The organism is Agrobacterium sp. CG160-95, from assembly GCF_053521725.1.
Genome location: NZ_JBNWDU010000004.1, coordinates 339,766 through 455,108, shown reverse-complemented (window position 1 = coordinate 455,108; position 115,343 = coordinate 339,766). Strand labels below are relative to the sequence as shown.

General features: G+C 58.7%; 101 protein-coding genes and 1 tRNA gene (2 of these 102 only partly in view). 53 read left to right on the top strand and 49 right to left on the bottom strand.

Annotated elements, in window-relative coordinates; genetic code table 11:
* From ACQZ63_RS16515 to ACQZ63_RS16505, 3 genes are all read left to right on the top strand, one after another.
* On the top strand, positions 1-262 hold the 3' end of the coding sequence (locus ACQZ63_RS16515) for a class I SAM-dependent methyltransferase (protein ID WP_162686693.1). It extends 455 nt beyond the left edge of the window; 262 of the gene's 717 nt are visible here — the last part of the coding sequence; its start codon lies beyond the left edge, outside the window; it ends in the stop codon at positions 260-262.
* A 245-nt stretch (positions 263-507) separates the two neighbouring features.
* Entirely contained in the window at positions 508-1,287 is a 780-nt protein-coding gene (locus tag ACQZ63_RS16510) for a glycoside hydrolase family 25 protein (protein WP_013636525.1), read from the top strand.
* A 122-nt stretch (positions 1,288-1,409) separates the two neighbouring features.
* Positions 1,410-2,636, top strand: a complete 1,227-nt coding sequence (locus ACQZ63_RS16505) for a lytic murein transglycosylase (protein WP_003513276.1) — start codon at positions 1,410-1,412, stop codon at positions 2,634-2,636.
* Between the two features lie 465 nt (positions 2,637-3,101).
* Here the strand turns inward: ACQZ63_RS16505 and metF are convergent, their stop codons facing one another.
* The 3 genes from metF to ettA all read right to left on the bottom strand — a co-directional run bounded on the left by metF (position 3,102) and on the right by ettA (position 6,835).
* Positions 3,102-4,007, bottom strand: a complete 906-nt coding sequence (gene metF / locus ACQZ63_RS16500; protein ID WP_013636527.1) for a methylenetetrahydrofolate reductase [NAD(P)H] — start codon at positions 4,005-4,007, stop codon at positions 3,102-3,104.
* Between the two features lies 1 nt (position 4,008).
* Positions 4,009-5,022 carry an ArsR/SmtB family transcription factor gene (locus tag ACQZ63_RS16495; RefSeq protein WP_019565268.1) on the bottom strand — a complete coding sequence of 338 codons (1,014 nt, stop codon included), beginning with the start codon at positions 5,020-5,022 and terminating at the stop codon, positions 4,009-4,011.
* Between the two features lie 163 nt (positions 5,023-5,185).
* Positions 5,186-6,835: an energy-dependent translational throttle protein EttA gene (gene ettA / locus ACQZ63_RS16490; RefSeq protein WP_003513287.1), complete on the bottom strand. Its 1,650-nt coding sequence runs from the start codon at positions 6,833-6,835 to the stop codon at positions 5,186-5,188.
* A gap of 127 nt (positions 6,836-6,962) precedes the next feature.
* On the opposite strand from ettA, the gene ACQZ63_RS16485 reads away from it, so the two are divergent.
* The 4 genes from ACQZ63_RS16485 (at position 6,963) to ACQZ63_RS16470 (ending at position 11,721) form a co-directional block, all read left to right on the top strand.
* The gene (locus ACQZ63_RS16485) at positions 6,963-7,934 is read left to right on the top strand and encodes an alpha/beta fold hydrolase (protein WP_448799333.1); all 972 of its coding nucleotides are present in this window, start codon (positions 6,963-6,965) and stop codon (positions 7,932-7,934) included.
* Between the two features lie 100 nt (positions 7,935-8,034).
* Positions 8,035-9,237: a succinate--glutarate CoA-transferase gene (gene caiB, locus ACQZ63_RS16480; RefSeq protein WP_038491653.1), complete on the top strand. Its 1,203-nt coding sequence runs from the start codon at positions 8,035-8,037 to the stop codon at positions 9,235-9,237.
* On the top strand, positions 9,234-10,901 hold the full coding sequence (locus ACQZ63_RS16475) for a thiamine pyrophosphate-binding protein (protein ID WP_065702341.1): 1,668 nt from the start codon (positions 9,234-9,236) through the stop codon (positions 10,899-10,901). The genes caiB and ACQZ63_RS16475 overlap by 4 nt, the downstream gene beginning before the upstream one ends.
* Before the next feature lie 67 nt (positions 10,902-10,968).
* Positions 10,969-11,721: a HugZ family pyridoxamine 5'-phosphate oxidase gene (locus ACQZ63_RS16470; RefSeq protein ID WP_111796081.1), complete on the top strand. Its 753-nt coding sequence runs from the start codon at positions 10,969-10,971 to the stop codon at positions 11,719-11,721.
* A gap of 222 nt (positions 11,722-11,943) precedes the next feature.
* Here the strand turns inward: ACQZ63_RS16470 and ACQZ63_RS16465 are convergent, their stop codons facing one another.
* From ACQZ63_RS16465 to ACQZ63_RS16455, 3 genes are all read right to left on the bottom strand, one after another.
* Complete coding sequence (locus ACQZ63_RS16465) at positions 11,944-12,285, bottom strand: RidA family protein (protein WP_003513295.1); 342 nt, start codon at positions 12,283-12,285, stop codon at positions 11,944-11,946.
* A 49-nt stretch (positions 12,286-12,334) separates the two neighbouring features.
* Positions 12,335-12,673 (bottom strand): protein tyrosine phosphatase family protein, encoded by a 339-nt coding sequence (locus tag ACQZ63_RS16460; RefSeq protein WP_003513297.1) that lies wholly within the window; start codon positions 12,671-12,673, stop codon positions 12,335-12,337.
* Positions 12,674-12,815: 142 nt separating this feature from the next.
* On the bottom strand, positions 12,816-13,649 hold the full coding sequence (locus ACQZ63_RS16455; RefSeq protein ID WP_113556392.1) for an aldose 1-epimerase family protein: 834 nt from the start codon (positions 13,647-13,649) through the stop codon (positions 12,816-12,818).
* Positions 13,650-13,805: 156 nt separating this feature from the next.
* On the opposite strand from ACQZ63_RS16455, the gene ACQZ63_RS16450 reads away from it, so the two are divergent.
* Positions 13,806-15,197 (top strand): L,D-transpeptidase family protein, encoded by a 1,392-nt coding sequence (locus tag ACQZ63_RS16450; protein ID WP_003513302.1) that lies wholly within the window; start codon positions 13,806-13,808, stop codon positions 15,195-15,197.
* A gap of 70 nt (positions 15,198-15,267) precedes the next feature.
* Here ACQZ63_RS16450 and ACQZ63_RS16445 read toward each other — a convergent pair whose 3' ends face one another.
* From ACQZ63_RS16445 to ACQZ63_RS16405, 9 genes are all read right to left on the bottom strand, one after another.
* The gene (locus ACQZ63_RS16445) at positions 15,268-16,473 is read right to left on the bottom strand and encodes an MFS transporter (protein WP_019565262.1); all 1,206 of its coding nucleotides are present in this window, start codon (positions 16,471-16,473) and stop codon (positions 15,268-15,270) included.
* 46 nt (positions 16,474-16,519) lie between these two features.
* Complete coding sequence (locus ACQZ63_RS16440) at positions 16,520-17,167, bottom strand: TetR/AcrR family transcriptional regulator (RefSeq protein WP_448799323.1); 648 nt, start codon at positions 17,165-17,167, stop codon at positions 16,520-16,522.
* Between the two features lie 59 nt (positions 17,168-17,226).
* Complete coding sequence (locus tag ACQZ63_RS16435) at positions 17,227-17,943, bottom strand: ParA family protein (RefSeq protein ID WP_080798104.1); 717 nt, start codon at positions 17,941-17,943, stop codon at positions 17,227-17,229.
* Positions 17,944-18,104: 161 nt separating this feature from the next.
* Positions 18,105-18,488, bottom strand: coding sequence for a hypothetical protein (locus ACQZ63_RS16430; protein WP_113556394.1), 384 nt, complete (start codon positions 18,486-18,488; stop codon positions 18,105-18,107).
* 9 nt (positions 18,489-18,497) lie between these two features.
* Positions 18,498-19,643, bottom strand: a complete 1,146-nt coding sequence (locus ACQZ63_RS16425; RefSeq protein ID WP_113556395.1) for an iron-containing alcohol dehydrogenase — start codon at positions 19,641-19,643, stop codon at positions 18,498-18,500.
* The gene (locus ACQZ63_RS16420; RefSeq protein WP_013636539.1) at positions 19,640-21,028 is read right to left on the bottom strand and encodes an aldehyde dehydrogenase family protein; all 1,389 of its coding nucleotides are present in this window, start codon (positions 21,026-21,028) and stop codon (positions 19,640-19,642) included. Before ACQZ63_RS16420 ends, ACQZ63_RS16425 begins: the two co-directional genes overlap by 4 nt.
* A gap of 18 nt (positions 21,029-21,046) precedes the next feature.
* Positions 21,047-22,411: a glutamine synthetase family protein gene (locus ACQZ63_RS16415; RefSeq protein ID WP_013636540.1), complete on the bottom strand. Its 1,365-nt coding sequence runs from the start codon at positions 22,409-22,411 to the stop codon at positions 21,047-21,049.
* Between the two features lie 64 nt (positions 22,412-22,475).
* Positions 22,476-23,990, bottom strand: a complete 1,515-nt coding sequence (locus ACQZ63_RS16410) for an amino acid permease (protein WP_003513319.1) — start codon at positions 23,988-23,990, stop codon at positions 22,476-22,478.
* 212 nt (positions 23,991-24,202) lie between these two features.
* Positions 24,203-24,976: an N-formylglutamate amidohydrolase gene (locus tag ACQZ63_RS16405; protein ID WP_003513321.1), complete on the bottom strand. Its 774-nt coding sequence runs from the start codon at positions 24,974-24,976 to the stop codon at positions 24,203-24,205.
* A gap of 177 nt (positions 24,977-25,153) precedes the next feature.
* Between ACQZ63_RS16405 and ACQZ63_RS16400 the strand changes: the two genes are divergently transcribed.
* The 6 genes from ACQZ63_RS16400 to ACQZ63_RS16375 all read left to right on the top strand — a co-directional run bounded on the left by ACQZ63_RS16400 (position 25,154) and on the right by ACQZ63_RS16375 (position 31,484).
* A complete protein-coding gene (locus tag ACQZ63_RS16400; protein WP_113556396.1) occupies positions 25,154-26,032 on the top strand; it encodes a MurR/RpiR family transcriptional regulator in 879 nt (292 codons plus the stop codon).
* Between the two features lie 288 nt (positions 26,033-26,320).
* Positions 26,321-27,427 carry an ABC transporter substrate-binding protein gene (locus ACQZ63_RS16395; RefSeq protein ID WP_003513325.1) on the top strand — a complete coding sequence of 369 codons (1,107 nt, stop codon included), beginning with the start codon at positions 26,321-26,323 and terminating at the stop codon, positions 27,425-27,427.
* 202 nt (positions 27,428-27,629) lie between these two features.
* Complete coding sequence (locus ACQZ63_RS16390; RefSeq protein ID WP_038491680.1) at positions 27,630-28,514, top strand: ABC transporter permease; 885 nt, start codon at positions 27,630-27,632, stop codon at positions 28,512-28,514.
* On the top strand, positions 28,511-29,293 hold the full coding sequence (locus ACQZ63_RS16385; protein ID WP_003513330.1) for an ABC transporter permease: 783 nt from the start codon (positions 28,511-28,513) through the stop codon (positions 29,291-29,293). Before ACQZ63_RS16390 ends, ACQZ63_RS16385 begins: the two co-directional genes overlap by 4 nt.
* A gap of 13 nt (positions 29,294-29,306) precedes the next feature.
* Entirely contained in the window at positions 29,307-30,365 is a 1,059-nt protein-coding gene (locus ACQZ63_RS16380) for an ABC transporter ATP-binding protein (protein WP_003513332.1), read from the top strand.
* 75 nt (positions 30,366-30,440) lie between these two features.
* The gene (locus tag ACQZ63_RS16375; RefSeq protein WP_003513334.1) at positions 30,441-31,484 is read left to right on the top strand and encodes a zinc-dependent alcohol dehydrogenase family protein; all 1,044 of its coding nucleotides are present in this window, start codon (positions 30,441-30,443) and stop codon (positions 31,482-31,484) included.
* A gap of 47 nt (positions 31,485-31,531) precedes the next feature.
* On the opposite strand, the gene ACQZ63_RS16370 is transcribed toward ACQZ63_RS16375, so the two are convergent.
* Positions 31,532-32,176 (bottom strand): hypothetical protein, encoded by a 645-nt coding sequence (locus ACQZ63_RS16370; RefSeq protein WP_113556397.1) that lies wholly within the window; start codon positions 32,174-32,176, stop codon positions 31,532-31,534.
* A gap of 200 nt (positions 32,177-32,376) precedes the next feature.
* Between ACQZ63_RS16370 and ACQZ63_RS16365 the strand changes: the two genes are divergently transcribed.
* Positions 32,377-33,153: an AAA family ATPase gene (locus ACQZ63_RS16365; protein ID WP_113556398.1), complete on the top strand. Its 777-nt coding sequence runs from the start codon at positions 32,377-32,379 to the stop codon at positions 33,151-33,153.
* 79 nt (positions 33,154-33,232) lie between these two features.
* Positions 33,233-34,564, top strand: a complete 1,332-nt coding sequence (locus ACQZ63_RS16360) for an MFS transporter (protein WP_113556399.1) — start codon at positions 33,233-33,235, stop codon at positions 34,562-34,564.
* A 69-nt stretch (positions 34,565-34,633) separates the two neighbouring features.
* Here the strand turns inward: ACQZ63_RS16360 and metH are convergent, their stop codons facing one another.
* Positions 34,634-38,407 carry a methionine synthase gene (gene metH / locus ACQZ63_RS16355; RefSeq protein ID WP_019565253.1) on the bottom strand — a complete coding sequence of 1,258 codons (3,774 nt, stop codon included), beginning with the start codon at positions 38,405-38,407 and terminating at the stop codon, positions 34,634-34,636.
* Between the two features lie 179 nt (positions 38,408-38,586).
* Here metH and ACQZ63_RS16350 point away from each other — a divergent pair, with 179 nt between their 5' ends.
* Positions 38,587-39,846 carry an AGE family epimerase/isomerase gene (locus ACQZ63_RS16350; protein WP_162763673.1) on the top strand — a complete coding sequence of 420 codons (1,260 nt, stop codon included), beginning with the start codon at positions 38,587-38,589 and terminating at the stop codon, positions 39,844-39,846.
* A 100-nt stretch (positions 39,847-39,946) separates the two neighbouring features.
* Here ACQZ63_RS16350 and ACQZ63_RS16345 read toward each other — a convergent pair whose 3' ends face one another.
* A complete protein-coding gene (locus ACQZ63_RS16345) occupies positions 39,947-40,507 on the bottom strand; it encodes a dual specificity protein phosphatase family protein (RefSeq protein WP_003513343.1) in 561 nt (186 codons plus the stop codon).
* 202 nt (positions 40,508-40,709) lie between these two features.
* Positions 40,710-41,162 (bottom strand): hypothetical protein, encoded by a 453-nt coding sequence (locus ACQZ63_RS16340; protein WP_003513344.1) that lies wholly within the window; start codon positions 41,160-41,162, stop codon positions 40,710-40,712.
* Positions 41,163-41,548: 386 nt separating this feature from the next.
* On the opposite strand from ACQZ63_RS16340, the gene ACQZ63_RS16335 reads away from it, so the two are divergent.
* Together ACQZ63_RS16335 and ACQZ63_RS16330 are read left to right on the top strand one after the other, a co-directional pair.
* A complete protein-coding gene (locus ACQZ63_RS16335) occupies positions 41,549-42,181 on the top strand; it encodes an outer membrane protein (protein WP_003513345.1) in 633 nt (210 codons plus the stop codon).
* A gap of 212 nt (positions 42,182-42,393) precedes the next feature.
* On the top strand, positions 42,394-42,756 hold the full coding sequence (locus ACQZ63_RS16330; RefSeq protein WP_003513347.1) for a hypothetical protein: 363 nt from the start codon (positions 42,394-42,396) through the stop codon (positions 42,754-42,756).
* 156 nt (positions 42,757-42,912) lie between these two features.
* Here the strand turns inward: ACQZ63_RS16330 and ACQZ63_RS16325 are convergent.
* A tRNA-Ile gene (locus tag ACQZ63_RS16325) sits at positions 42,913-42,988 on the bottom strand.
* A gap of 178 nt (positions 42,989-43,166) precedes the next feature.
* On the opposite strand from ACQZ63_RS16325, the gene ACQZ63_RS16320 reads away from it, so the two are divergent.
* Positions 43,167-43,910 carry an SIMPL domain-containing protein gene (locus ACQZ63_RS16320; protein ID WP_003513348.1) on the top strand — a complete coding sequence of 248 codons (744 nt, stop codon included), beginning with the start codon at positions 43,167-43,169 and terminating at the stop codon, positions 43,908-43,910.
* Positions 43,911-44,081: 171 nt separating this feature from the next.
* Here the strand turns inward: ACQZ63_RS16320 and ACQZ63_RS16315 are convergent, their stop codons facing one another.
* Both ACQZ63_RS16315 and ACQZ63_RS16310 read right to left on the bottom strand, forming a co-directional pair.
* On the bottom strand, positions 44,082-44,459 hold the full coding sequence (locus ACQZ63_RS16315; RefSeq protein ID WP_003513350.1) for a hypothetical protein: 378 nt from the start codon (positions 44,457-44,459) through the stop codon (positions 44,082-44,084).
* A gap of 159 nt (positions 44,460-44,618) precedes the next feature.
* Positions 44,619-45,044, bottom strand: a complete 426-nt coding sequence (locus ACQZ63_RS16310; protein ID WP_026330776.1) for a secondary thiamine-phosphate synthase enzyme YjbQ — start codon at positions 45,042-45,044, stop codon at positions 44,619-44,621.
* A gap of 252 nt (positions 45,045-45,296) precedes the next feature.
* Here ACQZ63_RS16310 and ACQZ63_RS16305 point away from each other — a divergent pair, with 252 nt between their 5' ends.
* Positions 45,297-47,849: an HWE histidine kinase domain-containing protein gene (locus tag ACQZ63_RS16305; protein ID WP_113556400.1), complete on the top strand. Its 2,553-nt coding sequence runs from the start codon at positions 45,297-45,299 to the stop codon at positions 47,847-47,849.
* Between the two features lie 177 nt (positions 47,850-48,026).
* Here the strand turns inward: ACQZ63_RS16305 and ACQZ63_RS16300 are convergent, their stop codons facing one another.
* The 4 genes from ACQZ63_RS16300 to ACQZ63_RS16285 form a co-directional block, all read right to left on the bottom strand.
* Positions 48,027-48,947, bottom strand: a complete 921-nt coding sequence (locus ACQZ63_RS16300) for a DUF930 domain-containing protein (RefSeq protein ID WP_038491710.1) — start codon at positions 48,945-48,947, stop codon at positions 48,027-48,029.
* 195 nt (positions 48,948-49,142) lie between these two features.
* A complete protein-coding gene (gene rpoD, locus ACQZ63_RS16295; RefSeq protein ID WP_003513359.1) occupies positions 49,143-51,197 on the bottom strand; it encodes an RNA polymerase sigma factor RpoD in 2,055 nt (684 codons plus the stop codon).
* Positions 51,198-51,591: 394 nt separating this feature from the next.
* On the bottom strand, positions 51,592-53,577 hold the full coding sequence (dnaG, locus tag ACQZ63_RS16290) for a DNA primase (RefSeq protein ID WP_448799322.1): 1,986 nt from the start codon (positions 53,575-53,577) through the stop codon (positions 51,592-51,594).
* A gap of 380 nt (positions 53,578-53,957) precedes the next feature.
* Positions 53,958-54,407 carry a GatB/YqeY domain-containing protein gene (locus tag ACQZ63_RS16285; RefSeq protein ID WP_026330775.1) on the bottom strand — a complete coding sequence of 150 codons (450 nt, stop codon included), beginning with the start codon at positions 54,405-54,407 and terminating at the stop codon, positions 53,958-53,960.
* A gap of 339 nt (positions 54,408-54,746) precedes the next feature.
* Between ACQZ63_RS16285 and carA the strand changes: the two genes are divergently transcribed.
* Positions 54,747-55,952: a glutamine-hydrolyzing carbamoyl-phosphate synthase small subunit gene (gene carA, locus ACQZ63_RS16280; protein ID WP_448799321.1), complete on the top strand. Its 1,206-nt coding sequence runs from the start codon at positions 54,747-54,749 to the stop codon at positions 55,950-55,952.
* 39 nt (positions 55,953-55,991) lie between these two features.
* On the opposite strand, the gene ACQZ63_RS16275 is transcribed toward carA, so the two are convergent.
* On the bottom strand, positions 55,992-57,389 hold the full coding sequence (locus ACQZ63_RS16275) for an MATE family efflux transporter (RefSeq protein ID WP_065702326.1): 1,398 nt from the start codon (positions 57,387-57,389) through the stop codon (positions 55,992-55,994).
* Between the two features lie 329 nt (positions 57,390-57,718).
* On the opposite strand from ACQZ63_RS16275, the gene mcpU reads away from it, so the two are divergent.
* Both mcpU and ACQZ63_RS16265 read left to right on the top strand, forming a co-directional pair.
* A complete protein-coding gene (gene mcpU / locus ACQZ63_RS16270; protein ID WP_111783578.1) occupies positions 57,719-59,809 on the top strand; it encodes a methyl-accepting chemotaxis protein McpU in 2,091 nt (696 codons plus the stop codon).
* A gap of 200 nt (positions 59,810-60,009) precedes the next feature.
* Entirely contained in the window at positions 60,010-60,489 is a 480-nt protein-coding gene (locus tag ACQZ63_RS16265) for a DUF2938 domain-containing protein (RefSeq protein ID WP_013636558.1), read from the top strand.
* A gap of 40 nt (positions 60,490-60,529) precedes the next feature.
* On the opposite strand, the gene ypfJ is transcribed toward ACQZ63_RS16265, so the two are convergent.
* Positions 60,530-61,459 (bottom strand): KPN_02809 family neutral zinc metallopeptidase, encoded by a 930-nt coding sequence (ypfJ, locus tag ACQZ63_RS16260; protein WP_003513383.1) that lies wholly within the window; start codon positions 61,457-61,459, stop codon positions 60,530-60,532.
* A gap of 95 nt (positions 61,460-61,554) precedes the next feature.
* Positions 61,555-62,043 carry a DUF2306 domain-containing protein gene (locus tag ACQZ63_RS16255; RefSeq protein ID WP_003513390.1) on the bottom strand — a complete coding sequence of 163 codons (489 nt, stop codon included), beginning with the start codon at positions 62,041-62,043 and terminating at the stop codon, positions 61,555-61,557.
* 48 nt (positions 62,044-62,091) lie between these two features.
* Here ACQZ63_RS16255 and ACQZ63_RS16250 point away from each other — a divergent pair, with 48 nt between their 5' ends.
* The gene (locus ACQZ63_RS16250; RefSeq protein WP_162686691.1) at positions 62,092-62,958 is read left to right on the top strand and encodes a LytTR family DNA-binding domain-containing protein; all 867 of its coding nucleotides are present in this window, start codon (positions 62,092-62,094) and stop codon (positions 62,956-62,958) included.
* Between the two features lie 156 nt (positions 62,959-63,114).
* The gene (gene carB, locus ACQZ63_RS16245) at positions 63,115-66,603 is read left to right on the top strand and encodes a carbamoyl-phosphate synthase large subunit (protein WP_003513392.1); all 3,489 of its coding nucleotides are present in this window, start codon (positions 63,115-63,117) and stop codon (positions 66,601-66,603) included.
* 82 nt (positions 66,604-66,685) lie between these two features.
* On the opposite strand, the gene ACQZ63_RS16240 is transcribed toward carB, so the two are convergent.
* The 3 genes from ACQZ63_RS16240 to ACQZ63_RS16230 all read right to left on the bottom strand — a co-directional run bounded on the left by ACQZ63_RS16240 (position 66,686) and on the right by ACQZ63_RS16230 (position 70,655).
* Entirely contained in the window at positions 66,686-67,825 is a 1,140-nt protein-coding gene (locus ACQZ63_RS16240) for a GGDEF domain-containing protein (RefSeq protein ID WP_113556436.1), read from the bottom strand.
* A 152-nt stretch (positions 67,826-67,977) separates the two neighbouring features.
* Entirely contained in the window at positions 67,978-69,423 is a 1,446-nt protein-coding gene (locus ACQZ63_RS16235; RefSeq protein WP_113556402.1) for a UdgX family uracil-DNA binding protein, read from the bottom strand.
* Positions 69,423-70,655: a putative DNA modification/repair radical SAM protein gene (locus ACQZ63_RS16230; RefSeq protein ID WP_065702322.1), complete on the bottom strand. Its 1,233-nt coding sequence runs from the start codon at positions 70,653-70,655 to the stop codon at positions 69,423-69,425. Before ACQZ63_RS16230 ends, ACQZ63_RS16235 begins: the two co-directional genes overlap by 1 nt.
* A 221-nt stretch (positions 70,656-70,876) precedes the next feature.
* Here ACQZ63_RS16230 and greA point away from each other — a divergent pair, with 221 nt between their 5' ends.
* Both greA and ACQZ63_RS16220 read left to right on the top strand, forming a co-directional pair.
* Complete coding sequence (gene greA / locus ACQZ63_RS16225) at positions 70,877-71,353, top strand: transcription elongation factor GreA (protein ID WP_003513396.1); 477 nt, start codon at positions 70,877-70,879, stop codon at positions 71,351-71,353.
* A gap of 91 nt (positions 71,354-71,444) precedes the next feature.
* Positions 71,445-72,500, top strand: coding sequence for a glycosyltransferase family 4 protein (locus ACQZ63_RS16220; protein WP_113556403.1), 1,056 nt, complete (start codon positions 71,445-71,447; stop codon positions 72,498-72,500).
* Between the two features lie 31 nt (positions 72,501-72,531).
* Here the strand turns inward: ACQZ63_RS16220 and ACQZ63_RS16215 are convergent, their stop codons facing one another.
* Positions 72,532-72,999, bottom strand: coding sequence for an Lrp/AsnC family transcriptional regulator (locus tag ACQZ63_RS16215; protein ID WP_003513401.1), 468 nt, complete (start codon positions 72,997-72,999; stop codon positions 72,532-72,534).
* Positions 73,000-73,253: 254 nt separating this feature from the next.
* On the opposite strand from ACQZ63_RS16215, the gene trxB reads away from it, so the two are divergent.
* The 4 genes from trxB (at position 73,254) to ACQZ63_RS16195 (ending at position 77,278) form a co-directional block, all read left to right on the top strand.
* Positions 73,254-74,228 carry a thioredoxin-disulfide reductase gene (gene trxB, locus ACQZ63_RS16210; RefSeq protein ID WP_448799320.1) on the top strand — a complete coding sequence of 325 codons (975 nt, stop codon included), beginning with the start codon at positions 73,254-73,256 and terminating at the stop codon, positions 74,226-74,228.
* A gap of 24 nt (positions 74,229-74,252) precedes the next feature.
* A complete protein-coding gene (locus ACQZ63_RS16205; protein ID WP_003513405.1) occupies positions 74,253-75,149 on the top strand; it encodes a LysR family transcriptional regulator VtlR in 897 nt (298 codons plus the stop codon).
* A gap of 598 nt (positions 75,150-75,747) precedes the next feature.
* Positions 75,748-76,038, top strand: coding sequence for an ArsR/SmtB family transcription factor (locus ACQZ63_RS16200; protein WP_003513408.1), 291 nt, complete (start codon positions 75,748-75,750; stop codon positions 76,036-76,038).
* A gap of 127 nt (positions 76,039-76,165) precedes the next feature.
* Positions 76,166-77,278 (top strand): alkene reductase, encoded by a 1,113-nt coding sequence (locus tag ACQZ63_RS16195; RefSeq protein WP_448799319.1) that lies wholly within the window; start codon positions 76,166-76,168, stop codon positions 77,276-77,278.
* A 56-nt stretch (positions 77,279-77,334) separates the two neighbouring features.
* Here ACQZ63_RS16195 and ACQZ63_RS16190 read toward each other — a convergent pair whose 3' ends face one another.
* Positions 77,335-77,724, bottom strand: a complete 390-nt coding sequence (locus ACQZ63_RS16190; RefSeq protein ID WP_025594112.1) for a DUF6220 domain-containing protein — start codon at positions 77,722-77,724, stop codon at positions 77,335-77,337.
* Positions 77,724-78,761 (bottom strand): NAD-dependent epimerase/dehydratase family protein, encoded by a 1,038-nt coding sequence (locus ACQZ63_RS16185; RefSeq protein ID WP_113556437.1) that lies wholly within the window; start codon positions 78,759-78,761, stop codon positions 77,724-77,726. The genes ACQZ63_RS16190 and ACQZ63_RS16185 overlap by 1 nt, the downstream gene beginning before the upstream one ends.
* A 61-nt stretch (positions 78,762-78,822) precedes the next feature.
* On the opposite strand from ACQZ63_RS16185, the gene ACQZ63_RS16180 reads away from it, so the two are divergent.
* A complete protein-coding gene (locus tag ACQZ63_RS16180; RefSeq protein WP_019565231.1) occupies positions 78,823-79,794 on the top strand; it encodes a LysR family transcriptional regulator in 972 nt (323 codons plus the stop codon).
* Between the two features lie 109 nt (positions 79,795-79,903).
* Here ACQZ63_RS16180 and ACQZ63_RS16175 read toward each other — a convergent pair whose 3' ends face one another.
* Positions 79,904-80,170, bottom strand: coding sequence for a DUF2188 domain-containing protein (locus tag ACQZ63_RS16175; protein WP_003513427.1), 267 nt, complete (start codon positions 80,168-80,170; stop codon positions 79,904-79,906).
* A 197-nt stretch (positions 80,171-80,367) separates the two neighbouring features.
* Between ACQZ63_RS16175 and ACQZ63_RS16170 the strand changes: the two genes are divergently transcribed.
* A complete protein-coding gene (locus tag ACQZ63_RS16170; RefSeq protein WP_112496406.1) occupies positions 80,368-81,474 on the top strand; it encodes a calcium:cation antiporter in 1,107 nt (368 codons plus the stop codon).
* Positions 81,475-81,533: 59 nt separating this feature from the next.
* Here the strand turns inward: ACQZ63_RS16170 and ACQZ63_RS16165 are convergent, their stop codons facing one another.
* Positions 81,534-82,736: a pyridoxal phosphate-dependent aminotransferase gene (locus ACQZ63_RS16165; RefSeq protein ID WP_003513431.1), complete on the bottom strand. Its 1,203-nt coding sequence runs from the start codon at positions 82,734-82,736 to the stop codon at positions 81,534-81,536.
* A gap of 209 nt (positions 82,737-82,945) precedes the next feature.
* Between ACQZ63_RS16165 and ACQZ63_RS16160 the strand changes: the two genes are divergently transcribed.
* The 4 genes from ACQZ63_RS16160 to ACQZ63_RS16145 all read left to right on the top strand — a co-directional run bounded on the left by ACQZ63_RS16160 (position 82,946) and on the right by ACQZ63_RS16145 (position 86,035).
* Positions 82,946-83,875: an EAL domain-containing protein gene (locus ACQZ63_RS16160; protein WP_113556405.1), complete on the top strand. Its 930-nt coding sequence runs from the start codon at positions 82,946-82,948 to the stop codon at positions 83,873-83,875.
* A 145-nt stretch (positions 83,876-84,020) separates the two neighbouring features.
* On the top strand, positions 84,021-84,332 hold the full coding sequence (locus ACQZ63_RS16155; protein WP_081307400.1) for a hypothetical protein: 312 nt from the start codon (positions 84,021-84,023) through the stop codon (positions 84,330-84,332).
* Between the two features lie 141 nt (positions 84,333-84,473).
* The gene (locus ACQZ63_RS16150) at positions 84,474-85,376 is read left to right on the top strand and encodes a DMT family transporter (protein ID WP_113556406.1); all 903 of its coding nucleotides are present in this window, start codon (positions 84,474-84,476) and stop codon (positions 85,374-85,376) included.
* Positions 85,377-85,819: 443 nt separating this feature from the next.
* Positions 85,820-86,035 (top strand): cold-shock protein, encoded by a 216-nt coding sequence (locus tag ACQZ63_RS16145; RefSeq protein WP_003494703.1) that lies wholly within the window; start codon positions 85,820-85,822, stop codon positions 86,033-86,035.
* 92 nt (positions 86,036-86,127) lie between these two features.
* Here ACQZ63_RS16145 and ACQZ63_RS16140 read toward each other — a convergent pair whose 3' ends face one another.
* Positions 86,128-86,772, bottom strand: a complete 645-nt coding sequence (locus tag ACQZ63_RS16140; RefSeq protein WP_025594124.1) for an MBL fold metallo-hydrolase — start codon at positions 86,770-86,772, stop codon at positions 86,128-86,130.
* Between the two features lie 234 nt (positions 86,773-87,006).
* Here ACQZ63_RS16140 and ACQZ63_RS16135 point away from each other — a divergent pair, with 234 nt between their 5' ends.
* From ACQZ63_RS16135 to ACQZ63_RS16120, 4 genes are all read left to right on the top strand, one after another.
* Positions 87,007-87,606 (top strand): DUF1236 domain-containing protein, encoded by a 600-nt coding sequence (locus ACQZ63_RS16135; protein WP_003513439.1) that lies wholly within the window; start codon positions 87,007-87,009, stop codon positions 87,604-87,606.
* A 202-nt stretch (positions 87,607-87,808) separates the two neighbouring features.
* The gene (locus ACQZ63_RS16130; protein ID WP_003513440.1) at positions 87,809-88,336 is read left to right on the top strand and encodes a MarR family winged helix-turn-helix transcriptional regulator; all 528 of its coding nucleotides are present in this window, start codon (positions 87,809-87,811) and stop codon (positions 88,334-88,336) included.
* A gap of 2 nt (positions 88,337-88,338) precedes the next feature.
* Positions 88,339-89,052, top strand: coding sequence for a response regulator (locus ACQZ63_RS16125; protein WP_003513441.1), 714 nt, complete (start codon positions 88,339-88,341; stop codon positions 89,050-89,052).
* Positions 89,053-89,082: 30 nt separating this feature from the next.
* Positions 89,083-90,462 carry an ATP-binding protein gene (locus ACQZ63_RS16120; protein ID WP_003513442.1) on the top strand — a complete coding sequence of 460 codons (1,380 nt, stop codon included), beginning with the start codon at positions 89,083-89,085 and terminating at the stop codon, positions 90,460-90,462.
* Positions 90,463-90,583: 121 nt separating this feature from the next.
* Here the strand turns inward: ACQZ63_RS16120 and ACQZ63_RS16115 are convergent, their stop codons facing one another.
* The 4 genes from ACQZ63_RS16115 to ACQZ63_RS16100 form a co-directional block, all read right to left on the bottom strand.
* Positions 90,584-90,925, bottom strand: a complete 342-nt coding sequence (locus tag ACQZ63_RS16115) for a tRNA-binding protein (protein ID WP_003513443.1) — start codon at positions 90,923-90,925, stop codon at positions 90,584-90,586.
* Positions 90,926-90,952: 27 nt separating this feature from the next.
* Positions 90,953-91,771: a pyrroline-5-carboxylate reductase gene (gene proC, locus ACQZ63_RS16110; RefSeq protein WP_013636581.1), complete on the bottom strand. Its 819-nt coding sequence runs from the start codon at positions 91,769-91,771 to the stop codon at positions 90,953-90,955.
* Positions 91,772-91,773: 2 nt separating this feature from the next.
* Positions 91,774-92,274 (bottom strand): type III secretion system chaperone family protein, encoded by a 501-nt coding sequence (locus tag ACQZ63_RS16105; protein ID WP_006311131.1) that lies wholly within the window; start codon positions 92,272-92,274, stop codon positions 91,774-91,776.
* 432 nt (positions 92,275-92,706) lie between these two features.
* Complete coding sequence (locus ACQZ63_RS16100) at positions 92,707-92,970, bottom strand: accessory factor UbiK family protein (protein WP_013636582.1); 264 nt, start codon at positions 92,968-92,970, stop codon at positions 92,707-92,709.
* A gap of 308 nt (positions 92,971-93,278) precedes the next feature.
* Here ACQZ63_RS16100 and lgt point away from each other — a divergent pair, with 308 nt between their 5' ends.
* The 6 genes from lgt (at position 93,279) to ACQZ63_RS16070 (ending at position 99,334) form a co-directional block, all read left to right on the top strand.
* Entirely contained in the window at positions 93,279-94,091 is an 813-nt protein-coding gene (gene lgt / locus ACQZ63_RS16095; RefSeq protein ID WP_029658791.1) for a prolipoprotein diacylglyceryl transferase, read from the top strand.
* Between the two features lie 15 nt (positions 94,092-94,106).
* Positions 94,107-95,207, top strand: coding sequence for a class I SAM-dependent methyltransferase (locus ACQZ63_RS16090; protein ID WP_097100646.1), 1,101 nt, complete (start codon positions 94,107-94,109; stop codon positions 95,205-95,207).
* A 160-nt stretch (positions 95,208-95,367) separates the two neighbouring features.
* A complete protein-coding gene (gene pgeF, locus ACQZ63_RS16085) occupies positions 95,368-96,162 on the top strand; it encodes a peptidoglycan editing factor PgeF (protein ID WP_019565220.1) in 795 nt (264 codons plus the stop codon).
* Positions 96,163-97,314: a M24 family metallopeptidase gene (locus ACQZ63_RS16080; RefSeq protein WP_025594132.1), complete on the top strand. Its 1,152-nt coding sequence runs from the start codon at positions 96,163-96,165 to the stop codon at positions 97,312-97,314. It abuts the gene before it with no gap.
* Between the two features lie 90 nt (positions 97,315-97,404).
* Positions 97,405-98,181, top strand: coding sequence for a hypothetical protein (locus tag ACQZ63_RS16075; RefSeq protein ID WP_111790675.1), 777 nt, complete (start codon positions 97,405-97,407; stop codon positions 98,179-98,181).
* Positions 98,182-98,401: 220 nt separating this feature from the next.
* Positions 98,402-99,334, top strand: a complete 933-nt coding sequence (locus ACQZ63_RS16070) for a ribose-phosphate pyrophosphokinase (RefSeq protein ID WP_003513466.1) — start codon at positions 98,402-98,404, stop codon at positions 99,332-99,334.
* Positions 99,335-99,564: 230 nt separating this feature from the next.
* Here the strand turns inward: ACQZ63_RS16070 and ACQZ63_RS16065 are convergent, their stop codons facing one another.
* Genes ACQZ63_RS16065 through ACQZ63_RS16050 form a run of 4 tightly spaced genes read right to left on the bottom strand, consistent with a single transcriptional unit; the run spans position 99,565 to position 103,033 of the window.
* A complete protein-coding gene (locus tag ACQZ63_RS16065; protein WP_113556407.1) occupies positions 99,565-100,413 on the bottom strand; it encodes a phosphatase PAP2 family protein in 849 nt (282 codons plus the stop codon).
* Complete coding sequence (locus ACQZ63_RS16060; RefSeq protein ID WP_162763674.1) at positions 100,403-101,911, bottom strand: ArnT family glycosyltransferase; 1,509 nt, start codon at positions 101,909-101,911, stop codon at positions 100,403-100,405. Before ACQZ63_RS16060 ends, ACQZ63_RS16065 begins: the two co-directional genes overlap by 11 nt.
* Positions 101,886-102,173 (bottom strand): lipid-A-disaccharide synthase N-terminal domain-containing protein, encoded by a 288-nt coding sequence (locus tag ACQZ63_RS16055; protein WP_019565216.1) that lies wholly within the window; start codon positions 102,171-102,173, stop codon positions 101,886-101,888. Before ACQZ63_RS16055 ends, ACQZ63_RS16060 begins: the two co-directional genes overlap by 26 nt.
* A 20-nt stretch (positions 102,174-102,193) precedes the next feature.
* Positions 102,194-103,033: a glycosyltransferase family 2 protein gene (locus ACQZ63_RS16050; RefSeq protein ID WP_111796061.1), complete on the bottom strand. Its 840-nt coding sequence runs from the start codon at positions 103,031-103,033 to the stop codon at positions 102,194-102,196.
* Positions 103,034-103,223: 190 nt separating this feature from the next.
* Between ACQZ63_RS16050 and ACQZ63_RS16045 the strand changes: the two genes are divergently transcribed.
* Positions 103,224-105,491, top strand: coding sequence for a methyl-accepting chemotaxis protein (locus tag ACQZ63_RS16045; protein ID WP_111796060.1), 2,268 nt, complete (start codon positions 103,224-103,226; stop codon positions 105,489-105,491).
* Between the two features lie 144 nt (positions 105,492-105,635).
* Here the strand turns inward: ACQZ63_RS16045 and adh are convergent, their stop codons facing one another.
* From adh to ACQZ63_RS16030, 3 genes are all read right to left on the bottom strand, one after another.
* Entirely contained in the window at positions 105,636-107,153 is a 1,518-nt protein-coding gene (gene adh / locus ACQZ63_RS16040) for an aldehyde dehydrogenase (protein ID WP_003513477.1), read from the bottom strand.
* Positions 107,154-107,326: 173 nt separating this feature from the next.
* The gene (locus tag ACQZ63_RS16035; protein ID WP_013636592.1) at positions 107,327-108,286 is read right to left on the bottom strand and encodes a helix-turn-helix domain-containing protein; all 960 of its coding nucleotides are present in this window, start codon (positions 108,284-108,286) and stop codon (positions 107,327-107,329) included.
* 107 nt (positions 108,287-108,393) lie between these two features.
* Positions 108,394-110,478, bottom strand: a complete 2,085-nt coding sequence (locus ACQZ63_RS16030) for a putative bifunctional diguanylate cyclase/phosphodiesterase (protein WP_025594144.1) — start codon at positions 110,476-110,478, stop codon at positions 108,394-108,396.
* A gap of 300 nt (positions 110,479-110,778) precedes the next feature.
* On the opposite strand from ACQZ63_RS16030, the gene ACQZ63_RS16025 reads away from it, so the two are divergent.
* The 4 genes from ACQZ63_RS16025 to pth form a co-directional block, all read left to right on the top strand.
* A complete protein-coding gene (locus tag ACQZ63_RS16025) occupies positions 110,779-111,390 on the top strand; it encodes a 50S ribosomal protein L25/general stress protein Ctc (RefSeq protein WP_013636594.1) in 612 nt (203 codons plus the stop codon).
* Positions 111,391-111,696: 306 nt separating this feature from the next.
* Complete coding sequence (locus tag ACQZ63_RS16020) at positions 111,697-114,081, top strand: bifunctional diguanylate cyclase/phosphodiesterase (RefSeq protein WP_013636595.1); 2,385 nt, start codon at positions 111,697-111,699, stop codon at positions 114,079-114,081.
* A gap of 16 nt (positions 114,082-114,097) precedes the next feature.
* A complete protein-coding gene (locus ACQZ63_RS16015; RefSeq protein WP_013636596.1) occupies positions 114,098-114,811 on the top strand; it encodes a substrate-binding periplasmic protein in 714 nt (237 codons plus the stop codon).
* A gap of 101 nt (positions 114,812-114,912) precedes the next feature.
* Positions 114,913-115,343 carry the 5' portion of an aminoacyl-tRNA hydrolase gene (gene pth / locus ACQZ63_RS16010; protein WP_080798024.1) on the top strand. Its footprint extends 286 nt past the window's final position, so 431 of the gene's 717 nt are visible here — the first part of the coding sequence; its start codon is at positions 114,913-114,915; its stop codon lies beyond the right edge, outside the window.

The window sequence follows — 115,343 nt, the reverse complement described above, 5'->3', positions numbered from 1 at the left end:
CGGCGGCTCGCTGCACATCGTCGATTTCGGCCAGCAGGAACAATTGCCCAAGTGGTTCCGCGCACTTTTGCAGGCATGGCTCACCCGCTTCCACGTCACGCCCCGCGCCAATCTCCGTTACGTTCTGGCCAACATGGCAGGCCGTTTTGACGGTAATCTCGAATTCGAGGAGATTGCCCGGGGTTACGCCTGGCGGGCCATCATCACGCTTCCGGTCGCCGAAGTGCAGCCAAAAGTCAGCCGTATTCTCGCAGACGCCTGATCATCAAGGGTTAAGGCGCCTCGCCTCTGCAAATGCGGGCAAGACGCTGCCAGCCAGCGGTCCTACAAGTATACGCCACTGGGACTGAAAGACCGCAAATCTCTTGGAATCCAGCGACTTGCCAGCCGAAAAAAGGCCACTGCCCCTTGCCATAACGGCTTGTTTACCATGTTATGGGTAAATCGGGAGACGCGGCGCGCCATTTTGCGGCTGCGGATGGGCAACAATAATTCATCAGGGTTCCAATGCGGCTGCGTCTATCGGCACTTTTGTCGGCTATGTTGTTGATCGGCGGCTGTACGTCCACGAGCTATGACTTGCTTGAAACGGCTTCTGTTTCCAAGCCGAAATTCTCCGATACCGACCCACAGGATTTTGGCACGAACAACCCGCATCGCCACGAGGTGCATGGCATCGACGTGTCCAAATGGAATGGCGACGTCGACTGGCGGACCGTTCGCAAATCCGGCGTTTCCTTCGTCTTCATCAAGGCCACCGAAGGCTCAGACCGCATCGATCCGAAATTTGGGGACCACTGGCGCAGCGCGGCGGCGGCAGATATCCTGCACGCGCCATACCATTTCTACTACTTCTGCTCGACAGCGGACGCTCAGGCCGACTGGTTCATCAGCAACGTGCCAAAGGAAGCCGTCACCCTACCGCCGGTTCTCGATGTGGAATGGAACCCCTCCTCCCCCACCTGCAAGACGCGCCCGGCTCCTGGCATCGTCCGTGCCGAGATGCAGCGTTTCCTCGACCGCCTCGAGGCCCATTACGGCAAGCGCCCGATCATCTACACCTCGGTCGACTTCCACCGCGACAACCTCGTTGGCCAGTTCAAGAATTACCATTTCTGGGTGCGCTCCGTCGCCGCGCATCCCGCCAAGATTTACGAAGACCGGCAGTGGGCCTTCTGGCAATATACGGCCACCGGCGTCGTGCCCGGCGTCAACGGCCCGACCGACATCAATGTCTTCGCCGGAAGTGAGAAAAACTGGCGGAAATGGATCGCTTCGGCCAAATAATACGGCCAAGAAGCAACACATTCGAAAAATCGGCGTTCTTCTGCACCGGCAGATCGCTGGACCCGTTTTTTTGTCGCAAACATGTGGGTAAAGCGGGCTAACAACCTATCGAGGAAATTCCCATGCCCACTTTTCGGTCGCGCAGCATCATTTTTGCCGCCGCTCTGTCGCTTCTCTCCACCGGCTCCGCCCTTGCCACACCGCCTGTGGCCTCGCCTGACGATCCAAAGCAGGTTGCCTGCGGCGGTGATCTCGGCGCATTTCTTGAGGGCGTGAAGGCTGAGGCCGCTGCCAAGGGTGTTCCGGCGGCTGCCATCGAAAAGGCGCTGGCCGGCGCGCAGATAGACCCCAAAGTGCTTTCGCGTGACCGCGCACAGGGCGTCTTCCGCCAGACCTTCCTCGAATTTTCCCAGCGCACCGTCAGCCAGGCCCGTCTCGATATCGGCCGCAAGAAGCTGCAGGAGCTGTCATCGACCTTTGCCCGTGCCGAGAACGAATTCGGCATACCGGCTGGCGTCATTGCCGCCTTCTGGGCCATGGAGACCGATTTCGGTGCCGTCCAGGGCGATTTCAACACCCGTAACGCGCTGGTGACCCTCTCGCATGATTGCCGCCGCCCGGAACTCTTCCGTCCGCAATTGCTGGCCCTCATCGAAATGGTCCAGCATGGCGATCTCGACCCCACGTCCAACACGGGTGCGTGGGCCGGTGAAATCGGCCAGGTACAGATGCTGCCCAAGGACATCATCGCTTTCGGCATCGATGGTGATGGCGATGGCCATGTCAACGTCAAGAGCAGCGCACCGGATGCGATCCTCACGGCGGCGAAATTCATCCAGCACCTCGGCTTCAAGAAGGGCGAACCTTGGATGCAGGAAGTTTCCGTACCGGAAAACCTGCCCTGGGAGAAATCCGGCCTCGGCGGTTCGCTTACCGCCGGTGACTGGTTTACCCTCGGCGTGACCCCGCGCGACGGTAACAAAAATTTCGCCTCCCTGCCCGCAGCCCTCATCATGCCGCAGGGCCGCAAGGGACCGACCTTCCTCACCTATCCCAACTTCAACATCTATCTGGAATGGAACCAGTCGTTCATCTACACGACCTCGGCTGCCTATTTCGCCAACCGTCTGATGGGCGCCCCTGTCTATAACAAGGGCAATCCCGATCCGGGCTTCGATGACGCGACGATGAAAGAGTTGCAGACCAAGCTTGAAGCGCGCGGCCACGATGTTGGCAAGGTGGACGGAATTCTCGGTTCCGGCACCCGCGTCGCCATCCAGAAGGAACAGCAGCGTCTCGGAATCCCTGCGGATGGATGGCCGACCCAGGCACTTCTCCAGGCGCTTTAACCTGTGTTAATCGCACCTTCGGGCCTTTAATCTATCGGCCGGAATCAAGGCTTAAACTGTTAATCTCGACCGGATGACTGGGGATAACACCCCGGTCATTTACTTTTTTTAAAGATATGAAGCACTGCGTGATGAGAAAATAATCTTTTATTTTCAATTAATTACAGAAGTTACTTTTTTAAGCGGCGACAAAGCATGCTGCACCGCATCACAGAAACCGCTTTTCAAGTGCCACAAAACGGTCATATTATCGAACCTGTCAACAACAGGAGGCACCCATGGGACTTACAAAATCTCTCAATGCCTTGGCAGTCGGTTTGGCGTTTTTGTTCGTAGCGATGATGCTTTTCATCTGACGAGACGTGAAGACCAAACGCAGAAAAGAACCGTAGATGACACGAGTTTGAAAAGCGCAGGTCCTGTCGGGCCTGCGCTTTTTTCCTGTCGTAAATGGGATATCTGAAATCAGGCGGCGCTGCGGCGCAAACGCTCAAGACCGAGGTTCTCAAGCACCGCATCGACCAGCGGCGCACGGTTCATGGTGTAGAGATGGAACTCGTTGACACCGCGCCGTTGAAGATCGGCGATCTGCTCGGCAGCAACTTCCGCCGCAACGCGGGCGCGTCCCTCGAGATCGTCATCATAACCTGCAAAACGCTCATCCAGAAAACTGGGCACACTGGTACCGCAGCGGCCGGCGAAACGCTTGAGCTGGGTCAGGTTCTGGATCGGCATGATACCCGGAACCACCGGAATGGTGATGCCCGCAGCCGTAACCCGCTCCATGTAGCGCTCGAACACGTCATTATCGAAGAAGAACTGCGTCAGCGCCCGCGTTGCGCCGTTGTCCGCCTTGCGCTTCAGCATATCGATATCGACCGCATCGCTGGCGCTCTCCGGGTGCTTTTCGGGATAGGCAGAAACGGAAACCTCGAAATCGCTGATATCGCGTAGCCCCTTCACCAGGGCGGCGGCATTCTCGTAACCTTGCGGATGCGGCCTGTAATCCGTGCCGATACCGGTCGACGGATCGCCGCGCAGCGCCACGAAATGGCGAACGCCAGCATTGCGAAACTCTTCAACGACCTGATGCACGTCGTCACGGCTGGCATCAACGCAGGTCAGGTGCGCGGCGGTCGGCAGATGACTGTCACCGATCATCCGGCGCACCGCATCCAGCGTCGGCGCCTTGGTGGAACCGCCCGCGCCATAGGTGACGGAGACGAAATCCGGATCCCATTTCTTCAGCTCGGCAACCGTTTCCCAGAGCTGGTTCTCCATCTCGGGGTTCTTGGGCGGGAAAAACTCGAAAGATAACCGGATATCCCCCCGGATTTCGCCATTGTGGCGCGCGGTTTCCGACCTCAACATATCATGCCCTCCCGGCAGCAAGTAAAACGGCCTCTTGCACCACATCGTCTGCCATCAGCAGCCGCTGGTCGCGGGCAACCCATATCGTGACGTCCAAGGATTCATCGGACGCCCGTTCAGAATGAAGATCGACGGCACGGTCGAGCACGAGCCCGGCCTTTTTCAGCCATTCATCCATAAGCGGATGCGAAAAGCCGAGCCGCACATGCGCATGCTCATCACGAAGATGCTCGAAGGAATGCGGTGCAAGATCGATGACGATCAGCCGGCCACCGGGACGCAACATGCGGGCGGCTTCGGAAAGCGCGATCTCCGGCTGATCGAGAAAATGCAGGACCTGATGGATGACGATCAGATCGAAATCCTGGCCTTCCAGCGGCAGGTTGAGAATATCGCCATGGCGAACGGATGCATTGACCACGCCCGCCTTGTCCAGATTTGAGCGCGCCACCGACAACATGTCGCGGCTGGCATCGACACCGATTGCCCGGCGATAGATACCGCTCAGAAGCTGGAGGATGCGGCCCGTCCCGGTACCGAGATCGAGCAGCGAGTCGATCGGGGTGGTTCCGACCAGCTTCAGCAATGCGCCTTCCACGGCCTCGTCGCTCACATGCAGGCGGCGCAACTCGTCCCAGGCGGAGGCATTGCGGCTGAAATAATCCTGCGCCCGCTCCGCCCTTACCCGCTTGACGGTGGCAAGGCGTTCGCTGTCACGCTGGAGAACGGCGTCAGAGGGCGATGCGGCGCCCAGCAGCTGCCTGATAACAACGGCGGGCTCGCCATCCTGCCGCAGGCGGAAATAGGCCCAGGCGCCCTCCTGATACCGCTCGATCAACCCTTCTTCAGTCAAAAGCTTGAGATGACGGGAAATACGGGGCTGCGACTGGCCGAGAATTTCGGTGAGATCGGTGACGGTCAGATCGCCGGCCGCCAGAAGCGCCAGCAAGCGAAAGCGCGTCGGCTCGCCGGCCGCCTTCAAGAGATCCACCAATTTATCCAAACCGAACGCCACGTTTGCCGCACCTTGCAATCTAATCAACATATAAAGATATCTTTATGTCGGCGTCACGCGAGATGCAAGCGCAATTTGCCACGCTCTCCCCTTAAGCCCCATTTATTGCATCAAAAAAGGCCCGCTTTTGGGCGGGCCTTTCTGAAGTGATCCGAGAACAGGATTAGCGCGTCAGGCGCTTGTAGCTGACGCGGCCGGGCTTGATGCTTTCCGGGCCGAGACGACGGACCTTGTCCTTTTCATAGTCTTCGAAGTTGCCTTCGAACCATTCCACGTGGCTGTCACCCTCGAAGGCGAGGATGTGAGTGGCCAGACGGTCGAGGAACATGCGATCGTGGCTGATGATAACGGCGCAACCGGCGAAGGCTTCCAGCGCTTCTTCGAGCGCTGCCAGCGTTTCCGTATCAAGGTCGTTGGTCGGTTCATCGAGCAGCAGCACGTTGCCGCCTGCCTTCAGCATCTTGGCAAGGTGAACGCGGTTACGCTGACCACCGGAGAGGTTGCCGACCTTCTGCTGCTGATCGCCGCCCTTGAAGTTGAAGGCGCCGCAATAAGCGCGGGAGTTCGTTTCAAACTTGCCGAGCTTGATGATGTCGTTGCCGCCGGAGATTTCCTCCCAGACGGTTTTGTCACCCGCCAGCGTATCGCGGCTCTGGTCGACGTAACCAAGGTGCACGGTCTCACCAATGGTCACCGAACCGCTATCGGGCTTTTCCTGACCGGTGATCATGCGAAACAGCGTGGTTTTACCCGCACCGTTCGGGCCGATGACGCCGACGATGCCGCCCGGAGGCAGCTTGAAGGTGAGGTTTTCGATCAGAACCCGGTCACCATAGGACTTTGTGAGGTTTTCCGCCTCGATAACGACGCGGCCCAGACGCTCGGCGACCGGAATGACGATCTGCGCGTCGCCGGGACGGCGATTTTCAGCGGCTTCCACCAGTTCGTCATAAGCGCGGATACGCGCCTTGGACTTCGTCTGGCGAGCCTTGGGGCTGGAAGCGATCCACTCCTGTTCGCGGCTGATGGCCTTCTGGCGCGAGGCGTCTTCGCGGGATTCCTGCTGCATGCGCTTGGCTTTTGCCTGCAGATAGGCGGAATAGTTGCCTTCGTAGGGAATACCACGGCCACGGTCGAGTTCGAGAATCCAGCCGGTGACGTTGTCGAGGAAGTAGCGATCGTGGGTGATCATCATCACGGCGCCGGGATAGTCGCGCAGGTGCTTTTCGAGCCAGGCGATGGTTTCGGCGTCAAGATGGTTGGTCGGTTCGTCGAGCAGCAGCAGGTCAGGCTGCGAAAGCAGCAGCTTGCAGAGCGCCACGCGGCGACGCTCACCACCCGAAAGGCCGGTTACTGCCGAGTCGCCAGGCGGGCAACGCAGCGCATCCATGGCCATTTCGACCTGATTTTCCAGATCCCACAGGTTCTGGCTGTCAATGATGTCCTGCAGCTTTGCGCCCTCATCCGCCGTTTCGTCGGAATAGTTCATCATCAGCTCGTTGTAGCGGTCGACGATTGCCGTCTTGCTCGCCACACCTTCCATGACGTTTTCCATCACGGTCTTGTTTTCGTCGAGCTTCGGCTCCTGCTCGAGATAACCGAGCGTCGCACCCTCAGCGAGCCAGGCCTCACCGGTATATTCCTTGTCGAGACCGGCCATGATCTTCAAAACGGTCGACTTACCGGCACCGTTCGGACCGAGGATACCGATCTTGGCATCTGGATAGAAGGAGAGATGGACGTTCTCAAGAACCTTCTTCGCGCCATAGGACTTGTTCAGCCCGGCCATGTGATAGATGAATTGACGTGCCATTGTAGCGAATGCTCCACATCGGATTTTAAAGAGTACGTATCGGGAAATTTGCCGCTATGTAGGGTAAATAGGACCTTGGGGCAACCTCTGGCACGATTATGACCCCATGATTATGACAAGGGATACCATGGCAGGCACGGGCGAAAGCATGAATGAGACGACGGATGACTTGACGTTCAGCCGGATTGAGAGGCTCGACGCTCCATCAGGCGCATCCATCGCCTTTCGCCACCAGCCTTCTGCCCTTTCTCCGGCGCGCGGCGTGCTGATGATTTGCCACGGCCTGGTGGAGCACGCCGGCCGTTACCGCCGTTTTGCCGATGTCATGGCTAAGCAGGGTTTCGAGGTCTATGCCCACGATCATCGTGGCCATGGCCGCACGAAGGCTGCCGATGCGCCTCTCGGTCGCTTCGCCTGGAAGGACGGAGCCAGCAAGGTCGTTGCCGATGTCATGGCGATGCGCATGATGGTCGGCGAAAGACATCCCGGCCTGCCGGTCATCCTGTTCGGCCATTCCATGGGCGGCCTTGTGGCGCTCAACACCGCCGTCAGCCATCCGGATGCCTTTGATGGTCTGTCCATCTGGAATTCCAACCTCAATCCCGGTGTCATGGGCCGTCTTGCACAGATCGTGCTGCGCCTTGAAAAGATGCTGAAAGGCTCTGATGTGCCGAGCGCCATCCTGCCCAAAGCAACCTTCCGTGCCTGGAATGCCAGAATGCCGGAAAAACGAACTCATGCGGACTGGCTGAGCCATGACAGGTTAGCGGTGGACGCTTATGTGGAGGATCCGCTTTGCCAGTTCGAGGCCAGCGTCTCCCTATGGCAGGATGTCTTTGAATTGTCCTATCGTGCGCCGAGGCTCATCGAACGCCTGCCGAAGACGCTGCCGATTTTGCTTGTCAGCGGCGATCAGGATGCCGCGACCAATGACGGCAAGGAGATCGTCTGGCTTGCCGAACGCTTCCGCGAAGCGGGTTTCGGCCATGTCGAACACACGATCTATCGGGGCATGCGCCACGAAACCCTGAACGAGATCGGCTGGCAAGCCGTAGCTGCGGATTTCGCCGCTTGGTGCGGCCGCGTCGTTGGCAACTGACGAGCCTTTGCCGAAACGGAATAAGTCCATGAGATAAAATCACATGCGGCAATGCGGGGAGACGTCTATAAACCGGCAAGCAGAAAACACCGGGGGACAAATGACCGAAACGCCGAACAGGAAACCGCCACTATCCGGCATTCGCGTCATCGAACTGGCGCGTGTTCTGGCCGGTCCCTGGGCGGGGCAGATGCTGGCCGATATGGGTGCGGATGTCATCAAGGTCGAGAACCCTGAAGGTGGAGACGATACCCGCGCATGGGGTCCGCCCTTTGTCGAAAGCGCCGATGGTGAAAACCTCTCCGCCGCCTATTACCATGCCACCAATCGCGGCAAACGCTCCATCGTCGCCGATCTCAAGACGGCGGAAGGCTGTGCGCTGGTGCGGCGGCTCGTGCGAACCGCCGATGTTGTCATCGAGAATTTCAAACGCGGCGGGCTTGCCAAATATGGCCTCGACTATGAGAGTCTCAGGGTTCTCAATCCGAAGCTGATCTACTGCTCCATCACCGGCTTCGGCCAGACCGGGCCCTATGCCGATTTCGCCGGATACGACTATATCGTGCAGGGCATGTCCGGCTTCATGTCGATCACCGGCGAACCCGACGGTCAGCCTATGAAGGCGGGCGTTGCCGTTGCCGATATCTTCACCGGCATCTATTCCGTGTCAGCCATTCAGGCCGCGCTCATCCACGCCATGCGATCAGGCGAAGGCCAACATATCGACATGGCGCTTCTGGACGTGCAGTCGGCCGTGCTCGCCAACCAGAATATGAATTACCTGATTTCCGGCAATGCCCCCGTCAGGCTCGGCAACGCCCATCCGAATATTTCCCCCTATGAGGTGGTGCCGACGGCTGATGGTTTCCTGATCCTCGCGGTCGGCAATGACGGCCAGTTCCGCCGCCTCTGCAATATTCTCGGCATTGGCGCGATTGCCGATGACGAGCGTTACGCGACAAACAAGGCCCGCGTGGCGCACAAGGTCGAGGTCCGGCAGATCATTTCCACCGAAACGCTGAAATGGCAGAAGCGCGATCTTCTGACCGCTTGCGAGCAGAACGCCGTACCGGCCGGGCCAATCAACTCCATCGAGGAAATGTTCGCCGATCCACAGGTTCAGGCACGCGGCTTGCGTGTTGATCTCGAGGCGCAGGATGGCACCGTCATCCCCGGTGTGCGGACACCGATTATCATGTCACAGACGCCGCTGCGTTACGAACGCCCGAGCCCGAAGCTTGGCGAGCATCAGGCGCAAGTGCTGGCCGAACTGGAAAACATCGAAAGGACCACGACGCCATGAAAGCAACCGGAATGAAAAGAACAGGCGGACAACTGATCGTCGAAGCGCTGAAAGCCAATGGCGTCTCCCGCGTTTCCTGCGTTCCCGGTGAAAGCTATCTGGCGGTGCTGGACGCGCTTTATGAAAGCGGCATTGAAACCGTGGTCTGCCGCCAGGAAGGCGGCGCTGCCATGATGGCCGACACCTGGGGCAGGTTGACCGGCGAACCCGGCATCTGCATGGTAACGCGCGGTCCCGGCGCCACCAACGCCTCTGCCGGCCTGCATATCGCAAGGCAGGATTCCATTCCGATGATCCTGTTCATCGGCCAGGTACAGCGCGAAGCCCGCGAGCGTGAGGCGTTTCAGGAAGTGGAATATCGCCGCGCCTTTACCGAATTCGCCAAATGGGTGGGCGAGATCGACGATGCGCGCCGCATTCCGGAATTCGTCACCCGCGCCTTTGCCGTCGCCACCTCCGGCCGCCCCGGCCCCGTGGTGCTGACATTACCCGAAGACATGCTGGTTGAAGAGGTTGAAGCCCCCGAGGCAAAGCCCTATACCCCGGTCGAAGCGCATCCCGGCCCGTCGCAGATCGCCGCTTTCTCAAAAATGCTGGGCGAGGCCAAGCGACCAATCTTGATCATCGGCGGCACACGCTGGTCCGAAGAAAGCGTCGCAAGCTTCACGGCTTTTTCCGAAAAGAACAAACTGCCCGTCGGCTGTTCCTTCCGTCGCCAGATGCTGTTCGATCACTTGAGCCCGTCTTACGCGGGCGATGTCGGCATCGGCATCAACCCGGCCTTGGCGAAGGAAATCAAGGAAGCCGACCTCGTGGTGCTGCTCGGCGGTCGCCTCTCGGAAATGCCTTCCTCCGGCTACACGCTGATCGACATTCCCTACCCGTCGCAGAAACTTGTCCACATCTACCCGGAAGCCGAAGAGCTTGGCCGCGTCTATCGCCCCGATCTCGCAATCTGCGCCTCCCCGGATGGTTTCGTCGCCGCCCTTTCTTCCGTAACGCTCCCCGATAACGCCGCCTGGGCGGACCGCACGGCCACCATGCATTCGGCTTACCTCACCTGGTCGACACCGCCGCAGACCGGTCCGGGCGCGGTGCAGATGGGTCCGATCATGGACTGGATCGAGGCCAACGTGCCGGATGATGCCATCTTCACCAATGGCGCGGGCAACTATGCCACCTGGGTACACCGCTTCCACCGCTTCCGCCGCTTCAACACTCAATCGGCGCCGACCTCCGGCTCGATGGGTTACGGCCTGCCCGCGGCTGTGGCCGCCAAGCACCTGTTTCCCGAGCGCGAGGTGATCTGCTTTGCCGGTGATGGCTGCTTCATGATGCATGGGCAGGAATTCATCACCGCCGTGCGGTATGGACTGCCGATCATCACCGTGCTGGTCAATAACGGCACCTATGGCACGATCCGCATGCATCAGGAGCGGGAATATCCCGGCCGCGTCAGCGGCACCGATCTCGTCAACCCGGATTTCGCGGCCTTCGCCAAGGCCTATGGTGGCCACGGCGAAACGGTCGAAAAGACGCAAGACTTCGCCGCCGCCTTCGAACGCGCCCGGGCAAGCGGCAAGCCCGCCATCATCGAGGTGAAGCTGGATGCCGAAGCGATCACGCCAACCCGCACGCTGACCCAGATCAGAAGCCGGACCTGATATTGCGCATGGACATGGCTCCGGCATGGTGTAAATCCTGACTAGAACATACAGGTTAGGAAACGACATGCCGGATGCAGCCCCTCCCGTCATCACCCCACGTGGCGCAAAGATCGAACCTTCGGCCGGTGCGCCATTCGAGGCAGTGCGCGTGGCACGCGATGTCCTGCACACATCCCGCACAGCGGCGCTCGCGACCCTCGATCCGGTCAGCGGTTATCCCTATACGACCGCCACCAATATCGGCATAGAGCCGGATGGTACACCGTTCTTCTTCGCGGCTGGCCTGACGCTGCATGCCCGAAACATGGAGGCCGACCCGCGCATCTCGTTGACACTTGCCCCCTTCGGCAAGGGTGACGCGCTGACGCTGCCGCGGCTGACACTGGTAGGCAAGGCGGAACTGATCGATCCGGAAGAAGTGCCGCTTGCCAGACAGCGCTACATCGACCGCTATCCCAAGGCAAAACTCTACCTCTCTCTTCCCGATACAAGGCTCTACCGGCTGCGGACAGAGGGCGTGCAGATCAATGGTGGCCCTGCCCGCAACGCCAGCAACATCACACCTGGCGATCTGCACAGTGACCTTTCCGGCGCGGAACAGCTGATGGCTGCGGCAGCGGACGAGGCCGCGCGCCTCAACGCCATCAAGGGCGAGGCATCACGGCTGGCCGCTCTTGCGGGTGCGAAAACCGCACGCTGGAAAATCACTTCCATAGACCCTGATGGTATCGACCTCGCCTCAACCAACGACCTGGCACGGCTGTGGTTTGCAGAACGGGTGAAGACGTTGAAGCAGCTTGAGAAGGCGCTTGCTTAGCTTCTGAAATGAAGGGCGCAAGCGATTCACAAACCTGGGACAATCGCCTCTCCTCCATCATGCTCGGGCCTGTCCCGAGCATCTGCTACCTATCAATTAGCGATACGTGATTGGCTCCTCGGGACAAGCCCGAGGATGACAAAACGAGCGTTTCGAATTTTCCCAACAAAAAAGGCCGGGCTGCATTCCGCAACCCGGCCTTCCTCAAAATCAAACCGTTACTCAGAGAGCAGCGGTAACGATGAACTCGACCTTGTAGTCCGGAGTAGCAAGCGCCGCTTCGCTGGTGGCGCGGGCCGGCGGGTTTGCCGGGTCGATCCAGCCTTCCCAGACGGCGTTCATTTCGCCGAAGGTGGACATGTCGGAGAGGTAGATGATGGTCTGCAGGATCTTCGACTTGTCGGAACCGGCAGCGGCCAGCAGACGATCGACTTCAGCCAGCGCCGACTTGCTCTGATCGGTCACGGACACGCCCTCACCGACCTGGCCGGCCAGATAAACGGTGTTGCCGTGGATGACGGCGCCGCTCATGCGCTTGCCCGGTTCGATACGCTTGATGGTCATGGAAAACTCCTGTTGATTGGCTTTAGAAAATCGAATTATCCGCGGAAAATCAGCCGCGCAGGTGGTGGGTCTTTTCGTAGATCGCAGTCGAGCGCGCGCCGGAACGGCAATAGCCGAGCATCGGGCGCTGCAATTCGTCAAGCGCATCCACCATGCCGGTAACCGCATCCGCATCGACGCCGTAGCGGCCAACCGGTACATGCACGATGGTCAGGCCAAGCTGTTCGGCACGCTCGGCAATATCGGCGAAAAGCGGCTGGCCTTCTTCTTCGCCGTCAGGGCGGTGGCAGACGATCGACTTGAAGCCGAGTGCCTTGACCTCGTCGAGATCGGCAACGCTGATCTGTCCCGTGACCGAATATTCGTCGTCTATGCGCCTGATATCCATAATAATGCCTCCGCTTAAACCGGCGCCTTGGCGCCGCTGGCACGCTGTCGCCACTGTCTGAAATCCGCATCCGATGTAAGGGCTCAAAACCCTTGCGTCAATGATGCGGCGCCTTCATTCGGTACACCATTCAGTCGCCTATTCAGAGGATGGAAAAGCGAAGACCATAGGAGCGGCTTTCGCCCGGCTGCAGCATATTGAACTCGCCGGCGGCCTCAAGCTCGCCGCGCCCCACCCAGCGGTGCGAAACCGGTTCGATGCCAAGCACATTGGCCGGATCCTTCTGGTTCCGCCACATCTGCAGATAGGGCAACGTCTCCGTGCAGAAACGTACTTTCAGCGTCTTGCCGCCAATTGCGGCAATCGGACCGAGAGCTAGTTCCGCCCATTCGTCCTGACCGGCGGGTACACAGAACACCGTGCCCGGCTCCTCGCCAAAGCGCCAGCCATGACCACCGCCATCAAGCATGGCACCTTCCAGCCGAACGGCCTCGTCAAACAACCGCGCGCCAAGATTCATGTGGTACATCAGAAAGACCGGGATCGGCCGCGAACTCGTATTGACGATCCGGTCATCGAGGCTGACTTCGCCGCTTTCGCCATCGATGCGCCATGTCCGCTCGAGAAGGGCCGTGCCGCCATCGGCAAGGTTCACGGGAACCTCGGCACGCGCCAATGCATTGGACTCATGAACGTCGAAGGCAACTATCTTGGCGGGATGCGCGGAGAAGGACCCATGCAAAGGATATCGACGCCCCTCGCCCTCACCGCCGATCGGTTCGGGATGGCGGATATGATCGGGACCGCAGGTGAACAGAAAGCCTTCCAGCGAATGGTCGATGCGCGGATCGCCATCATCTGGAATGGAACGGCCGGGCGCGATGTCGATACCATCGACAACACAGGCGCCAATATCGAAAACGGAGGTTTCATCGAGGAAAATGCGTGGCGATTTGCCGGCCTGAAACGAACGCAAGACAACCTCCCTGTGGCAGTAAAAGCGCAATAATCACGGAAACGCTACTAACCGTAACGTAAATTAAGATTGCTTTAACCGTGAATTCACCTTTTTCACAATAGGGTCAAGATTACGGTGTGTTTATCGGTGAACGAAGTAAGGGATAGCAGAATCGTGAAACAGTTTGTTAACGCAGCTCTGGGTCTGGCGATTGCCTTGGCGGCGGTTTGCGCGCCTCTACAGGCTGGCGCGCAGCAGCGTTATGGCTATCAGGAACAGCCGGTTCTGGTGACGCCGGATGGCCGTGTTCTCGACTTCGTGCCCCAACGTGGCGACATCGTCATCAGTCGCGACAATATGGGCCGCACGGTATTTTATGACCGGTACGGCAATCTGCTGGCCACTGAAATGCCGTCAGGCTATCAGCAGCGGCAACAGGTACAGCAACGCGACACCACCTACTATCCCCCGGCCCCCGGCGGTGAATATCGTGAGCCGCAGCGCGATTACGGTTATCAGGATAATGGAAGCGTGCGCGATTACCGCGAATATCGCGGCAATGGTTCCGGCGATGATGTCTATACCGGCTCGGTTCCGGGCCCGGGCGCTGTCGAAAGCGCGCCGCTCAACCAGCCGATGCCCGAAGAAAGCACCACGGCTGCCGTTCCGCAGCCGCAGCACCTGATCGAGCGCCACACGCCCGTCACCACACCGGTCAACAGGTCTCGCCAGGAGATCGTGGCACTTCAGACCTTCCTCGACCGCGAAGGCATCTCGCCCGGCGTGATCGATGGCAAGATGGGCGACAACGTCAACAAGGCGATTGCCGCCTGGCAGGACATGACCGGCGAAAAGCTCGACCCGAACAATTCCGAGGACATTCTCGAGCGTCTGCGCGCCTCCGGCGGCATGCCGATCGTCGATTATACGATCACCGCAGCCGATGCAGCCGGCCCCTATGTCGCCTCCATTCCGGATGACTATGCGGAGAAGTCGCAGTTGCCCGCCCTCTCCTTCACCTCCACGTCGGAGGCGTTGGCCGAGCGCTTCCACATGGACGAGACCTATCTGAAAGAACTGAACCCCGGCATCGATTTCTCCGTGCCCGGCACCATCATCAAGGTCGTCAATCCCGGGGAACCCAAAAAGGGACAGGTGGCCCGCATCGTCGCGCATAAGGGCATCAAGCAGGTCTTCGCTTACGGAGAGGATGGCGCTCTGATCGCCGCTTATCCCGCCACCATCGGTTCTACCGACACGCCTTCGCCAAGCGGCACACACACCGTCGAGCGCGTCGCGCTTAATCCGGGTTACACCTACAATCCGAAGATCAACTTCAGGCAGGGCCAGAACGACAAGATCCTGCAAATTCCGCCCGGTCCAAACGGCCCTGTTGGCACAGTCTGGATTGCCCTGTCCAAACCGACCTACGGTATCCACGGCACGCCGGAACCCTCGAAGATCGGCAAGACCAACAGCCACGGCTGTATCCGCCTCACCAACTGGGATGCGACGGAGCTGGCAAAAATGGTCCGACCCGGCGTCGTGGTTGAGTTCGCGGAATAGGATTGACCGCGAAGACGAATTGCAAAAGCCCGGCGGATGTCATTCCGCCGGGCTTTTTCGTTGCTGAATGTTATCCGCGCTTTTCAGTCAGGAAGTAAAGCAGCGCTGCCGCTGGTAGAGCAAAGCCGACCCAGGACGCAGCACCCCATTCCCCGACGGAATAGGCCCAGCCGCCGACGGCAGAGCCAATCGCACCGCCCATGAAAAATGTCGCCATGTAGACGCCGTTCAGACGGCTGCGGAATTCGGCGCCGAGCGTGAAGATGGCGCGCTGACCCAGCACCAGATTGGTGGTGACGCCGAAATCGAGAACGATGGCGGCGACCACGAGAATGCCGAGTGCCAGATGCGATCCTTCCGGCGCAAGATGCGTGACGGCGAATGACAGCGCCGCTGCCACCATCGCGGCAAAAGTAGCGGCATAGGTCCAGCCCCGGTCAGCCATGCGCCCCGCAATCGGCGCGGCGACGGTGCCTGCTGCACCGGCAAGGGCAAACAGCGCAATCTGGCCCTGGCTGAGATTGAAATGCGGCCCGCTCAGATAAAGCGGCGTCGTCGTCCAGAACAGGCTGAAGGCAGCAAACAGGAAGGCGTGATAGATCGCCCGCCGCCGCAGGATAGGCGTATGGGCGGCAAGCCTGCCCATGGAGGCCATCAACGCCCCATAACCCAGCCTTGCCTCAGGCACACGAACGGGCAAAAGGCGATAGAGCACAACGGCGAGAATTGCCATGACGCCAGCCGACGTCAGGAACACACCGCGCCAGGAGACGACTTCCGACAGGAGGCTGGAGACCGGGCGCGCCAGCATGATACCCGCCATCAATCCGCTCATGACATTGCCGACTACCCGCCCTCGAACAGCGTGCGGCGCCATGTGCGCCGCATAGGGAACGATAACCTGCACCGCGACCGAACTGATACCGACCAGAAAGGCCGCAATCAGAAAAGGTGCCGCATGCGGGGCAAAAGCCGCCGCGAGGAGCGCAAGCACCGCCATCGAAACGGTGCTGACGACCAGCCTGCGATTCTCGACCAGATCGCCTAGCGGCACCACGAACAGCAGGCCGACGCCGTAGCCGATCTGCGTCAGGGTCACGATCAGACCGGTTGCGCCGGCAGACAGGCCAAGCTCCGCCCCGATGATGCCGGCAAGGGGCTGGCCATAATAAAGATTAGCCGCAATCAGTCCGCAGGCGGTAGCCAGCAGAAAAGTCAGGGCCGGGGAAATGGATGTTTCGTAAACATCCTCCCCTTCAACTACACGCGTCGTCATCATTTTCTCCAATATGGAAACGAATGTTTCCTAAATAGACACAAAATTATTCGGCAAGTTTCAGGGCGATATCCACCACGGCCGTCATCTCTTCCAGACTGCGCCCGGTCTTTCCCACCACCCGCATCCCGTACATCATGCACAACATCGCTCTGGCGAGATCATCGGGATCAGTCTTCGACTGCACGGAACCATCCCTCTGCCCCTCAGCCACCAGCCGGGCAACGATCCGCTCCCTCGCCTTCACCGCCCGCTCGACCACGACAGCGATATCGTCGTCCAGTGCGGCGAGATCGGCGGCAGCGCCAACCACGAGGCATCCATCCGAACCGGTGGCACCGTGCGACCGTTCCGCATAAAACATCAGGCCGGCTCGCAAACGCTCGTAACCGGTATCATAACCGGCAACGGCGACTTCAAACCGCTCCGTCTGCAAGGTCCTGTAGCGCTCCATCGTCGCGATGAAGATGGATTTCTTGTCCTTGAAAGCCTTGTAGAGACTGCCCTGCGCCAGTTCCATCGCATCGGTAAGATCACCGACAGAGGTGGCGTGATACCCGCGCCTTGAAAAAACACGGATTGCTCCATCAAGCGCGCGGTCAATATCGAACTCGCGTGGCCTGCCGCGATGGCGTTGTTCCGGGGAATTGGTGTGGCTGGTATCGGTCATGATCGCAATATAGGAAATGATCATTTCCAAATCAAGCAAAAAGAATGCCCGCACCTCCAGCAGTCCGGGCATTGGCAGTGTTTTCAAGCCGCCTTGCGGGTGAAAAAGCGCGCGGGTTGGGTGCCCAACCGTGACAGGCGTTTCGGCAAAAGGCCTAGCACCTCGCTCGCGAAGGCTTTCGCATTCTCCACAGCCTTGTCGATATTGCTGACCTTGTCCTTGTCGAGACAGAGAAGCGTGCCGCCATAATCGAAAATATCGCGATAGGCTGCTCTTTCGACAATCGGCGTATTCAGAACCGAAACGTTCTTCTCGGCCAGCAGCATTTTGACGAGCAGCAGCGAGCGGGTCGCCACCATGGCATTGACCCGCGTCAGCACGATGGAATGGGCGATCGCCTTGCCCATCTTGCGGTTCAGGAACTCGATATGGTCAAGAACCTCGGCAGCCCCACGCGCATCCATGGCGCAGCCCTGCACCGGTATCAGCACATGGTCGGAAATACCAAGCGCCATGGTCAGAAGCGGGTTTTTCGCTCCCGGCAGATCGATGATGAAACAGTCGGTATTGGCATTGTTTTCGCGGATATGCCCCTCGAGGGACGCCATCGTGACATGCGAAATTACCGAGAGATTTTCGATCTCGCCTGATAATTCGTGCCAGCGGGAAATCCACAATTGCGGATCGGCATCCAGAACCGTCACGCGGTGGCCGCTGCGGGCAAGTTCGGTTGCCAGAAGCAATACGGCAGTTGTTTTTCCCGCGCCGCCCTTGGTGTTGGCAAAAGTAATGACAGGCATGATATCCCCTGATGATCAGAGCCGTTTCATGCTCATTCATGCACCGAACCAATCATGGTGCTTTCCATAACCTTAACGAACATGGTTAAGAAAAGACTAAGATCGTTTGTGTGGACAACAAAAAGCCCGCGATAAATCGCGGGCTTTTGCCATCTGATTGATCACGCCAGCTTTCTGCAGGAACCCACATCGTCCGCACGCAGGCGGCCGGCTTTTAGATCCTCGTACTTCGGCAAGTTCAGGGAACTGCCCAACCTTTTCTCAACGGTTGCACGATCAAGCGTAATCATGCGTGCGGCGCTGGTGAAGGACACCATGCCGTTCTTTCCAGAATACGCCATAGTCGCACGCATTTCACAGAAATAGCGGTCTGAACCCCTGGACAAATTCCATCCCCGGATCCCCGCCTTATTGCTCGACAGAGCTCCGACTTTGTAACCTTGACCGGAAAGTTCCCTGAAAGAAGCGGCCTGCGCCGCAAGGGTCAGGCTTAGAAACGCCACTGCGAGCAATGGCGAAAAAACTGAAAATCGCATGGCTGCCATAACGACCCTTTAAAAGCAGTCCTCAAACAATTTCCTGGTATTCTCCAGCGTCATCGGCACCGGATTGCCGCCGCAGCTCGGATCCTTGATCGCTTCTGCCGCCAGTTCGTCAATGCGGTCAGGCTTAATGCCCATGGCGGTCAGGTTATCAGGCACGCCGAGTTCCTTGCGAAGCTCCAGCACATAATCATAGAAACCATCGAAACCGCCCGAAATGCCGAGATATGCGGCAGCGCGGGCAATCTTGTGTTCGATGGCCGGGCGGTTGAAACGCAGGACGGAAGGCATGACCACGGCATTGGTCATGCCGTGATGGGTGTTATAGACAGCGCCGATCGGATGCGAGAGCGAGTGAATGGCGCCGAGACCCTTCTGGAAGGCAACCGCCCCCATCGCAGCCGCCGCCATCATATTGGTGCGCGCTTCGATATCCGTGCCGTCCTTATAGGCGCGTGGCAGGAATTCCTTGACCAGACGCAGGCCTTCAAGCGCAACGCCTGCGCTCATCGGATGGAAGAACGGCGACGAATAGGCTTCGAGGCAATGGGCAAAGGCGTCCATGCCCGTGCCTGCCGTAATGACCTTCGGCATGCCGACCGTCAGTTCCGGATCGCAGATGACGACGCCGGGCAAAAGCTTCGGATGGAAGATGATCTTCTTCACATGGGTCTGCGAATTGGTGATGACGCTGGCGCGGCCAACTTCCGAACCGGTGCCCGCCGTCGTCGGAACCGCGACGATGGGCGCAATCTTCGAGGCGTCCGCCCGCGTCCACCAGTCACCGATATCCTCGAAATCCCAGACCGGGCGCGTCTGCCCGGCCATGAATGCGATGGTCTTGCCAAGATCGAGGCCGGAACCACCGCCGAAGGCGACGACGCCGTCATGGCCGCCATCGCGATAGGCTTTTACGCCGGCTTCCATGTTGATTTCGTTGGGGTTCGGATCGACGTCGGCGAAGATCGCCCGGCCGAGCCCAGCCTCTTCCAGTACATCGAGCGCATGCGCGGTAATCGCCATATTGGCAAGGCCGCGATCCGTGACGAGAAGCGGCTTCTTGATGCCGAGCGTCTTGCAGGCTTCCGCCAGTTCCTTGATCCGGCCACGGCCAAGCTTGACGGCGGTGGGATAGCTCCAGTTGGCGACGATATTCATTTCGTGACTTTCTTCAGATGGTAGGATTTCGGTCGGGTCAGGTTCTGGAAACCGAGAACGGAAAGCGAGCCGCCACGGCCCGTTTCCTTCACACCTGTCCAGCAGAGCGCGGGATCGAGATAATCCGCACGGTTCATGAACACGGTGCCGGTTTCGATCTCACGGCCGATACGCCCGGCACGCGCCGCATCCTGCGTCCAGAGCGAGGCGGTGAGGCCATATTTGCTGTCATTCATCAGGGCGATGGCCTCGTCGTCGTTCTTCACCTTCATGATGCCAAGAGCGGGGCCGAAGGTTTCTTCGGTCATGAACTCCATGGAATGATCGACATTGACGAGCACTTGCGGAGCGACGTAAGCGCTCTCGCCGTCATCGGCAGGGAAAAGCTTGGGATCGACCAAAGCCTTGGCGCCCTTTGAGACGGCATCAGCGATCTGTGCGCGCACCACCTTGGCGAAACGCTTGTTGGCCATCGGCCCCAGTGTCGTTTCCTGTTCCAGCGGATTGCCGAGCTTGTAGTTGGACACCCACGCCACGGACTTCTCGACGAATGCGTCATAGAGGTTTTCGTTGACGTAGATACGCTCGATGCCGCAGCAGCATTGCCCGGAATTATAGGTCGCGCCATCCATCAGCGTATCGACGGCAGCGTCGAGATCAGCATCCTCCATCACATAGCCGGGGTCCTTGCCGCCGAGTTCAAGCCCGAGACCGGTGAAGGTGCCGGCAGCAGCACGCTCAATGGCTCGGCCGCCTTCCACCGAACCGGTGAAGTTGACGAAATTGAACAGGCCTTCGGAAATCAGCGCCGAGGTCGTGCCGTGATCGAGGAAGACATTGATGAAGACATCGTCAGGCACGCCCGCCTCGACGAAAGCCCGCACCATCCGCTCGCCGACGAGAAGCGTTTGCGCCGCATGTTTGATGACGACTGTGTTGCCGGCCATCAGAGCCGGGGCAACGGTATTGATCGCCGTCATGTAGGGATAGTTCCACGGCGCTATGACGAAGACCACGCCATGTGCTTCGCGCTCGATGCGGCGTTCGAAATTGCCGCTTTCCTCGATGACGAGCGGCGCCAACGCATCCGCCGCAATGGAGGCGACATAATTGGAGCGCTCGTTGAAGCCCTTGAACTCGCCGCCATAACGAACCGGGCGGCCCATCATATGCGCCAGTTCCGGCACCACCTCGGCCACCATTTCATTAAGGCGCGCCACACCCTTGAGAACCAGCTGAACGCGGTCCTCAAGCGGACGTCGCGCCCAGTCCTTCTGCGCCTTGCGCGCTTTCGAAACGGCGGCGCGCGCCGCTTCCAGCGACATCGCCTCCCGCTCGGCATAAACCGAGCCGTCGATGGGCGAGATATTCTGGATCATGGTCATGATGTTTTCCCGTAATGATTAGGCTCTCTCGAAACCGCGCGCCACTTCCCAGTCGGTCACGCGGCGGTCGTATTCTTCCTGCTCCCACCTTGCGGCGTGCACGTAGTGATCGACCACGTCGTCGCCAAAGGCCTCACGCAGCATTTTCGATCCGTCCAGGAAGGCGGTCGCGTCGCGCAATGTCTTGGGTATCTCGCGCACGTCCTTCCCGCCATAGGCGTCACCGACAAAAGCGGGCTCAAGTTCGAGTTTATTTTCAATGCCGTCAATGCCCGCCGCAAGAAGAGCGGCCATGGCGAGATAGGGATTGAGATCCGACCCGCCGACACGACACTCGATACGGATGCCCTTGGTTTCCGCGCCGCAAAGGCGGTATCCTGCCGTGCGGTTGTCGAGGCTCCATATCGCCTTGGTCGGCGCGAAGGTGCCAGCCATGAACCGCTTGTAGGAATTGATGTAGGGCGCCAGGAAATAGGTGATGTCGCTGGCATGCGCCAGAAGCCCGGCAACATAATGCCGCATCACATCCGACATGCCGTGTTCGCCGTCCTTGTCGAGGAAAGCCGGCTTGCCATCCAGGCTCCACAGCGACTGGTGGATATGCGAGGAACTGCCAGCGGCATTGTAGTTCCACTTGGCAAGGAACGTCACCGCCTTACCCTTCGACCAGGCGATCTCCTTGGTGGCGTTCTTGATGATGGCGTGCCGGTCGGCCATGGTCAGCGCCTCGGCATAACGCACATTGATTTCCGCCTGACCGGGAGACGCCTCGCCCTTGGAATTCTCGACCGGAATTCCCGCACCCTGCAGGCCCTTGCGCAGCGCCCGCATGACGTCCTCTTCCTTGGTCGTCTGGAAGATATGATAGTCTTCGTTGTAGCCGCTGGCGAGGTTCAGGTCCCTGTAGCCGCTGGCGCGTGCCGCATCGAAGGTCTGGTCGAACAGGAAAAATTCGAGCTCGGTGGCCATATAGGCCTTCAGCCCCATCGCCTCCAGCCGCGCCACCTGCTTTTTCAGCAGCGCGCGCGGCGAATGCGGCACTTCTTCATGGGTGTGATGATCGAGCACATCGCACAGAACCAACGCCGTGCCTTCCAGCCACGGCACCTTCCGCAGCGTCGAAAGGTCGGGCTTCAGCGTATAGTCGCCATAGCCCTTTTCCCAGCTTGAGGATTTGTAACCGGGAACGGTTTCCATCTCCATGTCGGTGGCAAGCACATAGTTGCAGCTATGGGTTTCCTCAAAGGCGCTTTCAACGAAAAACTCCGCCTGGAACCGTTTGCCCATCAGACGCCCCTGCATGTCGACAAGGCAGGCCAGAACCGTGTCGATGCGCCCTTCGGCCACATCCATCTTCAGCGCGTCGAATGTATAGCTCGTCATTTTGTCCATCCCTTTTCATGTGGCGAGCAGGCGGCCGGTATGCGGCCGCCCGTCAGTTCGAGCATCAGGCCTTTGCAGCCGCCGCTGCCATGGCAGCCTGCTTGTGCTCCAGCGCGAACTCCTCTTCCGGCGACAGGATGAGGCGATGGCGTCCGACAAAGGCGAAGTAGGCAATGGCAACCGCAAACCATACGGCTACCCACAGCACACCCTTGGTGAAGTTCGGATCCTGGATCTGATAGAGCAGCGTCACGATGGCGATGATGATTGTCAACACCGCGCCCGGAATGCCGAAGGGCGAGCGGAACGGCCGCTCGATATGCGGCAGATTTTTCCTGAGCAGGATGAAGGAAATCGCCTGCAGGATGTAGGAGAACATCGCACCGAACACGGCCATGTTCAAAAGCACGCTGCCGATGATGCTGCCGCCCTGTTCCGCACCCAGCGAGAACCAGATGACGAGCATGACCGCAAGGCCGACGAGCGCGCCGGCAATATTGGCAACGTATGGCGTCCGATATTTCGAATGAGTGATCGACAGCACGGTCGGGAAGTAACCCGCACGCGACAGCGAATAGATCTGGCGGCCCTGCGCATAGAGGATCGTATGGAAGCTGGCGATCAGGCCTGTCAGCGCCACGAGACCGAGCAGCACCACGCCGCCATCGCCGTAGATCGCCTTGAAGCCATCCAGCAGCGGTTCAAGCGACGAGCTGAGATGAAAGGCGCCGACGCCCGGTAGTGATGGGTTCAGCAGCACGATCATGAAGGCCGAAACCATCAGCGTGATGACGCCGAGAATGATACCCTTGGGCATATCGCGTTTCGGATCAACGGATTCTTCAGCCGCCAGCGGCAGCTGCTCGATGGCGAGGAACAGCCAGACCGCAAAAGGCAGCGTGGCAAGAACGCCCGAAAAACCGAATGGGAAAAAGGAACCGTTGCCTTCCGGCAGCTCCACAGCCTTGCCATCGGGTCCGACACCGATATTAAGCGCGTAACGCGAAAAATCCATGTTGGGAATGGCGCTGACCCAGAAGAACACCAGAACGCCGAGTGAAATCAGCGTGATGACAAGGGTAACCTTGAAGGAAAGCTCAAGTCCGAAGACGTTGAGAGCAAGGAAGATGGCGTAGAAGGCTATCCACACGAAAGGTGAATAGGCCGGATCGAGGCCGAGAATGGAGTTCACATAGGCGGTGATGAAGGTAACGACGACCGCCGGCGTCAGCACATATTCGACATTCTCGCAAAGTCCCGTGACGAAACCGCCCCACGGGCCCATGGCCGTGCGGGCGAAGGAATAGGCGGCACCCGTATGCGGCAGCGCCGGGCTCATTTCCGCAATCGAGAATGTCAGCCCGAGATACATGATGGCGATAATGATGCCCGCCACCAGCATGCCGCCCCAGCCGCCGGTGGAAAAGCCGAAATTCCATCCGGAAAAATGCCCTGATATGACCGCGCCGACGCCAAGCGACCACAGCGACCACACGCCAGCGTATCGGGATAGTCCGCGTTTTTCGAAATAGGATGCATCAGCCTTCTTGTAGCTGACGCCTGATGATGAACCGTCCATGCCCTTCTCTCCTTAATAGAAAAAAAAGCCAGCCAGCCGTTATTGGCCGATTGTGCCCCCAGTTTCCGGCATCGCCCGGGAGGTTTCCCGCACTGCGCCGCACGCATCTGCTGTTCCCTTGCCGCTTCATGCCGTTCCGGCTTTTGTCGATTGCGGCAGTCTCATTGACGGTCGGCTGCGGTGTTTTCACCATAAGCCGCCCCATTGCTCCCTCACTCATCGATTGATGAGAGCGCCTTCCCCATAAGCTCGTGGAGAAAATCGGCAATTGCCGATTGGTCTCCTTCATTGGCGATCAGATCGTTGCGTATCTCGATCATGACGTTCAAAAGTCCGTCCGGCAGCGCATGCAGCCGCAATGTATGCGTTACACCGTCTTCCGGACCGTAGGGATCGTTGCGCTTTACCGTGAGCGCAGAACCCTCGGCACCCACCAGCATCGCATCGGCCAGCCGGCTGTCAGTATCGTGCAGGATGCCGATCTGCACTTCACGGAACTGACCGTGATAGACCGGCGTGAAACTGTGAATGGTCACCACTACCACCTTGCGGCCGCGGTCCTGCCGCTCGGCAATAATCTCACTGACACGGTCGTGAAACGGCACGTAAAGCGCCGAGGTTCGGGCAAATCGTTCCGCATCGCTCAGATCGAGATTGCCGGGAATATTGTAAATCTCGCTTTTGACCGGCATGGCAGAAGGCGATTCCGGCGGCCGGTTGCAATCATAGACCAGGCGCGAAAACCGCTGATGGACGAGCGTGGCATCGAGCTTCTGCGAAAGCAGCCTTGCAACCGCCAAGGCACCCGGATCCCAAGCCGCATGGCTCGAAAGCACGTCCGGCGAAAGACCAAGCGTACCGAGTTTTTCCGGTATGGTGGCTGAAGCATGTTCGCAGACGAGAACGACGTCGCCCTTCGCTGCGGCGTTCTCGACGCCGACAGCCTGTCCTTCCGCTTCCGTGAAAAACCGTGAACGCACCGTCATGCACGCATCCCGCCCCGAAACCTGCCATTCCGCCGATGACGAAAAGAATTCTTCACATTATCGCGAGTGTCAAATGGAATTTTGAAATTTTCTCTTCATTTTCCCCATTGACTCGATAGCTGGCACAGATGCTTATATTCGCCAATACACCGGCAAAAAGACCGGAAGGGGAAAGATTTGCGCAGTACGACGGCCACCGTGTCGGATGTCATCCATGCCCACTATGACGCGCTGACCCGTTCGGAAAAACGGCTGGCGGAGAGCCTACTCGGCAACTACCCCGTCTCGGGTCTCGGCAGCATCACCACCATTGCCGAAAATGCCGGTGTTTCGACGCCGACGGTGGCGCGCATGGTGCAGAAGCTCGGATATAAAGGTTACCCGGAGTTTCAGGCCCATCTGCACCAGGAACTGGAAGCGACGATCTCCGGCCCGGTTGCCAAACATGACCGCTGGGCAACCAATGCGCCGGGTCTGCATATTCTCAACCGTTTCGCCGACGCCATAACGGGCAATCTGCGCGACACTTTGAGCGATCTCGACACCGCGGTCTTCGACAATGCCGCAAAGCTGCTCTCGGACCGCAAACGCAGCATCTATTTCGTCGGCGGGCGCATCACCGGCGCGATTGCCGAATATTTTTTCACGCATATGCAGGTGATCCGGCCAAAGACGACGCTGATGTCGTCCAACTCCAACGCCTGGCCTCAATATATGTTGAATATGAGCGCCGGCGATGTGCTGGTGATCTTCGACATCCGCCGTTATGAGCACGACATGACGACGCTTGCCGAGGTGGCGAAGGCAAACGGCGTACAGATCATTCTTTTCACGGATCAGTGGACATCGCCGGTGGCGCGCCACGCGCTGCACACCTTCCGTGTGAAGATCGAAGCCCCCTCGGCATGGGATTCATCGGTCGTTACATTGTTTGTCGTCGAAGCGCTGATCGAAGCGGTGCAGAGCAGCACCTGGGATGAAACCAAGGAGCGCATGAACGCGCTGGAAGGCCTGTTCGAGCAGACGCGTCTGTTCCGCAGGCCGGACCGGACATGAACATTAGTAGCCGGCACAGTGCTTGACGCGGAAACCGCCGGCTGATTGGATACCTGAAATCGCTACCAGCGCGATAAAGCGGGATAAAAACAAGCTGGGGAACATATCTGTCCAACACGAATGATGATGGGATTACCCCGCGATTGCAGGCACAAAGCCGGGTGATGGCGGAAAATGGGCGTAAAGTGACGGAATCCGGATAAATAAATTGCAATCCAGCCGTCACATTAGCTTCATCCAGAATCCGTATCAGCGTCCGTAATACGAGAACACGAAGAGGAGAAAAAAGTGATCTCTCATTGCCGTCGACTGCTTGCTGCCACCACCGCTCTGGTAATGGCCTCCACCGCGATCGCTGCCGCTGCGCCAAGCGCCGAACTGATCGCTGCCGCCAAGAAGGAAGGCATGCTGACCACCGTCGCGCTGCCGCACGACTGGTGTGGTTACGGCGACGTCATCGCCGCTTTCAAGGCGAAATATCCGGAAATCACCGTCAACGAACTCAACCCCGACGCCGGCTCTGCCGATGAAGTCGAAGCGGTAAAGGCGAACAAGGACAACAAGGGCCCGCAGGCTCCTGACGTTGTCGACGTCGGTCTCGCTTTCGGCCCGCAGATGAAGGCCGAAGGCCTGCTGCAGCCTTACAAGGTCTCCACCTGGGACGAAATCCCTGACAACGTCAAGGATCCGGAAGGTTACTGGTACGGCGACTATTACGGCGTGATGTCCTTCTTCGTGAACAAGGACCTCGTCAAGAACGTGCCGAAGGATTGGGCCGACCTGCAGAAGCCGGAATATTCCGGTCAGGTAGCGCTTGCCGGCGATCCGCGCGCTTCCAACCAGGCTATCCTCGGCGTTCTCGCCGCCGGTCTTGCCAGCGGCGCGAAGTCCGGCAAGGAAGCCGGTGAGGCTGGCCTGAAATATTTCGCCGAGCTCAACAAGGCTGGCAACTTCCTGCCAGTCATCGGCAAGGCCGGCACGCTGGCACAGGGTGCTACCCCGATCATCGTCGCCTGGGACTATAACGCGCTCTCCTGGAAGAAGACGCTGAACGACAACCCGCCCACGGAAGTCGTGGTTCCGGAAAAAGGCGTTCTGGCTGGCGTTTACGTTCAGGGCATTTCCGCTTACGCCCCGCATCCGAACGCTGCCAAGCTCTGGATGGAACACCTCTACTCCGACGACGGTCAGCTCGGTTGGCTGAAGGGTTATTGCCACCCGATCCGCTTCAACGCGATGGTCAAGGCCGGCAAGGTTCCGCAGGAACTGATCGACAGCCTGCCGCCGGCAGCAGCCTATGAAAAGGCAATCTTCCCGACGCTCGAAGACGTCGACGCCAACAAGGCCGCCGTTACCGGCGGCTGGGACAGCGTCGTCGGCGCGAACGTGAAGTAACCTTTGAAAAATACACCCCGGCTTTTCAAAAAGCCGGGGTGCTTCTTTGAAAGCATTTCAGGTAAAACTCCCTAGGTTTTACCCCCGGAAATTGCACAAAACAAAGATCGAAAGTGCGTCTGACGATTCCGTTTTTACCGGACGTGCGATAATAAAGAACTTTATAGACAGACCGTTTGAAAACGGCGTTTGGGGACCAGGCATGCCATCAACCAACTCCGGCGGACCATCCGATGCGGGCAGAAAGTTGCCGCTTCATTGGTTAGGCGTCGTACCTTTTGCTGTTTTTGTTCTGCTGTTTCTGATTTTTCCGACGATGAAAATCGTGGTCGGTGCGTTCCAGCGTCCCGATGGCAGCCTGACGCTGGAAAACGTCGCCGGGCTTTTCACCTCGTCCATCCTCGCGGCCTACTGGATTTCGATCAAGATCAGCCTCGCCTCGGCGGCTCTTGGCTGCCTGATTGGTTTTGCCGTCGCCGCCGCCGTGGTTCTGGGCGGTCTGCCGCAGCGCATTCGCGGGCCACTCCTGACATTTTCGGGCGTCGCATCGCAATTTGCCGGCGTGCCGCTCGCCTTCGCCTTCATCGCCACACTCGGCCCGGTCGGCCTACTCACCGTGTTTTTGAAGACGCAGATCGGCATTGATCTGAGACTCCTCGGCTTCAACATCCTGTCCTTCTGGGGCCTGACCGTCACATATCTGTTCTTCCAGATTCCGCTGATGATCCTCATCATCACGCCGGCGCTTGACGGATTGAAGCGCGAGTGGCGCGAAGCTGCGGAAATCCTTGGCGCGACCGGCGTGCAATATTGGCGCATGGTGGCCTTCCCCATCCTGCTGCCATCGCTGCTTGGCACCATGTCGCTGCTGTTTGCCAATGCCTTCGGTGCGGTGGCCACCGCGATCGCGCTTACCGGCTCGTCGCTCAACATCGTGCCCATTCTGCTTTTCGCGCAGATCCGCGGCGACGTTCTCGGCAATCCGCATCTGGGTTACGCTCTCGCCTTCGGCATGATCGTCGTCACCGGCATTGCCAATGCGCTTTACATCTGGCTGCGCGCCCGTAGCGAAAGGTGGCTCAAATGAAGAAGTTCTTCGCCTGGGGCGCGCTGATCTTCGGCCTGCTCTATTTCGCCCTACCGCTGATCGGCATGACCAACTTCTCGCTGAAAATGCGCCGCGGTGAATATTCCTTCGACGCCTATGGCAAGGTGCTCACCGACCCGCGTTTTCAGGAAACCTTCAGCTATTCTGTGGTGATGGCTCTCTTCACCATCGTTTTCGGTGTGCTGCTGGTGGTGCCCACGGCCTATTGGGTCCGCCTCAAACTGCCGGGCTTGCGCCCCTATATCGAATTCATCACGCTCCTGCCGCTGGTCATCCCGGCCATCGTCATCGTGTTCGGTTATATCAGGCTTTACAACACCTCCAGCTGGCTTCCGCTGACTGGCACGACCTTCGGCACCAACCTGCTTTTGATGTTCGGTTATGCCACGCTCGCCTTGCCCTACATGTACCGCGCCGTCGATACTGGTCTTAGGACCATCGACGTCTCGACGCTGACGGAAGCGGCGCAGAGCCTTGGCGCGGGGTGGACGACCATTCTGTCGCGCATCATCCTGCCCAATGTTCTGGTCGCTGTGCTATCAGGTGCGTTTTTGACCTTCGCCATCGTCATCGGTGAATTCACCATGGCCGCCCTTTTGAACCGCCCGGCCTTTGGCCCCTATATGCAGCTGCTTGGCGCCAACCGCGCCTATGAACCGGCTGCACTTGCCGTGATCTCCTTCGGCATCACCTGGGGTTGCCTTGGGTTGATCCAACTCGTTTCACGCTACCAGAAGGGCGCGCCTCCCAAGGCCTGAGGACAAGATTTTCATGAGCTTTTTGACACTTAGCAATATCAAGAAATCCTTCGGCTCCGTACAGGTCGTCCATGATTTCAACATGGCCATCGAAAAGGGCGAGTTCGTCTCCTTTCTAGGCCCGTCGGGCTGCGGCAAGACCACTGTGCTGCGCATGATCGCCGGTTTCGAAATCCCGACCGGCGGATCGATCGTCATCAACGGCAAGGACCAGACGACGCTCAGGCCCAACCAGCGCAATATCGGCATGGTGTTTCAGGCCTATGCGCTGTTCCCCAACATGAATGTCTACGAAAATGTCGCCTTCGGGCTCAAAGTCGCCGGCAAGCCGAAAGCCGAGATCGATGCACGCGTGAAGGAAATGCTTCAGCTCATCCATCTGGAGCATCTGGCGGATCGTTACCCCTACCAGATGTCAGGCGGCCAGCAGCAGCGCGTGGCGCTTGCCCGCGCATTGGCCCCGAAGCCGGAAGTGCTTCTGCTGGACGAGCCGCTTTCCGCGCTCGATGCCAAGATCCGCGTATCGCTGCGCGAAGAAATCCGCCAGATCCAGCGAAAGCTCGGCATCACCACGATTTTCGTGACCCACGATCAGGAAGAGGCCCTGTCGATCTCCGACCGTATCGTTGTCATGAATTCCGGCCGCGCCGACCAGATCGGTTCGCCCTTCGATATCTACAACAAGCCCGCGACCCGGTTTGTCGCCTCCTTCGTCGGCACGCTGAACCTGATCGACGCAACCGTCGTCGATTCCTCTACCAGCACAATCCGTGTCGGAGAGCAGAACGTGACGCTCCACAAGCCGGTCGATGTTGCAAACGGTGAAAAAATCACCCTCGCCTTGCGCCCGGAAGCAGGAGCTCTCGGGGCTGACGCAAAGGGAGACGTCGCTATTTCCGGTATCGTCACCTCAAGCCAGTTCCTGGGTTCGGTCATCCGAACCCGTCTTGATCTCGGCGGTTCGACCTTGTCTTTCGACATGTTCAACGATCCCGGCACCGCACCACCCGCCCTGGGCGAACAAGTAACGCTTAAATTCGCGGCTGGTGATCTTATGGTGATCAAAGATTAAATGGCTTTTCTCCAGCGTCGGAAGCAGATAGAGCAGGTATAATTCAAATCTGCTTACCGACGATATGAGGCCAGGATGCGCGCGCTTTTTTACGAACTGTTCGGCGAGACCCCGATTGTGGCATCCCTGCCTGATCCGGAACCGACCGATGGCGGCGTGGTCATCGAGGTGAAGGCGACGGGCCTCTGCCGCAGCGACTGGCATGGCTGGATGGGCCACGATACGGATATTCGCCTGCCGCATGTCCCTGGCCACGAATTCGCCGGCGTTATCGCTGCGGTCGGAAAGAACGTTACCAGGTTCAAGACAGGCGACCGTGTCACCGTTCCCTTCGTTTCCGGCTGCGGCCGTTGCCATGAATGCCGCTCCGGCAATCAACAGGTGTGTGAGACGCAGTTCCAGCCCGGCTTCACCCATTGGGGTTCTTTCGCCGAATATGTCGCCATCGATTACGCGGACCAGAACCTTGTTCATCTGCCTGATACGATGAGCTACGCCACTGCCGCCGGTCTCGGCTGCCGTTTCGCCACGTCCTTCCGGGCTGTGACGGACCAGGGTCGCCTGAAAGGCGGCGAGTGGCTGGCGGTACATGGCTGCGGCGGCGTCGGCCTCTCCGCCATCATGATTGGCGCAGGCCTCGGCGCTCAGGTCGTCGCCATCGACATTGCGGAAGACAAGCTCGAACTTGCCCGCCAACTCGGCGCAACCGCCACCATCAACAGCCGCTCGGTTGCCGACGTCACGGAGGCGGTGCGCGAAGTGACCGGCGGCGGCGCGCATGTCTCTATCGACGCGCTTGGCCACCCGCAAACCTGCTGCAATTCCATCAGCAACCTGCGCCGGCGCGGGCGCCACGTTCAGGTAGGGCTGATGCTGGCCGATCACGCCATGCCAGCCATCCCCATGGCCCGGGTGATTGCCCACGAGCTGGAGATTTACGGCAGCCACGGCATGCAGGCATGGCGCTACGAAGACATGCTGGCGATGATCGAGAGCGGTAAGCTCGCGCCCGAAAAACTGATCGGCCGCCACATCACCCTTTCCGATGCCATCACCGCCCTTCCCGCCATGGACCGTTTCCAGGAAAGTGGCATCAGCATCATCGACCGGTTCGAATAACAGTCACAGCCGGAACGTCCCGGAAAATGCCGTTTGTCTAGACGGCATCAGGCATTCCTGCGTCCGAACGGCCGGACTGCCATCCCCGCGCGATTTGGCGCGGCCTCCGGTCTTCTGGTCGGCGGTGCAACCTCATTGAGAGCGGGCGTATAATCCTGGGTAACTGGAGCACGTTGCTGACGTATGGTCGGCGGACGGGGTTCCGGTAATTCGACGACCGCCTCGATATCTTCACGCTCGAGACGAGCGTTTCTGCTACCCGACCGATAGTACCAGCGAATACCCCTGCGCAGGAGCACGAACAGGCCCACGAGCAGCACAAACCCACCTATCAGTCTCCCTATAGGCTCAGCCGCCTCCGAAGCCGCCGCACGTTTTTTGCGGTCCTCGACGGTAGGGTCAAATCCAAGCATACTGGAAATGCCCTTAAGGCCCACCTCGTCCAACTTCACGTATTGGTCGCCATTATAAAGAACATAAGCGTCGCCACTACTGCTGTTCAGATAGCCGAGGTCAAAGAACTTCCCTTCCACCACGAAAGTCGTTTGATTGGGCAAGTCGTAGACCCTGTCGATCGTCTCACCGCGACTGAAGCCAGGCACCGCAAAAAACCGAAAACGCTTGGCATCGGCATCCACAGCAGACGCGAACAAAAATATCATGGCGACGTAAACCAGCGCAATCTGATTCATATCTTCCCCGCAATACAAAAATATCGGGATATATTTCTACAATCGCCTTAATATAAAATTTAATCGATGACTATTCATTTAATTACTTTGAAAATACACAGATGTAATTTTGATAATTATAATATACACCAATATAATATACTCCTCTTCCGCCGCAAACGGACGCACAGGAAAAGAAGCATCGATAATGAGGATTGAAAATGCTGTTTCTCGACAGCGTTACCATGAAGGAAACTCCGGACCGAAGGGACGAATACCCCTTTACCGTTCCGGCGCTGCGCCAGCTGGAACGCCTCGAATTCAAGACGCCGATCACCTTTTTCGCCGGCAATAACGGCTCCGGCAAATCCACGCTGCTGGAAGGGCTGGCGGCCGGAATGACGGCCTATGCCATCGGCAATCATGGACAGGTTGCCGGCGACCTCTATCTTCAGCATGCGGAAACCGTGGCGAAGGCATTTTATTTCGCCCGCAAGAAATACCCGAAAATCCGCATGTTCATGCGCGCCGAAGACGTGCTTGGCTACATCCGCAAGCAGAATGAAGTGATCCTGGATGACTTTCGCTGGGAGCGGGAAAAAGCCCTGAAAAGAGGCGAAGATTTTCCCGAGGAAACACCGGACACTTTCAGGCATATCGTCAGAAGCAACGTCATAGACCGGCGTTCGCATGGCGAGGGATTTCTCGATATCATGCAGCAGCGCCTGCACGGCGCCGGCCTTTATTTTCTCGATGAACCGGAAAGTCCTCTTTCACCGCAAAAGCAGCTGGAGCTTGCAGCCCTCGTCCGTCACACGGCAGATAGTGGTGGGCAGTTGATCATCGCAACCCATTCGCCGGTGCTCTTGGCCATTCCCGAAGCGACGATTTATTACTTCGACGAGAACGGCATCACCGAGCGTCTTTATGACGAGCTGGAAAACATCAGTTTCCTGCGGCGCTTTCTTGATCGTCCATCAAAATTCATGAGCGATTAGGAGCTGATAAGGCTTGAAATCGCGCATCGCTTGCCTCATGCCCATTAGCAACATGTGAATTAGAAAAAGAAGCAGGCTTATGTCTCCCACCACCACACCGGCAGCTGCCCGGCCCCTGAACAGGCAGGACTACAGAACTCTCGGCCTTTCGGCCCTCGGCGGCGCGCTGGAGTTCTACGATTTCATCATTTTCGTGTTTTTCGCCACCGTCATCGGCCATCTGTTCTTCCCGCCGGAAATGCCCGATTGGCTGGTGATGATCCAGACCTTCGGCATCTTCGCCGCCGGTTATCTGGTGCGGCCGCTGGGCGGCATCGTTCTCGCGCATTATGGCGATCGTTATGGCCGCAAACGCGTCTTCGCCTTCTCCATCCTGCTCATGGCGCTTTCGACGCTCGGCATGGCGCTGATGCCGACCTATGCCACCATCGGCGTTGCGGCCCCCATCCTGCTCATCGTCCTGCGCATGCTGCAGGGTGCGGCCATCGGCGGCGAAGTGCCGGGTGCCTGGACCTTCGTTGCGGAGCACGTGCCCTTTCGCCGCGTCGGGCTCGCCTGCGGTTTTCTGACGTCCGGCCTCTCTTTCGGCATCATGCTCGGTTCGCTGATTGCCTTTGCCATCAATTCGCTCTTCTCGGCAGAAGATGTGGCGGCCTACGCATGGCGCATTCCCTTCCTGCTCGGCGGCATATTCGGCCTGATTGCCGTCTATCTGCGCCGCTGGCTGGAAGAGACGCCGATCTTCATGGAGATGAAAAAGTCGAAGTCGCTGACGGACAAGCTTCCGCTTGGCCTCGTGCTCAAGCACCATATGCGCGGCGTGATCATTTCCGCGCTGCTCACCTGGGTTCTGTCCGCAGCCATCGTCGTTACCACGCTGATGACGGCAACCTTCCTGCAGAAGCTCTATGGCTACACACCGACGCAGGCGCTGGCAGGCACCAGCTTCGGCACGCTATTCCTCATCTTCGGCGTCATCATCGCCGGCGCATTGATCGATCGTGTCGGCTCCGGCATTTTCTTCATGGCCGCCAGCATCTTCTTCGGCATCGCCACCTCCACTTTCTACAGCTATGCCGGCACATCGCTAGAAACCATGTTCGTGCTTTACGGCGTCATGGGCCTGTCGGTCGGCATGGCGGGTGCAGTGCCCTATGTCATGGTGCGCGCCTTCCCGGCCTCGGTCCGCTTCTCGGGCCTCTCCTTCGCCTACAACGTCTCCTATGCCATCTTCGGCGGGCTGACACCGATTGGCGTAACGATGGCGCTAGCCGTCAATCCAATGGCGCATGCATGGTATCTGGTGTTCATCGCCGCCCTCGCCTTCTGCATCGGCGTTTACCTCTATCTGCGCGGCAGCGAGATCGAAAGCCATGTCGGCATAGAGGAACTGGCGGCCTTAAGGTCGTAAGCCCACCGACGACACAAAAAAGCGCGGGCAGGACCCGCGCTTTTTATTGCAACAACGGTGGCCGAAACGTCAGGCCGCGCTGTCGATTTCCTCGGCACCGTTTACCGGTACGTAGTTGAGCACCGGTCCGAGCCAGCGCTCTACCTCTACCAACGGCATATCCTTGCGACGCGCATAGTCCAGCACCTGATCGCGTTCCACCTTGGCAACACCGAAATAATAGCTCTCGGGATGGCCGATATAGAGGCCGGAGACGGAGGAGCCGGGCCACATGGCATAACTCTCCGTCAGCTCCACGCCCGCCGCGTTGGTAGCGTCGAGCAGGGAGAACAGTGTTTTCTTTTCGGTATGATCAGGCTGGGCCGGATAACCGGGCGCAGGGCGGATACCGGCATAGGCCTCGCCGATCAGCTCATCGCCGGCAAGAGCTTCTTCGGGCGCATAACCCCAGAATTCCTTGCGCACCCGCTCATGCATACGTTCGGCAAAGGCTTCCGCAAAACGGTCGGCCAGCGCCTTGACGAGAATCGACGAATAATCGTCATTGGCCCGCTCGAAGCGTTCAGCAATCGCCACCTCCTCGATACCCGCCGTGACGACGAAGCCGCCGACATAATCGGCAACGCCGCTATCGACAGGCGCGACAAAATCGGAAAGCGCCACATTGGGGCGTCCGTCACGCTTGGAAAGCTGCTGGCGCAGCGTGAAGAAGGTCGCCAGTTCTTCGGAGCGGTTTTCATCCGTGAACAGCCTGATGTCGTCGCCCACCGCATTGGCGGGCCAGAAGCCGATAACAGCCCGCGGCCGGAACCATTTTTCCTCGATGATCTTCTTCAGCATCGCCTGCGCATCGGCATAAAGCTGCCGCGCAGCCTCACCCTGCTTCTCGTCTTCAAGGATAGCGGGATAACGACCCTTCAGCTCCCAGGTCTGGAAGAACGGCGTCCAGTCGATGTAACGGGACAGTTCCTCAAGGTCATAGGTCTCGAACACCTTGGTGCCGAAGAATTGCGGCTTCACGACACTATAGGTCGACCAGTCGATCTTGTGCGCATTCTCGCGGGCGCGGGAAAGCGGCAGACGCTGCTTTTCGCGCTCATTGCGGGCATGCGCCTCCGCCACCTTGGCATATTCAGCCCGGATGCCGTCGATATAGGCTGGCTTCTGCTCGGCGGAGAGAAGTGCGGAGACGACGCCCACCGCACGCGAGGCATCGGTGACATAGATCGCCTGGCCCTGTTCGTAACGCGGATGGATTTTCACCGCCGTATGCACGCGGCTCGTCGTTGCGCCGCCGATCAGCAGCGGGATGTTGAAACCCTGCCGCTCCATTTCCGCCGCCACATGCACCATTTCATCAAGCGATGGCGTGATGAGACCGGAAAGACCGATCACATCGACCTTTTCGGCAATGGCCGTCTCAAGGATCTTCGTCGTCGGCACCATCACGCCGAGATCGATGATCTCGTAATTGTTGCAGGCAAGAACGACGCCGACGATGTTCTTGCCGATATCGTGCACATCACCCTTCACGGTCGCCATCAGCACCTTGCCGGCGGCCTTGTTCTGCTCGCCGCCATTCAGGCGCTTTTCCTCTTCCATGTAAGGAAGCAGCACGGCGACGGCCTGCTTCATCACGCGGGCGGATTTCACCACCTGCGGCAGAAACATCTTGCCAGAGCCGAACAGGTCACCGACCACGTTCATGCCCGCCATCAGCGGCCCTTCGATGACATGCAGCGGGCGGGCGGCCTGCTGGCGCGCCTCTTCCGTATCGGCTTCGATGAATTCGGTAATGCCGTTGACCAGCGCGTGTTGCAGCCGCTTTTCGACGGAAAGCTCGCGCCAGGAAAGATCCTGCACCTTCGCCTGTTTTTCACCCGTGCCGCGGAAACGCTCCGCCACGTCAAGCAGCCGCTCCGTCGCGTCGTCGCGGCGGTTCAGCACCACATCTTCGCAGGCCTCGCGCAATTCCGCATCGATGTTGTCGTAAACCGCAAGCTGCCCGGCATTGACGATGCCCATATCCATGCCGACCTGGATGGCGTGGTAGAGGAACACGGCATGCATCGCCTCACGCACCGGCTCATTGCCGCGGAAGGAGAAGGACAGGTTGGAAACGCCACCGGAAATATGCGTCAGCGGCATGGTTTCGCGGATGGTCTTTGTGGCTTCAATGAAGTCCACGCCGTAATTATTGTGCTCCTCGATACCCGTGGCCACCGCAAACACGTTTGGATCGAAGATGATGTCTTCCGGCGACAGGCCCGCCTTTTCGGTCAAAAGCTTGTAGGCGCGCGTGCAGATCTCCACCTTGCGCTGATAGGTATCCGCCTGCCCGACCTCGTCAAATGCCATGACCACGACCGCAGCTCCGTAATTGTGGACGAGCCGCGCCTGCTGGAGAAACTTCTCCTCGCCTTCCTTCAGCGAAATAGAATTGACGATCGATTTGCCCTGCACGCATTTCAGACCGGCTTCGATGATTTCGAACTTGGATGAGTCGATCATCACAGGCACGCGGGCAATATCAGGCTCGGCGGCAATGAGGTTCAGGAACTCCACCATCGCCTTTTGCGAGTCGATCAGGCCCTCATCCATGTTGATGTCGATGATCTGCGCACCGTTTTCCACCTGATCGCGGGCAACAGCCAGCGCCGCCGTGTAATCGCCGGCGGTGATCAGCTTGCGGAAGCGGGCCGAGCCGGTGACGTTGGTACGTTCGCCCACGTTGACGAAGGGAATGTCCTTGGTCAGCACGAAGGGTTCGAGACCCGAAAGCGACATGAAGGGCTTGTGCTCGGGAATGGGGCGCGGCTTGTAATCCTTGACGGCTTCGGCAATCGCCCGGATATGCTCGGGCGTCGAGCCGCAGCAACCGCCGACGATGTTGACAAGACCGTCGCGGGCAAAACCCTGCACCTGGCGCGCCATCATCTCGGGCGTTTCGTCATATTGCCCGAATTCGTTCGGCAGGCCGGCATTCGGATAGGCGCAGACGAAGGTGTCGGCCACATCCGAAAGCTCCTGCAGATGCGGACGCATGGCATCTGCACCAAGAGCGCAGTTGAGGCCGATGGTGAAGGGGTTGGCGTGTCGCACCGAGTTCCAGAAAGCAGACGGCGTCTGGCCGGACAGCGTGCGGCCGGAAAGATCGGTGATCGTGCCTGATATCATCACCGGCAGACGGATGCCCTTGGCCTCGAAGCGCTCCTCACACGCGAAGATTGCGGCCTTGGCGTTCAGCGTATCGAAGATCGTCTCGATGAGGATGATATCCGCGCCGCCATCGATCAGACCGTCGATCTGCTCGCCATAGGCGATGCGCAGATCGTCGAAACTGACGGCACGGTAACCAGGATTGTTGACATCAGGCGAAATCGAGGCGGTGCGGTTGGTCGGGCCGATAGCGCCCGCAACGAAACGGCGGCGGCCATCTTCGCGCTCAGCCCGCTGGGCAGCACGGCGGACGATCTGCGCCCCTTCGCGGTTGAGATCGTAGACGGCATTTTCCATCTCGTAGTCCGCCTGCGCGATGCGCGTCGACGAAAACGTGTTGGTTTCGAGAATATCCGCGCCCGCCATCGCATAGCGATAATGGATTTCTTCGATGGCATCCGGCTGGGTCAGGATCAGAAGGTCGTTATTGCCCTGCTGGTGACAGGCGCAGCCGATAAAACGATCACCGCGAAAATGATCTTCATCAAACCCCAGCCCTTGAATCTGCGTGCCCATTGCGCCATCGAGAATGAGGATACGTTCGCTGGCGGCCTGGCGCAGCGCGCGCAAAATTTCCGCGCCGTCGCGCTTTGCCCCTTCAGGGCCGAACAGATCGTCAAACACGGGCGCACTCCTCATTTCGATTTGCAAGATCGCAAGCCGTCAAGTCACATAAAGATATGTTTATGTCAATATATCTTCAAGGTATAGGTATGGCTTTGCGTCGTTGCGGCAGACTACGAAATTTCACTGACAGATGACAGGTTTATGCAGCAAGGATATAAGCCGAAGCAGCAAACCGTATGGAGGACGAAATGCCCGAGGACGACCACAACAACCGGAACTGGAACACCTTGCCATGGCATCGCCAGTGGCTGGTCAAACAGGCCGATGGGCTTTTCGACTTCTTCCAGTACCGCGCCGTCAATCCGGCGGGCGGCTTCTTCGATCTCGATGCCAAGGGTGCGCCGCTGCAGAAAAACGATCCCGTGCGCGGCATCCATGCCTCGGCACGCATGGTGCATTGCTTCTCCATCGGCCACCTGCTCGGACGGCCGGGCTGCGGCGATATCGTCGACCACGGCATGACCTGCCTCTGGAACAATCATCGTGACAGCGAGCACGGCGGTTATTTCTGGCAGGTCAACGATGGCGGCCCGGTGGACGCCACCAAACAGGGTTATGGCCACGCCTTCGTGCTTCTGGCCGCTTCCTCCGCCAAAACTGTCGGCCACCCGCTTGCTGACAAGATGCTGGTCGACATCACCGAGGTTCTGGAAACGCGTTTCTGGGAAGAAAAACACGGCGCTATCGCCGAGGAATTTAACCGCGACTGGTCACCCATCGACAATTATCGCGGCCAGAATTCCAACATGCATCTGACCGAAGCGCTGATGGCCGCCTATGAGGCGACCGGCGACAGCAATTACCTGACAAAGGCCGAACGCATCGCCGATCTCGTCATCCGCCGCCGCGCCGGTGAGCTGGATTTCCGCGTGCCGGAGCATTTTGACGAGAACTGGACGCTCGACAAGGAGTATCGTGGTAACGAAATGTTCCGCCCCTCCGGCTCCACTCCCGGCCATTGGCTGGAATGGGCGCGCCTCATCCTGCAATTGTGGGTGCTGGGCGAACGCCGCCATGACTGGATGCCGGTGGCGGCAAAATCGCTTTTCGTGCAATCCATGGCGCTTGGCTGGGACCGCGAAAAAGGCGGCTTCTTTTATACGCTCGACTGGCACGACAATCCCGACAAGACGGCAAAGCTCTGGTGGCCCATGTGCGAGGCGGCGGGTGCAGCCCACTTCCTCAACGAAAATCTGCCGGCGGACGAATTCTACGAAGACAGCTACCGCCGCATCTGGAGCACGATCGCCAACAATTTCATCGACCACGACAATGGCGGCTGGCACGAGGAGCTGACGGAAAATCTGATTCCAGCCAACACGCTTTTCCCCGGCAAGGGCGACATCTACCACGCGCTTCAGGCTTGCCTGATCCCGCTATTTCCGGCAACGGGAAGTTTGACGAAAGTGATCAAGGAAGTCGGCGGCTCCTATTGAGGCCGCTGCAAGAATGAAGCATCTGACACGCTCCGTCATACCGGACGTGATCATGCTGACACCCCGGATCAAATCCGGGGTGTCGGCATATAGAGGCGCCTCAAAATCCGATAGTTTCCTCGAAATCATCCCAGGACTGGTACATTTCATAACGGCCGATACCCGGGATGGGCACATGTCCGTAATAGGGTGAAAGCTGGAACTCGGCGGCAGCCTCACTTTTGCCGGCAACGGCGCTCACATAGATCGCGGAGGCGAGCCCGGTTCGGTTGGCGCCGTGTTCGCAATGGATGAGGATTGGTTTTTCAGCGTTGCGCAGCACGGCGACGAGCGTTTCCGCTTCCTCCACCGAGACCTTCTCGCTTGAACTCAGCGGATAATCGACAAGCCGGACACCGTTGTTTTTCGCTGCCTGGCTTTCGGCGTCATACCAGCCTTCACGCTTTTCATCGCGCAGATTGATGATCGTCTTGATGCCGTAGGCCTTGGCATAGGCCGTGATGTCCTTGCCGCTCGGCTGGGCCGAACGATAAAGTTCGCCGGGAATGACCTCGTGAAAATTTCCGGTCAGCTGGCCGATGCCCATATGCGCGCCGGCCAAAACCGGCAGAGCCACCAGGCCAATGGCGGCAATTTTCAGAAACTTCAGAACTATACGCAAAACCTAAACCCGCAACATTCATCGGACGGGTGGGCAGGTGGCATTGCAAATCGGCGAAAACAAGTCCCGCAACGGCGAAAGCGGCCGCGGAGTGGCCGGCAACGACGCGGGCACCTTTACGAACCCCTTGCGAAACAAGGGGTTCAGGCGACAGCACGAAAATGTTCAAGAAACCGTGAGGGTCGGAAGCAGCGACAGCCGTTCAATCGAATTCTGCAGAAACGATGGTGACGCGCCATTCCAGCCGTTGCGGATCTACCGTTTCATTGTTGCGCAGTCGGAAAGAGCGGCACGCGGCAAAGGTCTCTCCAGCCTCGATCCGCCTTTCACTCACCTGATAGGGATCGAAGGCGACGGAGGCGCGGAAGGCAGGCTCGAACCCTTCAAGCGTATAGGTCAGGCGCTGCACGGCAACATTATTGTCGTTGCGGAAGCTGACGCGGATCGGCAATGCCGCATCCGTGCACGCCGCATCGAAGCTAGCCGTCGCAATGACATGGTCGAGCCGCTGGCTGCCGCGCTGCCAGTCGTAAATGACAAAGGCGGCAGTGGTTCCCCAGATCAACAGCAGGCAGATGACGACCGGTTTGAGGTGCCGCGGAAACGCGATGAGGGTGAGAAGAAGAATGGCACTGAGAACGGCTCCGACAATCACGTCGCCCCTCCCCCATGAAAACTAACCCGCATGCGATCCTGTCCTCCCTTGCCCATTCCTGCCCGCAACATCAGCCCTATCCAGGTGTCGAAGCACCGGCGTTGCCGCAGACAGGCACAACTCTATGGTCGTGCCCCCCGCTGTCAAGACAACCAAGCGTGACCCCGCTCCCGTTGCTTTGACAAGGCGGCGAAAGGAACCAAACGCCGTTGAAGGCGTTCGCCGCATCAGAACAGCATGACGGGGCGGTAAAAAACGTCGCGATTTGGGCAAGGAAGGCCGGCAACTCGAGGGAACAATTTGCCCCTTGGAACCGCCGATCTCCAACCCATATTAAATGCACCTAATATATGTTATAGAAGTCAATCAGCTCAGGGAGAAAAACGATGAAAACGCTGATCGTAACGTCACTCTTGGCCCTGTCCGCCAGCACCGCGATGGCTGCGGATGCCGTCTACGAAACCCCGGCGCCTCCGGTCGCGCAGGAAACCCTGCCGGTATTTACCTGGTCTGGTCCGTATCTTGGTATTCAAGGCGGCGCAGGCTGGGCGAACGGCGATTTTTCGGCTGGCGGCCCCGTCGCGTCGGATAGTTTCGATGGCGGCATTCTGGGCGCTTTTGCCGGTTACAATTACCAGTTCGACAATAATTTCGTCCTCGGTATCGAAGGCGATGTCGATTATAACTGGAACGACAATGACTATGCCGGCGTGAACATCGGCACCGACTGGCAGGGTTCTGTTCGTGGCCGTGTCGGTTACGCTTTCGACCGTGCCTTGATCTATGGTACCGCCGGCTGGACAGCGACGCGCGGTTTCATCGAAACGCCTGGCGCCGGCAAGGATAGCACCACGTTCAACGGTTACACCGTCGGCGCTGGCCTGGACTATGCCTTCACCGACAATGTGTTCGGCAGGATTGAATATCGCTACAATGACTATGGCGACAAGGACATCTTCGGCGTCAACACCGATTTCGACCAGAGCACCGTCAAGGTCGGCCTTGGTGTGAAGTTCTGATAGCGTCGACAAACGTCAGCAAAAGAGCCCGGCCAAGTGCCGGGCTTTTTCTTTGTCGGAACGCCGCACCAGCTTCGCCCTGAGACTGTAAAAACGTGGAAAATGTGAACATCGCAAAAATGAGATATTCACGGACCGTTCAGCCGGCCCGTGCCATCATGCGGGCATAATGAGCCTCTATCTCCCGAAGCAGGCTTATGGAGTAGCCCTCGATGAAAAAGATCATTCTTACAACCCTTGCCGCGCTGGTTGCCACCGGTAGTGTCTTCGCGTCCTACGGCACCGCTGCCGCGCAGGACTATCCCTATCGTCCGCGCTACGACCGTGGCGGCCCGCCTCCACCGCCCTATCGCGAACACCGCCGCCACAATGATGGTGCTGCGATTGCCGGCGGACTGGCTGCAGGCGTTATCGGCGGCCTGATCGGCGGCGCAATCGCCAACGGCGGCAACAGCGGTCCCCGATACTACGAACCACCACCGCCGCCCCGCCCACGCTGCTGGTTCGAAGACCGCCGCGTTCCAAATTCCTATGACGGCGGATGGCACACCGAAAGCATGCGGGTCTGCGACTGACCCCATAGCTGAAAATCCGTAATGAACAATCCGATCAGTCTGAATGGCTGGTCGGATTTTTTGTTGGATGAGAAAAATCCAAGGAATGCGCAATGATCAATGATGTATCGACTTGCTATACGGAATCGCACCAACTCGTTCAAAATATAAGGAAAATGGTGGGCCCGGAGAGACTCGAACTCCCAACCAAGCGGTTATGAGCCGCCGGCTCTAACCATTGAGCTACAGGCCCTTTCGGAAAAATTATCCGAAACACCGGCTTCGCAATGGTTCGAATCCGGTGGGTCACGCTCTAACGTAATTTTTACGGCCCGACAAGCCATTGATGCTATCGCAAGCTGCCGTTGCCGTATTAGCTTCACAATCTAAGGCAATACCCTGCAAAGGGACACAATCAACGAGGAAACACCATGACGACGACAAAGGCCCGCCTTTTCGCACTTAGTGCATTGACCGCAGCAGCAATGATGCCGCTTGCCGGTAATGCCCTTGCGCAGGATGCCACCCCGCGCGAAGCAACCATCAGTGTTTCCGGCGAAGGCCAGTCGGCAATCGCGCCCGATATGGCGATCCTGTCATTCAGTGTCGTCAAGCAGGCGGAAACGGCGGCTGCGGCTCTGACAGAGAACTCCAAGGCGCTCGCCGAGGTTCTGAAATCGCTGAAGGCGTCCGCCATCGAAGACCGCGACCTGCAGACCAGCAATTTCTCCGTACAGCCGCTTTACAAGCATTATGAGCCGAAAGACGGCGTTTACGTCGCACCGGAAATTACCGGCTATCAGGTTTCCAACGGACTGACCGTGCGCGTACGCGACCTGAAGAAGCTGGGCGAGATACTCGATACCTCCGTCAAGCTCGGCATCAACCAGGGCGGGGATATTACCTTCACCAATGACAAGCCGGAAGCAACCGTGACCGAGGCCCGCAAGCAGGCGGTTGCCGATGCGCTGGCCAAGGCAAAAACGCTGACGGAAGCGGCGGGCGTGAAGCTTGGACGCGTGATCCAGATCAGCGAGAACATGCAGCGCCCCATGCCGGTGCCGCAGACCATGATGCGCGCTTCGATGGCGAAGGAGGCCGACAGCGTGCCGATCGCTTCGGGTGAGAACAGCTACAGCGTGGTGGTCAACGTCACCTTCGCCCTGGGCGAATAAAACAGTCGGAGCGGCGGCATTGCCCGCCGCCCGCATTTGCCGAACGGCTGCGCGTAACCGCCACCCGAGAGGCCACAAAAAGAAACGCCCCCCGCCTGTCAGAACAAGCGAGGGGCATTTTTTTTGATCCGCGCGAAGGGCGGGGGATTTCCGCGGATCAATATCAGCCGTTTAGCGACGGATCACCGGGCAACCACGCTCATTGGCGAAGAAGATGCGGTCAGGGCCGCGACGGTCGAAGCCTGCAACCACGACACGGCGCGGCGATACATCGACAACGCGCGCGCGGCGAAGACCCATGCGGCTAGCCTTTTCCTCCGCAAGCCGCGGCGAGCAACCGTAACGCGGGCGGTCAGGACGGCCCCAACCCGGACCAGGACGATCGGGACGACCCCAGCCCGGGCCGCGGCCTCTGTCATGACCGTATCCATCCTGAACCTGAACTCTGAGCTGAACATCCGGGCCAGCCGAAGCAGCTGGAGCGGTGACGGAAATTCCGCCGAGGGCGATGAGGGCAGCCAGGCCGGCTTTTGCGAAGGTACTGAACATGAACTCACTCCGTTTGTTTCTGCGCCGGCAGGGACGTCCCCCGGCGATTGACGAGACCCTAGACCCGCCCGCCTGAACGCCGACAGAACCGCATGTTCAGCAGACGTTCAGAGACATTAACGGGAAAACGAAAGGAAAAGTCGGGGCTTTTGACGGGAATCATGGGGAGATATGCAGAACGATTTCACGACGGTGCGGCCGGTCGCGATGTTCGAAAAGATAAAGGCCCTGCCATGTGCCAAGGGTAAGCCTGCCATCGCTGATCGGTACTCCGATGGAAACCGCGGTCAGGGCCGATTTGATGTGAGCAGGCATGTCATCAGGGCCTTCGAGCGTGTGGACGACCCAGCGCATGGAGACATCGTCGGAAGGTGGCACGAGGCGGGAAAAAAATACCGCCAGATCACGCCGGACATCCGGATCGGCATTTTCCTGGATAAGCAGGGAGCAGGATGTGTGCCTGACGAAGACGGTCAAAAGGCCTTCGTCCACGCCTGCCTCCTTCACAAAGCGCTCGGCCTCGGACGTAAATTCGTAGAGTCCCTGCCCGTGGGTGGTGGTAATGGTCATTTTCTTCTGCGGCACGTTATTTCCTTTAGAAAATTCGGAACAAATTAGGCACTGCAAACGTTGGACCATGTCGAATTGTAACTGATGGCGAAAAGGCGTGCTTCCATGACATGGCGGCTGCCTTTAATAGAACGGAATACCGGCGTCACGGTTGCAAAAAACGGGGAAGGATTGGCACTATCAGAATGAACCATTCAGGCTTTCCCGTCTGCGGACGACTAAACTATTTTCAGTGCAAGACAGGCAAAGGGTGCGAGAGATAGATTCATGGCATCCACTGATTATATTGTCGACCTGACAAATTGCGACCGCGAACCCATCCACATTCCAGGTTATATTCAATCGCACGGCTGCCTGATTGCTTGCGACAACGCCATGCGCATGGTCCTGCGGCATTCGGAAAACTGTCGCGAGATCTTGCGCGTCGATGGCGATATCAACGGCAGGACCGCCGAAGAAGTGCTTGGTAAAAATCTCGTCCATGACCTTCGCAACGCACTTACGGTAACCGGGAGGACCACCCGCCCTGCCATGCTGCCCAATATGGAACTGCGCGATGGTCGCAGCTTCGATATTGCGCTCCACCGCTATAAATCCACGACGATCATCGAATTCGAACCGTCAGGGAGCGAGACCCAGCCGCTTGGTACCGCACGCAAGATGGTGGACCGCATTCGCGAGGCGGACACGGTCGAAAGCCTGATTTCGAGAACAACCCGGCTGGTAAAGGCGACCTTGGGTTACGACCGGGTGATGATCTACCGTTTCGAGGATGACGGTGCAGGCAAGGTCGTGTCGGAGGCAAAGCAGCCGGAACTGGAAAGCTTTCTCGGACAATATTTTCCGGCAAGCGACATACCGCAGCAGGCCCGCACGCTCTATCTTAAAAACACACTGCGTATCATCTCCGACGCCAGCGGAATACGAGTTCCCGTATTGCCCGCCATCGATGTGTCTGGTGAACCGCTTGATCTGTCATTCGCGCATTTGCGCAGCGTTTCTCCCATCCATTGCGAATATCTTCGCAATATGGGCGTTGCTGCCTCCATGTCGATTTCGGTGATCGTCGATGGCGCCCTGTGGGGCCTTATCGCCTGCCACCATTATTCGCCACGCGTTCTGACGATGTCGGTCAGGATCGCCGCAGAAATGTTTGGAGAGTTTTTCTCCATGCATTTGCAGGTCCTTAAGCAGAAGCGCAAACTCGATACCGTCAACCACGCCCATGCCGCTCTCGACCGCTTCCTGCGGCTCGCCGCCCATCACGCGCACATCGAGGAACTGCTGATCGACAGTTTCCAGGATTTTGCCGATCTGATGCCATGCGACGGCGTCGGGCTTTGGGTGGACAACAACTGGCACGGCCACGGCGCAACGCCGCCCGCGGATGCCATTCCAAGGCTGGCGCGCTTCGTAACCTCTGTCAGTGAGGGAAGGGTCTGGGCAACCCATGCCATCTCGCAAGCCATACCGGAAGCGGAGATTTATGCAGATATCGCAGCCGGAATGCTCGCCATTCCGCTGTCACAGGTCAAAAACGACTATCTGCTGTTTTTCCGCAGGGAGATCGTGCAGAACCTGAACTGGGCCGGCAACCCGGAAAAATCCTATGAGACCGGTCCGCTCGGCGATCGTCTCACCCCGCGCAAGAGCTTCGCGATCTGGAAGGAGACCGTGCGCCTGCAGGCGCAGCCATGGTCCGATGCGGACCGGGAAATTGCCGAAGCCGCAAGAATAGCGTTGGTCGAGGTCGCATTTCATCACAGCGAGCTGATGGCGGGCGAAAGGGAGCGCGCGGAAGTGCGCCAGCGCATGCTGAACGAGGAACTCAACCACCGCGTCAAGAACGTTCTCGCCATTATCAAATCGCTGGTCGGCAATCCTTCGCAAGAGGGTAAAACGCTGCAGGAATATGTCGGTGCGCTGAAGGGTCGTATCCAGGCATTGTCCTTTGCCCATGACCAGATCATTCGCGGTGAAGGCGGCGGGTCGTTGCGCGACCTGCTGGACGCCGAATTGTCGCCGCACCGTTCAGCCGAGGCTATTGTTGATCTTGCCGGACCACAGGTCACGCTCGATTCGCGCGCATTTTCCGTCATGGCCCTCGTACTGCATGAACTGGCGACGAATGCTGCCAAATACGGCGCGCTTGCGCAGACCGGCGGAAAACTGGATCTGCGCTGGGAAGTCGACGAAAACCGCGATTGCCTGATACATTGGCGCGAAACTCTGCCTACCAAGCTGCCCACACCATCACGCTCTGGGTTCGGCACGGCGCTCATCAGCCGCAGCATCCCCTACGATCTGGGTGGACGCAGCACCATCCGGTATTTGCCTGATGGGCTGGAGGCGGAAATTCTCCTGCCCTCCCGCCATATCTCAGCAGTCATGACAGCTTCCGAGATGAAGACGGAGGATGACACCGTACCGCAATCCAGACGGTCCAACCGGGAGGAAACGTTGAAAATATTGCTCGTAGAAGACCAGATGCTGATCGCCATGGATGTGGAGAACATGCTGGAAGACAACGGCATCAAGACAATCGAAACCGCGACCTCCTCGGCAATGGCCATCGAGAAGCTGAAGAGCTACGTGCCGGATGTGGCTATCCTCGACATCAATCTCGGCTCCGACACCTCCATCGCCGTCGCACGCGAGCTTCACCGCCGCGGGATCCCCTTCCTGTTCGCCACCGGCTATGCCGATGCCAGCATGGTGCCTGACGACTTCGGTAACGTGCCTGTCATCAGGAAGCCTTACGACGAAGATGCGCTGATGGCGGGTATCGGGCTGTTGGTCGGTGATACGGAGAGGGTGTAAACTCCCAGCCCTGCTGACCGACACATTTCCAGAATTGACGTCATCCTTGTGCTTGTCCCAAGGATTTAAACACGTCTACGAGATCAGTCGGTTGCATGTCCTCGGGACAAGCCCGAGGACGACGGAGTGGCGGACGGAAACCTTCGTCAGCAAACCGAAAGTTTAAAAAACTAGCCTTCATTGAAATCGGGTGAAGCCCCGCTTTTTCGCCTCATCCGGTGTTAAGGCGTTCCCAATTTTAAACCGGAAGGCCGTCACGGCGTAGTTATCCAGATCGACCTCGCACTGAAAAGACACATCGTGCCAGCTATTGCCGGTGTTGAATGCGCCGCCGGAAGCATCAATCGAATTCCCCGATATCCTCCCGCCCGTATCCGAATAGGGTATCATGCCACGGGCGGCAAAACCCGCGCCCTGAATTTGCGCCAGAGCCTCCGTGCTGCAAAGCTGAACAATGCGGCGGCGGGGCGGCAGATCACCAAACATCTGGCGTCTTTGGGCCGGAGAAAGCAGCGACGAAGACAATAATTGTTTGGCGGCCGGAAGTTTCGCGGGCTTCTCCTTTGCCACCTCGGCAGGTTTTTCGTCAGCCGGTTTCTCCTGCGGCACCGGCGCTTTTTCCGGCTCAGCCTCTTGCTTGACGGGTGAAACCGCAATTTCTCCCTGTTCGGCGGACGCCTTGAGATCGCCGTTGGCGGCAGATGGCGCGGGCTTGTCCTCAGCCGTCTTTTCAGGCTGGCTTTCAGGCTCCTTGGAAGGCTCGGTCTTGTCCGCTTCCTCCGCCTTACCTGGCTTGTCCTCTGGGTCCGCCTGCGTCTCCTCCGGCCGCATGGCGATCGCCGGCAGCGTCGCCTGCAAGGGCGGCGAAGGTTTCGGCTCCTCTGCCGGCGGAGCGGGCGGCGGCGGTGGAGGCTGCGGCTTTTCTTGCTTTGCCTGCTCGGCGGCGGGAGGCTTGGCTTCCTCCGGCTTCTTTTCCTCAGGCGGCGGCACCAGATCGACGCTGATGCTTTCCGGCTCCTGCGGTTCGGCTATGCGTTCGGGCAGTTCAAAAAGAAAGATCGCGACCACAGCCAAATGCAGCAACACGGAGACGGGCACCGCCCATCCCTTCCCTCGCCATCTGCTTGCCGAAACCTGTTGCATGTTATCGAGCCAAATCGAACCTGAGCATTTCCGAAAAAGCGGAACGCTTTGTTTTCACACATAAGGCTTGTCGCAGAGATCGCCAGTGCAGGAAACAAAAAACCCGGCCAGAGGTGACTGACCGGGTTCAATTTTAAAGCAGGCAAAGGCTTAGCTGTCGAGGAAGCTTCTGAGCTTTCTGGAGCGGCTCGGATGCTTCAGCTTGCGCAGTGCCTTCGCCTCGATCTGACGAATACGTTCGCGCGTGACCGAGAACTGCTGGCCGACTTCTTCCAGCGTATGATCGGTGTTCATGCCGATGCCGAAACGCATGCGCAGAACACGTTCTTCACGCGGCGTCAGCGAGGCGAGAACGCGGGTCGTCGTCTCGCGCAAGTTGGCCTGAATGGCGGCGTCGATAGGCAGCAGCGCGTTCTTGTCCTCGATGAAGTCGCCGAGATGCGAATCCTCTTCGTCACCCACAGGGGTTTCGAGCGAAATCGGCTCCTTGGCGATTTTCAGAACCTTGCGCACCTTTTCAAGCGGCATGGCCAGCTTTTCCGCCAGCTCTTCCGGGGTCGGCTCGCGGCCGATCTCGTGCAGCATCTGGCGCGAGGTGCGAACGATCTTGTTGATCGTCTCGATCATGTGAACCGGAATACGGATCGTGCGCGCCTGGTCGGCGATCGAACGGGTGATCGCCTGTCTGATCCACCATGTCGCATAGGTCGAGAACTTGTAACCACGGCGATATTCGAACTTGTCCACCGCCTTCATCAGGCCAATATTGCCTTCCTGAATGAGATCGAGGAACTGCAGGCCGCGGTTGGTGTATTTCTTGGCGATGGAGATCACGAGACGCAGGTTGGCCTCGACCATCTCCTTCTTGGCGATACGCGCTTCGCGCTCACCCTTCTGTACCATGGAAACGATACGGCGGAATTCGGCGATGGAAATACCGGTTTCCGTCGACAGATTCTGGATTTCCTGACGGATCTCGCGGATCGTGTTGCTTTCCTCGCGGGCGAATTCCTTCCAGCCGCGGGCGGCCAGATTGGCAATCGACTTCATCCAGTTCGGATCGAGTTCCGCACCGTGATACTGCTCGAGGAAGCTGTCGCGCTTTACGCCATAGGATTCGGCAAGGCGCAGCAGCCGGCCTTCGTTCTGCATCAGACGCTTGGAAATATCGTAAAGCTGCTCGACAAGGCTGTCGACACGGTTCTGATTCAGCGACAGCGACTTCACAGCCGTGATCAACTGGTCCTTGAGGTCCTTGTAGCGGCGCTCCTGACCGGAGGACAGGGTTCCCGTGCAGGCAAGGCGAGCCTCGACCTGCTGGTCCTGAAGCTTGCGCAGCTTCTTGTAGGTGTCGGCAATGGTGTCGAGCGTTTCCATGACCTGCGGACGCAGCTCGGCTTCCATCGCGGCAAGCGAAAGGTTGGACTCGTCGTCGTCCTCTTCTTCCTCTTCCGGCGGAAGGCCATCGCCACCCACATCAGTCACATCCTCGTCACCGGAGGGCGCTCGCAGTCTGCGGGTCTTTTCCTTCTCTTCGGCGGCCTTGCGATCCGCCTCGATCTTTTCCGGGCTCTGGAACTGCGGGGCAGCCTTGGCTTCCGGGCCGGAATAGGTGGTTTCGAGATCGATGATCTCGCGCAGCAGCGTCGTGCCTTCGTTGAGTTCGTCGCGCCAGATGATCAGCGCCTGGAACGTCAACGGGCTTTCGCAAAGGCCGGAGATCATCGTTTCGCGGCCGGCCTCGATGCGCTTGGCGATGGCGATTTCGCCTTCGCGCGACAGAAGCTCTACGGAACCCATTTCGCGCAGATACATGCGCACAGGATCGTCGGTACGGTCGGTCGGTTCTTTTTTCTTCGCGGTCGCAAGCGCGGTACCGCCGGAAGGTGCCAGTTCGCCGCCTTCGGACTCTTCGTTATCGGAATCGTCGCTTTCGGCTTCGCCCGGTGCTTCCTCGGCATCCTCGTCCTCGATAACGTTGATGCCCATATCGGACAGCATCGCCATCGTGTCTTCGATCTGCTCGGACGTCACTTCTTCGGACGGCAGGACGGAATTCAGCTCGTCCATCGTCACATAGCCGCGCTTCTTGGCGGCCTTGATCATCTTTTTGACCGCGTCATCCGAAAGATCGAGAAGCGGACCGTCCGTCGCACCGTCGCGTTCGTTTTCTGCTTCTTCGTTTTCTTTGACTTTGGTTGCCATCTATCTCGTCGCTTTCCCTGACGCTAACACCTGTTCCGCCGCATCGCCGTTCGCCTTGAGAGCATCCGGCTGATAACAGCGAATCACTGTCAGACACCTAACGGAGTGATCTTTAATTGCCGATTAACCACGGCAGCCTCAGGCAGAATGCAAAGACAGTGCACCCGAAAATGCTTGCTCATGCAATTTCTATCCGCCAAGGCTCATTCCACCTTACTATTCCTGAATTGGTGATTCCCGCTATTTCCCGCCCCGTCAAGCCTTTGAGGGCGAGACAGCCACGGAAATTCATAAAAAGGGCCGCATTTTGCGAGTTATCACCAGACTACCCCCTATTTAGGGCGCTTGCAGCAAAAGGCAACCCCACACGTCTTTCTATTCTTGGCCGCAGTCCTCAGCCATGGCCGACAGCCGGGCCCTTTACCCGGCCGGACATGACGCCGAAACCATCGATGATCGCTTCCTGATTTTCCATTCGGCCGATTTCCAGCTGAACTTCGGCCAGCGCCCGCACCAGAAGCGTGCCGCGTTCGTCGTCCGTCGCCTCGCCTATTTCCCGTTCCAGCTCGCGCTTCTGCCAGAGCAGGGATTTCGTCCTCTTGTGCAGGGAAAGCGCCTGCACATATCCCTCACGCGCATCTTCCAGCGCCGCCTGTTCCGTGGCCGTCCACAGGCGCGCATTGCGCACCTGCTGGTCCATGGTTTTCAAAAGCACCTCGAAACCCTGCTGCGACAGGCGCTCGATCAGCCCTGCCCGCGAAATCTCGGCCGCACTTTCCGCTGCAAAGGTCAGCACAGTCGACCACAGGCGTTGCAGATCGCGGTTTTCGTAATCGATCGCGGCGATCTCGTCATATTCCTCGAGCAGCAGTTCGGGATGGTTGACGATGGTGATGGCGAGAACGCTTTCACGAAGTGAAGGCTTGGTCTGGTGGCCCCTGACCAGACCCGACTGGGTAAGACGGTCGGAAATGTTGCTGGCCGGCGCAGCCATGGCTCCACCCCGTCCGGAAGCGTTCCTCTGGAACCCGCGCCCATTACCCTGCTGGCCATCGCGACGGAAATTTCCACCCTGCGAACCGCCCTGCTGAAAACGCGGCTGGAAGAAGGCATTCAGCCTGTCGCGCATATCCTGCTGGTAAAAACGCCGCACCGCCTCGTCGCCGATGACGGCAACGATCTGCCGCAGCCGGCTTTCAAGCTTGGCACGCTTTTCAGGCGTATCGAAAGTCACCGAAGAGGTCTCGCGGCTCCAGATCATCGCCGCGAGCGGTTTTGCCTCAGAAAGCACACGGTCAAAAGGCGCACGCCCCTCCAGCCGCACGAGATCATCAGGGTCTTTTCCGTCGGGCAAAAGCGCAAAGCTCACCGAACGATCAGGCTTGATATGCGGCAAGGCGAGATCGGCTGCGCGGTTGGCGGCACGAATACCGGCGCCGTCGCCATCAAAGCAGAGGATCGGCTGCGGCGACATTTTCCACAGGAGCTCAAGCTGGCTTTCCGTCAGCGCCGTGCCGAGCGGGGCGACAGCATTTTCGACACCCGCCTGATAAAGCGCAATGACATCCATATAACCTTCGACGGCAATGACGGTGCCACCGGAAGCCTGCGAGGCGCGCCGCGCGCGGGCGAAATTGTAGAGAACATTGCCCTTGTGAAAAAGCTCGGTCTCGTTGGAGTTCAGATATTTGGCCACTGCATCCGCCGCCATGGCACGGCCGCCGAAAGCGATCACCTTTTCGCGCGACGACAGGATCGGGAACATGATGCGGTCGCGGAAGCGGTCATAGGAAACCGGCACGTTTTCATGCACCACCAGCCCGCAGGCTTCCATCTGTTCGCGCGCCACACCCTTGCTCGCCAGATGCTCCTTTAGCGCATTGCGGCTATCTGGTGCAAAACCGAGCCTGAATGTCTCGATGGTGCGCCCAGTCAGTCCGCGATCGCGCAGATAAGCCCGCGCCCGCGCACCAAGCGCGGTCTGCAACTGATCCTGAAAGAACAGCGTCGCCATTTCCATGACGTCCTGCAACGAGGTGCGCTCGCGCTCGCGCTTCTCAGCCTGCGGATCGGGCTGCGGCATGGAGATGCCGGCCATGTCGGCGATCTGCTGAACGGCTTCGGGGAAACTCAACCCCTCGAGATCGGTGAGAAACCGGAAATGATCGCCGGAAACACCGCAACCGAAACAATGGTATCGCCCCTTGCGATCCTCGCAGTGAAAACTCGGGCTTTTTTCGCCATGGAACGGGCAGCAGGCCCAATAATCGCCCCGCGGCGTATTGGTCTTCTTCTTATCCCAGGACACACGTCTGCCGATCACATCGGAGATGTTCACGCGGTCGCGTATCTCATCGAGAAAAGAATTGGAAAATCGCATGGTTTACCTGTTCGAGGCCAGTCTTTCATATAAGCGCAGAAAGGGGTCAGTACCAAACCCAAAGAACCGGAATACCCGATATTCACAGGCCATCGCACTAAAACCGCATCGCCGCTGTCGCCCGCTTCGGGCAAATTTATGGCAGCGCATCATCACAAAAAATTATGTTTTTGTAATTTGAGCCAACCGTCGCCGAGGTATAAAACATATTCAAAGGCAGCGCCCGGACATTCTCAAAGCTGCTGACGCCCGCAGGCACGTCCCCCGAAAAACGCCTGCGCGTGACCGCATTTTGATCCGCCGAAATGCGCCTTCGTCGGCAGCAAAAAGGCAGGGCAGCCATGGCTGCCCTGCCTTTACTTTTTCCGAACGGGCGAAACCTACTTCAGCAAATCCTTGACGACGCCGGATGCTTTCGCGAAGTCGATCTGGCCGGGATAGCGCTCCTTGAGCGCATTCATGCACTTGCCCATGTCACGCAGGCCGGAGGCGCCGGTTTCGCTGATGACGGCCTGGCACAATTCGCGCACCTTTTCGGCCGGAATCTCTTCCGGCATGAATTCCTTGATGATGACGATTTCCTCGCGCTCCTGAGCGGCAAGCTCGGCGCGACCGGCACCATCATAGATGCTGGCGGACTCTTCCCGCTGCTTTACCATCTTGGTCAGGATCTGCATGATCTCGTCGTCGGTGACGGGGTCCTTGCCCACGCCGCGATTGGCAATATCGCGATCCTTGATGGCCGCCTGGATGAGACGCACGGTCGATGTACGCCGGGCGTCACGAGCCTTCAGCGCGTCTTTCAGAGTATTAGCGAACGTGTCGCGCATCATTTCTTCTTCTCCTTGGGAAAGTGCATTCCGCAGCTTCTCGACACGGAAACTTTCCACCTTATTTTTCGAAACGACATAACCGAGCAAACCCGCTCAAGCAAATCAAATGCATAAGCCTTTGAATGTGCGAAGGTTTAATTCCGCGTAAATCTCGAGCCTGCGGTTGACCGTTTAAGCAGCTTTCGTTATTTTCCGGCACCTGCACGAGATTTTAACGAAGGGTCAAAACGCGAGTTTTTCGCGCGCCCCTTTATGTCACGAAGCCTGCGACAAAAAATGGCCCCTCTCCCCCTGCCTTTCAAGAGGCGGGGTGCGAAGCGGCAGAAACGGAACGAGATGACCGAGACAGCGCCCTGGACTACCCGCAAACCGACCGCAATGCTTGTTCTTGCCGATGGCACAGTGATCGAGGGAACGGGGATCGGCGCAGCCGGCAAGGTACAGGCGGAAGTCTGCTTCAACACCGCACTGACCGGTTACGAAGAAATCCTGACCGATCCGTCCTATCTCGGCCAGATCGTCACCTTCACCTTCCCGCACATCGGCAATGTCGGCACCAATGAGGAAGACATCGAAGACCTGACGCCAGCCGCCCGCCGGGGCGCAGTCGGCGTCATCTTCAAGGCCGACATCACCGACCCTTCGAACTTCCGCGCCGCCAAACATCTGGATGCCTGGCTGAAAGCCCGCGGCGTCATCGGCCTCTGCGGCATCGACACGCGCGCGCTGACGGCATGGATACGCGAAAACGGTGCACCGAACGCGGTGATCGCCCATGATCCCAACGGCGTATTCGACATCGAGGCGCTGAAGGCGGAAGCCAAGGCATGGAGCGGTCTCGTCGGCCTCGACCTCGCCATCGAAGCCACATCCGGCCAATCCTCCACCTGGACGGAAACGCCTTGGGTTTGGAACGAGGGTTACGGCACGCTGAATGAAGCCGATGCGAAGTACCATGTCGTCTGCGTGGATTTCGGCGTCAAGCGCAACATCCTGCGCCTCTTCGCCGGTCTCGATTGCAAGGTCACGGTGGTTCCGGCCCAGACATCCGCCGAAGACATTCTGGCATTGAAGCCGGATGGCGTTTTCCTTTCCAACGGTCCGGGAGATCCGGCCGCGACAGGCGAATATGCCGTACCGGTCATTCAGAACCTCATCAACAGCGACCTGCCGATCTTCGGCATCTGCCTCGGCCACCAGATGCTTGGCCTGGCCGTCGGCGCCAAGACTGAAAAGATGCACCAGGGCCACCACGGCGCCAACCATCCGGTCAAGGATTTCACCACCGGCAAGGTGGAAATCGTGTCCATGAACCATGGTTTTGCGGTTGACGCCAAGTCGCTGCCTGATGGCGTCGAAGAAACCCACACGTCGCTGTTCGACGGCACCAATTGCGGCCTGCGCATCGTCGGCAAGCCGGTCTTCTCCGTCCAGCACCATCCGGAAGCATCGCCCGGCCCGCAGGACAGCCACTATCTCTTCCGCCGCTTCGTCAACCTGCTGCGCGAGAGACAAGGTGAGGCAGCGCTCGCCGAGCGCTGAGACATCTTCGGAAAATCAGGAAAAATATACGGCCCGCTTTCAGCGGGCCGTTTTCATTTCACGCTTCACCAGAATGACGAAACGTATAGTCAGGAGAACGGCCGCCGTCGAAAGGCCGATCACGAAACCGAACCAGACGCCGCGTCCGCCAAAGCCGAGCGGAAAGGCCATGGTCCAGGCCAGCGCCAGCCCGATCGGCCAATAGGAAATCAGCGCCAGCATCGCCGGAATGCGCGCATCCTTCAATCCGCGCAGCAAACCTGCTGTCACGGCCTGGATACCATCGACCAGCTGGAAGATGCCGGCGATCACCACGAGGCTGCTTGCGTAGGCAAGCACTTCCGCCGCTTCCGGCAACTTCGCGTCAAGAAACCACTTCGCCAGAAATTCCGGAACAGCCGCAAACAGGATGCCGCCGCAAACGGCAATGCCGCAGGCAATCGCGTAGACCATGATGGCGGCGCGCACGAGGTTCCTGAAATCACCCTGACCGAACGCGACACCGACCCTCACGGTCGCCGCCTGCGACAGGCCGAGCGGGATCATGAAAGCGATGGAGGCAAGCTGCAGTGCGATGCCATGCGCCGCAAGCTGCACGGTGCCAATCTGTCCCATCAGGATCGAAGCCGCCGCAAACAGCGTCACTTCGGCAAGGATGGTGATGCTGATAGGCAGGCCAAGGCGCAGCACTTCGAACAGCGCATGCCAGTCCGGCCGCCAGAAGCGCACGAACAGCTCGTATTTCCTGGTTTCCTCACGCGTCTGCACATAAGCGACGATGAAGATGAAGCTGAAGGCATTGACGATGACGGCGACGACGGCCGCGCCGTTCATGCCCATCACCGGCAATCCGAAATGGCCGAAGACCAGCGCATAGGCCATCAAACCGTTCATCACCAGCATGATGATGGTGACGTACAGAATGATGCCCGCACGGCCGATGGCACTGACAAGCCCGCGCAGCACGTAAAAAAGCAGCGCCGGCAAAAGGCCGAACTTGGCGATGGCGAGATAATGGCCGGTCAACGCCGCAACTTCGGGGTTTTGCCCGAGATAGACCAGAATGCGCTCGGCGTTGAAGAATATCGGCAGGGCAAGAACCCAGTACGCGATTGCAACCCACATGCCCATGCGCAGCGAGCGGCGGGCAGCCGTCGCATCGCCCTGCCCGTAAGCCTGCGCTACCATTGGCACCACGGCCACCGAAAATCCCGAGCCGAAAATGAAGACAACGAAGAAGAACTGCCCGGCCAGCACCATGGCCGCCAGCTTCTCAGCTCCGAGCTGACCGACGATGACCATATCTGTAGTGTGGATGCCAAGCTGCGCGAGCTGCGCACCGACAAGCGGAATTCCAAGCGCAAGCGTAGCCTTGAAATGCGAAAGCCACGACCCCGATCCAGAGGGAACGGTTTCTGCAACAACCGACGAAGACATTGTAATTCACCTGAATTTTGGCCATTGCCCGCGAATTGCGCAATGGCAGCAGGTGATGAATAAAATATTCCCTTCCTGCACGCAACCTTTGCGGATCAATGATCAAAATTTACGCAGAACGGCAATTTTACGTCCACTTGGGCCGAGACGGCCTGACATAAAACAAATTTAGCCGAATTTTACCATTTCACTTTACGCATTAGAATATCGCGAAGTTCTTTCAAACCATAAGCTGCATGACGCAGAATATTCCCGCCATTGAGGCATGTCTTTCCCATTATTTTCCAAGATGAGCCGAATGGGCACATCTGGTTCCAAGGACGTGTAGCTTGCCCAAAAAAACCAATCTCATGACGCGCATTCTGTTTGCGGCGTCATCGCTTGTCGTTGCCGCTTTTGCCGGCTTTTCCTTCTATATCGACAGTCTTCAGCACCAGGTGACAACGCAAGCCGTGGCGGAAAATATCGATTCGTCCGGCAAGCAGGCAGCGCAAAGCATCGCCAACTGGCTGAACGGCCGCATCATGCTGACCGAAACGGTTGCGAAGACGCTCGCCAAGCTCCCAGATGACGACGCCAAACTGCAGTTCCTCCAAAACGACGTGCTGACGGCTCAGTTCATGTCCACCTATTTCGGCAATGCCGAAAGCGGCAGTTTCACGACTTTCCCGAAATTGCCATTGCCGGAGGGCTACGACCCGCGCAAGCGTCCCTGGTATCTGGACGCCGTCAAGGCCGGCAAGCCAGTACTGACCGAGCCCTATAGCGATGCGTCGACTGGCGGCCTTATCATCACTGCCGCCATTCCCGTGTCCATCGGCGGCAAGCTGGCCGGCGTGACGGGTAGCGACTTCTCGCTGGATTCGCTGGTCACGATGATCAAGTCGGTGGATGCCGGCAAGGATGGATACGCCTTCCTCGTCAGCAAGGACGGCAAGATCCTCATGCATCCCGATGCGAAATTCGTCGACAAGCCGCTGACCGATCTCTTCAAGGTTGATACACCGGCAATTTCTTCCGCGATTTCGCAAACCGAGATCGACGGCAAGGGCAAGATCACCAGCTTCATTCCCGTCGCCGGTCTGCCCTCGGCCGATTGGTATCTCGGTTTCGTTGTCGATTCCGACGTCGCCTACAGCGCGATCGGCCAATTTCGCCTCGCGGCAACCATCGCCACGATCCTTGCCGCCGCGATCATGATCGCCCTGCTGGCAACCGTTCTCAGCCGTTTCATTGTTCGCCCCGTCACGCAGATGACTGCTGCCATGGAAAGGCTTGCCGCCGGCAATCTCGATGTCGCCATTCCCGGCCAGGAGCGCAGTGACCAGATCGGCTCGATGGCTGCGGCGGTTGCCGTATTCAAATCGAACGCCACGGAACGTCTGCGTCTTGAAGGCGACGCCGAACAGAACCGCACGCTTTCCGAACAGGAGCGCAACGACCGCGAACGACTGGCGGCGAAAGACGCGGCCGACATCCAGTTCGCAGTCGATTCGCTGGCAAAGGGACTGACGCACCTTTCGAACGGCGACCTCAACTACCGGATCGAGACACCTTTCGTGACCCGCATCGACCGCTTGCGCGACGACTTCAACAACTCCGTCGCCAAGCTGAACGTTGCCTTGAGCACAGTCGGCCAGAATGCACGCGCAATCGATGCCGGTGCTGGAGAAATCCGCCAGTCTGCCGACGACCTGGCCAAGCGCACCGAGCAGCAGGCCGCCTCTGTCGAGGAGACTGCGGCCGCGCTTGAGGAAATAACCACGACGGTCAAGGATTCCGCCCGCCGTGCCGAAGAGGTAGGCCGTCTGGTAGACCGCACGCGCAACAATGCCGAGCAGTCCGGCATCATCGTCGAGGACGCTGTTCGCGCCATGGAAGGCATCGAAAAATCGTCGTCGGAGATCAGCAACATCATTGGCGTGATCGACGAAATCGCTTTCCAGACGAACCTGCTTGCGCTTAATGCCGGCGTGGAAGCCGCCCGCGCCGGTGAGGCAGGCAAGGGTTTTGCCGTCGTCGCACAGGAAGTGCGCGAGCTTGCCCAGCGCTCTGCAAATGCCGCGAAGGAGATCAAGACGCTGATCAACGCCTCAACATCGCAGGTGCAATCCGGTGTCGATCTCGTCGGCAATGCCGGCAAGGCGCTGGAAACCATCGTCCGCGAAGTCCAGGAGATCAACCGCCATATCGACGCCATCGTAACGTCGTCGCGCGAACAGTCCACCGGACTTCAGGAAATCAACACCGCCATCAACACCATCGATCAGGGCACCCAGCAGAATGCTGCCATGGTCGAAGAACAGACTGCGGCAAGCCACGGCCTCGCCTCGGAAGCGGCGGCGCTCAACGAATTGCTTGCGCAGTTCCAGCTCGCCACGGCAACACGGCGGCAGGCTGAATATGGGCGTGCTGCGTAGAGCGAAAATAGCTCACTGGTGAGACAATCGCACCGTTACCCCGGATCCAGTCCGGCATGACGGAGGAGACGTTTCAGTCTTCATTATGGCCGGAGCGATCCGGCCATTTTTCTTGTCCGCCCTGAGCAAGCGAAAAACCCTGTTCACGCCACTCACACGATCAGCTAGAGCTTGGTCGATCATGATTTGCGGAGGGATCTATGCTGGATTTGATTTGGCGCGGTATTGCCATGGGGGTGGGTGGCACCGTGTTTATGGATATATGGGCAATTGTGCTGCACCGGTTTTTCGGCCAGTCCGCCCCGAACTGGGCACCGGTCGGCCGCTGGTTCTGGCATGTGCCGAAGGGCAGGATATTCCACGATTCTATCGCGACGGCCGCACCTTACGAGCATGAACTGGCGCTCGGCTGGGTCTCGCATTATGCCGTCGGCATTCTCTACGGCATCATTCTCGCCCTGATAGTGCCGGCCTCGTGGTTTTCAGAGCCGTCCTTCATTCAGCCTTGGATCGTGGGCATCGTCACGGTCGGCGCGGGCTGGTTCCTGCTGCAACCTGGCCTCGGCATCGGCTGGGCGGCATCGAAGACGCCGAACCCGAACAAGGTTCGCTTTCTCAACCTCGTTGCCCATACGATCTTCGCGCTTGGCATGTATGCCGTGGCGCTGTTGATGCGCTGAATAACAAGGGGGCTGAAAAGCCCCCTCGTTCATTTGATTATCAGATATTCGCCGAAAAGGTGTCGCAGTCCTCGACGCGTCCGTTCTGGAAGCCGCGCTTGAACCATTCCATGCGCTGCGCCGACGTGCCGTGGTTGAAACTGTCAGGCACCACATATCCTTGAGTCTGCTTCTGCAGGGTGTCGTCGCCGATCTGGTGAGCAGCGTTGAGCGCTTCCTCAAGGTCACCGGTTTCCAGAATTCCCTTCTGTTCGGTGAACTTGCCCCAGATACCGGCATAACAATCGGCCTGAAGCTCAACACGCACCGACATCTTGTTGGCATCCACCTGGCTCATGGACTGGCGGCGGCGGTTGAACTCCGGCAGGACACCGGTCAGGTTCTGGACGTGGTGGCCCACCTCATGCGCAATAACGTAAGCCTGCGCGAAATCGCCAGACGCGCCGAAACGCTTGTCCAGTTCACTGAAGAAACTGGTGTCGAGATAGACCTTGCGGTCACCAGGGCAATAGAACGGGCCGCTGGCCGCAGAGGCAGAACCGCAGGCAGACGCGACCTGCCCGGAAAACAGCACAAGGGTCGGTTTCTGATAGGTCTCGCCGGCGGACTGGAAAATGCCGCTCCACGTATCTTCCGTCTCAGCCAGCACGGTGCGCACGAAAGCCGTCGTCTCGTCGGACGATTGGCCCTGCGGCCGAGTGCCCGCCTGCTGGCCGGATTGCTGCGTGGTACCGCCCCCATCCAGTGAAATGTCTCCGCCCGAAAGCAGCGTCAGCGGATTGATGCCAAGCACCCAGCTTATCAGCAGGATCAGCAGAAGACCGCCAATGCCGATGCCGCCGCCGCGGCGCCCGATCGGCACGCGCATTCCGCCACGCGAAAAAGGATCGTTGCCGGATGGCCCCGATCCCGCCGACATGCCGCGCCGATCCTCGATATTGTCCGACTGGCGGCGCCCTCTCCATTCCATGCTTTTCTCTCCGCAAACGTCGCCTCAACAGGCAACCTTATAACGGCACTATAATACATCTTGTTCCGGAAGAAAGCGGAGGTGGGTGCATTCGTTCAGGAGGCTCGCCGCCTTTGCGTGAAGACGGTCAGAGACAGCAGGGCAAACACGAACACGCCCGCGAAAAGCACCACAAGACCCGGCTGACCGTCACCGAAAGCAACCTCGTGAATGATCCGCCCCGGAACGAAGGTGAAACCGCCTGCGATGACGATACCGCCGAGATAAACACTCTGCATGATCCTCATATGGCGCCTGATTTCGCCCCTGCGCGCGAAAAGGACCGATTGCAGACAGCCATATATGGTGAGAACCGATAAAAGATGAATCGGGCTGAAACCGTAAAACACCCTCAATTCATGAATGAAGAAGGTCGAAACGGAGGTCATGACCATCAGCGTCACCCAGATCCTACCGAGTAGCCGGTGGATGGCGGTTCCTTTTGGGCGAAGAAAAATGAAGGCACCGAGAATCGCGGCCGGAACAACGGTGGCGACATGGAATTGCACGGCAAGCGGTGCGTCTAGCAAAGGCTGGAGTGACATGGTGAAGCGTTTTGACCCGGTTGAAATTATCGCTAACTTCGGCAAAACATGCGCGAAAGAAAAACGCATTGGCGTCAACCGCAGGAAAACTTCGTGGATCACCTCTCTTTGCAGTCCACGCTTCGTGAAATGCACGCCATCCTGCAATCGCGCAGACTGTGGCTGACCTTCCTTGCTATATTGGCGATCTTCATTCTGACCGGCCCTTTCGGGACAAGTGAGACCATGAGTTTCGCCGACCGGCTGCTTTACTGGACAATCGTTCAGGCTGGCGCATGGACGTTCGCAATATCCTTTTCCATCCTCGCCAACACCATTCTTGCCGGCAGCATTGAAAATATGCTGACACGCATGATGATCGGCTCGCTGACGGCAGCCCTGCCCATTGGGCTGCTGCTTTCCATCATGAACCAAATCTTTTCCGGCAGGGAAATGGGTTTCGCTGCCTATCTGAAAAGCAGCCTGTCGGCCCTGCCGCTCTGCGCCATCTTTTGCCTGCTGAGCTACCTCACGGCCTGCCAGTCACGCGCAACGGCAACGGATGCCGTTGCGGACCCGAATGGAGATGCCAAAGGTGAGGTGAAAAGCATCGCGCCGCTGCTGGAGCGGCTGCCGCCGCAAAAGCGCGGAGAATTGCTGCGGCTGTCGGTGCAGGACCACTATACCGAAATCGTCACCACGCGCGGCCATCAGCTCGTTCTGCTGCGTTTTGCCGATGCGCTGAAAGAAATAGGCCTCACGGAAGGCTTGCAGGTGCACCGTTCCCACTGGATTGCCATTTCCGACGTCGTCTCGTTGCGTAAACAGGCTGGCCGTCTGCACGTCATTACAAGAGACGGTTCGGAAATACCCGTCAGCCGCTCCCATAGCGCGGCCGTGCAGGCCCGTTTCGCCGCGCATACACCGACGGGTTAAGAGTTTCTGTCGATTCCGGAATTTATGGGGTTCCGTTCTCAAAAACATTTGCCTATAAGCCGCTTCTAGCCTGAAAACTTTGAATTGCGCGCCCCGGCCGGTGATCTTTCACCCTGGCTGGTGTTTTGCGCAACCAAAACGCGGAACGAGAGAGCCATGCCGAAGCGCCAAGATATCAAGTCCATCCTCATCATTGGCGCAGGACCGATCGTCATCGGCCAAGCATGTGAATTCGACTATTCCGGCACCCAGGCCTGCAAGGCGCTGAAGGAAGAGGGTTACCGGGTCATTCTGGTCAACTCCAACCCGGCCACCATCATGACCGATCCGGGCCTCGCCGACGCAACCTATGTCGAGCCGATCACCCCGGAAGTCGTCGCCAAGATCATCGCCAAGGAACGTCCGGACGCGCTGCTTCCCACCATGGGCGGCCAGACCGCGCTCAACACTGCGCTGTCCCTGAAGCGCATGGGCGTTCTCGACCGCTACAATGTGGAAATGATCGGTGCCAAGCCCGAAGCCATCGACATGGCCGAAGACCGCGCCCTCTTCCGCGAGGCCATGGCTCGCATCGGCCTCGAAACGCCGAAGTCCATGCTGGCCAACGCCACTGAAATCAAGGACGCCGACCGCAAGAAGCACGAAGCTGCCCGCGCCGAACTCAAGGCGAAGCTTTCCGGTGCGGAACTGGACAAGGCGCTGGACGATCTGGAAAACCAGTGGAACCTTGGCGAGACCGACCGCAAGCAGCGTTACATGGCGCATGCGATTGCAATCGCCGCCCAGGCGATCGACCATGTCGGCCTGCCAGCCATCATCCGCCCGTCCTTCACGCTCGGCGGCACCGGCGGCGGCATTGCCTATAATCGCTCCGAATTCTTCGACATCGTCTCGGGCGGCCTCGACGCTTCGCCGACCACCGAGGTGCTGGTCGAAGAATCGGTTCTCGGCTGGAAGGAATATGAGATGGAAGTGGTCCGCGACACCGCGGACAATTGCATCATCATCTGCTCCATCGAAAACATCGATCCGATGGGCGTCCACACCGGCGATTCCATCACCGTTGCGCCAGCGCTGACGCTGACCGACAAGGAATACCAGATCATGCGCAACGCCTCGATTGCGGTGCTGCGTGAGATCGGCGTGGAAACCGGCGGCTCGAACGTGCAGTTCGCCGTCAACCCGAAAGACGGCCGCCTCGTCGTCATCGAAATGAACCCGCGCGTTTCGCGCTCGTCTGCTCTCGCCTCCAAGGCGACCGGCTTCCCGATCGCCAAGATCGCCGCCAAGCTCGCCATCGGCTATACGCTCGACGAGCTGGAAAACGATATCACCGGCGGCGCGACGCCTGCCTCGTTCGAACCGTCGATCGACTACGTCGTCACCAAGATCCCGCGTTTCGCCTTCGAGAAGTTCCCGGGCGCCTCGCCGATCCTCACAACGGCCATGAAGTCCGTCGGTGAAGTCATGGCCATCGGCCGCACCTTCGCAGAATCGCTGCAGAAGGCGCTGCGCGGCATGGAAACCGGCCTCACCGGTCTCGATGAAATCGAAATCCCCGGCTTTGAAGAGGGCGAAGGCTCCAAGAACGCCATCCGCGCCGCCATCGGCACGCCGACGCCGGATCGCCTGCGCATGGTCGCCCAGGCGCTGCGTATGGGAATGACGGAAGAGGAAGTCCACGAAAACTCGAAGATCGACCCCTGGTTCATCGCCCAGTTCAAGGCAATTGTGGACATGGAAGCCCGTGTCCGTGAGCAAGGCCTGCCGCAGGACGCAGAGAACCTGCGCATGCTCAAAGCCATGGGCTTTTCCGACGCCCGCCTGGCAATTCTGACGGGCAAGCGCCCGAAGGAAGTGGCCGAGCTGCGCAACAGCCTCAATGTTCGCCCGGTCTTCAAGCGCATCGATACCTGCGCGGCAGAATTCGCCTCGCCCACCGCCTACATGTATTCAACCTATGAAATCCCCTTCGTCGGCGCCGCCCGCTCTGAAGCGCAGGTTTCCGACCGCAAGAAGGTCGTCATCCTCGGCGGCGGTCCGAACCGTATCGGCCAGGGCATCGAGTTCGACTATTGCTGCTGCCATGCTGCCTTCGCGCTGAAGGATGCAGGCTTCGAAGCGATCATGATCAACTGCAACCCGGAAACGGTTTCAACCGACTACGACACCTCCGACCGCCTCTATTTCGAACCGCTGACGGCCGAAGACGTGATCGAGATCATGCGCGCCGAACAGGAAAAGGGCGAACTGGTCGGCGTCATCGTGCAGTTCGGCGGCCAGACGCCGCTGAAGCTGGCCGAAGCGCTGGAAAAGAACGGTATCCCGATCCTCGGCACCGCGCCTGACATGATCGACCTTGCCGAAGACCGCGACCGCTTCCAGAAGCTTCTGATGAAGCTCGACCTCGCCCAGCCGAACAACGGCATTGCCTATTCGGTTGAACAGGCGCGCCTCGTCGCTTCGGAAATCGGCTTCCCGCTGGTCGTGCGTCCTTCCTATGTTCTGGGTGGCCGCGCCATGCAGATCATCCATTCGGAAGGCCAGCTCCAGACCTATCTGCTCGACACGGTTCCGGGCCTCGTGCCAGAGGACATCAAGCAGCGTTACCCGAACGACAAGACCGGCCAGATCAACACCCTGCTCGGCAAGAACCCGCTTCTGTTCGACAGCTACCTGACCAACGCCGTCGAAGTCGACGTCGATGCACTGTGCGACGGCGAAAACGTCTTCGTGTCGGGCATCATGGAGCACATCGAAGAAGCCGGTATCCACTCGGGCGACTCGGCCTGCTCGCTGCCTTCCCGTTCGCTGAGCAAGGAAACTCTCGACGAGCTGGAACGCCAGACGACCGCGCTTGCAAAGGCGCTCAACGTCGGTGGCCTGATGAACGTTCAGTACGCGATCAAGGACGGCACGATCTACGTTCTCGAAGTCAACCCGCGCGCCTCGCGCACGGTGCCCTTCGTTGCAAAAACCATCGGTGCGCCGATCGCCAAGATCGCTGCCCGCGTCATGGCCGGCGAAAAGCTTGATGCGGCGATTGCCGCTTACGGCAAGAAACCCGATCCGCGCAACCTGAAGCACATCGCCGTCAAGGAAGCCGTTTTCCCGTTCGCCCGCTTCCCCGGCGTCGACATTCTGCTCGGACCGGAAATGCGCTCGACCGGCGAAGTTATCGGCCTCGATACCGATTTCGCACTCGCCTTTGCCAAGAGCCAGCTCGGCGCAGGCGTCGACCTGCCGCGCTCCGGCACCGTCTTCGTCTCGGTGCGCGACGACGACAAGGACCGCGTATTGCCCGCAATCCGTATTCTGGTCGAGAGCGGCTTCAGGGTATTGGCAACCGGCGGCACCCAGCGTTTCCTTGCTGAACAGGGCATCAACGCCGAGAAGATCAACAAGGTGCAGGAAGGTCGTCCGCATATCGAAGACGCCATCCGCAACCGGCAGGTCCAGCTGGTCATCAACACCACCGACAGCAACAAGGCGATTTCCGACTCGAAGTCGCTGCGCCGCGCAACGCTGATGCAGAAGGTGCCCTACTACACGACGATGGCCGGTGCCGAAGCAGCAGCCCTTGCCATCAAGGCGCTTAAGGCCGGCAATCTGGAAGTGAAGCCCTTGCAGAGCTACTTCCTGTAAAATCAGCCGACAACGAAGATCATGGAAACGCCGCGGGTCATGCCTGCGGCGTTTTGCATTGTCTCACAAAAGCTCAAAAGTCTCACGCAGCCAGGGCTTCGCGCACGCAATTGCGCCCATCCGTCTTGGCTCGGTAAAGGGCGCGGTCCGCCATTTCCGCCAGGGTCTGAAGATCGCAGCGCATATTGCCGCTGGTTGCGACGCCGATGCTGATCGTCACCCCGACACGCAAACCGCCGCAATCGACTTCGGTTATCGCAATCGCATCGCGAATGCGTTCTCCGATCATGCAAGCCTTTTGAACACCGGCACCCGGCAGGAAGATGATGAACTCCTCGCCACCGTAACGCGCCAGCACGTCACCACCGCGTATGCTGCCGCCGATACGCTTCGCCACTTCCTGAAGAACGCTGTCGCCGACGGCGTGGCCGAAGCGGTCGTTGATTGATTTGAAGTGGTCGATATCGAGCAGCATCGCCGCATCGTTGGGACCCGGCACCGCCGGCATGGCCTGGAAGAAAAAACGACGGTTCTTGACGCCCGTCAAAGGATCGGTGTTGGCGAGAACCAGCAATTTCCGCTCTGACCGCTCGGCTACCAGCATCATCACGAACAGCGCAATGGCGAAGTTCAACATGATGATCAAGAAAAACGCATTGACCAGATCGATGGCGGCGTATTGGGGCAAAAGCACGCTCTTTGCCACCGACAACGAAATCAGGCCGGAAATACCCGCAATCGCGCCCAACGCGAAGCGGGACAGGAGTGGCTCCTCGCGCCACCGCGCGAAAAGCCCGCCAGCTCCCGCAAGATAGGCCACAGCCGCACAGCCGTTGAACAGGGCCGCACGATAAGCGTTATTGTCAGCCACCTGCTGTGCAAGGACAATTGCCAGCAAGGCAATCAAACAGACAGCTGATACTGTCCCCCTGCTGGCAGCACGTCCATCGCTCACGATTTTCAGGCCAAGCCAGATTAGCGCATAACCCACGATACCGAAGACGATGCTGCCGAATTGCCACAAGGCCGGAGACATTATTCCCCATTCGCCGTACCCAGCGAGCGTGGAGCCGGCAGCCATGGCTGCGAAGCCTGCTGCAAGAGCTGTCGGGCCGTGCAAACCACGATTTGTGAGCTTCAGATATATAAAACTCAGCATTCCAACAATGTAAGAACACTTTTGCATCAGTATCACTGTTGCAAGATCTAGCTCGCCGAGCATCATACATCCACGCAATGAATAAATATAAATATCTTAGTTATAGTATAAAGTATAAAATTTCAATAAAAATAACCAATAAACAAAAATTTAATCATATCGATGAAGACATCGATGATCATTCAATATAGCATAGCAACACACAAAAAAGTCTATTAGAATAAGCTTATAAAATCAATTTCATTCCTGAAATTCTGCATTTCCGCCTCCTTCTGCTGCGAGTCGGGAAGGCGAAGAAGATAGGAAGGGTGCACCGTGACAAAAAGCGTCCGCTCCTCCTGCATCGGTATCGGGCGACCCCGAACCTCGGACACCTTTTCCTTTCCGCCTGTCAGCGCATAAAGCGCAGTTGCACCCATGGCAACGATAAGCTTCGGCCGTACCAGCTCGATTTCCTTGTTAAGCCACCAGCGGCATTGCTGCACCTCGCCCGCATCCGGCCGCTGGTGAATGCGCCGCTTGCCGCGGGCCTCGTATTTGAAGTGTTTGACGGCGTTGGTGACATAAAGCTTTTTGCGGTCAATACCGGCTTCAACCAACGTCCGGTCGAACAACTGACCAGCGGGACCGACGAAAGGTTTTCCGGCAAGATCCTCGTGATCTCCCGGCTGTTCCCCGACGATCATCACTTTCGCATCTTCAGGTCCCATGCCGAATACTGTCTGCGTTGCCTTGCAATGCAGGGCGCAGCGCGTGCATTGGCCAGCCTCCCGCGCCAATGAAGCGAGAGTACCGTCCGGCGCCGGTGGCGGCTCTTCACGCGCCGAGGCCGCGGCCTGCAGGCGGTGATGGAATGGTTGCGGCTGGCTCGCAGCCTTTGCCGCCATCTCCAGCACCCGCGCCTCGGCACCGAGAACGAGACCTGGAATAAGCTCGGCTTCCGGCAAATTTTTCCAGTATTTCTTTGGCATCTCTGCCGTCATCGCTTTTATCTTCAGACGCGCCGGATTGAATATATTGGCATAATAGGTTCGCCACAGCTCGTCCGTTTCATCCGTCAGCTCAGGCTTGGACGCGGCCTGCCGCAATGTCTCCAGCACGTTTCCGTCCCACCGCGCGGAACCGTTCGGTGTCGCGATCAGCCAGTCCATATCCGTGAACCGCCGCTGGAAAAACGGGGCCGTGCGCTCGACGATGAAGTGATCCGGCTCGAACCATGCGACGAAGCGCCGCCGCCCGCCCTGCCCCTGCGGCAAGGATAATTCCTTGAAGCGAACAAAGGCCGTCATCTTGTGACAATCGCGGCGGACCGATTTTTCAAGCTGCCGGGCTTCGGAAACATCCGCATCGGACTTGAACTGCAACAGGGCGCGATCCCGCTTCAGCCGCCACAGCAACCGGTAAAGCAGTGCGAAACGACCCGGATCGCTATGACAGATAATCGCTTGCGCCAAAGTCACGAAGGAGGCTGGAACGGACACCTGCACGTCATCCGCACGGGCCGCCGGCAAAGGCTCTCCGGCAAAATCGAGAAGCCCGGCTTTCTCATCCCGCAACCGCCAGTCAATCGCCTCCGGCGGCACATTGGCGGCGAGAGCCGCGCGCGCCGCATCACGCCACTCGCCGAAATCGCCCCGCCCTTCCAGAACTGGGCCGTACATCACAGCAGCGATAATTGTTCGGGCTGCGGAGCAAACATCGCTCGCAAATCCGGTCGTTCAGTCAGCTTGCCCGGCGTCCAGCCGTCAGCAACGATGAAGGCCTTCACCTTTTTCAGGGAAACGCCGAAGCGGGCAATATCCTCCAGCCGCAACCGGCGAAACCGGCGTGAAGACAGGATCGAGGCGACCGTCTTGGTACCGAAGCCGGGCACGCGCAGCAATATTTCGCGATCCGCCACGTTCACGTCCACTGGAAAACGGTCGCGATTTTTCAGCGCCCAGGCAAGCTTCGGATCTATATCGAGATCGAGCATTCCGTTACCGCCGATCGCGGTTATTTCACCAATGTCGAACCCATAAAAACGATAAAGCCAGTCGGCCTGATAAAGCCTGTGTTCCCGCATCAAAGGCGGCTTGATGAGCGGCAGGTTCTTCGACGAATCCGGAATGGGGCTGAAAGCCGAATAATAGACGCGCCGCAAACCATAGCTGCCATAAAGCCGGGCGCTCGTGGACAGAATGGTGCTGTCATCAGCCCCATCCGCGCCAACGATCATCTGCGTGCTCTGTCCGGCAGGCGCAAAACGTTTGGTCTTTCGCGTCCTGACGGTCGGCTCCCCCGCCTCCTCGATCTTCAGGCGGATATCAGCCATCGAGCGGCGAATATTGGCGGGCTGCTTTTCCGGCGCAAAACGGCTGACGCCGCTATCAGTCGGCAATTCGATGTTGATCGACAGCCGGTCGGCGTAAAGCCCCGCTTCCTCAATAAGCTTTGGCGATGCTTCGGGAATGGATTTCAGATGGATGTAGCCGCGAAAGCCATGCGTGACGCGCAGTTCCCGCGCCACCCGCACCATCTCTTCCATCGTATGATCGGACGAGCGGATAATGCCGGAAGAGAGAAACAGCCCCTCGATATAGTTGCGCCGATAGAACTCCAGCGTCAGCCACACCACCTCCTCGGCAGTAAACCGCGCCCGCTCGACATTGCTCGAAGAACGATTGATGCAATAGGCGCAATCATAGATACAGAAATTGGTGAGCAGTATCTTCAGGAGCGAAATGCAGCGCCCGTCCGGCGCATAGGCATGGCATATGCCCGACCCCTCCGTGGAGCCAAGTCCGCCGGATGCAGCAGAGCTGCGTTTCGTCGTGCCGCTGGAGGCACAGGACGCATCGTATTTGGCCGCATCGGAAAGAATGGCCAGCCGTTGCCTGATTGACTTCTTCATGGTTATGTTCACTATATGTTCTATTGAAAAATGTCAATCTCATCTGTTAAAGCCCTGAACGAATGCAAGAAAATGCCCGTCTCAAATTTGCTGGCATTTCGTTGTCGTCTTCTGATATAGTCGGCTTAGTTATGATTTTGGCATGGTTCCGGAGTTCCCCTCCGGAACCTGTTTCTTTTTGTGTCTGCAAGTAAAGCGACAGGACTGCGAAGGATAAAAAAATGGTAGAAAAAGTACCGATGACGCACGGTGGATTCATCAAGCTGCAGGAGGAGCTGCGCTTTCGCCAGCAGGAGGAGCGTCCCCGTATCATCGAGGCAATTGCGGAGGCGCGCGCCCATGGCGACCTTTCGGAAAATGCCGAATACCACGCTGCCAAGGAAGCCCAGAGCCATAACGAAGGCCGCATCACTGAACTCGAAGACTTGACCGCACGCGCGGAAGTCATCGACCTGTCCAAGATGTCCGGTTCCAAGATCAAGTTCGGCGCCACCGTCAAGCTGATCGACGAGGATAGCGACGAGGAAAGAATCTATCAGATCGTTGGCGACCAGGAAGCCGATGTGAAGGCTGGACGCATTTCCATTTCCTCGCCCATCGCCCGCGCCCTCATCGGCAAGGAAGTCGGTGACAGCATCGAAGTCAACGCACCGGGCGGCGCCAAGGGTTACGAGATTCTCGCCGTACAGTGGGGCTGATCTGCCCTTTCATGCAATGCGCCCCTCGGGCGCATTGCATTGATATCCTGAACTGAACATCCTGCCTTAGCCGCAAAGACGGAAGCCCATCTTGTCCCACGCCAGTCTGAAAGATGTGCAGGTGCTTGCGCCGAACTTCAAGCGCAGGCTGTCCGGCGTTACCTCCACCATCGTGCAGCTTATTCCGGTACAAAACCGGCTGGGTCAGAAAGTGGCCGTCATCGGCCCGGGCCTGCCGCGGCATCTGCCACATGTTCACTTCCGTGATCTGTGGCGGCTCTGGCAAAACGGCCCGCTCAGCGGTCCGCGCATCTGGCACGCCCGCCGCAATCTCGAAATGTTGCCGGGCATTCTCATGCGTGACGTGCTGCGCATGAAGGTGAAGCTGATGTTCACCTCGGCGGCGCAAAGGCGACATTCCGCCTATACCCGCTTTCTGATTTCAAAAATGGATGCGGTCGTCGCGACAAGCGACCGCTCAGGCTCGTTTCTGGAAGTACCACACAGCGTCGTCATGCATGGCGTCGATACCGAGCTGTTTCATCCCGCAACCGGCCCGGAGGATACGATCGCTTCGACCGGCCTGCCTGGGCAGTTTCTCATCGGATGTTTCGGACGGGTGCGCCACCAGAAGGGAACAGACCTTTTCGTGCGCGCCATGATCGAACTTCTGCCCGACTATCCCGAATGGACGGCCGTCATCTCCGGCCGCGTGACCGCAGAGCACAAGGCCTTCGCCGACAAGCTCGTGGCCGATGTCGCAGCAGCCGGCCTTGCGGACCGCATCGCGTTTCAGGGCGAGGTGGACGAAATCAAGCCCTGGTATCGGCGGCTAACCCTCTATGTCGCACCGTCACGCAACGAGGGCTTTGGCCTGACGCCACTGGAAGCCATGGCGTCCGAGACGGCTGTCGTTGCCAGCAATGCCGGCGCCTATGAGGAAATGATCGTCAAGGGCGAGACCGGCATGGTCGTTGAGGCCGGCGACTACGCGTCCCTGCGGGATGCCATTAAAACCTATCTTGCCGATCCCGCTCTCGCCAGGGACCATGCCCGTGCCGGACTTTCGCATGTGCGCACTGCATTTCCGCTGGAAAAAGAGGCGACAAGCCTCGGCGCGATCTATGACGCGTTGCGGCGCGGGTAAGCGCCGGCGCAATCACTCAAAGGTCCGCCGATCAGATTTCCACCAGACCGACGCGTTTGACCTGACGGATGGTGAGCATGGTGCGCACGGTGTCGACGTTTTCGTCCGCTGTCAGAACCTCGATGACGAAATCCTGAAACTCGGTCAGGTTTCTGGCGATGCAATGCAGAAGGAAATCGCTTTCGCCGGATACCATCCAGGCCTGGCGCACCAGCGACCATCCGGCCGTCGCCGCTGCAAAGGCTTTCAGATTGCTGTCCGACTGGCGCTTGAGGCCGACCATGCAGAAGGCAACGAGATCGAAACCGAGCTTCGGCGCGTTCAACATGGCGTGATAACCCTCGATCACGTCGGCTTCTTCCAGCTTGCGGACGCGCCTGAGGCACGGCGGCGCGGAAATACCGACCCTTTCGGCCAGCTCCACGTTGGTCATGCGCCCGTCGCGCTGCAATTCGCGCAGAATTTTCAGATCGATGGCATCGAGTTCGACGCTGGTCACGGAGAGGTTCCTCGTTAAGCCGGAGAACTTCCTTGTACTACCAGGCGCAGGATTCGCAACAATATGCCGCCGGCCGGTCACAAAATTGCGCGCGCATCCACAACTGCCTTGTTGGTAACGCAAGGCTGCCCTTGAATAAAGGCACTAGACAACCTTAAATACCGGGCAACGAAGGGGTTGCGGCCTGTCCACCGTGCTTCGGCTGGAATGTTCTGCTGCCGAAAGGCCCCGCTACTTTAAAAAGGATTGTTTCCATGTCTGCCCGCCATACCAAGGTATTGATCATTGGCTCTGGTCCCGCCGGCTATACCGCGGCGATCTACGCGGCCCGCGCAATGCTGAAACCCGTGCTGATTGCCGGCATGGAACAGGGTGGCCAGCTGATGATCACCACCGACGTCGAAAACTATCCGGGCTTTGCCGATCCGATCCAGGGCCCCTGGCTGATGGACCAGATGCTGAAGCAGGCGACGCATGTGGGTGCGGAAATCGTCAGTGACCTCGTGACCGAAGTCGAAACCAACACGCGCCCCTTCGTGGTCAAGACCGATTCCGGTCAGGTCTGGACCGCCGACACGCTGATCATCGCAACAGGCGCAAAGGCCAAGTGGCTCGGCATCGAGAGTGAGCAGCACTTTCAGGGCTTTGGCGTTTCCGCCTGCGCCACCTGCGACGGTTTCTTCTATCGCAACAAGGATGTGATCGTGGTCGGCGGCGGCAACTCTGCCGTGGAGGAAGCGCTCTATCTCGCCCATATCGCCAAGTCCGTAACCGTCGTGCACCGCCGCGACAGTTTCCGCTCGGAGAAAATCCTTCAGGAACGGCTCTTCGCCAAGGAAAACGTCAAGATCCTGTGGAATACGGAAATCGCCGAAATCACCGGCGCACCGGCCAAGCCGCCAATGCCACCCTCTGTTTCGGGTGTGCGACTGCGTGACACCAAGACCGGTGTGATCAGCGATACTCCCATCGACGGCGTCTTCGTCGCCATCGGCCACGCGCCGGCCGTCGAACTGTTCAAGGGCAAGGTGAAGCTCAAGGATAATGGCTACATGTGGACCGCGCCCGATTCCACCGCTACCGACGTGGAAGGTATTTTCGCCGCCGGCGACGTTACCGACGACAAATACCGTCAGGCCATCACCGCCGCCGGTATGGGCTGTATGGCCGCCCTTGAAGCAGAACGGTACCTCACCGCGCAGCAGCCGCTTGCGGTAGCAGCCGAATAACCGAAAGGCAGGATAGGCATGGCAATGCCATTGGACTGGGATAAACTGCGCATTTTTCATGCCGCAGCCGAAGCGGGGTCTTTTACCCACGCTGCCGACAAGCTGCATTTGTCCCAGTCGGCCATCAGCCGCCAGGTCAGCGCGCTGGAACAGGATGTTGGCGTGAAGCTGTTTCACCGCCACGCCAGAGGTCTTATCCTCACCGAGCAGGGCGAACTGCTGTATCGCACCGCCCATGACGTGTTGCTAAAGCTCGAAACCGTCAAGATGCAACTGACCGAAACGACGGAGAAGCCGAGCGGCAAGCTGCGCGTGACGACGACGGTTGGTCTCGGCCAGGGCTGGCTCACGGACAAGGTGCAGGAATTCCTGCAGCTCTATCCGGAAATGTCGATCCAGCTGATCCTCGACAATGAGGAGCTGGATGTGAACATGCGCCACGCCGATTGCGCCATCCGCCTGCGCCAGCCGCAACAGTCCGACCTTATCCAGCGCAAGCTGTTCACGGTGCACATGCACGTCTATGCGGCGCCGTCCTACATCAACCGCCACGGCGAGCCGCAGTCGATCGAGGATCTGGACAACCACCGCATCATCTCCTTCGGCGAACCGGCACCCAACTATCTGCTTGATGTCAACTGGTTGGAAAATGCGGGACGCTCGTCGGACAACACCCGCATTCCGCATCTTCAGATCAACAGCCAGACCTCGATCAAGCGCGCCTGCCTGCTGGGAATAGGTATCGCCTGTTTGCCGGATTACATCGTCGGGCGCGATCCGGGATTGATTCAGTTGTCGCTTGCCGCCGATATTCCCTCGTTCGACACCTACTTCTGTTACCCGGACGAGATGAAAAACGCTGCAAAACTGAAAGCCTTCCGCGACTTCGTCGTTGCCAAGGCACGGAACTGGAACTTCTGACGTTTAAATAGGCCAGCGCCACGAAATATCATACTAATTCATGGGGTTGGCCGTCCCAAGATGGCGGCGCGCCAGACGCGCCGCACTTCAGCTTTGCACATAAATTATACCGGAAATATCCAGACCTGCATCGCACGCATGCCTGACCTGCACAAAAAAGAGTTGTTTCGTGCACAAAAAAGCACCATATCGCTCTCAGTTGATGCACACGGTGGCTTTTCCTCCCAGTTCCACCGCATCAGCTGTTCCCCTCTGGAGGTTTTTGACCTTCACACTTAAAGGGCCCTGGATTTATCCGGCGGCCCTCTTTTTTTACCCGCAAGAATTTTCTCCAATTTGGCGAAATATCGCATGATGCAACCTTGTTTTGCATTCTTGCCACTCCCATATTTCAATCAGCTGTCACGCCTGCCTATGCACGCGACAGCTGTTCCCCTCTGGAGGTTTTAACCTTCAAACTCATTGGCCGCGGAGAAATCCGGCGGCCATTTTTTTGCGCGCTGTTTTCGGCCCGGGCGACTACCTCACAGAGACGTGAATTGTATATCGAAAACTATCGATATAAATATCGGACATGTCAGATATTAGAGAAACGCAGATGAACCCGGAGGAAATCCTCAAAGCCCTTTCACACCCCGCAAGGCTGAAGTTCCTCGAGTGGCTTAAGAGCCCTGAAAGTCACTTCTGTCAGGACCATCCGCTCAGCATGGGCGTATGCGCCAATCAGTTCCAGATCAGCGGCCTGTCGCAATCGACGGTCTCCTCACATCTGGCGGTTTTGCAGGCAGCTGGCCTGATAAGGTCAAAGAAAGTTGGGCAATGGGTGTTTTTCGAACGCAACGAGGAAACCATCGACGCCTTCCGCAATTATCTGCAAGCCAATCTTTGAGCCTCCCAAGCTTATAAGACCGGGGCGTCGGACCGGAAACTGCAAGGCGGTTTTCTCTCCGATGCCCATACATTAGGAAAGCGCGCCAGCCGCGCAATTTCGCCAACCGACCAGAAAGTGAAGTCGCATGACAAGTCTTTTCGAACCGGCACAGGCCGGCGATATCGCACTCGCCAACCGTATCGTCATGGCTCCCCTCACCCGCAACCGCTCGCCGGGGGCAATTCCCAACAATCTCAACGCCACCTATTACGAGCAGCGCGCAACAGCCGGGCTGATCGTGACCGAAGGCACGCCGATTTCCCAGCAAGGTCAGGGTTACGCGGATGTTCCGGGCCTCTACAAGAAGGAAGCGGTTGAGGGCTGGAAAAAGATCACGGATGGCGTGCATGTCGCCGGCGGCAAGATCGTCGCGCAGATTTGGCACGTGGGACGCATTTCCCACACCTCGCTTCAGCCGCATGGCGGACAGCCGGTCGCCCCTTCGGCGATTATCGCCAAGTCCAAGACCTACATCATCAATGATGACGGCACCGGCGCGTTTGCGGAAACCTCCGAGCCCCGCGCACTGACCATCGACGATATCGGTCTTATCCTTCAAGATTACCGGACCGGCGCACGCGCCGCACTTGAGGCCGGTTTCGACGGTGTCGAAATCCATGCCGCCAACGGTTATCTGATCGAGCAGTTCCTGAAATCCAGCACCAACCAGCGCACCGACGAATATGGCGGCTCGATCGAAAACCGCGCCCGCTTCCTCCTGGAAGTCGTGGATGCGGTTGCAGAAGAGATTGGCGCAGGCCGCACCGGCATTCGCCTGTCCCCCGTCACACCCGCCAACGACATTTTCGAGGCCGACCCGCAGCCACTCTATAATTACGTTGCGGAAGAACTCGGCAAACGCAATCTCGCCTTCATCCATGTTGTTGAAGGTGCGACCGGTGGTCCGCGCGACTTCAAGCAGGGCGACAAGCCCTTCGATTACGCAGCCTTCAAGGCCGCCTATCGCAATGCGGGCGGCAAGGGCCTGTGGATCGCCAACAATGGCTACGACCGTAAGAGCGCCATCGAGGCGGTGGAAAGCGGCAAGGTTGATGCCGTGGCCTTCGGCAAGGCCTTCATCGCCAACCCGGATCTGGTGCGCCGTCTCAAGGACAACGCGCCGCTGAACGAGCCGAACCAGCCGACCTTCTATGGTGGCGGGGCTGAAGGCTATACCGACTACCCGGCTCTTGGCTGATCAGTGCTAAATTTGAAACGCCGCACCGCTCCACAGCGGTGCGGCGTTTTGCCGTTTCAGGACAGGCCTCGCGCCTGCCGCGCAGCAAAGTCTGAAAATGCGCCCATCACGAAGGCGTTGGCCACATGGAGCGCCTGCAGAAAGCCACTGCCCGTTTCCCGACCGATGCTCATCAACGCCACCTGAAGGCAGTAGAGAGCGAGCAGCACGAGCGCGCGCCCAAGGTTTGGCCGGAGGTCATCATGACGAAGGGCGAGCACGACTAGAGATACAATGGGAACGGCGATCAGCATGCCAAGCCCTTTGTGAACCACAAGCAGCGATCCGTCATAATAGATCGACAGCCCGGCCAGCAGCACCTGCGCGAAAATCAACACCGGCACGCCTGCCGAAATCACGGCGAACATACGGCGCCGCCGGGAAAATCCATTAGCCACTGTAACCATCACACCCTACCCCCGGCATCGGTCGCATGATGAAGGCCCGCCGGTTGCTGCACCTCGGCGAGACACCCAAGGCTCGTCAATGTTGTCGATACCGCCGCATCGATCGGCGTTCGCGGTTCCGCGCCGAGGAATTCGACAAGCTTGCGGTTGCTCATCCGGATCGGCATCTGCCACAGATATTTCATTTCCATGACTTCGCGGAACAGGGGAACGAACGGTGCAGCCAGCCCAACGGCTAACCACGAAAGCCGCCGCATCTTGACCGGATGGCCGACGGCTCGCTCGATTGCCCCAACCAGTTGCAGCCCGTCGAAATCCCAGACACCCTCCATGTGGTAGACGGCAAACGTCTGAAGCTCGTCCGAGCGATCGAGCAGCCGCCCGATTATCTCCGCAACATCCGGCAGATAGGCCCATTGATGCCCGGCATTCGGTACTGCTGGATTCTGAACACTGCGAACCGGCTTGCCCGGTCGCACCAGCATCTGCGAAAACCAGTTGTTCTTCGCGCCAGGACCAAAGAAATCACCGGTGCGGACGATCAGGACCGGCACGCCGCGCATCGACGCCATTTTCAAACGCCGCTCCATTTCAACGCGCAAGCCGCCCTTGCGGGTGAAAGGCTTTTGCGGACTGTCCTCCGTCAGAAGCGGAAAGGCATCCGGGCCAAAATTATAGATGCTGCCTGGAAACACGATCCTTGCCCCGCAGGCCTCGGCAGCGGCAATGGTATTGTCGAGCATCGGCAGCACTTGGCTGTCCCAGTTGCGATATTCCGGAGGATTGACCGCATGGACGATGAGCCCGGCGCCTTTTGCCGCCTTCACCACATCCTCCCGGTTCATGGCATCGCCAGTCACGCGCTCGACGCCATCGACGGCATCAACTGGTGCCGATCGGCGAGTCATCGCCCGCACCCGCCAGCCGCGCTGCAACAACATCTTTGAGACATGGCTGCCGACACCACCATTCGCCCCAACAATCAGCGCCAGAGGCCGGTTATTCTCTGCTGTATTTGCGTGGATTTCATATATCATTGCCATTACTCCTTCTTCTGCTGGAGTATCGGGCCATCAGGCGATATACGAAATTGTCCAAATGAGTGGAGCCGCTATACAAAATCTTATAATCAGAAGCCGCGATGTCAGCTGGGATTTTTACCGCACCTTCCTCAGCGTGCTGCGCGACGGCTCGCTTTCCGCCGCCGCCCGCGAACTCGGCATTACCCAACCGACAGCTGGGCGCCATATCGGAGCGCTGGAAGAGGCCATCGGCTTTCCGCTGTTCATCCGCTCTCCGCACGGGCTGATGCCGACGGAAGCGGCGCTGGCGCTCCGGCCCTATGCGGAAAATCTGGCGGCGACGGCCGCAGCCCTTATGCGGGCGGCCTCCGGCGAGGTCGGCAAGATCGAAGGAACCGTGCGTATCAGCGCATCGGACATCATCGGCGTTGAAATGCTGCCGCCGATCATCGCTGCCATGCAGGAGATTCATCCCCGGCTTGAAATAGAACTTTCACTCTCCGACACGCTGGAAGACCTTTTGCGGCGCGAGGCTGATATCGCCATCCGCATGACCGAACCGCAGCAGGATGCCATCGTCATGCGCTATATCGGCAATTTCCGTCTGGGATTTCATGCCACACGCGACTATCTGGCAAGAGCCGGCATCCCGAAAAACATGGAAGAACTGAACAACCACCGTATGATCGGTTTCGACCGCAAGACGCCTTTCATCAGGGCGGCGATCCAGCGCATGCGCTCGCTCGATCCGGAAATACCCGATATCGAAGAAATTTCCTTCGAAATTCGCGCCGACAGCAACCTCGCCCAGCTTGCCATGATCCGCGCCAGCGCAGGCATCGGCGTCTGTCAGATCGGCCTGGCGCGCAAGGATCCGCGGCTTGTCCAGGTCCTTCCGAAAACCGACATCCCGCTGCACGCATGGGTCGCGATGCATGAAAATCTCAAGACCTCGCCGCGATGCCGTGCCGTGTTCAGCGCCCTTGTCGACGGCCTGAAGGCCCACCTGAAGGAAACCGATCCGGGCGCCCCGCCGCAACGACGCTAGCGCCATTACAGCATCGATGCCGCACGGCCTTGCGCCCGCAAATCCGCAAGACATACCGGCGAAGCATGGAGGGTGATGCTGTTCTCACCGGAAATGTTGACGCACTCCATCAAAACGGTCTGGCCGGCGGTGAAATCTTGTCGACCACTTCCGCCTCCGGCCGGTCGCCGCCCTGGCTGTATTCCTCATGCCACTGGCCGCGTTCGTCCTGATAGCTGATTTCCTCGTCATCGCCGCCCACCTGCTGTTCGGCAGCAACGATGCGCGCGGCCTCAACGGCATCGGCATAGGTAGGAAATGTTTCGGAATAAGCGCCGTTCATGCGGTAGGCGAAGCCACCGTCATGTTCCACGACTTCATATACCACTTTTGTCATGCATGTTCCTCCTGTTTCAGTAGGCGACATCGCAACCACAACCGCGCTTCAAGCATTGCACCCAACGGGGGACAACACGGCATGAGCAGCATGTCCTTGACTGTACCACTATCCTACCAAAAGCACTCAAGCGCAAATCCTGCTTGATCTTAACGACGATACGTCACAGCCTCACACTCTCAGGGGAAGGGAAATCGATGGCGGGTTCTATTTTAAAGCAGGAGCGCATGTTGCTGCTGGCAATACCGGTGGCAGCCGTCGCCTATATGGCCGAACATGCGATATTCGAGGCCGGCAAAACGGCGTCGCTGATTGCCGCGATCGCCCTGATCGGGATGATCGTTCTGGTGTCGATGCGGGTTGCCCACCACGCCGAAATCCTCGCCGCCAAGGTCGGAGACCCCTATGGCACAATGATCCTGACGCTGTCTGCCGTGGCGGTGGAAGTGTTGATCCTTGCCATCATCATGAGCGAATCCAATTCGCCGACGCTCGTGCGTGACACGATCTATTCCGCCGTGATGATCGACATCAACGGCATTCTGGGACTGGCCGCCCTGCTGGGAGGCCTTCGCCACGGCGAGCAGCCCTACAATGACGATTCAGGCAAGACGTACGGCGTCATGATCCTGACTGCCATGGGCATCTCGATGATCGTGCCGGAATTCATCCCCAAGGAAAGCTGGCACGTCTATTCCGCCTTCACCATCGTCGCAATGATCGCGCTTTATGCGCTGTTCCTGAAAATGCAGGTTGGTCCGCACAGCTATTTCTTCAGCTACGCCTATCCCCGCAAGGCTCATCCCAGCGGTCATCCATCCGGCGATCACACGGAGGACGAGGATGAGGGCAGCGTGTCCCTCTCCATCGGTCTCATCATCGCGGGCGTCGTGCTGATCGGCGTGCTGGCGGAATTCATGGCGGCCTTCCTAAGCCAGAGCCTCGAGGGCACAAGCGCGCCACCGGCACTGATGGCCGTCGTGGTCGCGACGATCTCCGCATCACCGGAAATCCTGACCGCGCTCAGGTCCGCATTGCGCAACCGCATGCAGGCTGTGGTCAATATCGCCATGGGCGCATCGCTTTCGACGGTCATCCTCACCGTCCCTGTGATGGAGGGCATCGCACTCTACACCGGTCAGCCGTTCATCATGGCGATGACGCCGGTTCAGACGGTCATGGTCTTCATCACCCTCATCGCCGCCGCCATCAACCTCAATGACGGTGAAACCAACGCGATCGAGGGAATGACGCATTTCATCCTCTTCGCAACCTTCATCATGCTGTTGTTTCTCGGGCTTTAGCCGCAACAAAAAAAGCCCGGCATCGCTGCCGGGCTTTGTTATTCAATATCCTAGACCGATCAGCGGCAATCGGCGCAGAAGCGCTGGATACGCTTGCAGGCCTCTTCCAGCAGCGCTTCCGACGTGGCGTAGGAAATGCGGAAGTTCGGGCCGAGGCCGAACGCCGATCCCTGCACGACGGCAACACCTTCGGCTTCCAGAAGCTCGGAGACGAAATCCACATCCGACTCGATGACCTTGCCGGACGGCGCGGTCTTGCCGATCATGCCGGCGCAGGACGGATAGACGTAGAATGCGCCTTCCGGAGCCGGGCAATTGATGCCTTTCGCCTGGTTGAGCATGGAGACGACGAGATCGCGGCGGCCTTCAAAAATCTTCTTGTTGGCCGGAATGAAATCCTGCGTGCCGTTCAGCGCTTCGACAGCCGCCCACTGAGCAATCGAGCTGGCGCCCGAGGTCTGCTGGCCTTGGATCATATCCATGGCCTTGATGAGCGGCAGCGGGCCGGCTGCATAGCCGATACGCCAGCCGGTCATGGCATAGGCCTTGGAGACGCCGTTCATTGTAAGCGTGCGGTCATAGAGCGAAGGCTCCACCTCAACCGGCGTGACGAATTTGAAGTCGCCATAGGTCAGGTGTTCGTACATGTCATCAGTCAGCACCCAGACATGCGGATGCTTGACCAGTACGTCCGTCAATGCCTTCAGCTCGTCATGCGAATAGGCAGCGCCCGAAGGGTTGGACGGCGAGTTGAAAACGAACCACTTGGTCTTCGGCGTGATCGCCTTTTCCAGCGCTTCCGGCTTCAGCTTGAAATTGTCTTCGAGCGTCGTGTCGACGAAGACAGGCGTACCGCCGCAGATCGCCACCATTTCCGGATAGCTGACCCAGTAAGGTGCAGGAATGACGACTTCGTCACCCGGGTTGAGGGTGGCCATGAAGGCGTTGAAAAGAATCTGCTTGCCACCGGTGCCGACGATGGTCTGCTCCGGCTTGTAGTCCAGACCGTTTTCGCGCTTGAACTTGTCGGCAATCGCCTTGCGCAGTTCAGGAATACCTGAAACGGGCGTGTATTTCGTTTCGCCGCGCTTGATGGCGTCAATGGCGGCTTCCTTGATGTTTTCGGGCGTATCGAAATCCGGCTCGCCGGCGCCAAGGCTGATCACATCGCGGCCCTTCGCTTTAAGCTCACGGGCTTTCTGGGTAACAGCGATGGTGGCGGATGGCTTTACGCGGGAGAGAATGTCGGCAAGGAAGGCCATTTTTAATCGGTCCTGTTGTGGTTGACATCGGCAGAGGCGGAAAATCCTGTCTTCTGCGGCATTTTCTATGTCGAAAGACAGGCGCTCTTTCAAGGTCAAAAGCAGCATATGTGACACGGGGAAGAATTTAAACCTTCCTTAACCCGGAAGTAACGCTTGATGCGCTATATTCTCCGGCTAGAGGTCGTGTCTCTGTAGCTGGTTGAAAAATGGCGCCCAAAAGCATCTTTTCCAGTCTTGTCCGCGAGGTCGATGGCACATGGTCCACGGCCTATGGCACCTTCAACTTGAAATCCGCACTGCAGCCCATTTTTCGCCGAACGATGAACGGCGCTCTCGACATCGATTCCTTCGAGGGTCTGGTGCGTCCCCATCGCAACGGTGAACCTGTGACACCCGGTGAATTCTTCTCGCTGGTGGCGCCTGAAGATATAGAGAATATCGACAGTATTCTGCGCACGATCCACATTCTCAATACCGGCAGGCTCAATCGTTCGCGCGCCCGCGTCTTCGTCAACTTCCATCCGGGCCTGTTCCAGACCCCGGCCAAGATGCGTCAGGAAGTGGAGCGCATGCGCCTTACCGCCCACGAGGCCGGCATGACGGCAGACCGCATCGTCTGCGAAATCTCCGAGAAAAAAGTCTCCGATACGCAGATGGTCGCCGACTTCGCCTATCATATGCATGACATCGGTTTTCGTGTGGCGCTGGACGATTATGGCGCGGGCGATTCCGACATTGACCGGGTGAAACTCATCAAGCCGGACTATGTGAAATTCGAGGCAGGCTGGGTGCGTGATTTCATGCAGAATTCGGCAGGCGCCGCCCTTCTGCGCGTCATCGTCAACCAGTTTCGCGACGATGGGATAGAGCCGGTGTTCGAAGGACTGGAAACCGGCAGGCAGGTGGATATCTGCGAGGACCTCGGCGTCCTGCTGATGCAGGGATACGTGTTGGCAAAACCCGAACTAGCGCCGACGAGTTTCGACGCTCGCTTTCCCGAACTCGGCAGCGGATATTTTTCACCCTCGCCAAGGTCGGACAGAAGCGCTGCGGCACCGGCATTCCCGCGTGAAGACCGCCCAGCCGAGCCGCATACCCTGCGCCAGACCAGAACCTTCGGAAAACGCGGCCTTTGAGGCCGTTGACAGCGAAATTGTCCCGAAATCGGCTTTGCCACGATATTGCCACAATAAATACTGCGGAACGCCTGAATTCGGTCTCCAAGCCGTCCATTTCGAAGCCTCTTTTATCCTTTGAGAACAGGGACAAGAGGCGATCGCCATGTTTACCAACGACAGGACATCAGTTGAACGGTTAAGGGCGCAGAGAACGCTGTTTTCGCTCTGGATGGCCATTGCCGCCTTTCTTGTCGTCGTCACCATGGCCGCCGGGATCGCAACCTCGGCCAATGCAGCCCCTCAGGCAATCGACACCCTGCAGACATCCTCTATTCCGCAGGTGACGGCAACCGCGCGGGCGGGCGGGCACCTGTTGCTGGTTATCTTCTCCGCCGCAGCCTTCATCAGCCTCGGCATAGGCGGCCTCGCGCTTACCCGGCGAAGCCTGAAGGACGAGGCCCGCCGCCACAAGTAAGCCGCCCTCTCCTCGACTTGCGGCATCGGCGTGTTGCTGCTAAAGCACAGGGGGAGTCGTCAGAACGACGTTTCAAAAATCCCCGAAATGCCAAGGCCGCGACGGAATGATCTTCGGGCCCCTGCTGTGCTGGTGCCATCAATGACGCGTATTCAGGCCAACATGCTGCTTCTGCTCGCCGCGGCGATCTGGGGAGGCGGTTTCGTCGCACAATCATCCGCCATGGCCTCGATCGGGCCATTCTGGTTTGTCGGTCTGCGCTTCGCCATTGCCGCCATCGCCGTGCTGCCATTCGCCCTGATGGAAAACCGCTCGAAAAAATCGCCGCCACGTCGCAGGGAAATCGGCGGCTTCATCCTTGTGGGCCTCGCCCTGTTCGGCGGCGCGACGACGCAGCAGATCGGGCTTTTGACTACGACCGTCACGAATTCCAGCTTCCTGACGGGACTTTACGTCATCTTCGTGCCCGTGATCGCCGTCGTTCTTTACCGGCGCCATCCCCACTGGATCGTCTGGCCCGGCGCCCTGATGATGCTGGGCGGAATATTCCTGCTCTCGGGCGGCGCACTCGAGACGCTGACGCAGGGCGATATTCTCAGCATCATCTGCGCTTTCTTCTGGGCAATCCAGATTACGCTCGCAGGTCGTTTCGTTTCCGAAAGCGGACGGCCGCTTGCGCTCTCATGCACTCAGTTTGCGATTTGCTCTCTCTTGAGTTGCATGATCGGCCTTGCGGTAGAACCCATCAGCATGGCGTCCATACAGGGGTCGCTGGCGGAAATTCTATACGTCGGCCTCGTATCCTCCGGCCTCGCCTTCGTTTTGCAGGTCGTCGCCCAGCGGTATACCACCGCGCCGCAGGCTGCGATATTTCTGTCTTCAGAGGCGCTTTTCGGGGCCTTGCTGGCGTCGATTTTCCTGAAGGAAACCATTTCCAACGCCGGTTATATCGGCTGCGTGATCATTTTCGCCGCTATATTGATCGTCGAACTGGTGCCGGAACTGACGCGTAAACGGCAAAAAACCGTCGTTGGAACGGCCTGAGGCAGAAAGAACTGATTTTTCTGTTTCGAGGAAAAATCGTACCGCCGCATTCAAAATTTTGCCCGGAAACCGAAGGCAACCGGCAATTATTTCATCAATTATCAAATATGCGGAAAAAATGTGCGACTACGCGCAGGAATTCTACCGCAGGTTTTTATCCGACAAAAAGCCCGTGAAAACTTTTGCTTGCCAATTTTCCATAAACGCAGCAATCTACTGCGGTTCGGGCAATTTGCGAGCATGGGAAGGCCTATAAATTTGCGCACTGGGGACGCTATAAACCTCGGGCGGTGGGACGAAAAACGTTGGATGAGAACGCCATTACTTCCCGCTGTGAAGGTCCTTTTTCTCAATAGTCAAGAGCTGCCTGCCAACGCCCTCGCGGGGCAAAACTGTAATGCTGCCTGTAGCTGAACGCGGGCAGAGCGAAAAGGACCTGATGCATGGCCGAAACTGGCACCGTAAAATTCTTCAACACAGACAAAGGCTTCGGCTTCATCAAGCCAGACAATGGTGGCGCTGATATCTTTGTTCACATCTCTGCCGTACAGGCTTCAGGCCTGTCCGGACTTTCAGAAAATCAGAAAGTGAGCTTCGACACGGAACCGGATCGTCGCGGCAAGGGCCCGAAGGCAGTCAATCTGCAGATTGCTGGCTAACCCTAAAACGGCTTTCATTTCTAGTTGAAGCCCGGCAGGAATGCCGGGTTTTTTTATGTCCAATCCGGAGGCGCCAATACGCGCCCGGAAACTCAGATCCCCTTGAGATAGGGGTTGGTGCGCCGCTCCTCGCCAAGCCGCCCACCGGGGCCATGGCCGCAGATAAATCCGACATCATCACCCAGCGGCAGCAGCTTGTCGCGAATGGACGCCATCAATTGCTCGTGGTTCCCGCCCGGCAGGTCGGTACGCCCCACCGACCCCGCAAACAGCACATCGCCGACATGGGCGAATTGCTGGTCGCGATTATAATAGATGACGTGACCTGGAGCGTGACCCGGGCAATGGTAGACTTCAAAGACATGATCCCCGAAAGATACCGTGTCGCCCTCATTCAGCCACCTGTCCGGCAAAACGTTCTGAAGGCCGCTGATGCCGTATTTCTCGGCCTGCGTCTCGATCCTCTCGAGCAGCGGCCGATCGTCCTCATGCGGGCCGATCACCGGCAGGGAAAGCTTCTCGCGCAGTTCCTTGGCGCCGCCGGCATGGTCGAGATGGCCGTGCGTCAGCCAGATTTCCTTGAGCGCGATGCCGTTTTCGGAAACCACCTGAAGAATGACATCCACATCCCCACCGGGATCGACGACAACGCCTTCCTTCGTATCCTCATCGAAGAGAATGGTGCAGTTCTGCTCGAACGGCGTGACCGGAATAATGCCCGCCTGCAACTTTCCCATATCCCGTGTCTCCCTGTCTGACAAATCCCGCCTCCTATAGCCTGCGGCCGGTTCCGGCACAATGGCGGAGGAAAAAGCAACGGTTTCCGGTGACCTTGCCACTACCAAAAAATATCAGCTAATTCAATTAGATATCGGAAATGTTCCCGCCCGAGACGGGAGGTATCTGTGAAAAATGTGGAACGCCCTGAAGGCTGCGACGTTGTAGGTCCAGTCTTAAAAGGAGTGAGACACATGGACAAGACGCTTAAAATGCTCATGGCTGGCGGCGCTTTCGCCCTGATGGCCGGTTACGCAAACGCCGCCATGGTCGCCACAACAGCATCGGACGTTTCCGTTCGTTCGGGCCCAGGCGAGGATTATCCCGAGCTTGGCCTTGCCACCCGTGGCAGCAATGCGGTTCTTGATGGCTGCATGGACGGCAGCAGCTGGTGCCGCATCGAAGTCAACGGCCTGCGCGGCTGGGCACATGCGGATTATCTGAATGTCATGTATGAGGGCTCTCCCGTCATTCTCGAACAGCGCCGCTCCGATATCAGCGTGCCGGTCGTGACTTACGAGAAGACCTCGAGCGTACAGGCAGAACCCAACCCCGGCGACCCGAACCTTGGCCGCGTCGGTGAAGTCAATCCGCCCGAAACAGTCATCTCCTATATTGACGAGCACCCTGCGGACACTGTCACCTTTGATGGCGAGGTAGCGGTCGGCAGCACCCTGCCCTCCGATACCCGGCTCGTGGAAATCCCTGATTACCAGTATCGCTACGTTCAGGTGAACGACGTGCCGGTTCTGGTGGAGCCATCGACGCGCCGGATTGTCTACGTCTACCAGTAGACGCAAACTCGATACCGGCAGCACGAAACCAATGAAGAGCGCGGGCTTTCCGCGCTCTTTTCTATTTCCGGTAAAGGCCAGTCAGGATTCCAGTTGCACCGGCACCCGCAGCATATTATCCACCGCAACAGAAAATGATCGCGGCATCCTCCCGAGCGGACGCATTTTCGGCTATGTTTACAGAATATTGGCGCATCGACGCATGTCAGCCGCAGAATATGAAGGAACCGCAGTGCCACCGCAATCGCTCAAAACCGCAGCCGCCAGGCAGACACCGGCACTCCCGAAGGTTGACGACGGCAAGATCGACTTCGATACGATAGAGGCGCTGTTCTTCGCGTATCGCGATTTCGTCTCCGATCCAGATGTCATTCTTTCGAAACTGGAATATGGGCGCGCGCATCACCGGGTGGTCTATTTCGTCAGCAGGCAGCCCGGCATGACGGTGGCGGATCTGCTCGACACCCTGCAGATAACCAAGCAGAGCCTTGCCCGCGTGCTCAAGCAATTGATCGACGATGGTTATATCCGCCAGATGGCTGGCCCGGAAGACCGCCGCCAGCGCAGGCTCTATCCGACGCTGACAGGGCGCGAACTGGCGCTGGCGCTGAGCGAGCCGCAGTCGCGCCGGATCGACCGTGCGCTGGAAGGGCTTGGACCCGACGCCCGCGCTTGCGTTCGCAAGTTTCTGGCGCAGATGCGCAGCCCGACACCGGGGGAAGGCGACTGACGATGGCCACGGCAACGACAAAACTCCCTCCCGCCGATGACGATGCGGCCCACCTTCTGATCGTCGATGACGACGCCCGCATTCGCAATCTTCTGCAACGTTTCCTCGGCGACAAGGGATACCGCATCTCCGTCGCAGCCGATGCGGCAGAAGCCCGGCGCAAGATGGTCGGCATCCGTTTCGACCTTCTCATTCTCGACGTGATGATGCCGGGGGAAAACGGGCTTTCGCTCACCCGCTCGCTGAATGAGAACAAATCCGTGCCGGTCATTCTCCTGACCGCCCGCTCGGAGGCGGATTCGCGAATTGCTGGGCTGGAAGCCGGCGCGGATGATTATCTAGCAAAGCCTTTCGATCCGCGCGAACTTGTCCTTCGTATCAACAACATCCTGCGGCGCAACACTTCGCCGGATACGCCCAAGATCGAACAGATCATGTTCGGCCCCTACAGCTTCTCTATCCCCAGGAAGGAATTGCGGCGCGGCGCTGAAACGATCCGCCTGACGGATCGCGAACAGGAGATCATGCTGCTCTTTGCGCTTCGCGCCGGCGATACCATTCCACGGCACGAGCTGGTCGAGGCGGAATCCGAAGTGGGCGAAAGAACAATCGATGTGCAGATCAACCGCCTTCGCCGCAAGATCGAGGACGACCCTGCCAACCCGGTCTATCTGCAAACGGTGCGTGGCATCGGCTACCGCCTGAGCGTGGATTGACAAGGACAAACGAAAGGCGGGCGCACAGCCATGGCGAGCCTCGATTTTCTAATCACTGTCAGGAATAGCGGCGTAGCGAAGACCTGGCGCGCATTTACCAGATGGCTTCGCCACTGGCTGCCCACCGGGCTTTATACGCGCTCGCTGCTGATCATCATCCTGCCGATGATCCTGCTTCAGGGCGTTGTCGCGGCCGTTTTCATGGAGCGTCACTGGCAGCTGGTTACCGAGCGCCTTTCCTCCGCCGTAACGCGCGATATCGCAGCGATCATCGAGCTTCTGCAAACTGATGAGGAAGAAGACGACTATCAGCGCGTCATCCGCATCGCTCGCGAGAAGCTGGGTCTCAGCATCTACATCGAGCCGAAGGCCGATTTGCCGGCCCCGAGACCAGAACCGTTGTTTTCCATTCTGGATACGATCCTCGCCAATCAGCTGACCCAGCAAATCGGCCGGCCATTCTGGATCGATACTTATGGCAACGGTTCCCTGGTTGAAATACGTGTCCAGCTCGAAGACAAGACGCTCCGCGTCTTTACCAGTCGCAGCGCCGCTTATGCCTCCAACACGCATATCTTCCTTGTCTGGATGGTCGGTGCATCGCTGGTCCTGATCGCCATTTCCATCCTGTTTCTGCGCGGGCAGATCAAGCCTATCGAAGCGCTTGCCAAGGCGGCCGAAAATTTCGGCAGGGGCCAGAAGATCAGCGCCTATTCCCCACGCGGCGCAGACGAGGTGCGGCGGGCGGGACTTGCCTTCATATTGATGCGCGAACGCATCGAGCGGCAGATGGAACAGCGCACTGCCATGCTGAACGGTGTCAGCCACGACCTGCGCACCATCCTCACCCGTTTCAAGCTGCAACTCGCGCTTGCCGGCGACAATCCTGATCTGGAAGGGTTGGACAAGGATGTCGAGGATATGCAGTCGATGCTGGAGGCCTACCTCACCTTTGCCCGCACCGATGTCGAGGAGGATGTCGGCACGCTGGAGCTTCCGGCACTTCTGGAAAAAATCGACTATGATTTCGAGCTGCACGGCAAAAAATTCAGCTATGAGCTTTATAATATCGACCAGATCATCGCGCGCCCGAATGCCCTCTCCCGCCTCGTCGCCAATCTCGCGGAGAATGCCCGGCGCTATGCCAGCAAGCTCCATATCGACATCCGCAAGGCGCCACGCTCCATCATCATGACGTTTGATGATGACGGGCCGGGTATCCCGGAAGCGTCAAGGGAGGATGTCTTCAAGCCGTTCTTCCGGCTGGACGAGGCACGCAACCTCAACGCCTCTGGCACCGGGCTCGGCCTCTCCATCGTCCGCGACATCGCCCGCAGCCATGGCGGTGACGTATCGCTGGACGACAGCCCGATGGGCGGATTGCGGGTAATCGTCAAAATTCCGGCGTAGAGCAGCGGAGAGAAAAATGTGACGCGGCTCGCCCGCATCCGTCATTCCAGCCTTGAACCGGAATGGCGGAGAAAGAGTGTTCAGCCTGCGTAATCTTTGGGTTGCGTGTTGTTGCGCTTTCTCAGCACATTTTCTCGCCGTTCGGCACCGGCCGCTCGACTGCGGCAAGCACGATGTCGCCGTTGCCATCGGCAAACCCCAATGTCAGAACTTCGGAGCGGAACGGGCCAATCTGGCGCGGTGGAAAATTCACCACACCCAGCACCTGCCGGCCGATCAGACTTTCCGGGGTATAATGCACCGTGATTTGCGCCGAGGATTTCTTGATGCCGATCTCGGGGCCGAAATCGATCTTCACCTTGATCGCCGGCTTGCGTGCTTCCGGAAAAGGCTCTGCCTCGACGATCGTGCCGACACGGATATCGACCTTCTCGAAATCGGCATAGGAAATTTCACTGCTCATGCCATGCTCCCGCCAGCCTGCTCGTCTTCAACCAGCCAGTTCTTCGGCGCGATTTTTCGCCGCAGCAATCGCCTTGTCAAACAGGGGCTGCATGCCGTCTTCGGCCATCAGCACCGAAAGTGCGGCGGCCGTTGTACCGCCCGGCGAGGTCACGTTCTGGCGCAGGCGCGCCGCCTCGTCAGAAGACTGATGCAGGAGTTCGCCCGCACCGGCCACGGTTTCACGCGCCAGCCGCATGGCTATATCCGCCGGCAGACCTGCCTTGCGACCGGCTTCCGCCATGCATTCAACCAGATAGAAGACATAGGCCGGACCGCTTCCCGAAACCGCGGTAACCGCGTCGATATCGCTTTCGGTTTCCACCCATTCGACCGGACCGCTGACCTTCAGCAATCCATCCACCACGGCCTTTAGCGCCGGCGTCACCAATTCGTTGGCATAGGCGCCCGTCACGCCACGGCCAACCATGGCCGGCGTGTTCGGCATGGCCCGCACGGCGGCGACAGAGCCGAAATGCGAAACGAAAGTGCCGATGGTGGTGCCGGCCGCAATCGAAACCACGACGGTCTCGGGTCCGAGCAAGGGCTTGAGGGAGGGTAGCACTGCTTCCATCATCTGCGGTTTTACCGCGACAAACAGAATGCCCGCCTTCACGCCATCAGGCACGCTTTCGCTATGCGTGGCGCCCGCTTCCGCAATTGTCGTGCGCATGGCGTCGGAGGGGCGCGGATCGATGACGATAACCTGCGAACCCGGCACGCCCTTTTTCAGCCAGCCCGAAAGCAAAGCGCCGCCCATATTGCCCGCCCCAACGAGGACGAGAGGACCGGAAGCCCTGTAGACCATTTTCAAGCTTCTCCGACGGTCTCGAACATGACCGCTTCAATTGCACTTTTCGCATCCAGCCCCGACCATACGACGAACTGGAATGCCTGATAATATTGTTCGCATGCCTCAAGCGCGCTGGAAAGCAGCACTTCCACCTGCTGGTTGTTAGGCTCCGCACCGCCAGCCAGAAGCAGCGACTGGCGGAAGATCACAACATCTTCCTGCCGCCACAGATCGAAATGACCCATCAGTACCTGGCCGTTGACCTGAGACAACAGGCGAATGACTTCGTTGACGCGCTGATCGGGCACCTTGATGTCGAAGGCGCAGGCCAGATGCAGTGCCTCGAAATCTTCCATCCAGGAAAAGGAAACGTGATAATCGGCCCAGTGGCCCGCCACCGTCATGGCGATCTCGTCTTCGCCGGAACGTTCGAACGACCAGTCGTTCGAGGCGGCGACAATCTCGATCATGTCCACGGGATTGGACTGGCGCTCAATTTCAAATTCTATCAGGCTCATGCGGCACCTTCTCATCCGGTATGGATGTTCTGTTTTGAACGCCGGGCACAAAACGCACACACAAACCGGATTCAACACTTGAGACGATTGCCCGACACCAACAGAGTTACACATTCACCCTGTGTGGAGCTTACCAGGTTCGTTTCGAATCATCATTTAAAATCAGTGTATAATGGCCGAGTCCTGCTGCCACCCCTCGGGCAGCATTTTTACTTTTTGAACAGTGGATATCTTCTCCCCCATCACCTCAGGCGAGATACATAAGCGACTCTGGCAATTGCGTTTTTTGGAAGTGTCCACAGGCCTCAAAAAATTAACGATGGAGGCAGGTCCGGATCGACAGGGAATAATTTCGGGTTGCATGGCCCGCAAACAAAAAGTCCCGGAATCGCAGGCAATCCGGGACCTCTTGATGAAAAAGCGCGAAAAGAATCAATCCTTGGCAGCAGAAAGCTTTGCTTCCAGAGCCTCGATGCGAGCGCGCAACGCATCGTTTTCATCGCGCGCCTTGATCGCCATCTCGCGCACCGCGTCGAATTCCTCGCGCTTGACCACGTCGAGGCTGTTCAGCCAGCGATCCGCCTGTGCGTGCAAGGCAGCCTCGGCCTCCTTGCGCATTCCCTGCGCAGCGCCCGCCGCATCGGTCATCAGCTTGGCGAATTCATCCAGAAAACGATTGGTGCCTGTCGTGGTCATGGCCCTGTTCCTTCGTCGGTTCAGGGAGCGTTCCGTTCCCTGCTGTTGATGCCTTTCAGGTAGGCACTCGACAGCCGCCTTGCAAGCAAAATCGAAAAATCCACATGGCTTGCAATGGCCTTCGGCATCGCAAAGCGTCCCTTGAAGAATAATCTTGACCGGCGCTGCCGCAATCGCCATTTTCCTCGCGTAAAGAGACCGGAGAGCATCATCGCCCGGCTCCTTGAGGCAATGGGTCATTCTGTTGTCCGCCCAGCAACGATGACGGAATATACGGATTGTTAGCCGCTCCCACCCAACTTGCCATCATGCCATTTCCGAATATCGATCCGGTTGCCCTGTCTCTCGGGCCTCTGGCGATCCATTGGTACGGCATTGCCTATGTCGCCGGCATCATGCTCGGCTGGTTTTATGCCCGCCGCCTTGCGCTTACGCCTCGCCTGTGGCCAAACGATACATCGCCGATCTCGGCGCAGCATCTTGACGACTTCATCCTGTGGGCAGCCGGCGGCATCGTGCTTGGCGGGCGCATCGGCTACATCCTGTTTTACGATCTTGGCGCCGTCGCCGCAAACCCTATAAGAGCACTTGAGATATGGAACGGCGGCATGTCGTTCCATGGCGGCCTGATCGGCACGACCATCGCCATGATCCTCTTCGCCCGCAAGAACGGCATCCCTGTCTGGAGCATGTTCGATATCATCGCAGCCGTCGCACCTGTCGGCCTGCTGTTCGGACGCATCGCCAATTTCATCAATGGCGAATTGTGGGGACGTATCGCCGACGTTCCCTGGGCCGTCGTGTTCCCCACCGGCGGGCCGTTTGCGCGTCACCCCAGCCAGCTTTACGAAGCGGGACTTGAAGGCCTCGTTCTCCTCGTCATTCTGGCGGTCACCATCTACGTTTTCAGGGCGCTCAAGACACCTGGTATCGTAACCGGCATCTTCGTTTGCGGTTACGCGCTGTCGCGCATCTTCGTGGAATTCTTCCGCGAGCCGGACGCCCAGATCGGTTATCTCGCGGGCAACTGGCTGACCATGGGCATGGTACTCTCCACGCCGATGTTCCTTCTTGGCCTCTGGGCCGTCTTGCGTGCGCGGCGCGCTAAAATACGCGCTTAAGCGGAATGGCCTGCCATGACGACACCGCTTGCGCAACGCATCAAATCTCTCATCCGCCTGAACGGCCCGCTCAGCGTCACCGATTTCTTCTCGCTTTGCCTGGCCGATCCTGAACACGGTTATTACCGGAGCCGCGAGCCTTTCGGCCGATCGGGTGATTTCATCACCGCTCCGGAAGTCAGTCAGCTTTTCGGCGAAATGCTCGGCGTTTTCGTGGTTCACGCCTGGCAGCGCCATGGCGCACCCGCAGATATTCGTCTGGTGGAAATCGGCCCCGGCCGCGGCACCATGATGTCTGACATGCTGCGCGTCATCCGCCGCATCGCCCCACCGCTTTACGAGACGATGCGGGTGCATCTGGTGGAGACCAGCCCTCGCCTTTGCGCCATCCAGAAAGAGACGCTCGCTGCGCATGCCGAACGGCTGACATGGCATGACAGTTTCGATGCGGTGCCGGAAGGTTTCCTGCTCCTCGTCGCCAACGAGCTTTTCGACGCCATCCCAATCCGCCAATTCGTGAAAACGCCGCAGGGTTTCCGCGAACGGGTGGTCAGTCTTGGTACCGATGGTGAACTGGTCTTCTCGACTGGGCTTGCCGGCATCGACCCGGCTCTGCTGCCGCCCGGCCCGGAACGGCAGCCGATTGGCAGCATATTCGAGATCGCACCCGCCCGCGAAGCCGTAATGACCGCAATCTGCCAGCGCCTGTCCGCATATGGCGGCACCGCACTCGCGATCGACTACGGCCATCTGGTCGCCGGGTATGGCGACACATTGCAGGCCATGCGCAACCATGCCTTCGACCCGCCGCTTTCTCATCCCGGGCAAGCCGATCTGACCAGCCATGTCGATTTCGAAAGCCTTATCAGGACGGCTGAAGCAAACGGCGTTCATGTCAATGGCGGCATCAGGCAGGGCGACTTTCTTTATGGTCTTGGCCTGAAGGAACGGGCAACCGCCCTTGCCGCAAAAGCTACACCCGACCAGACGCTTGAAATCGCCGAAGCGGTCAACCGTCTCGCTGGCGAAGGGGCTGGCAGGATGGGGGAACTTTTCAAGGTCATCGCCGTTTCAAGTCCCGCGCTCCATCTCATGCCGTTTCGCGCGGTGGATTGACAGTGCAATCACCTCTGGGCCAACATCGGCCCAGAACGAAGCAAGCGAACGCAGACACACTGCACCAGACAAACGCCGCGCAACGCCGCGGCAACAGGAAACATCTCGCTTAACGCATCCCACTGGCCAACAGCGACATTCTCCAAGGAACTCCCGCACCATGCAGAACGAAACGCTGCCGCTCCCCATCCAGAGCCCCCTGCTTGCCGCCTTGAGTGAAAACCGTGTCCGTCACGGTTTCTTCACCCGGCAAGGCGGTGTCTCCGAGGGGCTTTATCAGGGCCTCAATGTCGGCCTCGGTTCGAATGACGAGCCGGAACTGGTGCAGGAAAACCGCCGGCGCGTCACGCAATGGTTCGGCTTGTCTCCGGAACGTCTCGCCACCGTGCATCAGGTCCATTCTCCTGATGTCCTTGTGGTCGATGAAAGCTATGACGGCAGCCGCCCGCAGGCCGATGCGATGGTAACGGCGACACCGGGTTTCGTGCTCGGCGTTCTGAGCGCCGATTGCGGCCCGATCCTCTTTGCTGATGCTGAAGCGGGCGTTGTGGGTGCCGCCCATGCCGGCTGGAAGGGTGCATTGTTCGGCGTGCTCGAAAACACGATCGAGACCATGAGGAAGCTGGGCGCCAGCCGCGAGCGCATCTCCGCCTCCCTCGGCCCCTCCATCAGCCAGGCCAATTATGAGGTCGGGCCTGAATATGTGGCGCGCTTCACCGATTTCGATCCCGCCTATGCGGCCTATTTCACCGCTTCGGACAAAGGCGGCCATGCGCTATTCGACCTCAAGCAATTTACGGTGGACCGGCTGGTCAATGCGGGCGTGAGAGCGGAAAACCTCGGCCTCTGCACCTATCCCGATGAAGAACGCTTCTATTCCTACCGCCGCACGACCCACCGTGCCGAGCCCGACTACGGGCGGCAGATTTCCGCAATCGCAATTCTGGAGGACTAAATGGCCCTGCACTTCGAGCTCTCGGAATTCGATGCCCGCCGCGAACGGCTGATTGCGAAGATGGCGGAAGAGAAGCTGGACGCCATTCTGCTTTTCGCCCAGGAAAGCATGTACTGGCTTACCGGCTATGACACCTTCGGCTACTGCTTCTTCCAGACGCTGGTGGTCAAGTCGGACGGCTCCATGATGCTTCTGACCCGTTCAGCGGATATGCGGCAGGCCCGGAATACTTCGACGATCGAGAATATTCTCGTCTGGGTCGACCGGCCCAATGCCGACCCGACGCTCGATCTTAAGAACCTCCTCAGCGATCTCGATCTCCTTGGCGCCAAGATCGGCGTGGAATACGACACCCACGGCATGACCGGGCGCGTCGCCCGCCTGCTGGACAACCAGCTTGCCAGCTTCTGCCAGATGATCGACGCCTCCTATCTGGTCAGCAGCTTGCGGCTCATCAAGAGCCCAGCCGAGATCGCCTATGCGAGGAAGGCAGGCAGACTTGCGGATGAGGCTCTGGACGCTGCACTGGAGCTCATCAAGCCCGGTGCGGACGAAGCCGCGATCCTCTCGGCAATGCAGGGAGCGGTTCTGGCCGGCGGCGGTGACTATCCCGCCAATGAATTCATCATCGGCTCCGGCGCGGACGCGCTGCTGTGCCGTTACAAGGCCGGGCGCCGCAGGCTCGATGACAAGGATCAGCTGACGCTGGAATGGGCGGGTGTCAGCGCCCACTACCACGCCGCCATGATGCGCACGGTGGTGATCGGCGAACAGGACTTCCGCCAGAAGGAGCTTTACAGCGCCTGCCTGCAAAACCTCACCGACATCGAAGAGGTGCTGCGGCCCGGCAAGACCTTCGGCGATGTCTTCGACGTGCACGCCCGCGTCATGGACGAGCGTGGACTGACCCGCCATCGCCTGAACTCCTGCGGTTATTCGCTGGGCGCGCGTTTCTCACCGTCATGGATGGAGCATCAGATGTTCCATGCCGGCAACTCTCAGGAAATCGCCAGCGACATGACCCTGTTCGTGCACATGATCGTGATGGATTCTGATTCCGGCACCGCCATGACCCTCGGCCAGACCTACCTTACCACGGAAGGTGCGCCGGAACCGCTCTCGCGCCATAGCCTCGATCTTCTCACAGCTTAAATCTGCACCGGGTTTGACAGAGCGGGAAAACCGGCCCTACATTGCCGCCACCTTGGGCAAGAAGGAGCGGAACATGAGAGGAAACGTCGCATGAGCCGGACGGGGTTTACCCGCCCTTTCCAGACGTTTGTCGTTTCGGTCCTCGCCATTCCGGCGCTGGCGTTGACCCTGTCGGCCTGCAACACCACGGAGGCGCTGACGCCGCAGGTGAATGTCGGGCACAACAGCTCGCAATCGACACCGGTGACGCAGGGCGATCTCGACCAGATGGCTGCCGCCGCCGACCGCGCGCCCGCAGGCGCACCGGCAACCGCCTCTTCCGTGCCCGCTTACGCACCGCAGAACTCCCTGCAGGCGCAGGCACAGGCGCTTTCCAACGGCAATGAGTACGGCGAACCTCTTGGTCAGACCCAGTCTACCGGACAATCTGCAGGCCACTCACCCGCCAGCACCCAGCCGCCGCCTCCACAGCAGACGGCCGCACTTGCCCCCGCTGCTTCCGGCAACACCATCCGCTTCCTGCCGATCATCGGCGCGCCCGTTCAGGCCGTCACGCCGCTTTCGCGGCAACTGGGCGCCGAGGCGCGGGCAAAGGGGCTGACAATCCGCGCCTCCAACGACAATTCGGCAGAGAACATCCTCAAGGGATATTTCTCCGCCTTCGCCGATGGCAGCAAGGTCAACATCATCTACGTCTGGGACGTTCTGGATGCCAATGGTGTCAGGCTCCATCGCCTGCAGGGGCAGGAAACGGTGGCAGCCAAGGGCAGCGATCCCTGGGCCGCCGCGACCGACAGGGTCATGCAGGATATCGCCGCAAAAACGCTCAACGAGTATTCGTCATGGAAGCAGTCTCAAAGGGGATGAGATGAAACGGCGGGAGAAGTCACAGAGATTTCATGAAAATCATTGCGAAAGCACGGAGTCCTCTTGCAATCGGAAGCAACAACGCTATTAAGGCGCGCATGGCAACAAGGCGTATCCGGCAAAGGCTTTTCAGCCGGATGTTCCTCCCCTTGAACGACGCTTGGTTACGGCAGACACTTTCCCGTGGCGCAAGGCGATTGCATGGAAACAGGCGGGCGCAATGAAGGTTTTCGCAGGCAATTCGAACCGGCACCTTGCCGAAGCGATCTGCAAGTATCTCAACGTTCCCTTGGGAAATGCCACCGTAAAGCGGTTTGCTGACCAGGAAATTTTCGTAGAAATCAGTGAAAACGTACGCGGGGAGGACGTTTTTCTCGTCCAGTCCACTTCGTTTCCGGCAAACGATCATCTGATGGAACTGCTCATCATGATCGATGCCATGCGCCGCTCCTCGGCAAAACGCATCACGGCAGTACTTCCCTATTTCGGTTACGCCCGCCAGGATCGCAAAGCCGGCCCCCGCACACCGATTTCCGCCAAGCTCGTCGCCAACCTGATCACCGAAGCAGGCGCCGACCGCGTTCTGACGCTCGATCTTCACGCCGGCCAGATCCAGGGCTTTTTCGATATTCCGACCGACAACCTCTTCGCAGCGCCCATTCTGGCCCGCGATATCAAGGACCACTACGACACCAACAACGTGATGGTCGTTTCGCCTGACGTTGGCGGTGTGGTGCGCGCCCGTGCCCTGTCGAAGCGTCTGGACTGTCTGCTGGCCATCGTCGACAAACGCCGTGACCGTCCGGGTGAATCCGAAGTCATGAACGTCATCGGCGACGTATCCGGCAAGGACTGCATCCTGATCGACGATATCATCGATTCCGGCGGCACGCTCTGCAATGCTGCCGAAGCGCTGTTGAAAAAGGGCGCAACCAGCGTCACCGCCTATATCACGCACGGCGTGCTTTCCGGCGGCGCCGTTGCCCGCGTGGCCTCATCGAAGCTGCGCGAACTCGTCATCACCGACAGCATCCAGCCGACCACCAGCGTCCAGTCCGCGCACAATATCCGCGTGATCAGCACTGCAGGCCTTCTGGGCGAAGCGATCAACCGTACCGCGCAAGAACAGTCGGTTTCCGGCCTGTTCGACTGAAGCAATCGTTTCTCTCGTACATCTGCAAAATCACTGCATCCGCATACTGTCACCCCGGATTAGTCCGGGGTCCAGTGCGATCAAGTCTTTGATCGCGTGAGACCCTTTCTTACGGCGCGTCCGCGCCGTGGCTGGATGCTGGTTAAAGTTTGGCATGATGAGAAGAAAGCTTATCGATTTTGCCAGCTATCTCAGCATCCGCAGAGATCGCAGCACTCCATCTGCACCACTCAGGAAGATGCCGTGCCCGCATCCGGCGGTCGTTGCAGCCGTGTGGCGGCGGCCTTGATTTTCGGCCACCAGCGCCGAGCGCGGGTGCGAACAGCATGGCTGCCATTGCGCCAAAGGCTGATGGCATCGGCCGTAACGGCATCGCCGGTAAATAGATGACGATGACGGGCAATTGCCAGCGCCCGGTAAAGGAACAGCGTCGTCAGTGCGGAAAACAGCACGGACATCACCACATCGCTGAGAAAATGCCCGCCAGCTGCAATACGCAGACCGGACATGAGGATGATGGCTCCGGCGGCAGTGCTGCCCATGAAAAGACGCCCGCCCCATTGCAGGCGGCTCCAGACAAGCGCGCAGAGCGGGAGGAAAAAGCTCGCTATGAGCGCCGTTTCCCCGGAGGAAAACGAACAGTTTGAATAACATTGCGTGCTGAACTGGAAAGGCGGCGTAAAAAGCTGATGTCCACCGAAATCGCTGACGCTGAACGGGCGGGCGCGGCCGATATTGGCCTTCAGCACCCCGTTTACCAGAAGCCCGGCGCAGAGCACCACAGGCCCGCAGAGAAAGGCCCAGACGCGCCAGCCCGTGCGCTGCAGCGCCCCCAGCCTGATGTTGCCGACCAGAACGATGAAGGCAAGAAGTGCGGCCAGTTCCGTTAACTCCCGCAACGTATCGCGAAACCATTCCGGAACCGGCAGGCTTCCAGCCCACAGGCGCGCTTCGGGCGAGAAAAACAGGGAAGAAAACTCGAGGTCGATGGACGGGAAGGTCGCGAACAGGATGACGAGCGCCAATGTGGCGAACGTAACCCAGATCGTGATCCGCATATGCGAAAGATCATTGTCCATCGGCAACCCTCGGGATGCATTGTGGCGGCAGACGCCAGAGACCGATTTCCTTGCCCTCGAACGAGCCCGGCCCGGCAACCCATGTCGACAGCGGCGCCTCGCCATTGAGACAGCCCGGCAGGCTGTCCGCCCTCGCAAGATAGGCGGGATTTGTCGCCTCTCCGGCTTTCAGCGGGTAAAGAAGCGCGTAGTGGCTGGAAGGAACGCCGGTTTCAGGCAGAGCGCGCGGCATGAGCAGCTTTTCGTCCCGCAGCTGATAAAAGAGCTCGGCCAGAATGGAGCGATCTGCAGCGACGATTGCATCCGCCCCCGCCTCTCGCGCCCTTGAAAGGCCGGTCGACACAAGCTCCGAGCTGCCGAGATAGCGCTTCATCGCCAGGTCGCCATTCGGCAAGCGCAATTCCGTTCCGGCAATCGTCATCAGCGGCAGTGCGATGGCAACGATACCGCCGAGCACAAGGCTGGAAACGGTGAGCCAACGCCGGGATGCCAGGACAGGCACCGCCAGAAGCACGCCCGCGGCATAAGCCCCCACCGCCCAGTTGGCGAGCGCCCGCGACATCAGCCCCTGTGCCGTGATCAGAAGCACGATCGGCACCGAAAGGGCGACAAGCGCCCGGGTTTCAGCGGTTTTCGCCCTGAACGTCGCGACGATCATGCCGATGAAGACGAACGGCCCGACGACACCCGCCTGAGAGAAGAAGAACTCGAGCGCCGGACCGATTTTCAGCTTAACGCCATGCCAGTTGGCATTGTCCGCCGTGTGGCGCGCGGTCATGAAATCATGCGCAGCATTCCACCAAAGATTGGGAGCGATGACGGCGGCGCAGACAACTACAGCAATACCGGCGTCACGCCAACGGATGCGCCAGCCCACGCACAGCCAGCCGGCAGCGATGAAGCAGGGCAGAAAATAGATCATCGCATATTTAGACATCAGCCCGAGGCCGAAGCTTAGACCGAGCGCAATACTCCAGAGCATCGCGGATACACCGGCAGCGCGTGCTTCCGCGAGCTTGCGCATGCAGATCATCGACAGCACGATGAACAGCATCATCGGCGTATCGGTCGAGATCAGCAGACTGCCGAGCGTCACGGCGGGCAGCGTCAGATAGATGACGGCAGCCAGCGAGGCGAGCTTCGCATCATAGATCATGCGCCCGAGCGCAAGGATCGCCGCGGCCGCTATGCCATGGATGACCGGCGCGGCGAGCCGCACGTCGAAGGTGCTCTCGCCGCCACTCAGAGTGGTGGCGGCGCGAATGATCCAGCCGATCAGCGGTGGCTTGGAATAGGCGCCGAACGCCATCTCCCGGCCCCACAGCCAATATTGCGCCTCATCAACGAAAAGATCGGTGCGGTTGAAAGCAAGCCCGAGGACGCGCAGCACGGTGACGAGCACGATTGCCGCAAGCGCAAACGTCATCCATTGGCGCTGCTCATTCGCCTGCGCGTAAGGCAGAGCTGCGGCCTCATGCATGCTGGCGGCGTTCTGCATGGATCAACCAGAGATTTCGGGCATAAATGAACAGGCCGGAGGCCTGTCCCAGAATGAAAACCGGATCGCGACGCCAGATCGCGTATAATAGCAGCACAAGGCCGCCGACGATGGAGAAATACCAGAAGGCTACCGGAATGACCGAGCGGTTCGCCCGTTCCGACGAAATCCATTGAACCAGAAAACGCATGGTGAACAGCATCTGGCCCATAAAGCCGGTGCAGACCCAGAGAAATTCCTTCCAGCTGTTCACATGCAGCATGGACCATAAGGCCGGTGCGTTCACGGCGATGTCTCCGTCTTGAAGGTTTCGGCCCAGCTTGCCCGCTTGCGCCGCCGCAACAGCCAGGCAACGCCGATCAGGTCGTGGATGCCGACAAGCGCGCGGCCGATATTGGTGTAATGGGAATTGCCATGCAGACGCGCCCGGTGTGTGACGTCGACATGGGCAACCTGCCAGCCGTCGCGATTGAAGAGCGCCGGAAAATAGCGGTGGTGGTGATCGAAATAGGGCAAGGCGAGATAGGCGTCGCGACGGAAAGCCTTGAGGCCGCAGCCGGTATCCCGCGTGCCGTCCTTCAATATCCGCGCCCGCAAGCCATTGGCGAAGCGGGAGGAAAGACGTTTTGCAAGCGTATCGCGCCGGCCGACACGCTGCCCGGCCACAAGCGCAAGCCGGCTCGGCGCGTTCGTGGCAAGAAGCGGCGCAAGAAGCGCCGGCAGATTGTCCGGCGGGTTCTGCCCGTCTCCGTCAAGCATACAGACAACCGGCGCGCGCGCTGCCTGCACACCGCTGTGGATCGCAGCCGATTGCCCGCCCTGCCGGTCATGCCGCACCAGCCGCAGCATCGGATAACGCCCGACAAGCGAAAGCGCCACATCCGCCGTGCGATCGGAAGATGCGTCGTCCACCACGATAATCTCGAACGGACCGACCGGCTGGCAGGCAGCAACGATCTCAGCGACAAGCGTTTCAACGCTCGCTTCCTCATTGTGCATGGGTACGATAACCGCGAAATCCGGGATCGATCTCAAAGGGGCTCCGTCATATCCAGCCGCGGGTGTTCCGCAAACATCGTCGATAGTGGCAAGAGCAGGAGCGCGAAAAGCTTGCATGAATATGAACAGCCGTTGAACTTCGCACGGTATGCGCCCGTTCCATTGCAGTTTTATTACGGAGAATGGCCGGCCAGGGCCTTGGATTTTTTCACGGTATGCGGGAAATAATCATACAATTCCCCGCCAAGCTTAACGCGACCGTAAACAATTGTTGCGACGGTACCGCAACGTTCTTTTGGGGGGAGGAAACAGGATGCCGGGTGCAAATCCGACTGCTGTCAAAGCTAAATCATTGTCAATCAAGGCCAAATTCGCAGCGCTCGTCACGGGCGCGACGCTGGTTTCGTGCCTGGCCGTTGGGCTGCTGTCGTACGAAATGGGCAAGTCCGGCCTGATCGACGCCAGCAAGATCAGGCTCGAGACGGTTGCGGGAAACCAGTCCAAACAGCTTGATGCCTATACGCTGCGCGTCGAACAGAGCATTTCCGAGCTGTCGCAGAACGCTGCGATCGCTCAGGCGCTGGAAACCATGACCACGGTCGTACCGACGGAAAAGGATGCGATCATTCAGGCATTCCGCCGCGAGGGCGTATCCGAGGAGGAGCGCGCCTCCTTCAACGGTGAAGGCTTGCGGCTGCTCTATGCCATTCGCCACGCCACGATCAACGCGGCCATCGCCAGCGTCTGGCGCAACACCCGGGTCAGCGACATCTACGTCATCGACAAGGCAGGCCTCATTATCTATTCCGTGACCAAGGGCAAGAACTTCCTGACCAATGTGACGGAACCGCAAAACAGCACGATCAAGGAATTGTTCGACCGCATCGAGGCCGGCAAGGACGGTGTCATCAGCACAACTGGGTTCAACGATGACAGCACCAATGACTCGGCCCTGATCGGCATGCCGCTTGCGGTCTCGAACTGGGGCCAGTTGCAGCGCAAGGGCGCCGTCATCATGCGCATTTCCGCAGACCGTATCGGTGCGGTGGTAACACCTGAGGAAACCGGCAAGTCCATCGACGACGCCGTTCTTCTGAGCGCTGAAGGCAAACTTCGCACGGGCGTGCTCTCCGGTGGGGCTGGTGTCGCCGTTTCCGAAAGCCTCGCGGCACTTACAGGTGCCAGCGAAGCCGGAACGGTCATGGCGAAGACCCCTGCGGGCAGCATCTTCTACGCCTATCGTCCGGTCTCCGTTTTCGGACAGAAGCATCTTCTGGCCATCGGCCAGCAGGAGAGCAAGGTGCTGGCAGCGGCCAATGATCTCGCCTTCTGGGCAACGCTTGCAACACTTGCGGTGCTTGCCGTCATGACACTCATCGGCATTTTCGTTTCCGCCAGCCTGACCAAGCCGCTGACCGGCCTTGCCGGGTTGATGGAACGTCTGAACGGTGGTGACCATAATATTGAGATCAAGGCCGTTTCCCGTGGCGACGAAATCGGAACCATGGCGCGCGCCCTGGAATCCTTCCGCCAGGGCATTCTCGACAAGCAGCGCATGGAAACCGAGTCCCATCGCAAAAGCGAGGAACTGGACGAGGAACGTGCCCAGCGTGAGATGGAAAAGGCAAGAAGTGCAAAGGAGCTGGAAGAAGCAGTCGATGCGCTTGCGACCGGCCTTGCCAATCTTGCTGCGGGCAGGCTCGATCTTCGCATTGAAAAACCTTTCGTGCCGTCGCTCGACCATCTGCGCGTCGATTTCAACAACTCCATAGCGGGGCTGGATGCGACTATCTCCAGCATCGGCGAAAGCGCCAATGCCATCCGCTCCGGCTCCGGCGAGCTGAAAAGCGCATCGGAAGATCTGTCGCGACGCACGGAACGCCAGGCGGCCGCCCTCGAAGAAGCAGCCGCCGCACTTGGAGACATGACGCAGGCCGTCAACGTTTCCCTCTCCCGCTGCGACGTCGCAGTCGGAACGACGGCGGAAACCATGCAGGATGCCCATAAATCCACCGCTGTCGTCAAAGAAGCGATCGTCGCCATGGAGCGTATCGAGACGTCGTCGTCCAAGATCCGCCAGATCATCGACGTCATCGACCAGATTGCCTTCCAGACCAATCTTCTGGCGCTGAACGCCGGGGTTGAGGCCGCCCGCGCCGGTGAGGCCGGAAAGGGCTTTGCGGTCGTGGCACAGGAAGTGCGGGAACTCGCGCAGAAATCGGCGGCTGCCGCACGGGATATCACGACGCTCATCGCCACCTCTGCGGGCGATGTGGAAAGCGGCGTGGCACTGGTGCTGAAAACCGGAGAAAGCCTCGAGCAGATCCAGAAACGCATCCAGTCGGTCAACGATCAGATCGGTGAAATCGCCACAGCTTCGCGCGAACAATCCGGCCGCCTCGGCGAAATCAACGCCTCCGTCAACGAACTCGACCATGTGACGCAGCAGAACGCGGCGATGGTGGAGGAAACGACGGCTGCGGCCTTCTCGCTCGCAAGCGAAGCTGATGGCCTGACCGAACAGGTGGGCCAGTTCTCCGTAGGTGCCACCCGAAACCGCGACCAGCGTTACGCGGCATAGTCCGCAGTAAAAAAAGGCCGGAGGCAAAACCTCCGGCCTTTTATTTTTGCTGAACTTCATCCGGGTTCCCAGGGACCGAAGCCCCTGGGAACTCGCCGGCGGCCGGAAATCAGGACGATCCGTCGCCGGCTTCCGGGGAGGAACTCAGAAGAAGCCAACCTTGTTCGGGCTGTAGGATACGAGCAGGTTCTTGGTCTGCTGATAGTGATCGAGCATCATCTTGTGGGTCTCGCGACCAATGCCTGACTGCTTGTAACCACCAAAAGCGGCACCGGCCGGATAGACGTGGTAGCAATTGGTCCACACGCGGCCCGCTTCGATGCCACGACCAGCGCGATAGGCGATATTGGTATCGCGGCTCCAGACGCCAGCGCCAAGACCGTAAACCGTGTCATTGGCGATTTCGAGCGCTTCTTCCACCGTCTTGAAGGTGGTGACCGAAACGACAGGACCGAAGATTTCCTCCTGGAAAACCCGCATCTTGTTGTTGCCTTCGAAGACCGTCGGCTGAATGTAATAACCGTCCTTAAGATCGCCCGTGAGCGTCTTGCGGTCACCGCCGGTCAGAACCTTTGCGCCTTCCTTCTTGCCGATATCCAGATAGCGCATGATCTTGTCGAACTGTTCCTGCGAGGCCTGCGCACCCAGCATGGTCGACGGATTGAGCGGGTCGTCCTGGCTGATGGCCTGAACGCGCTTGATAGCCTTTTCCATAAAGCGGTCGTAGATCGATTCATGCACCAGCGCACGCGACGGGCATGTGCAGACTTCGCCCTGGTTAAGCGCGAAGAAGGCGAAGCCTTCAAGCGCCTTGTCAAGGAAGGCGTCGTCTTCATTCATCACATCGGCAAAGAAGATGTTCGGCGACTTGCCGCCCAGTTCCAGCGTGATGTTTGTGACATTGTCGGCCGCATAACGCATGATTTCCTTGCCGACCGGGGTGGAGCCGGTGAAGGCGATCTTGGCGATGCGCTTGCTCTGCGCCAGCGGCTTGCCCGCTTCAACACCAGTGCCGTTGACGATGTTGAGCACGCCCGGCGGCAGTAGGTCTTCGATAAGCTCCATCACCACCAGAATAGAAGCAGGCGTCTGTTCCGCCGGCTTCAGTACCACGCAGTTGCCGGCGGCGAGTGCCGGCGCAAGTTTCCATGCGGCCATCAGGATCGGGAAGTTCCACGGAATAATCTGGCCGACGACGCCGAGAGGCTCATGGAAATGATAAGCGACCGTGTCATTGTCGATTTCGCCGATCGTGCCTTCCTGCGCGCGGATGCAGCCCGCGAAATAGCGGAAATGGTCGATCGTCAGCGGAATATCCGCATTGGTGGTCTCGCGTAGCGGCTTGCCGTTATCCCAGGTTTCGGCCCGTGCGATGAGATCCAGATTGTCCTCGATGCGCTGAGCGATCTTGAGCAGGATGTTGGAACGTTCGGTAACGCTCGTCTTGCCCCACTTCTCCCGCGCCTGGTGGGCGGCATCCAGTGCGAGTTCGATATCGGCCGCATCGGAGCGCGGAACCTCACAAATCTTGTGACCCGTTACAGGCGACAGATTGTCCATGTAGCGGCCGGATTTTGGCTCCACCCATTTGCCGCCGATGAAATTTCCGTATTTCAGCTTGAAGGGCGCTTCGCCAGCTTTGTGCTGAACCTGAATATTCATGATTTCATCCTCCCTGATGAAAACGATCCGCGACGGACCGCATGACAGGAAGGTGGGCCTAGATGATCGTGGCGGGTAGTGGCACCGCGCGGTTCCGCAGCGCACATTGTCTCACATCTGCGACAAACCCGCTCCGATCCCGCTGAATTGAGCGGGTATCCTCTCGGGTAGCCTCAATGCACGTCGAATTTCTTCATCTTGCGATGAAGCGTGGCGCGGCTGATGCCGAGCAGGGACGCGGCCTGCGTGACATTGCCATTGGTGCGCGACAGAACCCGGCGCAAAGCCGAACGTTCCGCCTCCTCAAGATCGGAACCGCCGTCGTGACGCTGTTCCTGCAAGACATCGGCGGCGGGCAGCCCTTGCGCAATGCGATGGTCATCGAGCTTCAGCGCAAGACGCGCCGCGCGCGTCGCCCCAAGCACGAGATCGTCCTGATCGACGGCAAGCAACGAAAGTGCCGGACTGAAACCCGTAGGCACCACGACGATGCGCGCGCCGGGAAAGGCCCGGCGGAAGAGATTGCCCTCGATACGCTGGGCCGCATCCCGCACCGCCTGCGTGACGAAAGAAAACGTCATTTCGTTGATGTCGTCGCGGCACGTGGAAATATCGAGAGCGCCCGTCACCCGGCCGGTATGGTCGCGGATCGGGGCCGTGGTGCAGCACAGTTCCGTGTTCGATGTGAAGAAATGCTGATCGCGATAGACCACCACCGAACGTTCGTCGGCAAGTGCCGTTCCAATACCGTTGGTTCCGACGCTCGCTTCGCTCCAGACAGCGCCGGACCAGAGACCGAGCGCCCGGAAATCACGATCGTCGCCGGCAGCACCCCGGCGCTCCAGCGCGACGCCCTGGGCGTCGGTCAAAAGCAGGCAGCAGCCGGATTTGCCGACACTGTGAAAAATGCGGTCGAGTTCATCGGTGCTTTCGGCAATCAGGCCCGCCGCACTTTCGCGTGCGCGGCGGAATTCGACGTCGGTAAGAAAGATCGGCTTGCGGTTTTCCTCCGGCGCAAGACGGTGCGTGACCATGCAACGGCGCCATGAGGCGATAATCGGAGAACTTGCGGCTGCGGAACGTTGGCGCGCTGTTTCATACACGCGGTCCGCATGGGCGATGTCTGTCGGCATTCGCTCCTCCCAAAGCTTTTCGGCAATGGTGCGCTGGAAGCGTTCACGTTTCAACTAAAAACTTTGCGACCTGCATCCGTCAGCGCAACCGCGGGCTGCGCCTGATATCATACCGCCTTGAAATAGCGTTGGCCGGTGGTGGTGACCTCCGGCTCGTCCTCCGTCGAGAGGAACGTGTCGTCGACGAGATTGGCGATGGAGGTCAAGGGACCGGGCCTGCCGAAGAAGAAGCCCTGCACCTGCAGGCAGCCTTCGCGGCGAAGGAACTCGATATGGGCCTTCGTCTCGACACCTTCCGCAAGCACCGGAATATTGAGGCTATGCGCCAGAATGAGCGTGGAGCGAACGATCGCCTCCGACTGCACATTGGTCGACAGGCCATCGATAAAGGCCCGGTCGATCTTGATCTTGTCGAAGGGAAAGCTCTGCAGGGTCGACAGGGAGGAATAGCCCGTGCCGTAATCGTCCATGGCGATCTTGACGCCGAGCGCCTTGAGTTTGCGGATCGTGATCAGCGCGTGGCGGTGGTCGGCGATGATGCTGCCTTCGGTGATTTCAAGCTCAAGCCTCTCAGGCGCAAGCGCCGTCTCCCGAAGAATCTTCTCGACCTTCTCGGGGAAATCATTGTCCGCAAGCTGCTGCGGGGCGACATTGACGGCGATGGAAAGCGATTTTTTCCAGAGAGCCGCCTGCGCGCAGGCTTCGCGCAGAACCCATTCGCCCAATTCGACGATAAAGCCGGTCTGCTCCGCGATCGGAATGAATTCGACGGGCGAGATCATACCGCGTTCCGGATGTTTCCAGCGCAACAGCGCCTCGAAACCGACGATGCTGCCGCTCTTGGTATCATTCTGCTGCTGGTAATAAAGCTCGAACTCGCTGTTGGCGAGACCGCTGCGCATGGCCACGGCAAGCGCGTTGCGTTCGCGTGCGGCTTCATCCATGGACTTGTCGTAAAAGCAGATCGTGTCGGAAGTCCCGCCTTTTGCCCGATACATGGCGACATCGGCCTGCGCCATCAGCGTGTCCGCGTCAATGGCGCCGGTATTGCGCACCGATATGCCCACACTCGCGCCGACCGAAAACGTCTGCCCGTTCCATTCGACCGGCCTGCTGATCTGCTCGATCAGCCGCTGGGCGAATTCCGCACCATCGGCGCGGGTATAATAGGAATGGGTCATCGCCACGAATTCATCCCCGCCCATACGCGCCAGAAACTCCCCGGCTTTCAGAACGGAACTTGCGCGGTCGGCAATGGCGCGCAGCACGGCATCGCCCGCCGCATGGCCGTGAACGTCGTTGATTTCCTTGAAGCGGTTGAGATCGATGGACAAAAGCGCCGTGTGCGCGCCCATGGAGAGATGGCGCGTGCGGCGGTTGAGATGTTCGATAAATGCCGCGCGGTTCGGAATGCCCGTCAGCGGATCGTGCAACGAAAGATGACGATAGCGGGCGACCGCCTGCTGGGTGGACTGAGCGTCGATGACATAGGTGGAAAGCCCGAGCGCCAGCAGGAGAAGCGTCACGGCGATGGCGCCCCCACCCATGATGGCGGGCGGCAGCAGACTTTCCGAAATGACGATGCGCGGATCGAACTCGAACAACATCGAGGCCATGCCGGTGTAATGCATGGAGGCGATGGCCAGGATCAGGAACGCAACCGAGCTATATTGGCAAAACCGGTTGACTGGGCGCGCGATGCGATTGACCGCGAGCGCACCGAATACAGCCCCGAGCACCAGCGAAGCGATGACGTAGGTCTGGTTCCAGAAAATCATGCCCTGTATCTGATAGGCAGCCATGCCGGTATAATGCATGGCCGCAATACCGAGACCGACTGTCGCACCACCCGCTTCCACCAGGGCTGTGCGTCCGCCATAGGCGGAAATGGCAAAGCCGGTTGTCGTTGTAGCAATGGCGATAAGAAGCGAAAGCCCGGTCAGATAGGGATCGTACCCCACCTCCCCGGCAGCGACATAACCCAGCATCGCCACGAAATGGGTGGTCCATATCGCCGACCCACCATTGACACCAGCCAGAAACAGCCAGTTGACCTTTTGCCAACCCCTCGCCTGACGCGCCCTCGAGAAAAGACGCATCGTGACGAAGCTTCCCAGCATGCAGACGAGGACCGCTGCTGTGGTGTATCGGAAGTCATGATCGACGGTAAGGCACTGGAGAACTTTAAGCATTGTCATCTACGCAATTGGAATTCCAGGCAGCCTTATCACTTGCCAAGTTTGCAGCCGGTTTATATGAATGGATAAGCATATATTAAAAGTTGCAATGCACGAGTGAATTAGACAAGTCTAATAAAATCACAGCATAGCATCCGTGGAAAACGGCCGCTCTTGTCTTTGTCTTCCGTTTGTATTATAGCGCCCGCACCCGTGTAGACACCCTTGGAGGCAACGCGGGCGAGATGGCTTTTAGCCTCTCCAGTTCAGCGCCCGCGGGCATGAACTCTCCATATAACCTCGAAAGGAATTGCCATGAGCAAAGAATCGTATGAGCTCAAGGCCGAGGCGCGCGAACGAGTTGGTAAGGGGTCCTCTCGTGAACTTCGCCGCAACGGTTTGATTCCCGCTGTCATCTATGGTGACAAGCAGGCCCCCATTTCCATCGCTCTGTCGACCAACGAAGTAACCAAGCGTATCCACGCTGGCGGCTTCATGACGACTGTGGCGGTAATCGACGTCGACGGCAAGAAGATCAAGGTCCTGCCGAAGGACTACCAGCTTGATCCGGTCCGCGACTTCACCATGCACGTCGACTTCCTGCGCGTTTCGGGCAACACGCTCGTCAACGTTGAAGTTCCGGTTCACTTCGAAAACGAAGAAAAGTCGGAAATCAAGATCGGCGGCGTTCTGAACATCGTTCGCCACACGGTGGAATTCCACTGCCCGGCCAACGACATTCCGGAATTCATCACGGTTGATCTCTCCGGTCTGAAGATCGGCGACAGCGTTCACATTTCGAATGTCAAGCTGCCGAAGAACATCTCGCCTGTAATCGCCGACCGTGACTTCACGATCGCAACGATCGTTGCTCCGGCTGGCGGCGTTGCTGAAGAAGAAGAAGAAGCCGGCGAAGCTTCTGAATAATAATCTGCGGCCATAAGGCCAGACAGATTTGAGCTAAAAGGCCCGTTCCGTTTTTCGGAACGGGCCTTTTAGTTTTTATGAACTTTAAAAGCAAAAACCTCTCGCCGCGTGCAGGATGCCGGTCCCGTTTCAGCGTGAATTAACAATTCCATGAAACGATGCCCATTGCGTTATCGTGAAAACACCGGACGGGTTGAAGAAATACAGTGAGGATACAAGGCCGTTGCCGAAAACCTCAAGGATGTCTCTCCGGACGGGGCGGAAACGGGGCGCAGTTATCTGGGGTAGAGGGTACTGCAATAGAACATGGCTCATTCCGTCGAAAGTCGCTTTATCGCGATTGTTTCCGGTGCACTTCTCACAGTGGTCGCCCCGCTTTTCACCCTTTTGCTGACCCTCTCCTATCACGAGGCTATCCGTAGCCAGCGCAATCACCTTGAGATCCTGCTGTCAACCAATGCGCAGGCGCTTGCCCGCCCGCTATGGGATCTCGACGACGACACCATAAATCAGATTACCGGCACCCTCGTTTCCGACCCCGTGATCCGCATGGTCGAGGTCAAGGATACCTCTGGCCAGCTGGACATCATCCAGACGGCCGGCAGCGACATCATTCAGGATGCAGCCTCCACGACCCGCGAAGTGACCTACAAAAGCACAAACGGTGTCGTCACCGTCGGGCAACTGACAGTCTATTACGACGATATCGGTCTTCTGACCTCTCTCAGCCGCACCGAACTGGCCTTCATCACAATTTTCATTCTCGCCATTCTCACCACCGTTCTTGCGGCCATCGCCGGCAACCGCTTCATGGTCATCCGTCCGCTGATGCGGCTGGCGGCAGCGATAGAAGCGACACGCCGCGTCGGCTCCCGCCACCATGTCGACTGGCGCTCGAAGGACGAGATCGGCAGGCTGGCAAAAAGCTTCAACGAAATGCAGACCCAGCTTGAAAAGGAAGAGCTGGAAATCAAGCATGCCCATGAGCGGAAGACGGAAATCTACAATCGCACACCCGCCATGCTGTTCTCGCTTGACAGATACGACAGGATTGCCGCGGTCAGCGACTATTGGGTGCAGGCGACCGGTTATGATCGGGCCAGAATACTCGGCCTGAATTTCGCCGACCTCATCCACCCGGATGACCGGTCCCTTTTCCTGCAGCGCAAGGCGGCGCAACATTCGCCCGACGCCGCACATGCGGGTATCACGGTGCGTTTTCATTGCATGGATGGCAGCGTTATGGACGCCCTCATCCTTGAAAAAGCCCTTGATTCCGGCAACGCACATCAGGGCACATATCTCTGCGTCATGACTGACGTGACGGAGTTGCGCCAGTCGGAAAAGCGCAACCGCCAGCAGGCTATTTCCGACCATTTGACCGGTCTCTTCAATCGCCAGGGTTTCGAGGCCATTCTAGACGTGCAGATCCGTGACGCCGACAGGAACGGCAGCGAACTGGCATGCCTTTTCATAGACCTCGACCGGTTCAAGGCCATCAACGACAATCTCGGCCATGCGGCGGGCGATGCGGTTCTGCGGGAATTCACGCTGAAAATCGAACCACTGCTGACACCGCTGGACAGCGCGTCGCGTCTGGGCGGCGACGAATTCGCCATCCTGCTTGCCGGCGACAAGGTGGAGGAGCGCGCCCAGCTGTTCTGCGAGCGGATTTGCACCATGCTGGACACGCCCTTCGAAATCGAAGGCAACAGCATCCGTCTCAGCGCCAGCATCGGCATGGCGATCTACCCGCTGCATGCCGCAAGCGCGTCCGAACTTTTGCAGAATGCCGACATGGCCATGTATACCCGCAAGAGAACGGGCAAGAACGGCTCGCAGATCTTCGACAGCTCGATCATGGACCGGGCGCGCGAACATGCGGAACTGGAACGGGATATCGCGCAGGCGCTTTCCGACAATTGGTTCGAGGCTTATTTCCAGCCGATTCAAGATCTCGCAACGGGCCAGACGGCGGGTTTCGAGGCGCTGTTGCGTCTCAACCATCCGGAAAAGGGATTGCTTTCTCCCGCCACGATCATCAGCCTTGCGGAAGAAAACGGCACCATCCATCGCATCGGTAATGTCATCCTCGACCAGTCAATCGCCAATCTGGCCAGACTGTCGCACCTGCCCGGCATGGAGCAATCCTATGTGGCGGTGAATTTTTCGCCGCTGCAGTTCGAACCGGGATTGCCGACCCGTATCGCCGGCGTCCTTCACCGCTACGGCATTCTTCCCAAACGGCTGATTATCGAGATAACCGAGGCGGTCATCATGAAGGACGATCCGCAAATCCGGGCGATCCTCAATGCCATTCACCAGCTGGGCTGCCGCATCGCGCTGGACGATTTCGGCACGGGTTATTCGTCGCTGAGCTATCTCAGCCGCTTTCCGGTTGACATCGTCAAGATCGATCAGTCCTTCACGCGCTCGATCTGCGACGACACGGTGGAGATAAGGCAGCGCAGCCGCATGCTGGTCGAGGGTATCGCCGCAATCTCACACAAGATGAATTGCTCCGTCATCGCCGAAGGCGTCGAGACGGAAGAGCAGAAGGAGCTTCTGACAGTGATAGGTGCGGATTACGGACAGGGCTATTATTTTGCGCGACCGCAGCCCATCGAACGGCTGATCGCTGCATTGAATGCGGATAACGGCGCAGACCGCGCCGCGGCGCGACAGGCGTAAACGGGTGGGAGCAGCCATGGGATTGATCCGCTTTTGTCTGATCTTTCTTGCTCTTGCCGGCCCGGCCAGCGCAGCCAAGCTTTTCCTGACCACCGAGGTTTACCCGCCTTATAATCTGCAAAACGACGACGGCAGCGTGGCGGGCGTTTATATCGACCAGCTCAGGATCGTACTTGAGGATACCGGCACCGATTACGAGGTTGCCGTCATGCCCTGGGCGCGGGCAATCGCATTGGCCACAACGAAGGCCATGCATTGCGTCTTTGCCACGGCGAGAACGCCCGAACGGGAAAAGCTTTTCAAATGGGTCTCACCGATCCATAGCGACCGCAACATCCTCGTGGCGCGCCAGAATGCGGATATCAACGTCTCCAGTCTGGAAGACGCGAGGAAATACCGGGTCGGCACCCAGCGTGGCGACTACACCGAGGTCCTTCTTGGCAACCTCGGTTTCGAGCATGTGGATGTCGGTGCTGATTTCCAAATCACGCTTCACAAGCTGAACGCAGGCCGCATCGACCTGATGCCCATGTCGGAAAGCACTTTCAAAAGCCAACCCCCAGGCAAATTCAGGGAAGTGATAACGCTGGCGCGGCAACAGCTGGGTCTTGCCTGCAATAAAAGCGTTCCAGACGAGGTCATTGCAAAATTGCAGGCGCGCCTGGACAGGCTGATCGCCGATGGAACGCAACAGAGCATATTCGACCGCTACAAACTCGTCAGCCCTTGAGCGCCCGCTCGCGACTTCAAAAATTCCATAAAAAGATTGACAGCCGGAACATTTCGGGGTGGTGACAACAGCATCGTCAGGCAAAAAAGCGGACATGCCCCATGAAGATCATCGCAGGCCTTGGTAACCCCGGCGCCCAATATGCGGGAAACCGTCACAACATCGGCTTCATGGCCGTGGATGCGCTGCAGCGCCTGCCTTCCTTCTCGCCCTGGGCGCGGAAATTCAAGGCGGAGATTTCCGAAGGCGAAATAGGCGGTGAGAAAGTTCTGCTGATGAAGCCCCTCACCTACATGAACCTGTCGGGTGAATCCGTCGGCGAGGCCATGCGTTTCTTCAAGCTTGCACCGGCAGACATTATCGTCATCCATGATGAACTCGATTTGCTTGCAGGCCGCGCGCGCATCAAGACCGGCGGCGGCCATGGCGGCCATAATGGCCTGAAATCGATCGACGCCCATTGCGGCAAGGAATACCGCCGCCTGCGCCTCGGCATCGGCCATCCCGGCGACAAGGAGCGGGTGCATGGCCA

What these genes read in the sequence shown, in the direction of transcription:
- ACQZ63_RS16510 (WP_013636525.1), top strand. Translation starts at nt 508, where the DNA reads ATGCGGCTGCGTCTATCGGCACTTTTGTCGGCTATGTTGTTGATCGGC.
- ACQZ63_RS16505 (WP_003513276.1), top strand. Translation starts at nt 1,410, where the DNA reads ATGCCCACTTTTCGGTCGCGCAGCATCATTTTTGCCGCCGCTCTGTCG.
- metF (WP_013636527.1), bottom strand. Translation starts at nt 4,007, where the DNA reads ATGTTGAGGTCGGAAACCGCGCGCCACAATGGCGAAATCCGGGGGGAT.
- ettA (WP_003513287.1), bottom strand. Translation starts at nt 6,835, where the DNA reads ATGGCACGTCAATTCATCTATCACATGGCCGGGCTGAACAAGTCCTAT.
- ACQZ63_RS16485 (WP_448799333.1), top strand. Translation starts at nt 6,963, where the DNA reads ATGGCAGGCACGGGCGAAAGCATGAATGAGACGACGGATGACTTGACG.
- caiB (WP_038491653.1), top strand. Translation starts at nt 8,035, where the DNA reads ATGACCGAAACGCCGAACAGGAAACCGCCACTATCCGGCATTCGCGTC.
- ACQZ63_RS16475 (WP_065702341.1), top strand. Translation starts at nt 9,234, where the DNA reads ATGAAAGCAACCGGAATGAAAAGAACAGGCGGACAACTGATCGTCGAA.
- ACQZ63_RS16470 (WP_111796081.1), top strand. Translation starts at nt 10,969, where the DNA reads ATGCCGGATGCAGCCCCTCCCGTCATCACCCCACGTGGCGCAAAGATC.
- ACQZ63_RS16465 (WP_003513295.1), bottom strand. Translation starts at nt 12,285, where the DNA reads ATGACCATCAAGCGTATCGAACCGGGCAAGCGCATGAGCGGCGCCGTC.
- ACQZ63_RS16460 (WP_003513297.1), bottom strand. Translation starts at nt 12,673, where the DNA reads ATGGATATCAGGCGCATAGACGACGAATATTCGGTCACGGGACAGATC.
- ACQZ63_RS16445 (WP_019565262.1), bottom strand. Translation starts at nt 16,473, where the DNA reads ATGACGACGCGTGTAGTTGAAGGGGAGGATGTTTACGAAACATCCATT.
- ACQZ63_RS16440 (WP_448799323.1), bottom strand. Translation starts at nt 17,167, where the DNA reads ATGATCATTTCCTATATTGCGATCATGACCGATACCAGCCACACCAAT.
- ACQZ63_RS16435 (WP_080798104.1), bottom strand. Translation starts at nt 17,943, where the DNA reads ATGCCTGTCATTACTTTTGCCAACACCAAGGGCGGCGCGGGAAAAACA.
- ACQZ63_RS16430 (WP_113556394.1), bottom strand. Translation starts at nt 18,488, where the DNA reads ATGGCAGCCATGCGATTTTCAGTTTTTTCGCCATTGCTCGCAGTGGCG.
- ACQZ63_RS16425 (WP_113556395.1), bottom strand. Translation starts at nt 19,643, where the DNA reads ATGAATATCGTCGCCAACTGGAGCTATCCCACCGCCGTCAAGCTTGGC.
- ACQZ63_RS16420 (WP_013636539.1), bottom strand. Translation starts at nt 21,028, where the DNA reads ATGACCATGATCCAGAATATCTCGCCCATCGACGGCTCGGTTTATGCC.
- ACQZ63_RS16415 (WP_013636540.1), bottom strand. Translation starts at nt 22,411, where the DNA reads ATGACGAGCTATACATTCGACGCGCTGAAGATGGATGTGGCCGAAGGG.
- ACQZ63_RS16410 (WP_003513319.1), bottom strand. Translation starts at nt 23,990, where the DNA reads ATGGACGGTTCATCATCAGGCGTCAGCTACAAGAAGGCTGATGCATCC.
- ACQZ63_RS16405 (WP_003513321.1), bottom strand. Translation starts at nt 24,976, where the DNA reads ATGACGGTGCGTTCACGGTTTTTCACGGAAGCGGAAGGACAGGCTGTC.
- ACQZ63_RS16390 (WP_038491680.1), top strand. Translation starts at nt 27,630, where the DNA reads ATGCCATCAACCAACTCCGGCGGACCATCCGATGCGGGCAGAAAGTTG.
- ACQZ63_RS16385 (WP_003513330.1), top strand. Translation starts at nt 28,511, where the DNA reads ATGAAGAAGTTCTTCGCCTGGGGCGCGCTGATCTTCGGCCTGCTCTAT.
- ACQZ63_RS16380 (WP_003513332.1), top strand. Translation starts at nt 29,307, where the DNA reads ATGAGCTTTTTGACACTTAGCAATATCAAGAAATCCTTCGGCTCCGTA.
- ACQZ63_RS16375 (WP_003513334.1), top strand. Translation starts at nt 30,441, where the DNA reads ATGCGCGCGCTTTTTTACGAACTGTTCGGCGAGACCCCGATTGTGGCA.
- ACQZ63_RS16370 (WP_113556397.1), bottom strand. Translation starts at nt 32,176, where the DNA reads ATGAATCAGATTGCGCTGGTTTACGTCGCCATGATATTTTTGTTCGCG.
- ACQZ63_RS16365 (WP_113556398.1), top strand. Translation starts at nt 32,377, where the DNA reads ATGCTGTTTCTCGACAGCGTTACCATGAAGGAAACTCCGGACCGAAGG.
- ACQZ63_RS16360 (WP_113556399.1), top strand. Translation starts at nt 33,233, where the DNA reads ATGTCTCCCACCACCACACCGGCAGCTGCCCGGCCCCTGAACAGGCAG.
- ACQZ63_RS16350 (WP_162763673.1), top strand. Translation starts at nt 38,587, where the DNA reads ATGGAGGACGAAATGCCCGAGGACGACCACAACAACCGGAACTGGAAC.
- ACQZ63_RS16335 (WP_003513345.1), top strand. Translation starts at nt 41,549, where the DNA reads ATGAAAACGCTGATCGTAACGTCACTCTTGGCCCTGTCCGCCAGCACC.
- ACQZ63_RS16330 (WP_003513347.1), top strand. Translation starts at nt 42,394, where the DNA reads ATGAAAAAGATCATTCTTACAACCCTTGCCGCGCTGGTTGCCACCGGT.
- ACQZ63_RS16320 (WP_003513348.1), top strand. Translation starts at nt 43,167, where the DNA reads ATGACGACGACAAAGGCCCGCCTTTTCGCACTTAGTGCATTGACCGCA.
- ACQZ63_RS16315 (WP_003513350.1), bottom strand. Translation starts at nt 44,459, where the DNA reads ATGTTCAGTACCTTCGCAAAAGCCGGCCTGGCTGCCCTCATCGCCCTC.
- ACQZ63_RS16305 (WP_113556400.1), top strand. Translation starts at nt 45,297, where the DNA reads ATGGCATCCACTGATTATATTGTCGACCTGACAAATTGCGACCGCGAA.
- rpoD (WP_003513359.1), bottom strand. Translation starts at nt 51,197, where the DNA reads ATGGCAACCAAAGTCAAAGAAAACGAAGAAGCAGAAAACGAACGCGAC.
- dnaG (WP_448799322.1), bottom strand. Translation starts at nt 53,577, where the DNA reads ATGCGATTTTCCAATTCTTTTCTCGATGAGATACGCGACCGCGTGAAC.
- ACQZ63_RS16285 (WP_026330775.1), bottom strand. Translation starts at nt 54,407, where the DNA reads ATGCGCGACACGTTCGCTAATACTCTGAAAGACGCGCTGAAGGCTCGT.
- carA (WP_448799321.1), top strand. Translation starts at nt 54,747, where the DNA reads ATGACCGAGACAGCGCCCTGGACTACCCGCAAACCGACCGCAATGCTT.
- ACQZ63_RS16275 (WP_065702326.1), bottom strand. Translation starts at nt 57,389, where the DNA reads ATGTCTTCGTCGGTTGTTGCAGAAACCGTTCCCTCTGGATCGGGGTCG.
- ACQZ63_RS16265 (WP_013636558.1), top strand. Translation starts at nt 60,010, where the DNA reads ATGCTGGATTTGATTTGGCGCGGTATTGCCATGGGGGTGGGTGGCACC.
- ypfJ (WP_003513383.1), bottom strand. Translation starts at nt 61,459, where the DNA reads ATGGAATGGAGAGGGCGCCGCCAGTCGGACAATATCGAGGATCGGCGC.
- ACQZ63_RS16255 (WP_003513390.1), bottom strand. Translation starts at nt 62,043, where the DNA reads ATGTCACTCCAGCCTTTGCTAGACGCACCGCTTGCCGTGCAATTCCAT.
- ACQZ63_RS16250 (WP_162686691.1), top strand. Translation starts at nt 62,092, where the DNA reads ATGCGCGAAAGAAAAACGCATTGGCGTCAACCGCAGGAAAACTTCGTG.
- carB (WP_003513392.1), top strand. Translation starts at nt 63,115, where the DNA reads ATGCCGAAGCGCCAAGATATCAAGTCCATCCTCATCATTGGCGCAGGA.
- ACQZ63_RS16240 (WP_113556436.1), bottom strand. Translation starts at nt 67,825, where the DNA reads ATGCTCGGCGAGCTAGATCTTGCAACAGTGATACTGATGCAAAAGTGT.
- ACQZ63_RS16235 (WP_113556402.1), bottom strand. Translation starts at nt 69,423, where the DNA reads ATGTACGGCCCAGTTCTGGAAGGGCGGGGCGATTTCGGCGAGTGGCGT.
- ACQZ63_RS16230 (WP_065702322.1), bottom strand. Translation starts at nt 70,655, where the DNA reads ATGAAGAAGTCAATCAGGCAACGGCTGGCCATTCTTTCCGATGCGGCC.
- greA (WP_003513396.1), top strand. Translation starts at nt 70,877, where the DNA reads ATGGTAGAAAAAGTACCGATGACGCACGGTGGATTCATCAAGCTGCAG.
- trxB (WP_448799320.1), top strand. Translation starts at nt 73,254, where the DNA reads ATGTCTGCCCGCCATACCAAGGTATTGATCATTGGCTCTGGTCCCGCC.
- ACQZ63_RS16205 (WP_003513405.1), top strand. Translation starts at nt 74,253, where the DNA reads ATGCCATTGGACTGGGATAAACTGCGCATTTTTCATGCCGCAGCCGAA.
- ACQZ63_RS16200 (WP_003513408.1), top strand. Translation starts at nt 75,748, where the DNA reads ATGAACCCGGAGGAAATCCTCAAAGCCCTTTCACACCCCGCAAGGCTG.
- ACQZ63_RS16195 (WP_448799319.1), top strand. Translation starts at nt 76,166, where the DNA reads ATGACAAGTCTTTTCGAACCGGCACAGGCCGGCGATATCGCACTCGCC.
- ACQZ63_RS16190 (WP_025594112.1), bottom strand. Translation starts at nt 77,724, where the DNA reads ATGGTTACAGTGGCTAATGGATTTTCCCGGCGGCGCCGTATGTTCGCC.
- ACQZ63_RS16185 (WP_113556437.1), bottom strand. Translation starts at nt 78,761, where the DNA reads ATGATATATGAAATCCACGCAAATACAGCAGAGAATAACCGGCCTCTG.
- ACQZ63_RS16180 (WP_019565231.1), top strand. Translation starts at nt 78,823, where the DNA reads ATGAGTGGAGCCGCTATACAAAATCTTATAATCAGAAGCCGCGATGTC.
- ACQZ63_RS16175 (WP_003513427.1), bottom strand. Translation starts at nt 80,170, where the DNA reads ATGACAAAAGTGGTATATGAAGTCGTGGAACATGACGGTGGCTTCGCC.
- ACQZ63_RS16170 (WP_112496406.1), top strand. Translation starts at nt 80,368, where the DNA reads ATGGCGGGTTCTATTTTAAAGCAGGAGCGCATGTTGCTGCTGGCAATA.
- ACQZ63_RS16165 (WP_003513431.1), bottom strand. Translation starts at nt 82,736, where the DNA reads ATGGCCTTCCTTGCCGACATTCTCTCCCGCGTAAAGCCATCCGCCACC.
- ACQZ63_RS16160 (WP_113556405.1), top strand. Translation starts at nt 82,946, where the DNA reads ATGGCGCCCAAAAGCATCTTTTCCAGTCTTGTCCGCGAGGTCGATGGC.
- ACQZ63_RS16155 (WP_081307400.1), top strand. Translation starts at nt 84,021, where the DNA reads ATGTTTACCAACGACAGGACATCAGTTGAACGGTTAAGGGCGCAGAGA.
- ACQZ63_RS16150 (WP_113556406.1), top strand. Translation starts at nt 84,474, where the DNA reads ATGACGCGTATTCAGGCCAACATGCTGCTTCTGCTCGCCGCGGCGATC.
- ACQZ63_RS16145 (WP_003494703.1), top strand. Translation starts at nt 85,820, where the DNA reads ATGGCCGAAACTGGCACCGTAAAATTCTTCAACACAGACAAAGGCTTC.
- ACQZ63_RS16140 (WP_025594124.1), bottom strand. Translation starts at nt 86,772, where the DNA reads ATGGGAAAGTTGCAGGCGGGCATTATTCCGGTCACGCCGTTCGAGCAG.
- ACQZ63_RS16135 (WP_003513439.1), top strand. Translation starts at nt 87,007, where the DNA reads ATGGACAAGACGCTTAAAATGCTCATGGCTGGCGGCGCTTTCGCCCTG.
- ACQZ63_RS16130 (WP_003513440.1), top strand. Translation starts at nt 87,809, where the DNA reads ATGTCAGCCGCAGAATATGAAGGAACCGCAGTGCCACCGCAATCGCTC.
- ACQZ63_RS16125 (WP_003513441.1), top strand. Translation starts at nt 88,339, where the DNA reads ATGGCCACGGCAACGACAAAACTCCCTCCCGCCGATGACGATGCGGCC.
- ACQZ63_RS16120 (WP_003513442.1), top strand. Translation starts at nt 89,083, where the DNA reads ATGGCGAGCCTCGATTTTCTAATCACTGTCAGGAATAGCGGCGTAGCG.
- ACQZ63_RS16115 (WP_003513443.1), bottom strand. Translation starts at nt 90,925, where the DNA reads ATGAGCAGTGAAATTTCCTATGCCGATTTCGAGAAGGTCGATATCCGT.
- proC (WP_013636581.1), bottom strand. Translation starts at nt 91,771, where the DNA reads ATGGTCTACAGGGCTTCCGGTCCTCTCGTCCTCGTTGGGGCGGGCAAT.
- ACQZ63_RS16105 (WP_006311131.1), bottom strand. Translation starts at nt 92,274, where the DNA reads ATGAGCCTGATAGAATTTGAAATTGAGCGCCAGTCCAATCCCGTGGAC.
- ACQZ63_RS16100 (WP_013636582.1), bottom strand. Translation starts at nt 92,970, where the DNA reads ATGACCACGACAGGCACCAATCGTTTTCTGGATGAATTCGCCAAGCTG.
- lgt (WP_029658791.1), top strand. Translation starts at nt 93,279, where the DNA reads ATGCCATTTCCGAATATCGATCCGGTTGCCCTGTCTCTCGGGCCTCTG.
- ACQZ63_RS16090 (WP_097100646.1), top strand. Translation starts at nt 94,107, where the DNA reads ATGACGACACCGCTTGCGCAACGCATCAAATCTCTCATCCGCCTGAAC.
- pgeF (WP_019565220.1), top strand. Translation starts at nt 95,368, where the DNA reads ATGCAGAACGAAACGCTGCCGCTCCCCATCCAGAGCCCCCTGCTTGCC.
- ACQZ63_RS16080 (WP_025594132.1), top strand. Translation starts at nt 96,163, where the DNA reads ATGGCCCTGCACTTCGAGCTCTCGGAATTCGATGCCCGCCGCGAACGG.
- ACQZ63_RS16075 (WP_111790675.1), top strand. Translation starts at nt 97,405, where the DNA reads ATGAGCCGGACGGGGTTTACCCGCCCTTTCCAGACGTTTGTCGTTTCG.
- ACQZ63_RS16070 (WP_003513466.1), top strand. Translation starts at nt 98,402, where the DNA reads ATGAAGGTTTTCGCAGGCAATTCGAACCGGCACCTTGCCGAAGCGATC.
- ACQZ63_RS16065 (WP_113556407.1), bottom strand. Translation starts at nt 100,413, where the DNA reads ATGGACAATGATCTTTCGCATATGCGGATCACGATCTGGGTTACGTTC.
- ACQZ63_RS16060 (WP_162763674.1), bottom strand. Translation starts at nt 101,911, where the DNA reads ATGCAGAACGCCGCCAGCATGCATGAGGCCGCAGCTCTGCCTTACGCG.
- ACQZ63_RS16055 (WP_019565216.1), bottom strand. Translation starts at nt 102,173, where the DNA reads ATGCTGCATGTGAACAGCTGGAAGGAATTTCTCTGGGTCTGCACCGGC.
- ACQZ63_RS16045 (WP_111796060.1), top strand. Translation starts at nt 103,224, where the DNA reads ATGCCGGGTGCAAATCCGACTGCTGTCAAAGCTAAATCATTGTCAATC.
- adh (WP_003513477.1), bottom strand. Translation starts at nt 107,153, where the DNA reads ATGAATATTCAGGTTCAGCACAAAGCTGGCGAAGCGCCCTTCAAGCTG.
- ACQZ63_RS16035 (WP_013636592.1), bottom strand. Translation starts at nt 108,286, where the DNA reads ATGCCGACAGACATCGCCCATGCGGACCGCGTGTATGAAACAGCGCGC.
- ACQZ63_RS16030 (WP_025594144.1), bottom strand. Translation starts at nt 110,478, where the DNA reads ATGCTTAAAGTTCTCCAGTGCCTTACCGTCGATCATGACTTCCGATAC.
- ACQZ63_RS16025 (WP_013636594.1), top strand. Translation starts at nt 110,779, where the DNA reads ATGAGCAAAGAATCGTATGAGCTCAAGGCCGAGGCGCGCGAACGAGTT.
- ACQZ63_RS16020 (WP_013636595.1), top strand. Translation starts at nt 111,697, where the DNA reads ATGGCTCATTCCGTCGAAAGTCGCTTTATCGCGATTGTTTCCGGTGCA.
- ACQZ63_RS16015 (WP_013636596.1), top strand. Translation starts at nt 114,098, where the DNA reads ATGGGATTGATCCGCTTTTGTCTGATCTTTCTTGCTCTTGCCGGCCCG.